Origin of the sequence: Algoriphagus sp. CAU 1675 (genome assembly GCF_029222925.1) — a bacterium.
In the GTDB taxonomy this organism is placed as follows: Bacteria; Bacteroidota; Bacteroidia; order Cytophagales; family Cyclobacteriaceae; genus Algoriphagus.
Map to the genome: position 1 here is coordinate 576,714 of NZ_JARHUI010000002.1, position 115,343 is coordinate 692,056.

Consider the following 115,343-nt stretch of genomic DNA (forward strand, 5'->3'; position numbering starts at 1 on the left):
CAAGACCTCAGGACAAGCTGATCATTCTGGAAGATACGGACGGAGATGGAAAGGCTGACAAACAAACCATCTTTGCAGACAACCTGCACATACCGGTTGGATTCGAAATCGCCACCGAAGGAGTTTATGTTTCCCAAAGTCCCAACCTTGTCCTTCTGGAGGATACAGATGGAGATGACAGAGCAGACAAACGAACCATATTGCTTTCAGGATTCGATGACCACGATACCCATCATGCTATTTCTGCCTTTACCACAGATGAAAGCGGAGCCATATACATGGCCGAGGGGGTTTTCCTTCACACCAATGTGGAAACTTCCTATGGGCCGGTACGAGCAACTAATGGTGGCTTTTATAGATATGAGCCAAAGAGACACAAATTAGAACGCGTCAATCAAGTCAGCATTCCCAACCCATGGGGTATCGCTTTTAATGACTGGGGACAGAATTTCTATGCGGAAACCTCCGGTCCCAATGTGAATTGGATGCTTCCCGGCTCCGTCTTGCCACGCTATGGAAATGCAAACTTCAAAGGACCCAACCTGATTGAGCAAGCCCATATGGTCCGACCGACCTCAGGGCTGGAATTCATTTCCAGCAGACATTTTCCGGAAAATGTCCAAGGGGATTTGATCATCAATAACACCATTGGCTTCCTGGGAACCAAACAGCATAGAGTAATGGAGGACACAGTGGGTTTTACCACCCAATGGAGACAGGATTTGATTGTTTCTTCAGATCGTAATTTCCGTCCCGTGGATATGGAAATTGCTCCGGACGGATCCTTATACATCGTGGATTGGCATAATATCCTGATCGGTCACATGCAGCACAATGCAAGAGACCCCCTGAGAGATCATGCACATGGTAGAATTTACCGCCTGACCTACCCTTCAAGACACTTGCTTACTCCGGCTAAAATTGACGGAGCAAGCATCCCTGAATTATTGGAAAACCTGAAATTACCGGAATACCGAACCCGCTATCGAACCAGAAGAGAACTTAGAGGCAGAGATGCGGGAGAAGTCGCTGCCGCGGTGGAAAACTGGGTCGCCAATCTGGATAAAAATGATCCCAATTACGAGCATAACCTTTTGGAAGGACTTTGGGTGACTTGGGGTGTGAACCGGGTGAATCAGAACCTACTGAGACAATTGCTCAAAGCAAATGACTACAGGGCTCGCGCTGCCGCCACAAGGGTATTGAGATATACCGGACATCAAGCCGAAGACCAGCCCCAACTTCTGATGGAGGCCGTCCAAGATCCAAATGGAAGGGTAAGAATGGAAGCCATTGCAGCAGCATCCTGGCTGCCAAGGGAAATTGGGCTTCCGATTTTGGCTGAGGCAGAAAAGCAGGAAAAGGACCATACTTGGATTCCGAGAAGCCTGGAAACGGCCGTTGCCCATATCAACGGGCTTTCTGTGGCTGAGAAAAAAGAAGAAGACATCAAATCCTCCCTTACTGGGTCAGATCGGGAACTCTTTGTACTTGGAAAGGAAATCTATGCCAAGGAAGGGTTCTGCGGCACCTGTCACCAGGAAAACGGAGGCGGATTGGTAGCCTCAGGCTTCCCTCCACTTCGAGGCACACCTTGGGTAACAGGAAGTCCGGAGCGTCTGGTTAAGCTGGTATTGAAAGGACTTTTAGGCCCAATCACCGTTGCAGGAAGGGAATATCCGGGGCAAGTTCCAATGACTCCTTTTGAAGGAATGCTCAACGACACAGAAGTGGCTGCTGTGCTTACCTATATCCGAAATTCATTTGGCAATCAAGCCTCTCCTGTTTCTCCGGAACTGGTTAAAAAAGTTCGGGAGGAAGTAAAGGACAAGGAAGGTTTCTGGAATCCAAATGAACTTCTGAGAGCCCATCCTCTGGAAAAATAAATACAATCGGGAGGGATTTCCCCCTCCCCCAATAAACCCTAAACCTGTTTTATGAAAACCCAGCTTCTAACCTGTTTATTACTCGTTTCCGGCGCCTATTCCTTTTCCCAATCAAAGCTAAGCTTCGAAAAGCAAGTCATTGCCTTCGAAAGCTATGAATCGGTAGGCGTATTTGATGTGAATAATGACGGGCACCCGGATTTGGTTTCTGGAAGTTTTTGGTACAAGGGACCGGAATTTTTGGATCGACAACTGATCGGCCAGGTGAAGCGATACGGAGAATATTATGAGGATTTTGCGACCATCCCCATGGATGTAAATGGGGACGGGAATATGGACTTCATTACCGGAGGTTGGTTTGAAGGCAGATTGATCTGGAAAGAAAACCCCGGAACCAATGGAGAATGGAAAGAACATCTAATCGCCGAAACCGGGAATATTGAAACCATACGGGCTTGGGATATTGACGGGGATGGGATAGTGGAAATTGTACCCAATACTCCCCGAAAAGCCTTGGCATATTATAAATGGACTGGACCGGGAAGCTTTGAGAAAAGAGAGGTGAGTGACACCCAGGGACATGGCTTGGGTTTTGGAGACATCAATGGAGACGGGCAGGGAGATCTGATCAGTTCAACCGGATGGTACGAAGCCCCTTCGGACCTAAAGAACGGGAGATGGACCTATCATCCACTATCGGATTTCAAAGATCTCAGTATCCCCATCCTGATCACTGATCTCAATCAGGATGGAAAAAACGACCTCATCATCGGAAATGGCCATGACTATGGACTGTTCTGGATGGAGCAAACCCAGGGGAAGGGTCAAGTGGAATTTATCCGACATGAAATCGACCCCAACAACTCCCAATACCACACCCTGGAATGGGAAGACTTGGATGGAGATGGACAAAACGAACTGGTGACCGGCAAGCGTTACCGTGCCCATAATGGAAAAGACCCGGGAGGAAAGGAGGAATCCGGCCTATACTATTTTAAGTGGGACGGTGAAAATTTTGTGAAAAACGTAATCAGCTCCGGACCTATCGGTACGGGAAAAGGTACCGGAATCTACTTCTCTATCACCGACCTCAATGCCGACGGCAAAGTGGATGTTGCCCTGGCAGGAAAAGATGGACTGGTCGTTTTTTGGCAGAATTAAGATTTGCAGCTGGTTTTTTTTGACTTTGGAGCTACCGGTCAAAGCGGAATGATCCAATATCCTTTTTCCAACTTTCTTATTTCCCAAACTGAAGGCGGGCAAATTCCAGGAATTTTTCCCAGTCCTCTGAAATAAGATTATGCTTTCCTTCCCGTAAGTGGTAGCCAACAGGACCTACCTGATGGACATGCGGCTCAAATTCATATCCTTCAGGCAAGTCTAGCTGAGTCCCATAAATTTCCCCATAGGTTCTGGAAGCCAACTGAAGGGAAAGGTACTCCCCTTTTGGGTCTGCCCAAAGGTCTTCCATGGCACTGGCCACATATACTGCCCTTGGGGCAAGGGAGGCAATCAATTGGTGCTGATCAAATGGCAAAGTCTCTTCCTTGCCATTGTACTCATTGAAATTGTCGGTAAACCAATAGGGAAATGCGGTATTAATCCGCTCTACAGTCTCCCCAAATTTCCTTCTGGAAATGGCTGCACCTCCACAACCCGATTCATTGGATATGGTGATGGCCCATCGGGGATCATTGGCTCCACACCATAAAGAGGCTTTTCCTCCTCTTGAATGGCCAACCACTGCCGCTTTGGTAGGGTCGATGAGAGGATCCTGTTCGAAGTAATCCATGGCCCGCATCGCTCCCCAAGCCCAGGCTGACAAACCCCTCATGCCATTTTCCATTTGCATTTGCTCCGGATAGAGATTCTTCAAAATCCCATCTGCAAACCGCTCCTTGTCATCCGGAGACACATATTCCACATCAAACACCGCAGCCGCATAGCCCTTGGAAAGAATCTGTCGGATATCAAAAAACTGATCCTCCACATCTTCAATCAATCGGTCCACCTTTCGATGGCTGATCAGAAGAAAAACCGGAAAAGGCCCTTGATTCTCTTTTGGAGTAAAAATATGGAGGGGAATAGTTTGAACTCCCCCATTTCTGTAAACCTTGATCTGAACAATCTTATAGTCCCCATATTTTTCATAGAGATTTTCTGCAGGAATCTCCTCTTGGAATTCCATCCTGTTATAATCCACCGGCAACTGCCCGTACATCTGATTGGCAAACATGGAAAGAACTTCAGGCCTTCTGACTCCCTCCCAATCCTGGACTGACTGGATAATTTCCCCCTTGTAGGAGACAAATAAATCGGGGACCACCAAATCAGGCACCTTGCTTTCATCATAGTTGAAATCTTGCTGCGCCAAAACCCATGAGCTAAGGCCTAAGTTGAAAATCAGGAAAAGGATGTTTTTTTTCATTTTAGCGGATTTACTATGGTAAGTCTAACAAGCCTTTTTCATCTGAATGACTTGCTTGGAAATAAGTATAAAGGGAGGCGTTTTTTACTCCACCTCCACCACAAAGCGCTGATAGCGGGTCATGGGATGAACACCAGTGTCTTTCACCTCGGCAATAACATGAAGCTGTCCTTTGGAATCCGGATCCAATTGCACTTCCACCTGATTGCCTTGGGCGGAAAGTTTAACCTCACCAGAATAGGTACCCACTTCTTTGTAAATCCAAAATTTGGTCTCCAAATCATCCCCATCCGGATCGGAAGTTTCCACAGACAAAGTCAGCCTTTCCCCTGACCTGGCTCTAGGCCTGTTAGTTCCCAGGACTTTGACTACAGGAGGATGGTTGGCTTCGGTATAATCCGTCACGCACCAATCCGCTCTTGCTGCAAAGTCCTCCTGAATGGCTTCAATCCAGCGAATCTGAGGAAAGGTAGGATCCAAAGTGTCTGTAAAAGGATTGTAATCCAATACTTCCTTTCCGTCCTCCCAGCGGTTGGGCTGCTCGGCAGATTGAACCAGGCGACCACCCCAGCCACCCCATTCGGGATGGTCCAGATTGTCCAAACCCACATCAATCAGGTGCAGATAGGCTGGAGAATCCCCCTCGGAGATAAAATCATAAATCCCAAAAGTTCCCCACTGCGCATTTTCCAATTTGGTGGGATCCCCATGGATGTGCTCATCGTCCCCCTCCTGCTTTTGTCCATCCCCATAGCTATAGTATTGCTTGAGCAATGGACCGTGGTTGTTGATGATTTCATCTCCCATAAACCCTCCTTCAAAAAGGTAGTGCTGGGATTCCGGAACCGCTCTTTTCCAGGGGTAGGCAAAGCACCAGAACTGATTGGAATTGTAAAATATTTTCAGATCCGGCCAGTTGGGCGCAATGTATTTTCTATAGGTCGCATCCTGATCAAGGATGGCGTAAATGATGGCCTTATCAATCACCTTTTGGTAGATGCTTTCCCATTCCGGGCTTTCCATATACTGATCTTCAATAGACTTCAGAGCCCGGGCAATGGTATTGGTTCCACCCCAAACCTGCAGGTAGATGGGCTCCATCTCGTCATCCAGCAACTTAGACTTGATAAAGTCCGACCCCTCGGTGTCCACTTCCATTTCTCCCTCAAAGTCAATATTCCCCACCCGAACCAAGCTTCTTAAATGCGCTGCAGTTGGAAAGCCTTCCGCATGCTGACTGAGCTTGGGATAGACGGACTCATAGGCATCCAAAAGCGGGTTCATCCACACAGTACCCGGCCAGCGCAGATCGGGAATAGCTCCGTACATATTTTTGGTCATCTCCATCTCCGAGGTAAAAAGCGTACCCTTTCCATCCCCTTTGTAATGCCACATGGAGGAGGAATAGATCAAACCTTCGATCTGAAATTCATTCGCATAGAGGAGCATGCGGATAAAGGAATCCACATCGTCAATCTCCCCATCGGTGGTGACGATAGTACGGGGTTTAGAAGATGGTTCAGGACTGGTTTCGGTTTGAGTTTCGGTATTCGGTTGGCAGGAAAGGAGAAAGGCAAATGCCAAAAGAGAGAAAAAGGGTTTCATAGGCATGAAGGTTTAAGAGCTTTAAGGTAAAGAAAGGTCGTCAAAACATGAAAGTTTGCCATTGAATCATTTGATATACAGAAGATTCACACTAAGTTGTTCTAGCGTTTTGGGCCACATTTTTCCGGATCAAAAATGACACTTGAGGATTTAGGATATACTGCCGAACTGGAAACCTACCGAAAGGAAAAGGGACTAGACTCCTTGGGAGTGGGTCGCGTCATTGCCGAGCACAAGGAACGATATGTGGTCAAAACTGCCGAAAAGGAATACGAGGCGGAGATTCTCGGAAACCTGAGATACAGTGCAGAAAGCAGATCCGATTTCCCGGCAGTGGGCGATTGGGTGGCCATATCCGAATATGATGGAGACAAGGCCCTGATCCACGCAATCTTTCCAAGAAAATCCATGCTGGAAAGGCAGTCTGTTGGTAAAAAAGGAGAGAAACAAATCATCGCCAGCAATATCGACAAGGCCTTTATTGTACAGGCCGTGGACAGGGACTTCAGCGTTAACCGCATCGAGCGCTACCTGACCCTCTGCTATAACGGTATAGTGGAACCGATCATTATCCTCAGCAAAATAGATTTGGTCGATCCCTCCGAACTGGCCCAATTGCTGGAAGCAATCCAAAAAAGAATCAAAAACGTCCCCATCTTTCCCATCAGCAATACCACTTTGGAAGGGCTTGATGCTTTGAAGAGGGCCATCGAAAAAAGAAAAACCTATTGCTTGTTGGGCAGTTCCGGAGTAGGGAAATCAACTTTATTGAATACGATTTTGGGCCATGACCTGATGAAGACCAGCAGCATCAGTGAGCATTCCAACAGAGGAAGACATGTAACCACCCATCGCGAACTTCGGGTATTTGAGAATGGGGGGATTTTGATTGACAACCCCGGTATGCGGGAAGTTGGGATTACCGAGTCCCCTGGGGGATTGGAAAACACCTTTGAAAGCATCTTCGAGCTATCCAAAGGATGCAAATTCAAGGATTGCACTCATACAACGGAGAAAGGCTGCGCAGTATTGAAGGCTCTGGAAAATGGGGAGATTGATGCCGCTTCTTATGAGAATTTTCTGAAAATGCAGCGGGAAAAAGAGCATTTCGAATCCACTCTGGCTGAAAGAAGGAAAAAGGACAAGGAATTCGGAAAAATGATCAAAAACTATAAAAAAGGGAATTACAAGAAGTTTCAGGGTGAGTAAAGAACCCGACTTCCTTCCCCATTTTTAATGCAAGCCTTTGATAGTCCAAACTAAGACTTGCAGAAAAACTAAAACCTACATATTTTAAGTCTGTTTTAGGGAGAGAACTCAGGTCCCTTGCCTGATTTTTTGAGGGAAATAAACAATACCAAAGGTGTACATAGCCGTCCAATATCAGGTGGATAGATATAGTAAAGGTGTACAAATAAACAAGTTGCCACCAATGCAAAAAAGACCGACAAACAGAATTTTGAACATGAAGAAAATCCTACTCCTTTTCCTGACCTTAACAATTTTATCAGGATGTGAATTCATTAGTAACACTTTTGAATACAAAGACAAAACAGAAGAATTTGTCGAAGCTCTACTTCAAGAGAACTATGATAGATGTATTGAACTTTTCGCCATGGAACACGAAATGGCGAGAAACACAAACCCCGACAGTTTGAAAGTAGGATTAGGAAACTTCAGAAATCTCGTTGTCGACAATTTTGGTTCAGAATTAGATTATTCCTTGATGAAGTCCGAAAAGACCTGGTCGACCAATGAAGAGAATAATACTCCTCCAAACACAACTGTAGTTTTGGTGCAATTTTCGAATGAAACCAACTTTGGAGTTTTTAAGGTTTTGTTTGACGACCAGACAAAGAAAATCCTGAACATAAATACTCTTGATGTTAAAGAGCCAATACCGAACATGACCCTATTTTGGCTTTTTGGACTAATTGTTATTTGCGTCCCTATCTTCAATATTTACGTCATCCGACTCATTAAGAAAAGTGACTTAAAGAAAAAATGGTTGAAATATATAGCAGTTGTGTTTTTTAACGTCCCCGCGATAACATACAGCGCGGTCGGTGGATTTTCGTTCAGCCTTTTAAGTTTCCAAATTCTCTTAGGAATGAGTTTTAACTATATGGGGTATTTGAACTCAGCATGGACTTTTGGAATTCCACTTGGTGGACTTTATTGGCTATGGAAAATAAAGACCAAGAAACCTGACGAAGAACTCGAAAAGACGGAAGCAGACGAATTTGAAGAAGAAAAATAAAAAAGCACATGGTGGCAATCGAGTAGACGGCCTCACCAACCGTTAAGTTAGCGAGGTGCGCCTCTCACACCACCGTACGTACGGGTCTCGTATACGGCGGTTCACTGGATTGTAGGTTGCGATTTGAGGTAATAGGAAAGCATCGATTCATACCCTTTCTTTCTCAGTCTTGACAGGGTGATCGTGGTACTTAAAATTGGACTCTGGGCAATAGCCCATCCTCCTTTTCTAGTACGACTCCATGCGTAGGCATGCTCAGGATCGACCCCTAATCTGATTAGATTTTTACGTTTCCGCTCAGGCTTCTTCCAGTCGTGCCAAATACAGTACCGAAGACGGTTTCTCAACCACTCATCGAGTGATTTCAACTTTGCAGTGATACTGGCAAGGCGGTAATTGTTTACCCATCCCATCCAGACTTCTCTGAGTTTTTGTAGTCGTTCCTCAAAACTGTATGGCTTGGTCTTCTTGGTGAGCTGCTTGAGCTTGCGTTTGAGTGACTCCCAACTGCTCTTTTTCACCACCAACTGATATTTTCCTTTGACACCTTTCTGATACGTCGGGACAAAGGCATGACCCAACAGCTCAAATTCGGATGGTCTCCGGATGCCGCTTTTCTCCCTGTTGATGGGCAATCTGAGTTTATCCCTCAGAAAGAGGTAAATCTCGTTGCCCACCTTTTTGGCTTCCTTCTTTGACCTGGTGTAGATGCTAAAATCATCCGCGTAGCGGACGTTTTTCAGGTTCCTCCTTTCCAGTTCTTTGTCCAAAACATCCAATAGGATATTTGACAGTAGCGGACTGAGTGGCGAGCCTTGCGGTACGCCTTTTCTACGTTTGTGCAGTTTTCCACTGATCTGGATCGGTGCACGGAGCCACTTTCGGATAAGCCGCATCGTGGTTGGGCATTTTACCCGTTGGTAAATGAGTTCAAGCAGAACCGAATGGTCCACTTCGTCAAAGAATCCTTTCAGGTCGATGTCCATAATGTCCTGATAACCATCATTGATGTAGTTCAGAGTCTGTGTCACTGCCTTATGGATGTTCTTTTCGGGGCGGAAGCCATAGCTGTGCTCCTCGAACGTAAGTTCGTATTTGGTCATCAGCACTTGGCTTACTGCCTGTTGGAGCAATCTGTCCACTACTGTGGGTACTCCGAGCAATCTTGTCTTTCCGTTGCTTTTGGGAATTTCCACTCCCTTGATAGGACTCGGTACGTACGTATGGTTCAGGATAGAGGTGGCTATCCTGTCCCTGTTGCTTTCCAAATACGAAAGCAATTCAGCGCCCTTCATGCCATCCACCCCTGCCGAACCTTTGTTCTGTACTACCTTTCGGTAGGCTTTGTAAAGGTTCTTACGGTTGAGTACTTGTTCTATCATTTAGTAATCTGTTAACCCTGTCCGCTTAGGATAAGGCTACCCCAAAAGTTGCTCCTTATCGAATTTGGACGTAATCCAATGTTCAGTCCTTCGCCAGTTTCATGAGGCCTCCATAGGTCTTATGGCTCGTTTTTGCAGGCTACTATGACCTCTGCTGACTTCTCTATAATGTTCACGACATCCAGAGACCTCCCTCGGTAAGATGAATATCCTTGTGCCTATTCCTGCCCCATCTACTACTTTGGTACTTCCCTCCTTGCGGAGGGCTGGGACTTCGGTGTGCTGTGGCACCTCATCCGACCTCATAGCCTCTGTATGGGGTTCCTGTTCGTCAGTACAGACACCGCAGGCTGGCTTACTTCACTGCATGCCTCACAGCAAACCAGCTTGCCACTTGCTTAGCTTCGGGACAGCCTGTCCCGAGAATCGGGATTACCCCCGCGCTTAAGGGACTTTCACCCGTTGGAACGGTCATCGTTTTGACCTATATTCACCATTCAAGGCACACACATCGGCTATAGCAAATGCGGGTTGACTGCTTAAAAATGAAGATATTGTAACTAAATAAATTTAGGGTAGGCGGACAAGAAAGCGGTTTCAAAATCCCGCACTTGCCATAGCCAGGGCCGTTATTCACTCCATACTTTGCGATTTTGGCTCCTTTGTGATAAGAAAACAGACTACCAAACTAGTGTTGGGGAGGCTTGCAATACCGCTCTCTATTTCAAAGGGGGGACTTCCCAAGAACTCCTACCCACCTGGGAGTAGAATCTAGGACTAAGCGGAGTTTGCCTCCCTTCCATCTGGTCCAAGGCTAAAATGACCCTTTCCTTTTCCCCTCCAGCTTCAGGCAGAAGCAATTCAATTCTCGATATCCTAAAGCAATAAATAAGACTGTAGCTTAATCCCATCCCAAATCGGTCACAAAAGCCTTCTATACCCTACCTCCATTTATTCCTCAAAGGGCCGAATTCAGAACCCGAATGGTTGGGTTCGCAGTACGAAATCCGATAAATTAGTTCGATCGAACCCTACTAACCATGAAATCGAGCATGACTAAAATGTCACACACTGATGCGATTATATTGAATGCGAGATTCTCCCGAATTGAGTTCGGGACAGGCTATCTGACCTCTAAAAATCAAATTATAAACAGATGAAAAACGATAAAACACCCTTTTCCAGGAGAGATTTTGTGAAAGCCGCTACCCTCAGCGGTGCAGGAATGATGATTGTACCCCGACATGTGATCGGCGGGCCAGGCTATACGGCCCCAAGTGATCAGGTCAACTTGGGCATTATCGGTGCCGGAGGAAAAGGGAAGCAAAACGCCCAGGAATTTTTGAAACTGGAAAATGTAAACCTCACAGCGGTGGCTGACCCGGCTTATTACTGGAACTTGGCCGATTTTTATTACCGTTCGGAGGCTGGCAGAGGCCCCGTTGTGGATATGATTGAGACGCAGCAAGCGGCAAAAGGCAATACCAAGCGGGTGGCCCAATACAGCGATTTTCGCAAAATGATGGAAAATGCGTCTGAACTGGACGGTATTGTCATCTCCACCCCTGACCATACCCATGCTTACATCGCCCTGATGGCGCTAAAAATGGGTAAGCACGTCTATTGCGAAAAACCCCTCACTCACAATATTTGGGAAACCCGCGAAGTGGCAAAAGTCACCAAAGAAACCGGCCTCATGACCCAAATGGGAAATATGGGCCACTCGACCGATGGGATTCGTGAGACGGTAGAATATCTACGGGCCGGCGTGATCGGGGAAGTCAAAGAATGTCATGCCTGGGTTCCTGCGGGTCGTTGGCTGCCTGGATTGAAAGGTCTGCCCGAAGGCAAAAGTACCATGCCTGTAGGATTTGATTGGGATCAATGGATCGGGCCAAGAGAAATGGTTCCTTTCCACGAGAATTATGTGCCGGTCACTTGGAGGGATTTTTGGGATTATGGCTGCGGGGCTTTGGGTGATTTTGGTTGCCACGACTTGGATGCAGTAACTTGGGCATTTGATCTGAAAAGTCCCGATACGGTTCAGGTATTCCCAGCCGGCTATTCCGACAGCAAAATTGCACCGTATGGAGAAGTGGGGTATTTCAATTTCTCTGCGAAAGGCGACCAAAAGGCTATGAAAATCAAATGGTATTCCGGCGGTTTGAAGCCAGACCTGCACCCCGCCTTGCCAGCGGGCTATGCCTATCCTGCACGGGCCTCCATGTTTGTAGGCAGCAAAGGTGTGATCATCAATGACGGCAGTGGACGCAAGCCTCAGGTTTTCCCTGGATCACTCAGAAACAGCATCAATCCACCCAAACAAACCATCAAACGATCAGCAGGCCACTTTCAGGACTGGGTCGATGCTATCCGAAACAAAGAGCAAGCTTCTTCCAATTTTGAATATGGTTCCAGATTGACGGAGATCACTTTGCTTGGAGTATTGTCTCTGCGATTGGGTGGAAAACTGATCGAATGGGACTATGACAGCATGAAAGCAAAAGGCATCCCGGAGGCAGATCAATACATCAAGGAACCAGTAAGGGCAGGTTGGGAGATGTAGGAATTGATATTACTTCAGATTACTGAAAAACAAAAAGGGGGCTCAATTGCTCCCTTTTTTGTTAGGTGCTGAAGCTATTGGGTGGAGTAGATTCACTTCTTGGAATAAATTCGCATTGATTAGGAATTTGGCTTTAGCACAATCCAAGTAGCTATCTCAAGGAAAGTCTATTTATCCTCAAACAATCGAATCGTGTAATCCAGCAATTCGGAACTCCCGACTTTTCCATGGCCGGGAATTACGGTCTTCACCTCGGGAAAGGCCATTTTCACCCGAGTTACCGTAGCTGACCATTCCCCGGTATTGGCATCTCCCAAATAGCCAACGGAAGCTCCTACTTCCTTGATCAGGCACCCCCCAAACAACACCTGAGCGGCAGGTACATACGCCACGACATTGTCAGGGGTATGGCCCTCACCCAAAAAGCGGCTGACCAACTCTATCCCTCCTGCCTTCAGGATCAGTTCCTCCTCAAATCCGATCCGAGGAACGGGCTCCCCAGCTTGCTTGGCCAGGGTAAGTGTCTTGAATGATCCATAGGAATCAATTTCCCGGCTATGAAAAGATTCCAGTCCGCCCAAACAATCATTGTGGAAATGAGTCGCAACCACCGCTTTTACCTGGACCTTTTTCTCCTTTTCCAGCCAGGTGATCAGTTCCTCGCTGCTCGCATCCTCAGTCGGTGAATCCCAAATGATTGCCTCTCCTTCGTTAAGGACCACCATCCCGTTGCAGGCCACTTTGCCAAAATCCTGAGTCAACAGGTAGCTGACATGAACCAAGGTGTGTGGATCCAATTGAAAAATCTGAAGACTTTCTGATTGGTAAACGGGCTGGCCTTTTTGAGCAAAAAGGGTCTGATTTGCTAAAATCAGCATCAATAGGATTGGGAAAAACAAGCGTTTCATGGAGGTTATTTAGAGAAGCAAGATAGGGAGTAAAGGCTTTTTCCTGAACTCATTTCTTCTCCAGCTTCAGTTTATCCCCGAGGTAGGCTGCTGTTTGCTTTTCCAGTTTTGCGCGGAGCTCCTGCAGCACCTTGGCTCGGGAAGGGTCAGCAGCCAGGTTGTTTTTTTCCTGGGGATCTACACTCAGATCATACAATTCCTCGTGAGTGGGATCATTGATGTAGCGGAAATATTTCCATCGCTCTGTACGGATCGCTTCGCTGGGAGGAATGATCGGAGTCTGCCATAGGTGCTCCGTGAGAAATTCCTTCCGCTTGGCCAAGTCCCGGGAATTCAGGGAAAGTCCTTGCCAAGTCTCAGGAGCCTTGAATCCCGCGTAATTCAGAATAGTGGCCGGCACATCGATATTCAGCGCGAAATCGGAATTCCGCTTTCCTCCCTTTTCTCTGGGGTCAAATACGATCAAAGGGACTCGAAGCGAATTGTCATACATCAACCACTTCCCGGCTAGCTGGCGCTCTCCGAGAAAATAACCATTGTCCCCCATCAGGATGATGACCGTATTTTCCGCTTGGCCACTTGCTTCCAGGGCCTTCCTGATTTTGCCGATTTCCGCATCTACCTCAGAAATCATGCGGTAATACCCCTTGACGCTGTGTTGGTATTTTTCCGGAGCATCAAATCTCCAATACCAACGGGTGCGATTTTCTCCTTTTCGGACATACTCCGGCTGCGCCAAAAACTCTGCCTCCGAGGCCATGATCGGATCAGGAATGTGGATGTTTTGATACATCGTATCGTACTCCGCAGACCAGAAATACTGCAAAGGCGCGGGGTCATGAGCATGGGGAGCACTGAAGCTAAGAGAAAGCATAAATGGCTTTCCCTTCGGAGCATTTTGGATAAAATCAATCGCCTGCTGTCCGGTGTAGCGGCTCAGGTGAACCGTGTCTTTGCCGATAGTTTTGAAAAAATATCCCCTTCGGTCATTGAATTTTCCGTTGCGGTCGTAATCTTCTCCCTCATCAAAAAGCTCTGAAAAGCCCGGATAATTCACCCCAAATTTCCCGAAAAATCCCGTATGATAACCGGCTTTGCGAAGCTCTACAGGATACGATTGATCCATAAATGGCTGTTTGATAGCTCCCTGACCGAAGGTATAGCCATGAGTGCGCTCATACAATCCGGTCAGGATGCTGGCCCGGCTGGCCGCGCAGATGGGTGTGGTGACAAAGGCATTTTCGAAGTAGGTTCCTTCTGCAGCCAACCGATCCATCTCGGGCGTGCGAATGATTGGGTTACCAGCAAATCCCATAGCATCCCAGCGCTGGTCGTCTGTAAGGATAAAGATGATATTGGGGCGATTTTGCTGGCCAAATACGCTGGCAAGCGAAAGAAAGAGCAGGGCGAGAAGCGTATATTTTTTCATTTCATTCAAATTCAATATTTTTCAACAGAAATCCACGCAACTTCAAAATTATCCTTCCTTCATGCCTTCTCCTTCGGTAGTTAAAAAAGGAATTCTCCTGGTTCTCATTTATCTGGCCTTTATCAGTCTTGGACTTCCGGATTCATTATTGGGAGCGGCGTGGCCGGCGATGTTTGAGGGCTTAGCCGTACCGATGGACTATGCAGGTATTTTATCCCTGATCGTAGCAGCAGGAACGGTAATTTCCAGTCTGTTTAGCGGCAGGGTAATCAAAAAATTCGGAGTTGCCGCTGTTACGACTGCCAGTGTCCTGATGACTGCCTTGGCTTTGATGGGTTTTTCCCTTTCGGGGGAATTTCTATACCTCTGCCTCTTGGCCATTCCTTTGGGACTGGGCGCCGGTAGCGTGGATGCCGCCCTGAATAATTATGTCGCTTTGCATTACGAAGCCCGGCACATGAATTGGCTGCATAGCTTTTGGGGCGTGGGTGCGGCAATCGGCCCCATGATCATGGCGGCTTATTTGGCCAAAGGGGACTCCTGGACCAGCGGCTACCATACTGTGGCTTGGATTCAGCTGAGTCTAGTGGGGATTTTGCTGATTTCTCTCCCGCTCTGGAGCAAGGGAAATAAAGCGGAAAATCTTCCCCACCATGAGGCTGCACCTTCTTTATTTGACCTTTTGCTTACGCTTCCCGGTCTCAAGCAAGCCCTGATCGTGTTCTTTTGTTACTGTACCATCGAGGCGACCTTTGGATTGTGGGGGGCGAGTTTTCTGGTCTTTGAAAAGGGATTTGAAGCCGATCAGGCTGCAAGGCTCACTTCCCTTTATTTCCTCGGAATCACGATCGGAAGGTTTTTGTCCGGATTTCTGACTGCCCACTTTTCCAACCGGCAATTGGTATTCTTGGGTCAGGGAGTCATCGGCTTGGGTTTGCTTTTGCTTTTCCTGCCTTTCACGGCAACGATCATTCCGGGATTTCTCCTAGTCGGCCTGGGTTGTGCACCGATTTTCCCCAGCCTGTTGCATGAGACTCCGGTGAATTTTGGGAAAAAGCACTCCCAATCCGTCATGGGCATGCAGATGGCAAGCGCCTATGTGGGGATTACTTTAATGCCATTTCTTTTTGGAAAACTTGCCAAGTTCACCGGACAGGGCTTTCTGTTGATTTTTTTGGGGATATTCCTGATTCTTATTTTCGGGAAGACCCGACAGATGAATCAAAAAGTAGCTTCCGGAAAAAGTATCTGATCTTTTGCTAAATTTTATAAAACTCCATCTCCATGAAATCCATCCTCAGCATTTGCTTTATTATTCTCCAAACGGTGTCCTTCGCCCAAAGCCCGGAACAACAACTTCAGGAATTGGATCAAAGCTGGGAAAGAGCACTTTTGTCCTCCGATGTGGAGGTTTTGGAAAATCTACTGGCTGATGAATTTGTTTGGGTACACAACCACGCAGGACTGATCGATGGAAAAGAGGCCGTGATCAACCGAGCAAAGCGTATCCAAGCCGGACAAAAAGACGACACCCGAAACCGTACTCCCAGAGATCAGCAAGTGGTCATCTTGGGTAAGACCGGAATAGTCAGCGGCTTTACCGTGGTGGATCGGGGACCAACCCCCACAACCTATCACTTTATGCGAAGCTATACTTGGATGGATGGAAAATGGAAACTGCTCGGCAATCACACCATGGCGATTCCTGAGGAGGAGTTGAAGTGAGTCATTGATCACAAAGACGAGAGGGCGCAAAGAATTTTGGATGATTCCAGCCTTTTCTAATTGCTTTGCTTTTTGAATGGAAGCCAAGCTTGAAAAATTTGAGTGTAAGTGAACCATCCCCCAAAAAAGCTGTTAAGCCAATACACATCACCCTATCGCAGCAAACCTCCATGCCTAGCGAAAAAAGAATCCTGATCATCGGAGGTGGCCTAAGTGGACTAACGCTGGCTTACCTCCTTTCCCAACAGCAAATCAATGCCGACGTCCTGGAGGCTTCCTCCAGAATCGGTGGCCGAATTCAAACTATCCAAGGGCCCTTAGGTACGCCTTTGGAGCTCGGGGCAACGTGGTTTAACGAGTCTCACTCCCGACTTTTGGCTTTGCTCGATACACTTGACCTGAAAAAACACCCACAGGTTACAAAAGGCACTTCCCTTTTTCAAACTTCGAATACCGAGCCCATTCAAAAGTTTTCTGTACCTGAGGAAGAAAATCAATCTTACCGAATAGTCGGAGGAACCCAGCAACTGATCGAAGCCCTGATTCAAAAATTAGATCCGAATCAGATTAAACTCAACTCCAAAGTCATTCAAATAAAAATGGAAAACGATGGTTTGAAAGTTGGGGTATCCACCGGAGAGCTTATCGCTGCGGATCTGGTAGTGGTCTGTCTCCCTCCTCAGGCAACTGCTTCGGAAATCCAATTTTCTCCAACTCTTCCAGATCCCATGCCCCAGCTACTTCCTTTGGTTCAAACCTGGATGGGGGGATCCATTAAGTTTGTCTTGGAGTTTGAAGAGCCATTTTGGAAAAAATCGGGATACTCAGGGATGGCTTTTAGCCACGTTGGAATCATTGCTGAAATATACGACCACAGCAATGAGGGTAAAACCAAATTTGGTTTTACGGGATTTTTGAATGCTACAGCAAGCCGATTGTCCTTGGAGGAGCGTCAAGGTCTGGTCTTGCGACATTTGGGAGAATTATTGGAGGAAAAAATCCCGAATCCGAGTATTTACCAAGATAAGATTTGGACGGACCGATTGGTTTTGGGAGCAAATCCCATCATTCAGCGACCACATCAATACCATGGTCACCCGCTCCTTTTGCAAAGCTATTACCATGAAAAACTCTTCTTTGCAGGCACAGAGACATCAACTGAGTACGCGGGATATATGGAAGGCGCCATCCGATCTGCCGAACGAGTTGCCCAACAAATCTTAAAAGAAAAGGGCTAAACGTGATGCTTAGCCCCCTGTCTCTTGCATCCAAACTCTTGATACCTACCTTAGGTAGGCAAGCTCATTGCTGGTAGAGATTTGCAATCTCGACCTTTTATCTTGGGAATTTGAAATCCCAAAAACAGGGATTACAAACCGTATTTCTCTCCCATTTCTTTGATCAGTTTGTATCCATTCTCGGCCATGTCCCATGGAGCTGAAAACTCTCTCCAAACACCAATCGAATTGGCAAAAGCAGGATCGTTTCGGGTGAATCCCTCGATGGTCAACCAACCTGAATACCCAACTTTTTTCAAAGCGGAAAAAGTCTCGCCAAAATTGACATGACCCGATCCCGGAGTTCCCCGGTCATTTTCGGAAATATGGAAATGTCCCAGTCTAGGAGCTATAAATTCGATAGCAGCCCCCAGTTTTTTCTCTTCCATATTGGCATGGTGGGTATCAAACATGGCTTGAACATTCGGGTGATTGACCTTGGCAAGCAAGTAGTCCAACTGTTCCATGGTGTTTGCCAAATAGCATTCGAAGCGGTTCAGTGCCTCAGGAGTCAGGAGGATTCCGAGGTTTTTAGCATAATCTCCCATTTCATAAAGAACTTCCGCAGACCACTTGTACTCATCCTCAATCGGGGCCCTTGCAGCGAAGGTCGCAAAGGCAGAGTGAAATGGACCACACAATACCTGAGAATTCAAATCAGCAGCTCTATCCAATACCCAGCGCAATCTCTCCTTGGATTTTTCACGAACCTTGGCATCGGGAGAAATGGGATTTTCATCCGGCCCCATCACAGTAACGGTGGTGACTTCGAGTCCGATGTTTTGGCAATGGTCTCCCACTTGCCGACAGGCTTTTTCATCCGTACCTCCTATAAAAAACTCCACTCCATCGTATCCAATGGCCTTTAGGCGATCCAAAATGGGGAACAGTTCCTCAGAAATCTCTGCAGACCAGGCCAGTACATTAAATCCTATTTTGTTCATGGTTTATTTTTTGTCAACGGTCCACAGAACACAGTCAACAGCCATTTTCTTATGGACTGCCGACAGGCGACTGTTGACCAAAATTTCATTTAAAATCCTCCACCTTCATCCCCTTCCTGAAGGTATCAAAGCCAAACATCGTAGGCTTGTAGTCCCCTACAAAGTCCATAGACATATCCGGACTGATGGCATCCGACATCCCTAAAAGCCAGAATGAAGCATTGATCACCAATCTCCTCAAATCTGCATTTTCAAAATCCATGGAGGCCCCCATCGTAGAAGTGAAGGCCATTCCCGGAGAACCACCTTCGATTTGGTAAGGCTTGGTCCAAGCTACCGGCATGACCGATTTTTCCCACATCAAGGGAGCATCAGGTGTCATTCCTGCTGTGCTTTGTCCATAGAGTAAAACTTCTGCATTTTCGGGTAAATGCTTGATTCCATAAACATCCGAGTAGCCCCAGATATCTTTTACTCCTCGCAAAACAGGATGCCCATTCAATTGCTGAACTCCATCAGGCAATGCCCTTGTCCCTTCTTTTCCGTGAATTCCGTGATGGTTTACCCAGGTCTCCCCGAAAATACGCTGACCAAAACCCCGCTCCCAGTTTTCCACTTTGCTGGTCCAGTCCCACTTGGCAAACTTTGATTCCTTGTTTTTCTGATAGGCAAAGGCGTGGGTAGAAGTGCGAAGACCGATTACAGGTTTCCCGGCTTTTAAATAATTTTCTATATACTGGGATTGCTCATCCGGCAGTTCCCGGAAGCGGATCAGCATGATCATCAGATCGGCAGTTTCTAGATGCTCCAATCCGGGGATATTGTTCTGGTAATTGGGTACGATCTCTCCTGTCTCCGGGTGAATAGGAAAAAGCACGGTAGTCTTAAATCCATAGCGCTGGGAAAGGATTTTTCCCAGCATGGGCATGGACTCCTCGGAACGGTATTCATCATCTCCCGCCACCAAGACTATATGCTTTCCTTTTCCCGGACCTTCTTTTCCTTCAAACTGTAAGTAAGTGACTCCATTTTGTGCAAATGCCCCCCAAATTAAACTCAGGAAAAGGAAGAAAAAAGGTACCAGTTTGAGAGAAAAAGGAAGTTTCATAGAATGGATTTTGGGTTGATCGTAAGATTCGGTTAAGTACTCTTTTTCGAAGTGATTTTCTTAAAAATAAGGATTGGAATCAAAACCACTATCCCGACAGCCAAACCAATCAGAAATTCTTTGACAATTCCGGGCCAAGTAGGGAGCAAATGATGGAAGAAATCGATGTTGTGGGAGAAAATTCCCCCGGATACGAGCAGCAAAGCAATCGTGCCCACAAAAGCGATCACCCGGATCAATACCGGCAATGCCTTGACCAAGAGTCTTCCAATTTTATCGGAAATGGTGTTTTCTTCCGGATTCAATGCGATCAGTTTGTAGCCGAACTCATCCATGCGTACAATCAAGGCCACCAAACCGTAAACTCCTACAGTAGCCAAAATTGCGATGACGGAAACCACCACTATCTGAGTAGTCAAGGGCTGTTCGACCACAGTACCCAAAGCAATAATGACGATCTCCACCGAAAGAATAAAATCTGTGGTAATGGCAGATTTGATTTTTTGCTTTTCATGAGCCAAAACCTGATCTGGAGAGATTTCCTCCTCAAGATTTACTTTTTCATGGGAATGAGCATGTGGAATAATCCATTCCAGAATCTTCTCCGCTCCTTCATAAGCCAAGTAAAGCCCTCCTAGCACCAGGATGACAGCAATTGCAATCGGCGCAAAAGCGCTCAACAAAAAAGCGACGGGTAATATAATAGCCTTGTTCAGCAAGGAACCTTTTGAAATCGCCCAAAGAACCGGCAATTCCCGGTCGGGTACGAAGCCCGAAGCTTTCTCGGCATTGACTGCCAAGTCATCTCCCAAAATCCCAGATGTTTTTTTCGCAGCTACCTTGGTCATAGTAGCCACATCATCCATCAGGGTGGCGATATCATCAAATAATGCAAAGAATCCAGAAGCCATTTTTTAAATATACAGTTTGAAGTTACAGATTGAAGGAAGTCATTCTAGCCAGAAAAATACGAAGTCGGAAAGACCTGACACGAAACTTTGTGGAATTTTCAAATCTTTGAATTTTTCAACCTTCCAATCTTTGCGGATCAAAAATCAAGGGAAAAAACTTACCCTGCATTTTTTCTCCTTTGGGGATGACCGGCACTCCTTCCAATAAGGGCTCATTTGTATTGGAGACGGTTCCTTCAGCAAAGACATTCAGCACAAAAGCTTTTCGGGAGCGTGGGGAATAATTGGCGTAACTTCCATGAACCAACAATGGATGGTGGAATGCGGCATGACCTGCTTTGAGTGGCACTGCAACGGGCTGGAACTCTGCTTTTTGCTCCGCGCTCAGCATGGCCATCAGTCCATTCATCTCACCTGCCAAGGCTGGTTTTTCCAAAAGCCCCCATCTATGGGAACCTGGGACATATTGAAGGCATCCGTTTTCTTCAGTCGCATCATCCAATCCACACCAGCAAGTCAGGTGCTGCATCTCGATGGTACGTGTCCAGTAGGAATAGTCCTGATGCCAGGCCACTACTCCTCCGTGATGGGCAGGCTTGCAGAAAAGCTGATCATGCCAAAAGCGCACGGCTTTATCCCCCAACAATTGACTGGCAACCATTCGAAAAGCTGGATTCCAGATCACATCGTGAAAGGCTTCCGCGATTCTCCAGTGTCCCAATGAATGAAATAGCACCGTGTTTGGATCGGCGGATTCATTGCTGTGAAACTCATGGAAAAGATGGTGTAGGGGATGTTTGGGATCCATCACCTCATCCAAGGCATTTTTAAGAGCCTCGATCTGGTTTTCATTCAGGAGCTTGATATCAGCCAGGTAGCCATTTTCATGGAAAAACTCGATTTGCTCCTTGCTGATGCGATATTGCTCCCAATCGGAAGCTGTTTGGGGTTGGGGAAATAGATCCGTAATGGGGTAATGGAAATCTGCTAGGTCTTGCATGGGTTTGGGGTATATTGAGCGGAGAAAAGATAAGAAAAAATAGAGGGGAAGCTATCCCCGCATATGGAATTTCTACTATTAACGAACTATCCATAATTCATTGACCTATTTACAATTTTAAACCCCAATGAGAGCTTTGCTCATCCATAGCTCATAAAAAAACCATTTGAAATTCCTTCCAAATGGTTTTAAGAAGATTTTCTCCATTATTCCAATCGCTTCAATCTCTCCAATAGTGGCGGGTGGGAATAATTCACAAAGACATACCATGGATCAGGATTGATATTGCTGAGGGTTTTCACGGACAGCGTTTTCAAAGCTTCAGCCAAAGGCTTGCCGGAAAAGGTATTCTTGGCAAAGGCATCCGCCTCAAATTCGTTCTTCCTGCTCAGCCAGTTCATCCCTATCCCTAGGACCATAGAAATAGGAGTAAACAACATGGTAAAACCAATGATATTCAATTGGGCGGACCAGGTCTCTCCTCCCAGAGCTTCACTCATGGTTTCACTAAAAATAAACTGTCCCAGCAAAAACAGGAGAAGTCCCACCTGCAAAATAGAAGTCACCATTCCCCAAAGAATATGCTTCTTTTTATAATGACCGATTTCATGCGCCAATACCGCAACCAATTCCTCAGTGGGATGCTGCTCCAGTAGGGTATCGTAGAGGACCACCTTTTTCCTTTTTCCAAATCCGGAGAAAAATGCATTTGCCTTGGCAGAGCGCTTGCTCCCGTCCATGACGAAAATATTATCCAATGGAAAATCCACTGAGCGGGCATATCCCAGAATTTGCTCCTTCAATTCCCCATCCTCCAAAGGAGTGAGTTTATTGAAAAGTGGCAAGATCCAAGCCGTATAAAACAGATTGACCAGTACCATAAAGAGGGCGGCTATAATCCAAAATTGCCACCAAAAGTCCTTTCCCATTTGATGGATAAGCCAAAGAAACAGAAGCAACAATCCTCCACCGACAAGTATGGAAAGCACATAGCCTTTGAGTTTGTCTGAGAAAAAGGTGCCGTGACTCGTCTTATTGAAGCCGTATTTCTCCTCTATCACAAAGGTGCTGTAGTAGTCAAATGGCAAACTGAGCAAGTCCGAACCGATAAATACCACTGCAAAAAAGGCAAGGGAATGAAACAGGGGATTTCCAACCCAAGTCCCTACCCAGGAATCAATCCATCCAAACCATCCATTCAGGATAAAAACCAGAGTCAGTACAAAGGAAAATATGCCAGTCACCAAGCTGAAGCGGAAATTTTCCTTTTGATACGCCTTGGATTCCAAAAGCTTTTCCTGGCTTAAATATTCGGAAAGCGTATCTGGAATCTTGGGAACAGGCTTATTGACATTGAGGTAGGCCAGGATTTTGTTTACCAACAAACCAAAAACCAATACCCCTACCAAAAGGTACTTGAGACTTTCTGCGTTCATGTTTTGAGATTAGAATTTTGGACAAGGCAAAACTGTGTCCCTTCGGGAAGGCTTGCCCTGATAGCTATTGGGAAGAGTCCAGGAAAGACTCAACTCATGGGCGCCTCCGGTTTGTATCCCCAATTGGGAAACTGTATAGTCAAAGCTGTAGCCAATATTCAGCCCACTAAGCAAATTGACTCCCACCATCATGACAATAGCATCCCGGTTACTTTGGTTTTCCACAGGCTTGTAAGGCAATCCTCTGTACCAGAGACCAAATACAATCGGCTCCACATAAAAATAGGCTCCAACATCCAGCTGCTCAAATGGCCCCTGTCTCTTGTAATTGACAGTTGGTGTAAAATAGCGCTGCTTGCGCATATGGGTAAAATCACGCCTCATGGAACCTTCTCCTAAGGACACCCTATAACCGGCATGGAAAGATAATTTTGTCGGAAGATTACTGATTCCATTTTCCAAAAAGGACTGATTGGGCTGGTTGACATGATGGGCAGAAAGGCCCATCCACATGTTTTCTGTAAAAAACAGTCCCCCAAATGAAAGGGACAGCATGCCTACAGGTTCACCCAAACCCGGAATATTGTTGCCTGGCAATGTCGGACCAAAGGGATCGCTTGGATTGATCTGGTTGGCGAAAATCAGATTTTCATAAAACCCAATCTCTCTTCTGATGTAACTGGCCTGAAATCCGGGCCTGAAAAATGCCCTTTGCCCCAACTTCAACTCATACGAAAACATACCCGACACCATAGTGGAACGGAGTTTGGAGGCTCCTTCGGTGTCCTGCATGACATGAAAACCTATTCCAGCATTGTAATCGGGAAGATAGGTATCGTAGTAAGCGGAAAAGGTGGTAAACTGTGCCTCAATACTTGGCCATTGATTTCTATAGTTAAATCCTACCCTTCCCGTAAGTTCCCCACCTGCCATTGCTGGGTTGAGATAAAGAGGGGCTGCGTAATATTGGCTATATTGTGGGTCTTGGGCAACTGCCTCATGGATGGATAAAAGTCCAACTATTCCAAAAAAAACAATTAGTAGCGAAGACCGTAACAAGGATTTGTTCGTTTATTTGATTATTCAGTAAGCTTCTAAACGTTTCCTGCAGCAGGTTGTTTTAGAATGCAGATCGTAAAATATGAAAAGCAAACTTCATTCCATAAGAGTTCAGATATTTTTCACCTTTTTATTCCTGTTTTCCCTCTTTGGAATACAGTTTTTTGCTATTTCGCAGGGATTCAATAATAACGAGTGGATTTTTGGGTATTGTGAGACCAGCACAGACAACAATTACCTTTCTTTTGGAAAAGGAGGAACAGCAACCGTTCAGACACTACCGAGTACGGTGCTGATCGGAAAAGACAACAATGCAATCGCCATCGATCCGATTTCTGGGCAACCACTTTTCCTCACAAATGGTGTACTGGTCTATGACTACAGTAATGATCCGATCCAAGGCAGCGCTCCGGGATTAAACGGGGATTTGGACGGTAGGCAAAAAGTCGCCACGGGATTCCTGGAGTATGACCCTGAAGGCAATAAGCTTTTTTACATATTCTATATTTCACCTGCCGGACAGCTTCAATACGCAGTGGTGGATATGAATGCCCCAGGCCAAGCCAGCGGAAACGAACCTCCACTGGGAGAAGTTACTTCCAAAGATGTGACCATTGGATCTGCATCCGGAGCCATTCTCGTCGTAAAAACCCCTTCTTCTCCTTCCTACCTCATCAGCTTTGATGGAGGAAACCTGATTTCCAGAAGACTGGAAGCTACGGAAGGTTCATTTACAGAAACTGATAATCAAGGTATCCCATTCACTCCAAAGGCCATCGTTTTTGATGAGTCCAGAGGACAATTGATCCTGATCCCGGAAAACCCGAATGAGGATATTCTGGTATTGGATTTCGACACATCAAATGGAAGCTTTGGAACCCCAAGACCAATCACGCAGTCAGGAGGAATCGATGCCATTGAGGGTGCAGCCTTTTCACCAGATGGGTCCTTTATTTACTTTTCAAGAGGCAATCAGCTTTTCCGTGTACCCACTTCCAACCTTACAGCAGCACCGGAAGCAATTCCATTGGACAGTAGCCTTCATGCAGTCTATGATGTAAAAACAGGTCCTGATGGCCAGCTGTATTACATTTATGAGGAAACGGCCGGAGGGCCACAGCTCATCGGGAGGGTTCCCAATCCGGATGAAGCAGACCTCAGTTTACTAACAGTTGAAGAAGATCCTTTTACAGGTACGGATTTTTGCGGGACCATTTTCCCCGTTTTTGCACCCAATGCGAACATCTCCGCCCAAGTCGATTTTACTTGGTCTCCTGATGAGCCCTGTGCCAACAACCCTGTTCAGTTGACCTCTGAAATCACTCCCGCCAATTACCAACCGGTTTCTTTCAGTTGGGAATTTGATCCCCCTTTGACCGATGCTGACGGAAACCCGATTGATGCAGATTATTCCGAAGAACATTTTCTGGTTCCTGCAGACGCAGCCCAGAATCAAAATATTTCAGTTACGCTTACGGTAACCTTTGCAGACGGAAGCACAGATACAGTAAGCAAAAACATTCCCCTTTCAGAAAACAATCTAGAGGCAAATTTTACCCCATCGGACACTACCCTTTGCGAAGGCCAGTGTGTGGACATTGGTGCTCTTTTGGAGGCTCAAAGTACCGCCGGGCAGCAGGATGGAGAGGCTCCAAGTGGATCAGGAGATCAATATGAGTACTTCTGGTCCAATTACCGGGATGAGGGCTGGACAAATAGACAGGAAAACGAAGTTTGTCTTCCAGGATTGTATTGGGTAATGGTTCGGGAGCCTGGTTCTTCCTGCTATGCTTATGCAGAAATCCGGGTTCAAATTTGGGATTTGGAGGACCAAAGCAACAACATCTGGTACTTTGGGGACGGAGCGGGGCTGGACTTCAACCCCGACCCGAATGATCCGGATGCCCCCACACCCAGGCCCATCTCGCAACCCCATCCGCAGAATATCCCTGCAGGTACCACGACTATTTCCGATGCAACCGGTGAAGTCCTGTTTTACTCAGATGGACAATCTGTTTGGGACCTGAATGGGAACCTGATGGAAAACGGAGACAATATTGGCGGAGACAATGCTTCAAGCCAATCTGTGATTGCCGTGCCCGTGCCTCAGGAGCAAACGCTATTTTATCTGTTTACCACTCAAGCAACTGCAAGCGGCACGAATGAAGTGAAGTTTTCCTTGGTGGACATCAAAGCTGAAAACCCTTCAGGAATTGGAAATGTGGTTTCCAAAGACAATTTCCTTTTCAGTCCTTCTACGGAACAATCAGCAGGATTCAACGCAGGTGATACCACTTGGGTACTTTTCCATGAATTAGGAAACAACACATTTAGAGCATATCCGGTATCATCCCAAGGAATCGGACAGGCAGTCTTGAGTTCTGTGGGAAGCAATCATGACTACAATTCAGGAATCGGAAGCATGAAATTCAGCCCGGATGGAAGCAAAGTTGCAGTTACCATATCCGAAGGCGGTTGCAATAGGCTGGAAATTTTTGACTTTGATCAGGACACCGGTGAAATGACAGAATATGCCCTACTGGATTTGGGCTGTGATGGGGAGGTTTACGGTCTGGAATTTTCAGACAGTGGAGAAAGAGTTTTGGTTTCGTATAGAAATGGAGGGCCGGGAGTAGAAGAATTCATCATCCAGGCAGTGGAAAATGATGATCCGGATGCAGCTACTTGTCCTGCATGCTTTGGAAATGCCAATACTCGTCCTCAGATCGAACAGTGTATTCTGACCACTCGAAACAACATCAGCGGAACATCTGGGCTAGACCTAGGAGCTTTACAAATAGGACCAGATGGGCAGATTTATGTAGCTGTAGTTGGAGATTCCAGAATTGGTCAAATCAATGTCGGAACAGGGTGTACTACTAGTAGTGCCTTCACCCAAGATGCGGTAGAGCCTATGCCCGGAACTACCAATTTGGGCCTTCCTTCCTTTGTCCAAAACAGCGGAAGCTCCATACCTGAACCAGCACTTGCGGTTCCCGCAAGGCTTTGTCTGGATCCGGACCTTGGTGCAGGTGCCCTGCTGGAAGGTGGCGGAGAACCCGACATTGACTCTTACTTCTGGACTATCACAAGAGATGACGGAACGGTGATTCAAAACAATTTTGGAGGACCTGGGGAAGAATTTCAGACCTTGGACCAAGCTTTCGATGAGCCTGGAATCTATACTGTTGAGCTTCATGTGGACCGCTGTGCGACTGCAGACTACTATGTTGCCACTGCAGAAATCCAGGTGGACGCTCCACCAACCCTGACATTGGTGGATGACGCCACGCTCTGTTCGGGTACACCTGTAACCCTCACGGCAATAGACGGCTATGATCCAGCAGAAGGACTTTATGATTTTGTCTGGACCAATGCGGCGGGTCAAGTATTCGGAGATCAAAACTCCAATTCCATTACTGTAGATGAGGAAAGTATTTATTCTGTAACTGTGAGTTATAGGATTCCGGATGGACTGAGCGATGATGAGGCTTTGCTTTATGCAACCTGTCCCTCCACGGCTGAAGTTTTTGTGGGACCTGCCTTCGAGTTTGATCTGACTCAAACAGCTACTGAAGTCTGCTATGAGGAAACCTCAGTCACATTTGCTCCAAATACGCCGATCTCAGGGGAATGGTATTATGAATTGAACGGGGATCCGAACCGGGTATTTCTGGGTGAGTTTTTCGAACTGGAACTTTGGATCAACACCTTACCTGGTCCGGGTCAATATGAAATCATATTCATTACCGAAGACCCCATTTTGACTGGTTGTATCATTGAAAAACGTCTGGATTTGTTGGTTAACGAACTGCCTCTCCTAACGGCTCTTCAAACCACTCCTGCCGCGGACTGCGCCACCCCTGACGGTTCATTTGAAATCACCATGCAATCCGATGCCATCAGCGTGACTGTTCAGGAAACCGGTCAGGTATTCAGCAATGCAAATGCTGGCGATGTAATTCCAGTTTCGGGCCTTCTTCCAGGAACCTATACTCTAGAAGCAGCAAACAGCAATGGTTGTATTTATATTGCCAGTGTCAATGTAGAAAATGACAATCCCCCGGCGGATTTTGAATACACGGTCAGTTCAACGGATGAAACCTGTAATGCGAATGGAGTTGAACCGGGATTGATCACCATTACCTTCACCAATGGAAATCCGCAAACGGGAACCTATCGTATCGTTCGTCAGCGCGACGGACAGGAATTCACTGGTCCCCTTCCCAATGCAAGCAGCTTTGACATTCAAGTTCCTTATGGAGACTATACCGTGGAAATCCTCGATCCAAACTCCTGCTCTATCCCTAATGCGGACATCTTGACAATTGCCCAAAAATTCCAGGTTCTCTTTTCTGTCCCCACGGATTTCATTGCCTGCGAAAGCTATACTTTCAGCCCTGACTCCCAGCAGGAATTGACTTATTTATTGAGTAATTCATCTGGTACAGAAATACAGCCCGATGGAGATGGGAACTACACGCTTACCCAAAGTGGCATCTATACCATGAGAGGGGAAGACCCTACTGGTGTAAATTGTCCTATGGAAATCCAGATGAACATTGTCGTCACAGAACCCATAGACTTTGATTTGGCAGGGCCGTTTATTGACTGTCAGGCGGGCATCAGATACGAGGCTGTTGTCAACAATGTAGATCCTGCCAATGTGGTTTATCTCTGGAGGGATGAGTTTGGAATCATCGTAGGAAGACAGCCCTTTTTCATACCAAGCCGAGATGGTGATTACAGCCTGGAAGTTCAGCCTACTATTGGTGGTCTTTGCTCTACCCCTGAAATTCCTTTCAGCGCTGAGATTTTGGACGAAAATGTTGATGTGGAATTAGATGTTGCTCCATTCTGTCTTGGGCAAAGCAGCACCTCGATCACGGTTGTAGCTGATATGGCCCAAGTTGCAACTATTGAATGGTATTCTGTACAGGGAGGCACCCGCACCCGAATTCCAGATTTTGATGATTTGCCTATCATAGATGTAAGTAATGAAGGCACCTACGAAGTTTTATTAAGAAGTGCGGCAGGATGTGAGATGGGAAGAGCAAGTGGAGAGGTAATTCAATCCACCATCATCCCTCCGGTAGTAGAAACCGGTTTTACCATCTGTGCTCTTGAGGGGGTAACTACCACTTTGCGCCCGGGACAATACGACAACTATTCCTGGGTTTTGAATGGCGTGGAAGTTTCCCAAGACTCGGTCTTTACCCCTACTGAGCCTGGCATTTATGAATTGACTGTATCAGACAATTTGGGTTGCGAATATGTAGAGACAGTTGAGGTTTTTGAGGATTGTGACCTGAAGGTCTCTTTCCCTTCCGGCATGGTTCTCAACGATCCCAGCAGAAATTTCATTCTTTATGCAAATGAGTACATTGATGATGTAGAAGTTTTTATTTTCAACCGTTGGGGAGAATTGATCTTCTACTGCACTCATGAAAACATAGAGCCCGCTCAGGAATTTTGCCCTTGGGATGGAAAAATGGACGGTAGTTTTGTGCCAATCGGAACATATGCGGTATTGGTACGGTTTACCAGTAGAGATCAAAACAAAACCCAACAAATCACCAAAGCCATTACGATTATTCAATAGCATGTTAATTTTAATTTCACCTGCCAAAACACTCGATTACAGTACGCCACATTTTCAGGAGTTCAGCCAGCCGGAATTCACTTCGGATATCAAGTCCCTGGTGGCTGTGATGAAGAAAAAATCAGCGCAAGAAATCTCCGACCTCATGCATGTCAGTGAAAACCTGGCAAATTTGAACGAAGAGCGGTACAAAACTTTCCAAAAAGAATTCAACACCGAAAATTCCAAACAGGCACTTTTAGCTTTCAAAGGGGACGTTTATACCAAAATTGAAGTTGACAGCTACAACAAGGAAGACTTTGACTTTGCACAAAAGCACTTAAGAATCCTTTCAGGACTGTATGGATTATTGAAGCCTCTGGACCTGATCCAACCCTACCGGCTTGAAATGGGAACCCGCCTGGAAACCAGCAAAGGAAAAAACCTATACGAATATTGGGATAAAAAAATCGCCAAAGCCATCAATCAAGTTGCTGAAGGTGCTCCCATCATCAATCTGGCTTCTCAAGAATATTTCAAGGCTGTTGACACCAAAACTTTAACATCCCCGGTGATCACCATTAACTTCAAAGAATACCGGAACGGGAAATACCAGATAATCGGTCTTTTTGCAAAGCAAGCCAGAGGTATGATGACCAATTTTGCCATCAAGAATAAGATCTCCAATCCCGAAGATCTCAAAACCTTTAGAGAAGAGGGCTATGAATATTCCGAGCCATTGAGCTCAGATACGGAATGGGTATTCGTTAGATAAAATTCTGCCCGGGTTTCTAATAAAAGCCCGGGCTTTTTTCTTTTTGGGGTTTTGGAGTCCATCTTAATAACCTTATCCGCTCACATCAGCGATTTTGATCTTAGCAGATGGTCTGTCATATAGTCCTGATCTACAGACTTATTTTTTATTTTGCCATCAGCCATTAAAATAAAATTTTATGGGCGGAAAAGTTGAAATCCGATATTTTTCATATTTTCAGCTGTTTCAAATGATTGTCAACCCTTTACTCTAAATCCAAAACCTAAATCTATGACGCAATCTATTAACCGTACTGCCTTATTCAATGCCAGTTGCCTGGCGTTGATTACCACCGCATTTACTTTTGCGATACGTGCAGGTATCCTCCCTCAGTTGGGCGAAGAATTTGGCCTTTCAGCAGAGCAACTTGGATTCATCAATTCCATGTGGTTCTTGGGCTTTCCTATTTCAATGATACTAGGTGGACTTTTCTACCACACGATCGGACCAAAGGTGATTATGAATATTGCCTTTATCTCCCACACCATCGGTATTTTATTGACCATCTTTGCAGGAGGCTATACCACCTTGCTCATTTCCACCCTCTTTATTGGATTTGGAAACGGATGTACAGAAGCAGCATGTAACCCAATGATTGCGGACATGTACACAGGTGTGAAGATGAACAAAATGTTGAATCGTTTTCATATGTGGTTCCCAGGCGGGATTGTATTGGGAAGTTTGATTTCCAAATTCATGACTGACTTCGGTTTTGGTTGGGAAGCTCAAATCTGGATCATGATGGTTCCAACAATCGCATATGCAGTTCTTTTCTTTGGAAAGGCTTTCCCAAAACCATCCGTAGAGGGAGCAACTTCTGTATCAAGCAACTTCAAGGCGATGATCAGTCCGCTTTATATTTTCTTGTTCATCTGTATGGCAATCACTGCTATCACCGAGTTTGGAACCCAGCAGTGGGCCAACGTAGTATTGGATAGTTCCGGTGCAAGTGGTATGTTGATTTTGGCATTGACCACTGGAGTAATGGCAGTAGGCAGATTCTTTGCTGGACCTGTAGTAGGTAAGCTTGGACAAACTGGCGTTCTTCTTGGAGGAGCCATTTTTGCCACCATCGGTATTTATATGTTCAGCGTCGTAACGGGCCCAATGGCCTATGTTGCAGCCGTGATTTTCGCAGTTGGCGTTTGTTATTTCTGGCCGGTAATGGTAGGGGCCGTTGCTCAGAGAGTTCCATTGAGCGGGGCCTTGGGGATGTCTATCATCGGTGGTGTGGGTATGTTCTCCACTGCTATTTGGCAGCCGGTGATCGGTAGCTGGATTGACTCTGCAAGAGCATCAAATGTGGCAGCAGGTCTTTCTGGAACCGATCTTGAATTAGCAACTGGTCAGGAGACACTTTTGAAATTGACCATGTTCCCTTCTGTATTGATTGTTTTATTCATCATTCTGTTTATCTGGCAGAAAAATGTGAAGGTTAACGCAGCAGAAGCACATTAATCAATTCATCATTCAATGAAAAAAGCAGCCTAATGGCTGCTTTTTTTGTTTGTATTCTCTTAATCAAAATTCTCAATTTCCGCAGGTATAACTTTGGTACTCGCCTTTAAACAGGGACCAAAGCTTTCCATCATCGTCTCTATATGTAATTGCTTGGGTTCTTACGCTCAATTCCAGACTTTCATTGGTCACAATGGTACTCCCATCCGTCAAAAGAATGGTACAGGGTCCGTCTATCCGCTCAATATCTACAATATCATCAATAATCTTACAAGCGCCGAGAGCCAACAAAACAAAAATTACTGTAAGTTTTTTCATACTTAAAGAGTAAACCTGATTATCGAATATCAAAAAAAACGCCATCTTTAAAAACCGAGGGCTGAAAAATAAAAAAGTCCAACCCCGTTGGGTTGGACTTTGTGACCTCGTCAGGATTCAAACCTGAAACCTCTTGAGCCGTAATCAAGTGCTCTATTCAGTTGAGCTACGAGGCCGAATTGGTTTGCAAAAGTACGTATAAATCGATTTTTTCCAAACAGTCAATCCAAGGTTTTTAGAATAAATATCGGAAAGCAGTAGCTGTCCGAATTTTAGCTTAAGAATTATTAAGAACAAAAGAAGGGTAAATCCTTTATGTTTTTCTATTTTTGCCCGCATTAGACGCCATAAAAGCATCCCGTTAATGAAAAAATTATTTGTATTCCTGTTTGCATTTTCTTTGATCCAAGGAGCCATTGCACAGGAGGAAACCAAGACTGCCAAGATACCTGTTGGTGGTAGACCAAATATTCCTAGTGACCTGAAATTCGAGGTAGGGTTCAGCCTTCTAAACAACCGTCCAGCCGATATCTCTACCAATTTTTTCGGATCCCGCGCTGCAAACCTTTACTATCAATTTCCAGTATCCGTTTTCGGTGAAAACTCAGGTTTCACTTTTAACCCCGGTTTTGGAATCGGCACTGAAAAATATTCCTTCAAGGATGAAATGAATCTTTTCAACAATCCTGAAATCGGCCCTGAATCCAGCCAATATTTGGAACTGACAAAAGTCTTGGGAGAAAACATCACTGTGGACAAAAACATTTTTTCCGCTAACTATTTTGACATCCCTCTGGACTTGACTTATCTCCTTGATAAAAGCAATTATACCAAAGGCTTTAGAGTAAGCGTGGGTGCAAAAGTAGGTTTCCTCTATAATGCGCACACCAAGATTGCCTACACCGACGAGGACGGCCTCAAAAGAAAGGTGAAAGACAGTCAGAATTATGGGATGGAAAAAATTAGATATGGCCTATCCATCAAAGCTGGAAGCCCTGGATTTTATGTCTGGAGTTATTTTGGCCTAAATCAGATGTTCCAGGAGGGAGTGGGACCATTTGAAACAAAAGCAAGTCAAGTGAGCTTTGGTTTGGCTGTAAATCTATTCTAAAAAGTTCTTTCTGAATCAATACTAAACCGGGATAATTCCCGGTTTTTTTATGCCCAAATCCAAAGGAAGCCCAAGTAACAGCTCACAAATCCAAAAAAGAATCCGACATAGACCTCCATGGGTTTATGTGCATTTAGGCAGAGCCGTGAGGAAGCTACGGCCCCGCTCAGAATCAATGCTCCCAAAAGTGGATACAAAACCTCAAAATTGGGGAATTTCAAACCCAAAACGAGCACTAAAGCCAATAAGCCTCCCACTCCGGTCATATGGGCTGACATTTTCCAGAAAAAGGTAACTACAGTCAAAAACAAGACTACAAGTGAAACAAGTCCCAGAGAAAGCCATAAGACGGGGTCCAGCTCAGATACTTGATAGAGGAAATATACAGTCAACAGGAAATACAAACTGGTCACAGAGAAAGGAATCATCCTATCCTTGATTTCAGCCATATGAAGGCTTTTGACAGTCCCGCTCAACCTTAAACCGATGATTGTGATCATGGGAATCACTAAAGTCGATAACACAATCAAATAATAAATACGCAACTTAAATTCAGCGGGTATGCTACTAGCCTCAGGAACTGCAAATAGAATCAGCCAAAAAACCAGAGAAGGCATCAATAAGGGCTGAAAAACGATGGATACAACAAGGGCAATTTTCCTCAGCACTACAGCTCCTTTCTTAATCTTGCCACAGGAATCTGAAGTTGTTCCCTGTACTTAGCCACCGTTCTCCTCGCAATATTATATCCTTTTTTATTGAGCATCTTCACCAGTTTATCATCCGACAAAGGCTTCTTCTTGTCCTCTTCATCCACCATAGCCTGCAGCACGGATTTGACTTCCCGATTACTCACATCTTCCCCACTGTCGGTGGCAATTCCTTCGGAGAAGAAATATTTCAAAGGAAACACCCCAAACTCAGTCTGTATGGACTTGCTGTTTGCCACGCGAGAAACGGTGGAGATATCCATGTCGATTTTTTCAGCGATATCCTTCAAGATCATAGGGCGGAGATTCGTCTCATCCCCATCCAGAAAAAATTCCCTCTGATAGTCGAGAATTGCCTCCATAGTCCTTAACAAAGTATTCTGTCTCTGCTTGATTGCATCAATAAACCACTTGGCTGCATCGAGTTTTTGCTTCACAAATGTGACCGTCTCCTTCAGCTTCTTATCCTTTTTGTCGCTTTTGTCATAGGCGTCAAACATATCTGCATAGGAACGGGAAATTCGAAGCTCAGGAGCATTCTTGGAGTTTAGACTGACTTCCAGTTTACCTGAATTGTTCGCCAGAATAAAATCAGGGATGATATACTGCGTACGCACCAAGCCGTCAGAAATCCCTCCCGGTTTTGGGTTGAGCCGAGTGATCAAATTGACCGCTTCTTTGGTCTCCTCTTCGTTAAGGTTGCACTTTCTCTGGATCTTTGGATAATGCTTTTTGGTAAACTCCTCAAAGCAATCATGGACGATCATCAGTGCATGTTGGACCACTGGATCTTCTGGGTGTTCCCTTCTCTCCAGTTGAAGGATCAAACATTCCTGAAGATTTCGGGAAGCGATCCCCGGAGGATCAAAAGTTTGGATTTTACGGAGGATCTCCTCCAGTTCATCAATATCCGTTTCGATATTTTGACTGAATGCCAAATCATTAATAATAGCTTCCAGATCCCGCCGGATATAGCCGTCATTTTCAATACTACCGATCAGCTGCTGACCGATTAATTTCTGACGGTCATCCAACTTCAAAAAATTGAGCTGGGAAATCAATTGCTCATGCAAAGAAGCCTGGCTGGAGATTGGAATCTCCCTGTCCTCCTCATCCGGATTGTAGTTTCCATCCCCTTGCATCTTATAACCGCCATATTCCTCATCCAGATAATCATCCAGATTCACATCCCTGTCGTCCTGATGGATATCGTCCTCATAGGTGTCCTCGAACTCATCCTGAGTTGATTCAGAGGCTTCCTCCTTCCCTTCTTCCAGTGCCGGATTGACCTCCAATTCCTCCTCAATGCGTGCATCCAATTCTGCAGTCGGAACCTGCAGCAATTTGATAAATTGAATTTGCTGAGGAGAAAGCTTCTGAGAAAGAGACTGGCTAAGATTTAGCTTTTGCATTTTAAATCAAATAAAACCTGCTACCGGGGTTCAAAAAAGGCTTTTTCTAAAGAAAAAGCCCTGATATCAAAGTTAGGAAAAACGAGCAATTTTTTGACAAAAAGGTGATTTAATCGTTTTTTTGCATTCCACTTAAAAGACAGAAAATTCTGCCTTTTTCAAATAATTCTCTAATGGCATTTAATAAGCGGGTAAAAATCAAAACCATCCTGGAGCAAAACCCAATCGGCTCCGAGATTACCATCATGGGATGGGTCAGAACCAAGCGTAGCAATAAGAACGTTTCTTTTATCGCTATGAATGACGGGTCAGTGATCACCAATTATCAGGTGGTGGCAGACCCAAATCTAATCCCGGAAGAAATATTAAAAAAATGTGCCACTGGAGCCTGCCTGAAAATCAGCGGAACTGTAGTGGAATCCCAGGGATCCGGACAGGCTTCTGAACTGAATGCAAGTACCATTGAGGTCCTCGGGGAAGCAGATCCTGAAAAGTATCCGCTACAACCGAAGAAGCACTCTTTGGAGTTTCTACGTGAAATCGCACATCTCAGAATGCGTACCAACACCTTCAGTGCGGTATTCAGAGTGAGACATGCTTTGGCATTTGCAGTTCACCAGTACTTCAACAACAAAGGTTTTTTCTACATCCATACCCCGATTATCACAGCGTCTGATGCTGAAGGTGCCGGAGAGACCTTTAAGGTCACTACTTTGGACATCACCAACCCTCCCCGTACTTCCGAAGGAGAGGTTGACTTCAAGCAGGACTTTTTCGAGAGAGAAACCAATCTGACTGTATCCGGTCAATTGGAAGGGGAACTGGCTGCTTTGGCTCTTTCCGAGATTTACACCTTTGGTCCTACTTTCCGTGCCGAAAACTCCAATACCACCCGTCACCTGGCGGAATTCTGGATGATAGAACCGGAAATGGCCTTCTACGATGCAGAGGACAATGCTGATCTAGCGGAAGACTTCCTGAAGTATTTGATCCGATATGCGCTGGAAAACTGCCAGGAAGATTTGAAGTTTCTTGAGTCTAGACTGCTAGACGAAGAAAAGTCAAAACCTGCTGATCAAAGAAATGAAATGAGCCTGCTTGAAAAACTCCGCTTTGTGGTGGACAATGAGTTTGTCCGCATCACTTATACGGAGGCTATTGACATTCTGAGAAATTCAAACCCGAACAAGAAGAAGAAATTCCAGTATTTGATCGAAAGCTGGGGTGCTGATCTTCAATCGGAGCATGAACGGTATTTGGTTGAGAAACACTTTAAGAAGCCAGTGATCCTAACCGATTACCCGAAAGAAATCAAGTCCTTCTACATGCGTCAAAATGAAGATGGAAAAACTGTAGCAGCCATGGACATTCTATTCCCAGGAATCGGAGAGATTGTCGGCGGTTCCCAGCGCGAAGAGCGTTTGGATGTATTGCTCCAGAAAATGGACGAAATGAACATCCCAAAAGAAGACATGTGGTGGTTCCTGGATACCAGAAGATTTGGTTCTACCCCACACTCCGGATTCGGATTGGGTTTTGAGCGAATGGTCCAATTTGTGACTGGCATGGGAAATATTCGGGATGTCATCGCCTTCCCGAGAACCCCAGGAAATGCAGAATTTTAATCAATACATCCCCGGCTAACCAGTCGGGGATTTTTGTTTTATTTAAATAGGCTGGTAAATTAAAAAGTTTCAAAACTTAAAAAGAATTTTTACGAGTCCCTGTCTTGGTCGCAACTGTAAGCTCTGAAAATTCATGAAGTTTGAAGAACTCGTAAAGCTCTCAAATTTCTTGTTATTTAAAATATTTTGGACTTCTAGACCTAACTCCCATTTTGAATTTGGAATTATCCACCGGTATGAAAAATCTAAAAACTTAGTCGAAGATTTAGATGAGTTTATACTTGCCCAAGAAATTGTTGAATTATAGTCTATCCCAAAGACTACATTATCGGAAGGAAAAAACTCAATCTGACCGGTGTGTGTCAAAAAGAAAACTTGATTAAAATCCTCTTTTCCAAAACCATTTTCAAATTTGTAGAAAGTGGACTGAAATGATAATCCCAAAATCTTCCTTGGCTTAAACAAATATGACAGACCAAAATTGGTTGTTTGGATATTTATTTCTGTTAAAGCATCATTTATTATTCTCGGAGAGACCCTATTCTGAAAAGATGCACTGCCTGATAAAGTAGAATAAATCGATGAAAAGTATTTACTTAATTGAACACTGCTAACAAGTGTTTTACTTTCATTTTCTAGGTTCATCGCAGAAATTATCGTTTCACCAAGGGGAGAAATAAGGTTTTGAGAAACCGTATTTCTCAGATAATTATTTAAGGACAACCTGCCGCTTATAAACCAAGATGTCACCGGATCCTTGAAATAAAGTCCCAAAGAATAATTCGCTCCTATCAATTCAGGTAGATTAGAATTTAACTGATAAATAGTCCGGAAATTCCTAAAAACTCTGCCCGAAAATTTTTCATACAGTGTACCAAAATCATTGCTTTTCTTAAGAGTAAAAGTAGAGTAGATTTTTCCGCTAAACTGATACCTACTATAGAAATAAGGTTCAAAAAAAACTTGGCTGGATTTGGTTGACTTTGAACTTTCAAAATGATCTTGTATTTGAATTCGTTGAACCTTTAATGGGAGATCAAGTTGAAAAGTCCATTTTTCATTTTTAAACTGAAAAGACTGTTTTAGATAAGTATTAAATATTTCATAAGAGGAATGGTTTGAATAAAAAACAGATTGGCCTTCATCTTCCAAAGTACTTCCTCCTATACCACTATTTAAAACATCTGACATAAATTTGAATCCTATATTTGGTGAATAGGATATTTTTCTTGAAAGCTTCGTTGAAAACCCAACTGAATTATTGGTAAAAAGCCTATCAAAACTCACTTTTTGAAGTAATTTTGGCGTCTCACTTCCTGATTCAGAAACAAGAAAAAGAGAAGGGCTAACTTCCAAATGCTGATCTGTTCCTTGGTAGGAAAGCTCCGATTTCACTTCGGCCAAAACCCCAAAAAATGGCTTAATCAATTGAAAGGAATTGGCCAATGTTAAAAATGGCAACTTAGCATTTTGGTTTCGCAAAAGTCCTGCAAATAAGGTTTCAGAACGATCTTGATGTCTAAAAATCTGGAAACTAACTTTATTAGAAAGAAAACTTTTAGCAATATTTTTAGTCAAAGTCAAATCGCCCCAAGTTTTCACAGGCTTCATCTTGATGGTCTTTTCTTCCGAAAAAGATATAGTATCTGCCTGAGGAAAATAGATTGTTGAAGATGACTTTCCAAAAGCAGATAAGTCTTGGTGAATATGTCCAATGTTTAGACGAAACTCAGACTCATTTTTGAGTTTTGACAGTGTATTAACTGACCATAGGTGGCTTTTATTAAAAAACAATTTTTCCGATGGAATTAGCCCTGAATTTATGTTGTCAACTTGAACCCAAGGAGCAATTAAAGGGGTAGAAAAGTCACTTGACTTAAGGTCTTCAACAGTTAATACAACTGATTGATTTTCATAATTTTCTCCTATTGAATTAGTACGAATACTATTTAAAGTTTGAAACCGGGAAGAAAATAACATTGGAGAAAACTCGGAATCCCAAAGCAATGGAGACAACCCCAAACCCGCTTCTCCTGTCCCTGACCAAACATTCTTTTTCTTGAGTTTTATATTTAAGGATGCCCTATCAGAAAAAACCAAGCTATCTAAAACACGAATTGGCTGATGATTTTCAAGAATTTGAATTGATTCAACTGCATCAGCAGCTATTGTTGAATTGGCAAGATTATATCTCCCTTCTAGTAGATCAAGGCCTTCTATATAAAACTTTTGCAATGGCCTTCCCTCATAAGAAATCATCCCATTTCCTGATACTTCCAAACCAGGGAGTCTTTTTATCACATCCCCAATTACGCGATCAGAGGCCCGGTAGAAACCCGAAACATCATAGGAAATGGTGTCATTTCGAATTGAAATGGGATTTTTAATCCCATCCACTGTAAACTCATCAAGATCAAGGACGGTTGTCAAAGCCAAGATTTCAATTTCCAAGGAAGAGTTTTTAACCTTCATTAAAACAGGCTGAATAGTCATTGATCTAGCCTGGATTAAGACTGTATCCAAAGGTATTTGTATGTCTATTGAAAAAAAACCTTCAATATCTGTCACCCCAAATGCCAAGGTAACCGAATCTTGAGGGTTTTTGACTAAAATATTAACAGCAGGAATAGGAGTGTCATCCTTTTGATTCTTTACAATCCCCCTGAGTTGGGCAATTGATTCAGACCAAAATAAAAAAAGAACAACGGCTAAAGCGAATCCACGCATTTACTAATTAACTTTCTTTTCCAAAGGGTTATTCGCTTTATCATATCTGGCTTGAACCTGCTGGATATTTTGACTTGACACATTTGCCTGAGGCTTCCCAATTAAGGCCTTGGTTACATCTCGGTACATTTCAAGTTTCGCTTTGTAATAAGCAGATTTTGAAAGGGCGATTGGATTTTTGAGAGTTAAATCCTCCATGCTTTGATTTCTTTTTTCGATACCCTTGATAATAAATGAATAATGTACTTGGGAGTCATGAATTTCTAATATTAAACCTGGGAGCCCATTAAAAACATAAGGACCATCATTTAAAGGTATTTCTTCTGAGAACCAAGCCGTGTAATTCCTGCCAGAATAGGTTAAGACTGCTTTTTGTGCTTTGTATCCCAAAATTGTTTTTGTTTCCGCTTGAATTTCCCAAGGCAAAGGACCAAGAGGTTGGTCATATTTATAATTATCAAAAAACAAGGATTCAAAAACTGTAATCTGGTTTTCTTTAAAATTCTTGTGAATTGAATATTTAAATGAGGGTGACCTTACTGCATTTACTCTCCCCATAACACTTGCAATATTACCCTGAGTTGGGGCTCCTGAAGAAGATACCTTGATGATGGAGTCCCGCTGGAAGGCAAAATAACTTTGAAATACACTATAGTTTTCACCTAACCAAAGTACCATCAAATCATTACCCTTTTCTGATGGGTTCAAAGAATCAGTGACAAATTCAACCTCATAATAAACTGCCATATTAGCAACTTGGGCTGCGGATCTTAGAGTTAGAAAAAAACCCAGAAACAGAAAAACAAAAGAAAACTTCATAAATAAAAACCAGTTATTTGAAACAAAGAGGAAATTGGGAGATAAATCTCCCAATTTTTTAAAACATATTACGGAGCAATACTTTCGCCACAATAGAATTCTTCCCATTGCATTGCATCCTCCAAAATCTCTTCTGTAGTACAGCCAGAAGCAACTGCTAATTTTCCGCAAGAGGTGTTTACAGGCACGAAAACCATTTCACACGCAAATGCGCTTCCGATCGATATTAATCCGAACACTCCAAAAAGAACTGAAAACTTTTTCATTTTGTTGAAATTAAGAGTAAAACATAAAACTTAAAAATCTCTAGAGACTGAACAAACTTAAAGATTAATTAAAACTAAAGATGTGATATTTACATATTTGGATTATCTTGAAAAATTAAAGGATTAATAAATCTTAAAAATTCATAACCAATACTTTATAAAAACAAAAAAGTTAAACTAATTTTTTAGCAAAACTTTAAAACAACTATTTTTTTTTGCATTAATGAATAGTCGACATTTCAGTTTTTATAAGAAAAAAATTTATATAAACGGTTATTTATCAATTTAACTCACAACCTTCACTCTTCTCGCCAAAGGAATACACAGGATACTGAAAAATATAGCCAAATAGCCCACCAAATTAAAATTGGTCAATTGACCAAGCTCATTTTCTCCTATAATCATTCCTGCAATCAAAGATGCCAAACCGGCGGCAAGCTGCTGGACCGCTGAGTTAAAGCTCAAAAAACTCCCTCTGTTTTCCGGCCTTGCTGTCCCTGTGATAATTGCCGCAGCAGGAACATACCTCCCATTGGAAGTCACAAAAAACAAGGTAGTCACCATCAAAACCAATGGAATAGGAGTCACCCCCAAATGGGTGATTACCCCAATCGGAATCAGGTTGAGCAGCATGAAAATCGTGAATATCTGTAGCTTCCCATGCCTATCTGCCAATTTCCCTACCCAAGGAGAAGTAAAGATGGTAAAGGCACCTCCGGCTATATAAACATAAGTCAATTGCATTTCAGTAAACCCAACATTAGCCACATTGTATGGGCTCAAAAAGGGTATGATCATAAACTGTCCAAACATCATCATCACCGAAAGGGTAATTGCCCGCATTTGGTTGGAATTCCCGGTTACCCTTGAGATCACTTTAAATGGATGGGGTCTATGCTCTTCTTTTCCTAAATGCTCTGAAATAGATGGAATAAACTTACCGATCATTCCCAAACTGATCAAGGACAAAACCCCCAAAATATAGAATGGAGTATGCCAATCGGAAAGACTGGCCAGAAAGAGGCCTAGAGGAACCCCCATCACAGAGGCAAAGGAAAACGCTGCCATCACAAGTCCCATGGCCCTTCCTCTTCTTTCATTGGGAACCACATCTCCAATAATAGCCAAAATCAGGGCAGAGGTGAGCCCTCCAAAAACACCTGAAACCACTCGGGCTATCAGAAGAATGGCATAATTGGGAGAGAGTGCACAACCTAGGGTTCCCAAAGTGAATCCTATATAAACCCAAATAAGGATATGTTTTCGATCAAACCGATCCAAAATAAATGCTCCAAAAAAAGAAGAAATCCCTGCACTGAATGTGTAAGAGGAGACCAGTAAGCCAAATTCTTTGGGAGATATTTCAAAAATCCGCATCAACTGAGGCCCTAAGGGCATCAGTATCATAAAATCAACAATATGGATAAAATTGATGACGGCTAAAGTCCAAAGTATTATCCTTTCATTTTTCATCTCAAAAACTTTTAACCCAAACCTTGATCGAAAAGGGATAGTTCACCAATACCAGAGGAATTCAAAAAATATTCATTTTAACAAAAGTCTCGGGAATCGCCTCTATAATATCGGAAGCAATCATACCCCTGTGTTTCTGTTTTCCAGCAAGCTCTCCTGCAAGTCCGTGATGATAAACAGCACAAAGAGCCGAATTTTCAGGACTGTATCCCATTCCCAAAAAGGAAGTAATCATCCCGGTCAGAACATCCCCTGCACCTCCCGTCCCCATAAAAGGAGTTCCTGAGGAATTGAATACCTGCTTTCCATCTGGAAAACTGATCAGGGTATTGGCTCCTTTTAGGACGAGGATCAGCTTATGTCTTCTCGCAAATTCCCTCGCGAGGGCTATTCTTTCCTCATGATTTGCAGAAGGACCTGCCAAGCGGGCAAATTCACCTATATGAGGGGTAAGAATTGATTTTTCAGGAAGTAATTGAATCAGATCCGGATATTTTGCGAGGATATTTAAGGCATCAGCATCGAAAACCATAGGCTTTTTATAATCCTGCAGCATTGATTCCAATTGGTTTTTGCGATTATCCTGACCCCATCCGGGACCTACCCCTATCGCATCAAAGAAATCCGCATTGGGGATCAGACCCCAGGAACACATGGCTTCAGGTACATTTCCCTGCACAATACCTCTTTCTGTTTCATCAATATGGCATGTCACCAAGCCCGAACCGGTCCGGAGGGCACTCTTGGCCGCTAAGGAAATTGCTCCCATTTTCCCTGGACTTCCCCCTACCAAAAGAATTCTCCCAAAATCACCTTTATGAGAAAAGCGATGAAATCCCCGGTGTAGGGAAAACACATCCTTTTCCTGAAGGAAATACAATTGAGAATCGAAGGCCTCATATAAAACATCATCAATTCCAATGTCCCTCACTACCAGGTCTCCACAATAATCTACATGCTCAGGATAAAGAAGGGAAAGCTTTGGAAAGGCAAAGGTGACCGTGACGGCAGCTCTGACGGCAGCACCTTGATAACAGCCTTCTGCAGGCATACCACTGGGAAGGTCCACACTGATGATTTTCCCCTTAAAGATATTGATCTGATTGATTACCGTCTCCGCCTCGGGCTTTAACGCACCCTTTAAACCCACTCCAAGAAATGCATCAATCAACACACCTTGATTAGGAATTCCCGAATCCTTGAACGAATACTCAGGAATTTCTTTGGAAAGCATATGATAATTTCTCAAAGCATCAGGGCTTAATCTTTCCAAAGTTTCAAAGCATTTCACCAAAGACACCTGATAACCTTTAGCATGAAGCATCCTGGAAATGGCCAGTCCATCACCACCGTTATTTCCGGCCCCAACATACACCAAAATCGGCATCTCAACCTCAAAAGCTTCCTCCATGAACCAATCCACAAAAGAGGTGGCGGCCATTTCCATTAATTCGTAACTGGATTGGCCACTTTTTTCGCAGTGAAGTCGGTCCAGTTCTTTTACCTGATTTCCCTGAAGTATTTTTATCATGAGTCCTTTTGGTTTGCCATAGAATACTTGGGCTTAGGAATAGACACCTTCAGTAAAAACCCAAGTCCAATTAGAAAGAAAATTCCAAGGGAGAGGGCGCTATTTCTCATACTACCCGTCATTTGCTCAATAATCCCGTAGGAAAATGTCCCGAGTACAATTGCAATTTTCTCAGTAACATCATAGAAACTAAAGTAGGAAGCATGATCCGTAGTTGACACAGGAATAAGTTTGGAAAAGGTAGATCTAGAAAGTGACTGTATCCCTCCCATGACCAAACCAACAACAAAGGCAAGGGCGAAAAACTCATAGACTGTATAGACAAAATAAGCTCCACAGCATAGCAAGAACCAAACGGAAACCATAATCACCAAACTCTTTTTATTGCCATAGATTTTGGATATAAAAGCGAAAAAGTAGCTCCCTATGATAGCAACGAATTGGATGATCAAAATGGTTAAGATCAACTGATCTCCGGGAAGCCCCAATTCCTTATCTCCGAAAAGAGCAGCCAGGTACATAATTGTTTGAACCCCCATTGAATAAAAGAAAAAGGCTATCAAAAAGCGGTTCATAACCGTGATCTGTTTTACCTCACGGAACACTTTTCGAATTTCCCGATAGCCATGAAGGAGTAATTTACTGCTGATTTTTTTATTGAATGGATTATTGGGTAGAGCCCTGAAAGGAATCTGGGAAAATCCTGCCCACCAAAAACCTGTAATCAAGAATGATATTCTAGCAGCAACACCTCCATCTGGAATACCAAAAGTCCCTGGAAATTGGATCATAAGAAGGTTCAATATCAAAAGGATAACACTTCCTATATACCCCAAAGCAAAACCTTTGGCACTTAATAAGTCAAAATCCTTTTCTTCAGAAATTTCAGGTAGAAAGGCATTATAAAAGACAATACTTCCAGCATAGCCTACACTTGCCAACACACTACAAATGATGCCAAATTCAAGATTGGATGAGTCGAAGAAAAAAAGTCCAATACAAGACAAAGAGCCCAAATAGGCAAAAAACTTCATGAAAGAAAGTTTCTTTCCACTGCTGTCAGCGATACCCGAAAGCAATGGAGAAAGAAAGGCGATCAAAAGAAATGAAAAAGAAATGGAGTAAGAATAGAGTACAGTGTTGATTATTTCAAATCCGAAAAAATCAACTCGATCTCCTCCATCTATATCCTTTGTAACAGAATTGTAGTACACAGGAAAAATAGTAGATGTAATAACTAGAGAATAGACCGAATTGGCCCAATCATACATGGCCCAGGCATTCTGGACTTTCTTTTTATTGGAGAGCGAAACAAGCATGGTATGAAAATAAAAAAAGCTATCTCAAATGAGATAGCTTTTATATAAGAATTGATTGATACAATTAGTTTTTAACGACTTTACCTACAGAGGCATAAAGAACTCGTCTGGCATCAGCCTCGCGCAATTCTGTCTGCACATCGGAGATAGGCCCCATTTTCACGTCTTTATCAACTTTCATTGAAATGGTAATCATACCTCTCTCAGATTCAGGCAACAAGTCACGCTCCTGGTTAACCCACTGAACGATGTCAGCAGAATTCAACAAAGCGTCATTAGCCTGAACTCTTGGTTCGGAACCGTAAAGAGCGGTATTTTTTGGCTTACCAATATAGATGTAAGAAATAAGGGTTTTCTTTTGCAGTTTTTGCAGCTGAGTAGCCTGAGGAATTTTCTGCTCAACCAAAATCTCCTGCTCTCTCAACACAGTGGTTACCATGAAGAAGAAAAGCAACATGAAGATAATATCTGGCAATGCAGAGGTTGGAATATTCTCAGACGTTTTGGTCTTTTTCTTAAACTTTGCCATATCAACTACCGATTTTATCTGGTTCTGCAATAGAAATCGCCATTGGGATTCCTTCTTTTCCTTTATCTATCAAAGCTTCTTCAGCTTCGTCCTTACCGGTCAAAGCTCTATACTCATCAGTATCGAGATTGACACGGGCAGCATAAATATCGAAGTATGCTTTCTTGGCAAGGTCAAAGATTTCCAGATATTTTTCATAGCTGGTACCACGGTTGGTTTTGATGGAAACTACCGCTTCCCCAGGATGATCTGAAGAATCCTGATCTCTAGCAGACAGTGCCTGGAGAGATGCTGGAAGAGTATTGAATAGCGCACTGGCTTCTTCATCCGGTCTGCCGAAGTTCAATACAAAAGCTTTGATATCCTCATCAAGACCGTTCGCATTATCTCTGTATTCGCCTTCAACCAACAAATCGTCGTTGGCGTTGATCAAAATAGTAAAGATATTACGCTCGTTTTTGTCAATCTCTGGAGGAGGATTGTTTGGATCAAGTTTCGGAGGCAGTACGTTCAAAATACCTTTGTCCGAAGCGATCGTAGTAGTGACGAGAAAGAAGATCAGGAGCAGGAAAGCAATATCTGCCATAGATCCTGCATTGACCTCCTGACTCATTCTATTTTTCTTTCTGGCCATATTACTTGATAGCTTTATTAAATTCTGTGAATACGATGCCTACCAAGGCAATGATTGCTAGAATATAAGTAGTAATTAGCATCCCACCTACAAACTGTGAGCCCTGAGGAGTCAGGTTGAAGGGATCTGCTTCAAATTTTGGAAGTACTTCATTACTTGATACTGAGTATGCAATGAAGAACAATACTACGATACCTACAATGCCAAACACAGTTTTCATCAGGCTCTTTGGATTATCCAAAGACTTTAGCAAAGGCATCAAGATTGACACCACTGCCCCGATTATGATTAGCAAGTAGCTTCCGTATAATAAGATGTCATAAGTATCCATGATGTAGCTTCTTAAAGGTTAACTAGAATAATTGATAATCAGCAAATAGCTCGGATTACTTTCCGGTCAATTTGTGCTTAACCAAGATGTCTACCAAAGAGATAGAAGCATCTTCCATATCGTTAACCAAAGAGTCAATCTTAGCCACACAATAGTTGTAGAACAACTGAAGGATAATCGCAACGATCAAACCAGCTACTGTTGTCAAAAGGGCGATTTTGATACCACCTGCTACAAGGGAAGGAGAGATATCACCAGCTGCTTCGATAGAGTCGAATGCACCGATCATACCGATTACCGTACCCATGAAACCCAACATTGGAGCAAGAGAAATAAACAAAGAGATCCATACAAGACCTTTTTCCAATCTACCCATTTCAACAGAACCGTAAGCGATGATAGATTTTTCTACCATTTCGATTCCTTCAGAGTATCTCATCAAACCTTGGGTAAAGATGGAGGCAACTGGACCTTTGGTGCTCTTAGTAACGTCCTTAGCTGCTTCAACACCACCAGAAGACAATGCCTCTTCCACTTTATTCAAAAGTTTCTTGGTGTTGGTTGTAGAAAGGTTCAAGGTGATGATTCTTTCCAATGCTACTGCAAGACCCAAAATCAAACAGATCAATACAGGAGTCATGTAGATAGGATCACCTTCAATAAATTTCTCCTTAACTACTTGGTGGAAACTTTGCTCTTCAGCAACGATTTCGTCATCAACGATGGCTGGAGCTGCAGCAGGTTCCTCTGCCACTTGGGTTGTTTCTTCTTGTGCTGCAGAATCAGCTTCTGCTTCTTGAGCGTTAGCGAAAACAGGAACAAATAGGATACCTGCAAGCATGAACAAAGCGATTAACTTTCTCATAATGTGATTTTTAAATAGACTTTTGATAAAGGTTAAATGGTTTCTACACTAAAATCGAGTTTTAAAGTTATCATTTTTTAAATTCAAAAAACAATGGACTCTTTTAGATTTTTTCCAAAAATCCCCCTTTTAAACGATCATTTAGGCAATTTTACATAAACGGAAGATTTTCAGAGATCTTTAGCAGTCTCGCTACTTTAAACAAACTCAGCCGAAAGGTTCTCATTTTTCAGCAGAAACAAAAATAAAAATTTACGATTGAAGACAGTTTTTTGAGATTTTAGGTCAAATATTTTTCACTGCAAAAGGATGTTGTCCCTTTGATACAATAATGAAATTTTATTCTGCGAAAATCTCGCTTTCCCTATCCCTCTCAAGTTTCTTTTTGATGTAATATTTCCACAAATAGAATTTGGCACCTGAAATGACCCCAAGTTGTTTCGCTTTGAAAAGTTTTTCATAAAGCCCCTTGAATTACAAAGTGATTTCTCCCTGAAAAAAATCTGATCCTCAAAAACCAATCCCAAACCCGGATAAAACTAAAAAACCAGATTCTTAAAGCTGGCTATTCCAGAGAGGAAGGGACTGCTTGCTTATACTCACTCCTCTGCATTAATCCCCTCTCGAATCTTCCTTCGGTCGATTCCAAACCCGGATTGTTGGATGATAAAATAAAAAAGCCAGCTCGTTTTGAACTGGCTTTTTGCAGAGAGGAAGGGATTCGAACCCTCGATACCCTTTAGGGGTATACACACTTTCCAGGCGTGCTCCTTCAACCACTCGGACACCTCTCTGTGTTGATTTTTGATCCGTCTTATCGAATCGGAGTGCAAAGAAAAAAATTATTCATTCCCTTTCCAAATTTATCTGGAAAATAGAAAAGAAATCTGTCAGGAGGTCATTTCACCTGCTATGGAAGTCGTCAGCTTTCTCCGAATTTCTGCATCCGATTTCTCCTGCCCCAACAAAAACATCAGTTTGGTCACAGCAGCTTCGGTAGTTATATCCGCACCGCTCACTACCCCCACTTTCAACAATTCCCTAGAAGTCTCATATCTTCCCTGAATCACCCGTCCCCCATTGCATTGGGACACATTTAATATAATGAGTCCTTTTTTGATTGCTCTTTCCAAGGATCGCATAAACCACGCTTCACTTGGACTGTTTCCGGAACCATAGGTTTCCAGTACTACTCCTCTTAGATCGGGAATATCAAAACAGGCATCCATCACTTTTTCAGTAATCCCCGGAAAAAGCTTTAATATCATCACACGGTTATCCAGATCATTGAGGTTCTTCAGTTTCCTATGAGATTCAAAGGGTCTGATCGCAGCAGTATTATAGTCAATCACGATCCCCGATTCAGCCAATGCTGGATAATTTTCAGACTCAAAGGCATCAAAGTGTACACTCTGGACTTTTTTGGCCCGATTCCCTCTCAGCAGCATATGATTGAAAAAAATACAGACTTCCGGAACAATGGGTTTGTCGTCAATTTTGGCAGCCGCAATTTCCAAAGAAGTCATGAGGTTTTCCCGTGCATCGGAGCGCATGGCCGAGATAGGCAACTGTGCCCCTGTAAAAATCACAGGCTTGTTTAAGCCCTGCAACATGTAACTCAACATGGAAGCAGAATAAGCCATTGTGTCTGTTCCGTGAAGAACCACAAAGCCGTCGTAACTGTCATAGTTCTCGTAGATGATATAGGCCATATCCCTCCAGTGACTCATCGTAACATTGGAGGAATCAATGGGCTCAGGAAACGAAATCACCGTTATGGCAATATCCATATTCGAAAGAATCGGAATCTTCTCCAGAATTTGCCCAAAATTAAACGGCACCAAAGCCCCAGACTCATCATAAGCCATACCCAAGGTACCCCCGGTATAAATTATCAAAACCGAAGAAGTCCTGTTGGATTTGATGCGTGTATTGAGCCTAACTATTTTATAATTCATATTCTAAAATCCCTGAATAAATTCAATGCATTAGCCTTGGTCCGTTCCGCTACTTCTTCCTTGCTTACCTGTAAATAATCTCCCACCTTTTCTGCAATGACTGGCAAGTAGGCTGGGGTATTTCTTTTCCCTCTGAAAGGGACCGGTGCCAAATACGGTGCATCTGTTTCCAATACCAAATGATCCAAACTCAAATGAGGGATCACCTGATCCAGCCCTCCATTTTTATAGGTTGCTACGCCACCGATTCCCAGGAGAAACCCCATTTCAACAATCTGCATTGCTTGAGTGAGATTCCCTGTAAAACAATGGAATATCCCCCTCAGCTTACCATCGTGCTCCTCCCGGATGATTTCAATGGTTTCGTCCATAGATTCCCTACAATGTAACACAATTGGCAAATCAAATTCCTTTGCCCAGCCAATTTGGGTTCTAAGCGCCTGTTTTTGTTGTTCAAAAAAAGATTTGTCCCAATACAAATCCAGTCCGATCTCCCCTACTGCAGCAAAGGGCCGCTGATCCAGCCACTTTTTCATGACTGCCAGCTGGCTTTCAAAATCCTCCTTGACATCACAAGGATGCAGGCCCATCATCGGAATGCACAAATCCGGATACTTTTTTTCGCAATCCAACATGGCTTCTATGGTTTCCACATCCACATTGGGCATATAAATTCTCTCCACACCTGCCTGGCGAATCTCTTCTATGACTTGGTCTCGGTCAGAATCAAACTTGGTAGAATAAATATGTGCGTGTGTATCAATCAGATTCATGGGTACTTTCTTGATTTCCATTCAGTTTTGGAAGGCCAAAAGTAATAAAGAATTGTCAGGAGCGTGACGGGCAGAAAGTAAAAATCAAAGAGAAGGGACGGGAAGAATCCAATTGACTCTTCTGCTTTCTTTGCAAACACCTTAAAAAACAGTGCTTGTAAGGCCATTTTTAGAGCAGCTATCAAAAGGACGGGGAACCCAAATGTTCCAATCAATACTGCCAATGCAGGAAAATATAAAAACTGCAGTCCAAGGATCAACTTCCAATACCAAGGCAAGGTCATCACTCCCCCCATCCATCTTTTCCTCTGATTCAGCAATTTGAGCAGACTCCTTTCCGCTTTTGTTTTGACCAAAACCTCTCCACAAACCTGATGCACCACCTGAAATCCTGCCTTTCGAACAGATTTGCTGATCTCCAGATCCTCTGTCAGGCTAAAATCAATCCCTGAAAAACCCCCGGATTTCCGGTAAGCCTCTTGAGACATCCCCATGTTATTCCCCAGACCTGTGGTAGAAAGCCCCAAATCAGTGGCAAGTTTGACAAAACCCAGCGTGTTCCACCAATCCATCGCCTGAAATACAGAAAACCAGTTCCTTCCCCCAACTTGAGTCACTCCCAATACCATTCCAACAGGTTGTTTAAAACAACTGACCATCACTCTTGCCCATTCCTTCGGTAGGCGACAGTCCGCATCTGTAAACAAATAAATTTCCCCTTCGGCTTTTCGTTCCAGGATGGACAAGGCATTTGCCTTCGGATTTTGACTCATTGAAAAGGCTTCCTCTGGACCAATATTGATCCAGTCTGCAGAATCCCTTTTGATGCACCACTCCTCCAGAATCTCCGCCGTATTGTCTTCGCTTTGATCATCGGCAAAAAGAAACTGGATTTTTTCTTTGGGATAATCCAACTCTTCAAGGGATTTCAATAAGGCTGGAAGATCCCTCGATTCATTTCTTGCAGCTACCAAAAGGGAAATCTTTGGCAATTCGGTTTCGTGTTCTTGGCTATGATCTTTCCAAAAAAAACTGAACCTAAAAAGTATAAACCCGAACTGGAAAACCAATAAAAAGACCACTATGCAACTGAGCAGGATCATCACAGCACTTCCGTTTTCCAGCCTTTATCAGATACGAAATCCAAATATCCAGGGAGAAATTTCGGTAAGATTTCCCGGGTCTTTTCCTGATCATGAAAAACCACAATCGAACCGGGGGCGGAAAACCTACTGGTCTTTTCAAAAATCTTTTCTGCAGAAAGATCAAGGTCGTAATCCCCGGACAACACATCCCACATGATAATTTCGTGAGAGGTCAAAATAGATTTTGCTTGCGCTTTTTTAAGTAAACCGTAAGGTGGCCGAAAAAGAGGCGTCGAAACTCCGAGTTCATTCAACAAAATCTCATCACACTTTCTCACATTTTCCAAATACTCTTCAACTGGGGTTTTCCAGCCATTGAGATGGTTAAAGGTATGGTTGCCTATTTTGTGACCTGCTGCCAAGATTTCTCTTCCCAACTTTGGGTGTTTCTTCACATTGTCCCCCACCACAAAAAATGTAGCTTTTTGCCCCCGCTTTTCCAGTTCATTCAACACATAGTCCGTCACTCCCGGAACTGGGCCATCGTCAAAAGTCAGAAAAACGCCTTCCTCCACAGAGTCCATCCTCCATTTTCTTTTTGGAAAGAAAAAGGGAACAAAAGCCGGTATCCTATGCCAAACCACACTTATTGAAATCTAAGACTAAATAAGGTCAAATCATCCCTCAATGGAACATTGCCTGAAAAACTCTTGAGTTCTTCCATAAATTCCTGATGGAAATCCTCCGGGTCCATGCAGAGATGCTGATCTACAAATTCCCTAAGCCGATCTTCACCGAATTCAACTTCATTTTCATCAAGCGTCTCGGTAAGTCCGTCTGTATATAAGTGGATGGTAAAGGATGACAAGTTTTTTCGCTCCCCTATTTCCAAAAACGGTAATTTTTCAAATGCCCCCAGGATAGTGGTCCCCGCATTTAGTGGCTCACTTCTATTTTCCTTTTCCCAGCAGAGAAGCGCCGGATTATGTCCAGCATTCACAAAGGTGAGTGTTCTGGTCCTAAAATCAAACTTACCCAAGAAAAAGGTAATAAAGCGCTCCCCTTTTGTGTTTTCAAACAAGGTATAGTTGAGCTGATTCACTACAGTTTCCATATCCGCATCACTCCGCAGCAAGGTCCTCAGAGCTGCTTGGAAATTGGACATCAATAATGCAGCAGCTATCCCTTTGCCGGAAACGTCCGCCACGCAGAAATACACCTCCTCTTCAGATCTCCGTATCAAGTCGTAATAATCCCCTCCCACCATACTGTGAGGGAAATAGGTAACCTTGGCCTTTAGCTCCCGGGAATCAGGTAAAGTGGCTGGGAATAACATCTGCTGCACTTGGGAAGCAATGGCTATTTCCCGGTTAAGCACTTCCTGCTGAAGCTGTCTTCTTGCAAAACGTTTGTTTTCCAGGGCCACTACCAGAATATTGCTCAGAGCCTGAGTGAAATCCAAATCCAATTCCTGGCCCATGTCCTTTCTCCTTAAAAAAAGAATGGCCAGCATTTTATCTTTATGATATACGGGCAGATAGGTCTCCAATTCATCAAATGAAAAGTCATCCTCCAACTCCAACCTAAGTTGCCCGCTGGAGCGTTCATCTTTTACATCCTCCCGAGGAATCAGGTCGGGAACTTTTCCCTTGACCCCATGGGCAATTTTCTTTTGGAAGCTCCCGTCCTGTTGCACATAAAGCAAAAGTGACTTGATGTTCAAATGCACCAAGCAGGTGAATTTGAAAATATTTGCCAATACCGTCTCGGACTGGTTTTCATTTATGGCTTGAGTGATCTCCAATAAGGCCTTGAGTTCAAGCCCCTTTCGTTGATATTTATGGTTGTCGCTGGTCAAAACTACAGTGTATTATGAGTCATTAGGCCCTTCTTGGTAGCCAAATACAACAAATCCTTCCCTTCTTTTCGGACATCGACCTGATCAAACCGTTCTTCATCAGGACCGGAAAGACACTTGATATACCCCTTCTTATATAAGGAGTCCAAAGTCTTTAATATCAGTTCATCTTCCCACCCGGTTACATCCCGAAGGTAGCTGTAAGGCTGAACAAAATACAATTCATCAAGGAGGTCAAATTCTTCGTTGCTCATAGCTGTCATTCAAAAGCTAAATTAACACTTCTCTAGTTGCTTCGCCCTTTCCATGAAAATTTTCCAAAAACTGTCCCCAAAGAAACCATCAGCACATAGATGGGATGGAAAAAACCAGTAACCATGAAATCCAAAGTAGGAGTTTTCTGGCCCAGGCTCTTTAAAACTTTCCCCAAGGCCAGCTTTTCCGAAAAAATCTTCATGGACCAAATCCAAGCCAGAAAAACCAAAGTGGCTTTATTAAAGGCAAAAATGTAAATACTTTCCAGCCAAACCAGTTGGACAAAAACCATAAAAAGTGCAGTAGCGGCATGAATAAAAGACCGGTGGGACCTCCATTTCCCAGCCCATCGAATGCGCTGATTGAGAAGCTCCTTCAATCCTACCTGTGCCCGGGTAAAAACCAGGCTTTGTCGATAGGATAAATAAATGGAACTCCCTTTACCATAAACAGAATGGATTTTTTTTAACAAAAACTCATCATCCCCAGAAAGGATATGAGAATTGCCCTGATACCCTTTTACACGCTCAAAAGCGGACTTTCTGTAAGCCATATTGGCCGCGCTGCACATAAGTGGTTTTTGGATAGAAAAGAAATACTGCGTAAGAAGCAAAATACTACTCCATTCTATCTGCTGAAACCTTGAAAAAAAACCTGGTTTCTTTACCTCACTGATGACAGGACCAGCCACAAGTTGGATCTGTTGGTCTTTGAAGGGTTCGAGCATTCTTTCCACCCAATTGGGAGGAAACCTACAATCCGCATCAGTACAAAGGATGATTTCACCACTTGCTATTTTCACCCCAAACTCCAAAGCAGCCTTTTTCCCAAACCCGGGACTTTTGAGCACCCTCACCCGGGAATCTAATCGGGAATATTCCTCAAAAAGAGTAAAAGATTCATCTTCACTCTGATCATCTATCAGTATAATTTCTAATTCAGGATTGTGAAGTTTTTTAAGCTCATGGATCAGGTCGGCGGCGATGGTAGCCTCATTCCGAAAGGGAATCAAAAGAGATACTTTTCGCGTATTTTTATTCCCAAATCCGGTTTGAACTTGTTCAATAGACCATTTTTTAGCGAGAAGGACCAACACAACTAAGTAGGAAACGCACCAAACAAGGTAAAAACTGACCATCTTTTCAATAACTTGCGGCTGTGAGTAAAGAACCTAAAAAAGAAGCAAAGGAAAAAATCATTCTGGGAATTGACCCTGGCACCAATGTGATGGGCTATGGCTTGATCCTAACCGAAGGAAAAAAATACAAACTACTCCAATACGGGGTCATCCATCTTCAAAAATACGGGTCTCACGAGTTGAAATTGAAAAAGATTTTTGAAAGAATCAGCGGACTGATCGATGAATTCCTTCCTGACACGGTAGCCTTGGAAGCCCCTTTTTACGGAGCCAATGTTCAGTCCATGTTAAAATTGGGCAGAGCACAGGGAGTAGCGATGGCCGCAGCATTATCCAGAGACATTCCCATTACGGAATATTCCCCAAAAAAAGTAAAACAGTCGGTAACCGGTAATGGAAATGCCTCAAAGGAGCAAGTAGCGGCAATGCTTCAGACTCTCTTTAATCTAACCGAAATCCCCAAAATGCTGGATGCCACTGACGCCCTAGCGGTAGCACTTTGTCATCATTTCCACGAGGGAAGGGTTCAGACCCGAGGAAGAAATGCAGGCTGGAAATCATTTATTGAGGAGAATCCCGACCGGATAAAAAAATAAAGGCCTGATTCAAAATCAGGCCTTTATCTCAGAAGTCAAATCCTGCTGAAATTTTCAATACTCTGTTCTTCACATCTGTATCAAAATAATTGAGACTGGTCACACCAAAATCATAGCTGACTTGAAAGTTCACTCCGGCAGGTAATTTCATCCCGACACCTATTACGCCAGCAAGCTCATACCCTTTTACCGGATCGGTACTAGTTTGATTATTCCCATCCTCCTTATAATTTCTTCCCGCCAATAGTCCCGCCTGTGGTCCTGCAAACACATTCAAGAGCGGAACGACCTCATAGCGTACCAATACCGGTATATCTATATAGCTTAGGCTTTCCGAAATAAGATTATTCGTATTTGGATTGATAGTTTCGTAACCTTTTTGGGAAAATTGAATCCCCGGTTCCAGTGTCAACAAGTCGGTTTCGAGCTGATAATATCCCCCAACATGAAACCCGATAGTAGCATCAAAATCAGTAACTGCAAAATTGGCCGATGACAAACCGGCCCTCAATCCAAACTGTGCCTGAGCGCTTCCGATCACCCCTAGTACAAAGAATAAAATTAAAACCTTTCTCATATATACATATTGTTTTAAATTCCCATTAAATCTAGTAGAAGCAATTCGATAAAGATCAATTTAAGCGAGTTTTTTAAATCACCCATGGAAGAACTACAAGGCCTTTTTGAAAACCTTTCCCCTATCAGCGAGGAGGCTCAAGAGGAATTTGCCAGTTATTTGGAAAAACTGGAGGTTGACAAAGGGACCAAGCTGGAGCAAGAAGGTCTCGTAAGCAATCACCTTTATTATATAGTGAAAGGTTCTGCCCGTTGCTTCTACATTCGTGACAACAGGGACATTACCGTTTCTTTTTCCTTGGAGAGAGAATTTATGACAGCTATGCATTCCTTTATCACAAGAAGGCCATCATACGAAACCATTGAAACCCTTGAAAAGTCCGTTTTACTTCGAATTTCGCACGAAAACCTAGAACACTGTTTTGCCGAATTTCCAGAACTGGAAAGATCCTACCGAAAAATCCTCGAGAAATATTACATTGCTCTGGAGGAACAACTGATCTTTTCCAAATTCAAATCTGCTCGGGATCGGTATTTGGATCTGATGGAAAGCAAACCCAAAATCATTCAAAAAGCCTCCGTAGGACAAATCGCCTCTTATTTGGACATGACAATTGAGACTTTGAGTAGAGTCCGGAGCAAAATCTAAATCCTTAACCGATCACTTTTTTATCTACATAGTTGGAATTGAGAATCCCCAAAGCGCCCATGTATTTCAGTTCAAAGGTCAATTGATCGCCTACCTTATAGCCTTTTATGTTTTCTCCCAAATTCAGGATCAACATATCTGAAGATGCACCGATTATTTCAAGATTTTCATCTATTGAAATGAGATACTTGGGATCGACGTCCAACAATCCTATATCTAATATTGCCCTATAGGAAGTCTGCCCATACAAAGACTCATCGATTTCCTTTACTTCTCCCTGTGGATTTGCTGCGAGGTTTCCAACGGGAACCAATGGTTTTTCCTGCATTTCTATAATCTCGGCATGCAATTCGAATACATCTCCGTGCATTCCCTCTATTACTTTTTCCTCAAACAAATCCACCCCAAAAAACAAGGTCTCTCCCACCCTAAAATGGTTGATCCCCTTTGGCAACTGATGGGTCAGCATCAAAGGAATAGTCACTGAGGTACCTGCAGATACCCATGGGATTTTCTTATTGAATTTGAGTTCGATGATCTGTTTGTAAAGGGAAAGCTGAATGAGCTTGTCAGTGGAAGGCATGACTCCGTTGAGACAGTTCAAGTTGGTTCCCAGTCCAATCACCTCGATATTCGGCAAATCAAAAATCCGGGAATAAAAATCCACTAATTGTTCCCCCATCACTCCTTCCCGAAGGTCTCCAGTCTCCACCATGATGATGATTTTATGCATTTTTCCCTGCAAAACAGCTTCTTCGCTGATCCAGTGGATGGTTTTGAGTTCACTGTTTAGACTCACATCCGCAAACTCCACCATTTTCCCCACATTTCTTTTGGAAACAGGTTTGATATAAACTGTTTGTACATCAGGATTCAGCTTTTTAACCATTGCCAAATTACTGATTCTGCTGTCGTGGATTTCTTTTACCCCGAGGTTGATCAATTCCTGAAGAAAGAGGCGATTCCCGCAGAGCAACTTGGAAACTACACCCCAAGCCACAGCATTCTCCTCAAATCTCTTTTTCAGGAATTCAAAATTTTCTTTGAGTTTGGTCTTATTCAGTGTCAGGTACGCCATCTTACTTAGTAAGTCTCATTTCCAGGTATTTATTTGTGAAGCCAAGTCGTTCATACAGTTTTTTGGCCGGATTGTCAGGCTCGACATGAAGTGCGATTCCACCATTTGCCATTTTGATGGCCATATCCATGATTTTTCCTCCTATCCCCTTTCCTCTCTGGGAAGCATCTACGGCAATATAGACTAGGATATTTTCAGGAATGTATCCAGACATTCCTGTCTTGTTCATGACCAAAGCACCTACAATTTCTCCCTTCTCACGTGCCAAAACCACAAAGCCACCCGCATGTAACCCTTGGTCAAGAGCGTAATCCAGGCATTTCATGATGTCTTCCTTTGGATCACCATATTTCCCCAAATGCTCAAAAAGGAATTCCGCGATCTCATTTTTTTGAAGGAAAGTGGCATTATCAATTGCTGAAAGTGTTTCGAGTTTTATCATATCTATATAAAATTGAATTTGGGTGAAAGGTTCAAGAAAATTTGGATACAGTAGAAAAAGTGAGCAGGGAAGCAGTCAATCCAAACAGGTTGGGATCCAGTCCAAAAGGCAATCCAACATTCAGGAAAGTCAATCCTGCTGTCAATGCACCCCCGGCAACCATAGAACTAATAGCCGCCTTTGGTTTATTTTTTCCAAAAAACAGCCCCGCTACCAAAGGGACCAACAGGCCGGAAACCATAAAGGCGTAGGAATACAACATCAGACTCAACACTTCTGTCATTTGCCAGGCAATCAAAATCGCCAATATTCCGATCAAGAAGGTCAGAAGTTGAGATATTCTGATTTCAACTTTATGAGATTTGTTTTTGAAATACTTGCCCAAAAGATCCGTACTCAGATTTCCTGATGCAGCCATCAGACAGGAATCTGCTGTGGAAAGAACGGCTGAGAAATAAGCAGACATCATCAAACCCAAAATTCCCGCAGGAAGAACCTGGCTCAACAAAACGGGCAGTCCCATTTCTGGATCCATTCCGGCGGTAAAGTTGTCTAGCACACCCTGCTCAACCGCCACTCTGGACAAAAGACCTAAGGAAACTCCCATCAAGGCCATGACGGGCCACTCAAAAAGACCTGCAATGAACCAGGCCTTTTTGGCTGTTTTCAAATCCCGGGAGGCAAAGATTCTCTGATACAAAGTCATTCCTACAAACCAAATCGGAATAATGGTGATGCCCCAATTGAACACATCTTGCCAATGAAGCGAGCTAAAAGAGAAAAACCGATCGGGTAGTGAAGACCTGATTCCATCCCATCCTCCTACAAACTGATACGCAATGGGAAGACCGATAAACATGAGCCCCAGCATCAGAATAATCCACTGTATGGTATCCGTGTATATTACCGCTTTCAAACCTCCCATCACTGTATACACTACTGCAATGGCCCCCATGATCAAAAGGGCGGTCTGAAGTTCCAATCCTTCAAATGTACCTGAAGCGAGCTTGGCCCCTGCCAATAACTGAGAAGAGGTAAATCCCAAATAGCCCAAAAAGCAAATGATAGCAGAAACTTGGGCTGTTTTGGAATTGTATAGGTAGCCCATGACCTGAGGAAAGGTAAAAAAACGAGAAAATGCAGGATCAGATTTTACACGTGGAATTAAAAGAACCGAGGCTAACCAAGCTCCCAAAAGACCTGTAAAGAGCATCCATGAACCGGAAATCCCCATTGCAAAACCCAACCCTCCGAGTCCGATGGAAAAGCCTCCTCCTACGTCTGTTGCGACTACAGAAAGCCCAATATGCCAACTACCAATACTCCTGCCCCCAACATAGTAATCCTCCTTTCCAGTATTTTTTTTCATGAAAAAAAAGCCGACACCTAACATGGCTACCATGTAAACTAGAAAGATCACCAGATCTATGAAATGCATTATGTAATTGAATTTGTATCAAATCTTCTTAAAATATAATTTTTTAAAGTTAGTAAAAAAGGCCAAAATTTGAAATTTTATTGGGTTTTTCTAGAAAATTTAGTATTTCAGTGCAATTTTTAATTTGAATAGTATAAAATAAAAAAAGCCGGATCTCTCCGGCTTTTCTAAAACTATCTCCTGTGATTAAAGATTATCGCTGCTGACTACTGCTGAGAAAAACTCTCGGTTCATTCTCGCAATATTGGTCAGCGAAATTCCCTTTGGACATTCTGCAGCACAAGCACCGGTATTGGTACAAGCCCCAAAACCTTCCGCATCCATCTGGGCAATCATCTTCTCGGCACGCTCTTTTCTTTCCACTTGTCCCTGAGGCAACATGGCCAATTGGGAAATTTTAGCAGAGGTGAAAAGCATAGCCGAAGCATTTTTACAAGCTGCTACACATGCCCCACAACCAATACAGGTAGCGGCATCAAATGCTTCGTCTGCGATTTTTTTCGGAATAGGAATCTCGTTTGCATCCGGAACACCGCCTGTATTCACAGATACATAACCACCCGCTTGGATGATTCTGTCAAATGCAGAGCGATCTACAACCAAATCTTTCAAAACAGGAAAAGATTTGGCTCTCCATGGTTCGATGGTAATGGTATCACCGTCACTGAAGGATCTCATATGCAACTGACAGGTAGTGGTCTGCTGAGGGCCATGTGGCTTTCCATTGATGTAAAGCGAACACATTCCGCAGATACCTTCCCGGCAATCATGATCAAAATGAACCGGATCTTCTCCTTTTTCAGTCAATTCCTCATTGAGCACGTCCATCATTTCAAGGAAAGACATGTCTTTGGATATTCCATCTATTGGGTAGGAAACAAATCCGCCTTTTTCAGCACTGTTCTTTTGTCTCCAGATTTTTAAGGTCAATTTCATATAGCTATGAATTTTTGTCTTGATTATTTGTAAGAACGCTGAGTCAACTTCACATTTTCAAACACGAGCGGTTCCTTGTTCAACTCTTCTTCCTGTCCCTCACCCATGTACTTCCATGCCGCAACGTAAGCAAAGTTTTCATCATCACGAAGGGCCTCACCCTCAGGTGTCTGATATTCCTCTCTGAAGTGACCTCCACAGGATTCATTTCTGTTGAGCGCGTCATCGATCATCAATTCTCCTAATTCCAGGAAGTCGGCTACTCTATGTGCTTTTTCCAGAGACTGGTTGAGCTCTTCATTTTCACCGAGGACTTTCACATCCTTCCAGAATTCGGCTCTCAAAGACTTGATTTCAGCTTTTGCCTTAGTCAGGCCTTCTGCTGTTCTAGCCATACCGCATTCATTCCACATGATCTTTCCAAGCTTCTTGTGGAAATAATCTACAGACTTTGAACCTTTGATATTTAGGAGTTTTTGGATTCTCTCTTTTACTTCAGTTTTCACTTTCTCAAACTCAGGATGGCTTTCATCCACCTTCTTAGGAGGGGTTTGGGCTAAGTAGTCACCTAGGGTATAAGGAATCACAAAATATCCATCTGCCAATCCCTGCATCAAAGCGGAAGCTCCTAGACGGTTAGCTCCGTGATCTGAGAAATTCGCCTCTCCCAGAGCATACAGCCCAGGAACAGTTGTCATCAAGTTATAATCCACCCAAAGACCACCCATAGTGTAGTGAACAGCCGGATAGATCATCATTGGAACCTGATATGGGTTCTCACCAGTGATCTGCTGATACATATCAAAGAGGTTACCATACTTGGCACGGATTACGTCTTCCCCATCCCGCTTGATTGCATCACGGAAATCCAGATAAACCGCTTCTCCGGTTTCATTTACCCCTCGTCCTTCATCACAAACATATTTGGCATTTCTGGAAGCCACGTCTCGTGGAACCAGGTTACCAAAGCTTGGATATTTTCTTTCCAGATAATAATCTCGTTCATTTTCCGGAATATCATTGGCTTTGATCTGACCTTTTCTGAGTTTCTCCGCCATTTCTACGGTTGCCGGAACCCAAACTCTACCGTCATTTCTCAAAGATTCTGACATCAGGGTCAATTTGGACTGATGATCTCCAGAAACCGGGATACAGGTTGGGTGAATCTGCGTATAGCAAGGGTTTGCAAAATAAGCACCGCGCTTATGTGCTCTCCAAGCAGCTGTCACATTGGATCCCATCGCATTGGTTGAGAGGAAGAACACGTTACCATATCCACCTGTACAAAGCAACACTGCATGAGCTGCATGAGTCTCAACTGCTCCGGTGATCAAATTTCGGGTTACGATACCTCGCGCATGACCATCGATTAGGACCACGTCCATCATTTCAGTACGTGGGTAAAGTTTCACTTTACCATTTGCTACCTGACGGCTCAATGCAGAGTAAGCTCCCAAAAGCAATTGCTGACCTGTCTGGCCCCTTGCATAAAAGGTTCTGGAAACCTGAGCTCCACCAAAGGATCGGTTGGCCAACAAACCTCCATATTCACGGGCAAAAGGTACACCCTGGGCTACACATTGGTCGATAATATTTACGGATACCTCAGCTAGTCTATATACATTGGCTTCACGCGCACGGTAATCGCCACCTTTTACTGTGTCATAAAACAGTCTGAAAATGGAGTCACCGTCGTTTTGATAATTTTTTGCAGCATTGATCCCGCCCTGGGCAGCGATTGAGTGCGCTCTTCGAGGACTATCCTGAAAGCAAAAAGCTTTGACATTGTAACCCAACTCTGCAAGAGAGGCGGCTGCAGAAGCACCCGCCAAACCGGTTCCCACTACAATTACGTCGTATTTTCTCTTATTTGCCGGATTGACCAGTTTACTGTTAAACTTATGCTTAGTCCATTTTTCTGCCAATGGACCAGCAGGTATTTTAGAATCTAGTATCATACGGGACTATAATTAGCTAGTGAAATAGATATAAAGTGGCATGCTGGCGAAAAGTGCAGGCACGACCACACAGTAGAATTTTCCGACTGCTTCAATTGCCGGAGTGTATTTTTTATGATTTAGGCCCAAAGTCTGGAATGCACTCGAAAAGCCATGGGAAAGGTGGAAGCCCAAAAATACCATAGCAATAACATAGAGCACCACCATCCAAGTTTGCTGGAAGGCAACATTCACCACACTGTAAAGGTCTTTGTATTCCTCTCCTGCATAGTTGACAATGGGAATCCCTCCCCAATGCATCTGGAACCAAAAGCTGTACATATGTCCAGCCAAAAACACCAAAATAACAGTTCCCAAAATCCCCATGTTTCTAGAGGACCAAGCGGAATTGGTTGATGCCTTTGACTCAGCATATCCTACTGGCCTAGCTGATTTGTTTAGTTTGGTAAGGGCAATGGAGTAAATCACATGGCCAATTACCGAAATGTAAGTCAGGTAAGATAAAAGCTTGACGGCAGGATTGGTCGTCATGAATTTAGCATACATGTTGAACGCTTCCCCTCCATCTCCTTTAAACAATAATAAATTACCCGAAACATGTCCTGTTAAAAACAGGATCAGGAAGATACCAGTAAGTGCCATGACCAACTTCCTTCCGAGGGTGCTACTTAAGGTTTTTGTAACCCAGCTCATACAATTTTTAAGATTAGTTTAGATCGAAAGTCTTTAAAATAACTGTTGCCAAATTTACGTTTGGAACTGCTAGCAAACAATCCATTCAAAAGGCCTTTCTTTATTTTAAATGGTTCTAAATAAAATCGCTATTTAAAGCCCATTTTGGGTTTTAAAAGCGGGAATTCAACAAGCTGTTTATTTTTATTGTTTGATTTTACAGAGAATTTCTACTTACTTCCATTTATTTCGTATAGGTAGAACGAAAGAATCAAACGCACCTGATCAACTTTTCCCTTCAGGATGTGTTTCAACTAAACTAGAACAACAGTGATCGATATGAAGCTGAAACTTTCTCTTTTATTTTTTTGCACCTATTTGTGTCTAGGTATTGTCTCTGCCTGGGCCACGCACATCCGGGCTGGCGAAATCATTGCCGAAAGGATTTCTGTACAGACCTTAACCTACAGAGTGACAGTGGTCGGCTACACCGATACCCGCTCCAACGTTATTTTTGGTCCGGGGACCATCAATTTCGGAGATGGAAGAGAAGAGGTTCTGAACACAGAAAGTGACTTTTCTTTGGTAGAAAGCCTGGGGAACCAAATAGAAAAAAATACTTTCGTCATCACCCATACCTTCCAAGGGCCAGGAACCTACACCATCCGCTTTCAGGAATTCAACCGAAATGACCTGACCTTGAATATGGACAATTCGGTGGATACCCCATTTTATGTGGAAACTTCCATCACCATTGACCCATTCATAGGAGTAAATAACTCTCCTGTCCTTACGATTCCGCCAGTGGACAATGGCGCAGTTAATGTTCGCTACATCCACAACCCGGGAGCCTATGACCCAGACGGGGACAGCCTAGCCTACGAAATGGATATTCCCAAGCAGGCATTCCAGCGTCCGGTAAACAACTACAGGAGCCCAGCCAATTCAGAGTTCAGTTTTAACCAAGAAGACGGATCTACTCCGGCATTTTTGGACCTTGATCCGATTTTCGGAGATTTGATCTGGGATGCTCCGGGTACTGCCGGGCAGTTTAATGTAGCCTTCCGAATCAAAGAATATAGAAAGCTGGGTGGGGAATGGGTGCAAATCGGCTATGTGGTCCGCGATATGCAGATCATTATCGAAAACTCCAACAACAACAGACCAGAACTGATTTTACCACCGGACCTCTGTGTAGAAGCGGGAACTTTAATCGAGGAAATCATTCAAGGACAAGACCCTGACGGGGATCCGATCAAAATCGAGGTGTTTGGAGAACCAATTGAAATCACCACCTCCCCGGCCACATATTCCCCGGAAAACCAATTCCAACCTTCTCCGGGAATCGTTGATTTCAACTGGCAAACTGTCTGTAATCACGTCAGAGCGCGGGAATATGAAGTGAGAATCCGAATCACGGATCAGCCCTCTTCAGGACCGGCTTTGGTCGATATCAAAACCTGGAGAATCAAAGTAATAGGACCCCCTCCTGTTTGGTCTGACTTGGAGCAACAGTCTGGCCGAACCGTAGAACTCAATTGGGACCCGTATGTATGTGCTAATTCTGCCAGTGAAATGCAGGTATGGAGACGGATCAATTCTGACCCTTATGAGCCTGACAGCTGTGAAACCGGTATTCGTGCAGGATATGAATTGATCGGCACTACTGACATGAGCACTTTCAGTTTCACAGACCTTAACAGTGGAGAAGGACTCGCCCCTGGAAACACCTATTGCTACCGTTTGGTGGCAGCTTACCCAGAACCTAGATCTGGAGAAAGTATAGTCTCCGACGAAATCTGTATTACTATTGATGTAGATGTTCCAATCATTACCAATGTGAGTGTGGAAAACACAGATGCAAACGATGGAGAGATTTTTGTCAAATGGACTCCTCCCTACGACATAGATTTAACGCAGTTCCCTGGACCATTCACGTATGAATTACTGAGAAGCACAGGATTTACCGGAAATCAGAACCGGGTTTCCCTAGGAGTCACTTCGGATACCCTGTTTACTGATACCGGGCTCAACACAGAAAACCTGGTTTACAACTACAGGGTCGTTCTCCTTGATAACGGTACAAGAATTGACACCTCTTCCTCTGCCTCCTCTGTATGGTTGGAGCCCACTATTATCAATGAAGCCATTGAGCTGAATTGGGAATTCACTGTGCCTTGGAACAACTCCATTGGAGAATACAAACACGAAGTCTACCGAAACAGAACAGACGCCAATGCATCAGATGCAACAACCTTTGAGCTGATTGCTGAGGTGGATGTGACCCAAAACGGTTTCAGTTTCTTGGATGACGGAAGTTTCAACGGTATTCCACTGGAAAAAGAATTGGAATACTGCTACTATGTCATCACTAAAGGGGCTTACAATGTCGAAGGATTAGAATATCCTCTTGAAAACAAATCCCAGATTATCTGCGCAAAACCGGATGACAACAGACTCCCCTGTCCTCCTGTTCTCTCCTTTGATGGCCCAGCTTGTTCTGAATACCTTGCTGAATTGCCTTGCAATACCAACACGTTCTATCATGATTTGAGCTGGACACCGGATTTCAGCGGAGATTGTGATGACGAACTTTCCGCCTACAGGCTTTATTTCACTTCCGAAGGAGAGGAGGGCCAATTTGAATTAGTTGCAGAAATTTCGGCTCTTGAACTCCAAACCCGAATCAGTGGCCTGACCAATTACAGAGGCTGTTATTACATTACCGCTGTCGACAGAAGCGGCAATGAAAGCGAACCAAGCAATATAGTCTGCGTGGACAATTGTCCTTATTTTGAACTGCCAAATGCCTTTACCCCTAACGGAGACGGACTCAATGACACCTTTATGGCATTTGACAATCCTTTCTCTCAGTGTCCTAGATTTGTTCAGGGAGTTGAAATCCTGATTGTCAACCGATGGGGTGCTGAAGTATTTTCCTACAATAGTTTGGAATCCAGCGAAAACGACATTTTCATCCGTTGGGATGGAAGGGATCAAAATGGAAATGAATTACCCGCCGGCACCTACTTCTATTCTGGAAAGGTTTACTTTGATGTACTGGACCCTGGCCAGAAAGAACAGACTCTCAAAGGAACCATTCAAATTCTTCGATGAGCCAATCCATCATTTTCTTTGATGGAGTTTGCAACCTCTGCAATGCTTCCGTAGACTTTATAATCCGAAGGGATAAAAAAAATCAATTTCTATTGGGAGCATTGCAGGATCCTTTGAGTAAAAAGGTATTGGGAAAATATCAGGTCAGGGAAGATTATCTGGATTCCTTGGTTTTGCTGGAAGCAGGTAAAGTTTATTTTAAAAGTACTGCAGCCTTAAAAATCGCCAGAAAGCTTTCCGGGATTTGGCCTGTGTTATACCCACTGATTTTTTTACCCCAAAACTTTCGAGACGCGGTCTATGACTGGATTGGTAAAAACAGATACAGGTGGTTTGGCAAAAAGAATAGCTGCCGAATCCCCAGTCCAGAAGAGCAATTCAAGTTTTTATCAGCCGAAAATATTCCTTTTTAAAAGGTTTGAATAATCATCCAATAAACCGGCATCCCCAATGTGATATTGAAAGGGAAGGTAATAGCCAGTGCCATGGGAATATAGAGTCCTTCATCGGCTTCGGGGTTGGCTAGTTTCATGGCGGCAGGCACTGCGATGTAGGAGGCACTAGCAGCCAATATTGAAAAAATAAACCTATCCCCTGCTGCTGGAGCAATCCAGTAACTCAAAATAGCAACCACACAACCATTGACAAGTGGAACCAGTATTGCAAATAAGGTGGAGAAATATCCATACCTGAAAAATGCCTTCAACTTCCTGCCACTGTTTATCCCCATATCCAGGAGGAAGACAGCAAGAAAGCCCTTGAAAATATCAGTAACGAAGGGCTTGATCCCTTCAGCTTGTTTTTCGTCAGCAATAAGGCCGATAACCAAACTTCCTAGAATCAACAATACCGAACCATTGGTAAAGGCATGCTTGACAATTCCTCCCAATCCTCGACTCGATTTCTTATCGGAATATTTCTGAAGCAAAATCACCCCCGAGATAATCGCAGGTGCCTCCATCAGTGCCATCACTGCCACCATGTGCCCTCCAAAACTCGTGCCTTGGACATCCAAAAAAGCAGCAGCAGCCACAAAGGTAACTGCACTAATTGATCCATATGCTGCTGAAATTGCCGAAGCATTGGCTGTGCCAAGCTTGCTTCTTAAAATGTAGAAAGTATAAAAAGGAACACTTGCAGAGAGAAAGACACCGAAAAGCAATGCCCAGATTATGGATATATCAAATTCGCTGTGAGAAAGTTCCTGTCCTCCTTTAAACCCAATTGAAAGCATTAAATACAAAGCGATGAATTTGGCGCTTGTCGAAGGAATCTCTAAATCACTTTTGAGTTTTACTGCTACAATTCCTAAAACAAAGAACAGCAAACTGGGATTCGTGAGGTTGTTGATCAGTATCTGAAAATCCATGCTGCAAATTTTCATCGTGAAATCCGAAAAAAAAACAAAAACATAATTTTTATTTATTTTTTTCTATTATTACATAAATTTTTATTATGAACATAAGTTTTAATCAACTTCGAGTATTACAGGCTGTTGCCAAGCATAAAAGCTATACGAAAGCAGCCAAAGAGTTAAATATGACTCAACCGGCAATTTCAATTCAGATCAAGAATCTTCAGGATCAGTTTGAAGTCCCGCTGATTGAGACTCTGGGAAAAAAGATTCACATTACTGAATTTGGTTTCGAGCTGGTAGAAACAGCCGAGAGAATTTTTTCGGAGATGGATTTGATCGAGCAAAAAATGCTGGAATTGAAGGGACTGTTGGCGGGTAAAATCAGAATTTCAGCTGTCTCTACCGGCAAATACATCATCCCCTATCTGGTATCAGACTTCATGAAAATCAATCCTCATGTGGAGATCAGCCTAGAAGTATCCAACCGATATAAGGTTTTGGCACATTTGGAAGAAAACACAACTGATCTGGCCTTGGTCTCCCTTTCCCCAGAAGACCTTGACCTGCAAAGCATCTCCTTAGCCGAAAACCGCCTATTCCTTGTCACTTCCCCTCAAAATGCGGAAGAATACCAGAAGTATATCGACAACAAAGAATTTTCAAAAATCCCGTTTATCCTTCGGGAGAAAGGTTCTGGTACCCGGTTGCTAATGGAAAAATTTTTCAAGAAAAAGGGGATTGACCCTACCAGTAAAATGGAGCTAGCAACCAACGAGGCGGTTAAACAGGCCGTTATGGCTGGACTAGGGGCCTCCATTCTTTCGGAGTTTTCAATGACGCAAGAGGTGAAAGACGGAAGGATTTCCCTGTTAAATTTCTCGGGAATGCCAATTACTGCCGACTGGAAACTTATTTGGATGGAACAGAAAAAGCACTCCCCCGCTGTCAAGGCATTTATCCGATGGCTCGAAGAGAATAAAGAGCAAGTCATCAAAAATCATTTCAGCCAATTTTGATTAAAATCAAGTCCAAGTAGAAAAGCGCTATATTTGCGCCTCTAACCAAACAAAAAAGCATGAAGGCATATGTTTTTCCGGGCCAGGGGGCCCAGTTTTCAGGAATGGGAAAAGCCCTTTACGAAGAAAATCCAACCGCAAAAGAACTGTTTGAAAAGGCGAATGAAATCCTCGGATTCCGGATCACCGATATCATGTTTGAAGGTAGCGACGAGGAGCTGAAGCAAACAAAAGTTACCCAGCCCGCCATTTTCCTTCACTCTGTGATTTTGGCCAAAACCACACCGGATTTCAACCCTGACATGGTTGCCGGTCATTCCTTGGGGGAATTTTCTGCTTTGGTTGCCAATGGCACCCTTGCTTTTGAAGATGGACTGAAACTGGTTTACCAAAGAGCAATGGCCATGCAGGAAGCCTGTGAAATCAACCCGTCTACCATGGCCGCAATCCTGGGGTTGGCAGATGATAAAGTCGAAGAAATCTGTGCCGAAATCACCGATGAGGTGGTGGTACCTGCCAACTACAACTGTCCAGGACAATTGGTGATCTCAGGTACAAATAAAGGTATTGAGATCGCCTGTGAAAAAATGAAAGCTGCCGGTGCCAAAAGAGCATTGCCTCTTCCAGTAGGCGGAGCATTCCATTCTCCTTTGATGGAGCCAGCAAGAGAAAAGCTTCAGAAGGCTATTGAAGCCACGCAATTCAATACGCCTATCTGCCCAGTTTACCAAAATGTAAGCACCACCGCTGTAAGTGACGTCAGTGAAATCAAAGCAAATCTTATTGCCCAATTGACCGCACCGGTAAAATGGACACAGTCTGTTCAGAATATGGTGAAGGACGGTGCAACCCAGTTTGTAGAATGCGGACCGGGAAAAGTTCTTCAGGGACTGGTCAAAAAAATCCATCCGGAGGCAGAAGTTTCCGGGCTATAATCCCAAAGGCTGTCTTCAAAAAAGGCAGCCGTTTTTATTTCTCAAAAACCCAAACTTTGGAAGGGTCCTGACACTCCTCAAGAAGTTGACTCACCGGTTTTTGGAACACCGGATGAATCCAATCCGGCAAGATTTCTGCCAAAGGAGCCAATACAAATCTCCTATCCTGAATGAAGGGATGGGGAACCGTCAGGTCAGAAGTGTGGATCTCTTCATTTTCCCAAAAAAGAATATCAATATCCATAGTCCTATTCCCCCATTTCTCATTTCTTTTTCTTCCCAGCTTGTTCTCTATTCCTTGGATAAAAACCAAAAATTCGTTTGGGGAAAGATTGGTTTCCACTAGTACAACCTGATTCAAAAAATTTCCCTGAGCCACCTGTCCCCAGGACTCCGATTCATAAACCCGGGATTTGAGCAGGACTTCACTTTCAGCCTCAAGTTCCCCAATGGCCCGATGGAGAAGCCCCTCTCTGTTCCCTTGGTTTCCGCCTAGAATCAATACTGCTTTAAAGGTCATCAGGTGCAAGGGGCAAAGTTTTAATACTAAAACAAAATAGGTTAATTTGCCCGCTAAAATACTTAATTATGAAATTCTTAGGAAACGTTTTGGCCGTTTTGGTAGGCCTGATCATTTTCAGCATTTTGAGCTTTTTTATTCTATTTGGCTTCATTGGATTACTTGCGGTTTCCGGAGAAAAAGGCGTTCAGGTAGAAGAAAACTCCATCCTCCATCTCAATCTCAACGGAAGAAATTTGGTAGAACGAACTTCTGACCATGAGTTGGATCTTGGCCCCTTTGCAAGCCCATTTGGCAGAGATGCCTCTGCTGGCTTAGTCAATTTGAAAAAAGCCATTCGTGAAGCAAAAACCAATGAAAAGATCAAAGGAATCTATCTAAACTCAGGATTGGTTCTTTCCGGTCAGGCCAATCTCCTTGAACTCAGAAATGAACTGGAAGAGTTCAAAACGTCTGGAAAATTCATAGTAGCCTACGATGAAGCGTTTAGCGAAGGAGGATATTATCTGGCTTCGGTAGCTGACGAACTATACATCAACCCCATGGGAGGCATTGATTTCAATGGGCTTTCTTCTCAAGTGATATTTCTGAAAGGACTTTTTGATAAAGTGGGCATCAAGCCAGAGGTTTTCCGTGTGGGAGAATTCAAAAGTGCCGTGGAGCCGTTCATTCTGGATAAAATGAGTGATGAAAACAGACTTCAAACTCAATATTTCCTGGATGACATCAATTCGGAAATGCTACGTGCAGTTGCAGAATCCAGGGACATTCCCCTTGACAGCATTACCCTGATCAACAAGCAAATGTTGGTAAGAAAACCAATCGATGCGGTCCAATTTCGACTGGCAAATGCTCTGGCCTATGAGGACGAAGTGCACCATATCCTCCGGGAAAAGTTGGGACTGGAGGAAGAAGATGTGATCCCCTCCATCAATGCAACTGATTTGGCTTCAATCGCCATATCAAGCAACCTCACATCAAAAAACCGAATCGCTGTAATTATCGCCGAAGGTGAAATTATGGATGGAAACGCAGAGGGAGTGATCAGTTCTGAAAAGTTTGCCAAAGAAATCCGCAACGCCAGAAAAAATGAAAGCATTGACGCTATCGTTTTGAGAGTAAACTCCCCAGGAGGCTCCATCCTCGCTTCCGATGTCATTTGGAGAGAAATGTCCGAAGCCAAAAAGACCAAACCTGTGATTGTTTCCATGGGAGAAGTAGCTGCTTCAGGTGGATATTACATTTCCGCTCCTGCGGATACCATCGTAGCCCAACCCAATACCATAACCGGATCCATTGGCATATTCGGACTGTGGTTCAATATTCAGGAGCTGATCAATGACAAGTTAGGCATCACTACCGACGAGGTTTCCACAGGAGACGTTTCCGACTTTATGAACCCCACCAGGGAACTAACAGAAGTAGAGCGATCAATCATCCAGAACTCCATTGAAGAAGGTTACGAAACCTTTATCAAGCGCGTGGCCGAAGGTAGGGGAATGAGTCCTGAAGAGGTCAAAAAAGTTGCCTCAGGAAGAGTTTGGACTGGAAACCAGGCCAAAGAAAGAGGTTTGGTGGATGTATTGGGAGGACTGGATACTGCCATAGAAATCGCAGCTGGAAAAATCGGTGCAGACGGGGATTATCATGTAGCCTATTATCCAGAGCAAAAAACCTGGTTTGAAGTATTATTGAGTGATTTGAGCAATGATGTAAATGTATCTCTCTTGAAGTCCCAACTCGGAGAGCATTTTGATTTCTTCAACCAAGTTCAAAAAGTGAAAAACTACCAGGGCATTCAGGTTCGGATGCCCCAGGAAATCAAGATCAAGTAAAACAAGAAGCCCTGAAAAAATTCAGGGCTTCTTGCTTTTATCACTTCTTCTCTCCCTTATCTAGGCCTTTTGTTTATCAGTAAATTTCCTGCCACGATCATGGTAATTACTCCTGCTATGCTCACAAACCCAACTATACTCCCGCCCAAAGGCTTTTCTAACCAGATCGAAACGAAATGACCAATGACAACAATAAGTCCCATACTAATGAAAGTAATAAAGGCAAAATTGGGCAAGCCGTTATTTATAGCATTTTCTTTTTCTTTCTGCGACAAGCTGTTGTAACCCGCCAATAGACCTGGAAACATTTTAATTAAAATACCAATTGCGACAAAGCTTAATCCTGTTACTAAAATCCCCATAGTTTCCTTTTAAAAATCAATGTTACTAATTGAACTTTAACAAATTAAAAAAAAAGAACAAGTCTTAGTTTAACTTTTGGAGCAAAATCTTCCAGGCGGTTTCCACATCACCTCCTTCCAGTATTTCTTTCGCATACCGGTGAAGGTGGTCAATCCAAGAATCCGGATCATTTCTAAACCTCACTCTCATTTCCTCTATCAAGGATGATTTTCCATAAGCCTCCAATTCCTCATCTGTAGGAAGGACTTCCACATTTCCCAATCTCCCCAAATTGTTACCGGTGAGCACCGGACTGTTTCTGATCTCTGCAGGAATTTCATCCACACCAATCCCCATAGTTCTTAACGGCTTGGGAATTTCAAAAAGAGACTCTCCATGGCTCCTCGAGTACCAGTTTCCTCCCAGTCTTGCCACCAAATCCAGCTTGGACGGACCAATTACTCCATCCGAATCCAAAATCTCCTCATCCACATGGGCAGCCAAAACTTCACAGATTACCAGATTTCCTCCTCCTCCCTGCTCTCCCAATGGCTTTACTTCATTGACTTTACATTCAAACGCGATCTTTGCCTCTTTCACGCGAGGAGGCTTGACCAGCTCAGAGGCTACGGCAGTCAATCCTGCTTTTTTGAATTCATTCACTCCTTTTGGGTATTCTGTACTTGCCAATGACATCTGCTCCACCAACCCATAATGTACCACATGGATCACCACCTCGGGCACTTCTTTTACATTTTCCAGGGTGTGCTTGGTAGTATTATCCCGAACTCTCCTAGAGGGAGAAAAAATCAAAATCGGAGGATTTGTACTGAACATATTAAAAAAACTGAAGGGACTTAAATTCACGTTCCCTTCCGCATCAACCGTACTGACGAAGGCGATGGGCCTTGGAGCAATACTTCCCTGAAGGAAGGTTTGAAATTCAGGAACTGTCAGGTCTTTGGGATAAATGGTTTTCATTTGATCAAATTAAAACTGAATTTTAAGAGATAAACAATTTGAAGCGAATAAGTTTCCCTTTTATGACACAGTCCTCATTCAAAACACTGATTTTGTGCATTTTTCTTTTAGCTGGGATTTCGGTCTCCGGGATTTCCCAAACCCATCAATTTGCCACCTTTAACATCCGCTGGGACAACTCCAACGATGTCGGAAATCTTTGGAAAGACCGACTCCCCCATGTTGCAAACCTGATCCGTTTCCATCAAATCGGGTTATTTGGAACACAGGAAGGTCTAAACCATCAAATCAACCAACTCAGTGAAGCATTGGGGTATGACTATTTGGGAGTGGGCAGAGATGATGGGGCCCAGAAGGGAGAGTATACTGCTATACTTTTCGATGCCAAAAAATACCAACTAGTGGATCAAGGAACCTTTTGGCTTTCTCCCACCCCAAATGTTCCCAGCAAGGGTTGGGATGCTGCGTTAAACCGGATTTGTTCCTGGGGAAAATTCAAAGACCAAATGAACAAGGTTTTCTATGTGTTCAATATCCACTATGATCACATTGGTCAGGAAGCAAGAGAAGAGAGCAGCAAGCTGGTAATCCAAAAAATCGGGGAAATCAATAAAGAGAATCTGCCGGTGGTTTTAATGGGTGATTTCAATGTCACGCCGGACAATCCTGCCTATTCCACCATTACTGAAAGTCCGGGTTGGAAGGACAGTAGGCTTGAATCCGATATTCCTTCCTATGGACCGGCAGGGACATTCACAGGCTTTGATTGGGAAAAAATGCCAGATGGCATCATTGACCACATCTTTTTCAAAGGGAATATAACCATAATCCGTCATGGAATTCTAACTGATAATTATGGAAAAAAATATCCCTCGGATCATTTCCCTGTAATGGTCGAATTGAGCTGGTAAATGAAAAGAGGCCCGTTAAACTGATTAACGGGCCTCTTTTTATGTTGGGAATTAAGAATTCATCAACTCCTCAATTTCATCGGCTTCTATCGGGATATTTCTCATCAGGTCAAAATATCCATTTTCCTGAACTACGATGTTGTTTTCCAAGCGTATTCCCATTCCTTCCTCAGGAATGTAAATTCCCGGTTCTACCGTGAATACCATTCCCGGGGTGATTGGGCCATACATAGTCCCCACATCATGGACATCCAAGCCCAAGTGGTGGGAAGTTCCATGCATAAAATACTTTTTATAAGCTGGCCAATCCGGGTTTTGGTTTTTGATAGCAGTTTGGTCCAAAAGTCCCAACCCAAGCAACTCGGACTGCATGATCAAGCCTACCTCTTTATGATACTCCTGAATGGTGACTCCCGGCCTAAGCATGTTCATCGCTTCCTTCTGAACACGCAGCACTGCATCGTACACCGCTCTTTGACGGGCAGTGAATCTTCCGCTAACCGGAATGGTTCTGGTCATGTCCGCATTGTAGTTCCCATATTCAGCAGCCAAATCCATCAAGAGCAAATTACCATCCTTACAGGCTCTGTTGTTTTCGATATAATGAAGTACGCATGCCGAAGGCCCGGAGGCAATAATTGGCTCATAGGCAAAACCATTGCTGCGGTTCCTGACAAATTCATGAAGGAATTCTGCCTCGATTTCGTATTCCCAGACTCCCGGTTTCACAAACTGGAGAATTCTTCTGAATCCCTTCTCTGTAATATCACAGGCAATCTGAAGCTGGTCGATTTCCTCCTGCTCCTTTGCACCTCTCAACTCATGCATGATTGGGGCCAATCGATGGTACTGGTGTAAAGGATAACGCTCCTTGCAGGACTTGATGAATCTTGCATCTCTGGTTTCAACAACCACTCCAGCTCTCAGGTGCTCATTGGTATTCAGGTAGACATTCTCAGAAAGTGCCATGACCGTATTGAATACCTGATCAAATTGGTCCACCCATTGTATATTTTTGATACCACAAGCTGCCTCAGCCTCTTCTTTGGTATACTTGTGCCCCTCCCAAATAGCAATGTGTTCGTTGGTTTCCCTCAGGAAAAGCACTTCCCGCATATTTGGATTCGGGCAGTCAGGGGCAATCAGCAAAATAGTTTCTTCCTGGTCGATCCCACAGAGATAAAACAAATCGTTGTTTTGCCGGAAGCGCATAGTGCCGTCGGCATTGGTGGGCATATTGTCATTGGAATTGAAAACTGCAACGGAGTTTTTGGACAGTTTAGCTGCCAATTTTCTCCGGTTCCTCTCATAAAGTTCTTTTGGTAGTGGTGTATATTTCATATTCAAATTTAATCGGATTCCTGATTGATTTTTACTAATCCGTTTAGGCAAACGAAACGTTTTTCTTTTTGGTTGTTTCGCATGATTTCCAGGTTCTCCTCTTGATCTGTCCAGCTTTCCACATGGTACAAATGATATTGAACAGCGAGGTTTCGCAAGGATTTCAGCTGGTAGCCAAGTCCCTGAAATCTCCAAAGCAGATCGGCATCTTCTCCCACGGCAGGTTTCACATAATCCTCATCAAAACCATTGATCGCTTCTATTGCCTTCCGGTGAAAAGACATGTTGCAACCTTTCAAATGCCTCATTTTTCGCATTGAGGGCAAAAATCCCAAAAGACCTTTTGGTTCGATAAAAAGCCCTTCTTCCACAAATCCCCCTCCCCGTTTTTTAATGGCAGAGAAATTCCGAAGAATGTACCCGTTCATCTTCTTTAACTGAATTTCTCCCCAAAGGAGCTTGTTGCTACTCTTTTCATCCAGCTTGATCCGCTTTCCTGCGAGAATGCATTGCTCTTCAGCCATTTTCCAGTGAAACTCCATAAACCTGGAATGAAGCACACAATCTCCATCGATGAACACCAACCAATCGCAATTGGCGGCTTGGATGGCCCTGTTCAAGGCCCTGTTTTTCCTCCAGCCAATATCCTCTTGGGTCAGATGGAGCAAGGGAAAGGGCAAATCATATTGGTTTAAAAAGTCACGCATCTCTACACTGTCACCATCTTCGGACACTATCACCTCAAAATCCCGAAAGGTCTGCTCTTTCAGGGATTTCAAAACTCCATCCAAAAACAGGGTGTTTTTATATACAGATATGATCAGGGAGCAACTGACATTCTCAAGTTTGGTCATAGAAACTCCGGAGCCAAAACCCCGACTAATGTTATGATAAAATAAGTTTGCAAACTGAAACTTAACTTTGCAAACTTAACATTACTATTCAGGAGTTAAAAAAGATGGATTTTTAACTACCTTGACTTCTAATCAGGGCAATATTAAATGTATCAAATCAAGGAACTTGCAAACGGTATTCGAATCGTCCACCAGGAGGTCACACACACAAGACTGGTTCATTGCGGGTTTATTTTGAATATCGGTAGTAGGGATGAGACCAAAGAACAGGAAGGTCTCGCGCATTTTTGGGAGCACATGGCCTTCAAGGGCACACAAAAACGAAAAACCTTCCACATCATTAACAGACTGGAATCCCTAGGGGGAGAACTGAATGCTTATACCACAAAGGAAAAAGTGTGTTTTTATGCCTCAGTTCTCAAAGAACACTATGGGAAGGCGGCCGAACTTCTACACGACATCACGTTCCACAGTACCTTTCCACCCAAAGAAATAGAAAAAGAGAGACAGGTGATTTTGGAGGAAATGGCCATGTACCGGGATTCTCCTGATGATTCTATCCAGGATGAACTGGATGAACTGGTTTTTGAGAATCATGCTCTGGGCAGAAATATCCTGGGTACCGAGGACACCGTTGCCAATTTCAAGCAACAGGATTTCTTTGATTTTATATCAGGAAGACTGGACACCTCCCAGGTGGTTTTTTCCATAGTCGGAAATATTTCCTTCGAAAAAGCACTGAAAGCCATTGAAGGACCACTTTCGGAAATCCCCCCAAAAAGAACCCTCTACATCCGAAGCGGATTTCATGATTATACCCCAAAAGTCAAAACCGTACAAAGGGACGTCACCCAATCGCTCTGTGCTATGGGGAGAACTGCCTATTCCCAACATGATACAAACCGCTACAAACTCTTTCTACTCAACAACATCCTGGGCGGCCCCAGCATGAACAGCCGCTTGAATCTGGCCTTGCGGGAAAGACACGGTTATGTTTACAGCATTGAGTCCAGTTATCAACCCTTTTCCGACACAGGATTCTTTGGGATTTTCTTTGGAACAGAAGAAAAAACGCTCAAAAAATCGCTGACAATTGTCCAAAGAGAACTACAAAAACTCCGAACCAAAAAACTGGGGACTCTCCAGCTTCATATGGCCAAGGAGCAGGCAATTGGACAAATGGCAATGGCCGAGGAAAATTACGCCGCCTTAATGCTGGTTTACGGAAAAAGCCTCATCGATCACCAAAAAATAGATCCACTGGAGCGTATCTTTGAACAAATTAAATCAACCACTGCAGAGGAGCTTTTGGCAATCGCCGACGAAATATTCGACCCTGAGCAGCTTAGCTACCTCACCTACTTACCGAATTAAACCATGGATTTTATTGACCCCGCATTAGTAGCCTATTGCGAAGCCCATACCACGGAAGAAGATTCTCTTCTGAAAAAAATCACCCGGGAAACCCAGATGAAAGTCCTCATGCCCCGAATGCTGTCTGGACATTTGCAGGGGAAGCTTTTGGAACTATTTGTCAAAATGAAGCAGCCCAAAACCATTCTGGAAATCGGGACCTACACCGGCTATTCTGCAATTTGTATGGCAAGAGGATTAAACAAAGACGGCAAACTCATCACCTTGGATATCAATGATGAATTGGAAACGATGGTCAGGGGATTTTTTGAAGAAAGTGGACTTTCCAGCCAAATTGATTATCGCTTGGGAAATGCAATGGAAATCATCCCAAATTTACCCGGCCCCTTTGACTTAGTCTTCATTGACGCGGACAAAAAAAACAATGCCAATTATTTCCAACTCGTTCTAGAAAAGCTTTCTCCGGGTGGTATTATCCTTGTGGACAATGTGTTATGGTCAGGAAAAGTAGTTCAGGACACAGGCAAAAAAACCGACAAGGATACTCAGGCAATTCTGGACTTCAATCAATTAATCCAGGAAGATCCAAGAGTGGAAAATTGCCTATTGCCTATACGAGATGGAATAATGATGATCCGCAAGCTCTAAAAACGAAAAAGAGGAATCATTTTTGCTCAGTTTGCTCAAGTCATCAAGAAAGCAGTTTGAGCATGATTTTATGGAAACGCCTGGCTTCAGGCTTTGGACTTGGTTTATTTTTAGTGCAGAGCCTCTTTGCACAAATCCCACAGGTACCGGCAGAGATGGAATTTGCCGACCTCATCATCCGGATCAACCCCCAAGCACGGAGGGAAATCCAGTTGGATGTGGATGCTCAATATAGAAATCCAGCTTACCTCAAAGTAAAACAGGAGCGGGTCAACCTGTACATGCCCATCGTGGAGCGTGAACTCCGGGAAGTAGGTGTACCTGAGGACCTCAAGTACCTGGTTATCCAGGAGAGCAGCTTGATTGCGGATGCAGTTTCCACATCCAATGCCGTAGGTTTCTGGCAGTTCAAACAGGGAACCGCGGAGGAAGTTTTTCTTCGTGTGGACAATCAGGTTGATGACAGAAAAAACATTGTAAACTCCTCTCGTGGAGCGGCCCTTTACCTAAAAAAACACAATCAAACTTTTGACAACTGGATGTGCGCCCTTGTTTCCTACCAGATGGGATTGGGAGGCGCAAAGGCATATTTTGGCGACCAGTACAAAGGAAAAAGGGTCATTGATATCGATCGGAATTCCCATTGGTATTTCAAAAAATTCCTAGCCCACAAAGTGGCATTTGGAAGTAATACTACTTATCTCACCAGTAGCAACCAGCAACTTGTAGAAGTGCAGGTCCAGGGCCCTACCAACTTCGCAACCCTATCCAAAAAATACGGGGTTTCCGAAGAGCATTTGAAGGAATTCAACAAATGGACTCCCAACGGAAAGATCCCTGCAGGCCGAACTTTCTCCGTGGTCTTTGTAAAAGAAGGAAAGCTTGAAGTCAAACCTGCAGTCATCCGACAGGAACAAGCACCAAAAAAGGCAAGTCAAGAAACAGCTACCTCCAAATACTACACCGCATACAAGCGCGCCGATTCCTATCCTAGAATCGGAGGAAATACAACCCGGGCCTCCCAACCTGATCAAATCACAGTAAATGATCTGGACGGGGTGCAGGCAGCATCCACCACTTCCCAGTCCAAGTTTGCCGATCAAATCGGTATGAAGGAAAAAAAATTCAGAAAACTGAATGACTTGGATGCTGGTGAACGAATCGAGCGGGGTAACTACTACTATACCGAAAAGAAAAAGTCCAGTGCAGAAGTAGAAACCCACGTGGTCATGAAAGGGGAAACGCTCTGGAGCATTTCACAAAAATACGGCATCAAATTATCCTCCCTAAAGGCAAAAAACCGCATCCGTAACGACCGAGAACTTAAAGTCGGCATGGTGCTGAACCTTCAGGAGCACCGAAAGCGCGGTGAGTCCATCCCAGTGGTTCATATTGAACCTAGCCCATCACAGGTACGGATTGCTGAAGCAAAGACTGAACCCATAAACACCAACCCTAGAATAGAACCCAGCCCTGCACCCAAGCAGTCCGCTTCTTCTCAAATCACCCATGTGGTGGCTAAGGGGGAAACCCTGTATGCCATCAGCCGAAAATATGGAGTAAGCGTAGATCAGGTAAAAAACTGGAATGGGATAGGAGCCCAAAATATCATCTCGATTGGGCAGAAATTGGTTATCTTCAAGCCCTGAAGTCAGTAGCTTTCCATGCAAAAATTTATCCTGACCCTAGGACTTAGCCTCTTTTGCCTCGGCAATATTCTACTTGCACAAGACCGGAAAATCATCCCCGATACAGTTTTAATTAACGGGGATACCTTGCTCATGCTTGGAGATTCCCTTTTGATTGAAGAACCTGTGAAGGAAATTTTCTGGAAAACCGGGGGCAATTACAACCTCAATATCCAGCAGGTGACCCTGAGCAACTGGGCGGCAGGGGGGGCCAGTTCTTTTGCTTTGACTACCGGCGTTTCGCTGTTTGCCAATTACAAAAAAGACAACAAAGTCTGGGACACCCAATTGAACGTGAACCTGGGATTTAACCGGCAAAGTGACCGGGACTTCAAGACCCGAAAGACCAATGACAACTTCACCTTTGTCAGTAATTACGGCCGGGAGCTCTCGGAAAAACTCTATCTCTCCACCCAGCTGGATGCCAGAACCCAATTACTGGAAGGTTTCAAGTACTCCAGACCCTCGGGAAGTGAAAATGATATCCGAACTAAAATATCGGACCTCCTCTCCCCGGGTTATGTTCAGTCCTCCACGGGTTTGAACTACCGGCAGACCTACAAGGACAAGGGCAAGATTTCTGTGATCCTCTCTCCTTTTACCGGACGATTCACCATCGTCATGAATGATTCTTTGAGCCGGGCAGGAGCTTTTGGTGTCAGCCCCGGAGAAAACGTACGAGCAGAAGCAGGTATGTCTTTGGCGACCTCCATTACCGATTTCACCCTGATGGAAAATGTCACCTGGAAGGCGAATCTGAACCTCTTTTCCAACTATGAACAATTTGGGAACATGGTCGTCAACTTCAACTCCATCGTCCGTCTGAAGGTCAACAAGTATATTTCTACCCGAATTGAGACGGCCCTGATCTACGATGAAAAAGTATTTATCAAGCAGGATGACGGAACTTCCAAACAGGCAGTTCAGCTGCAAAACTTAATCAATTTTGGGGTGTCCCTGGATTTTTAGAGGTCGGTTTCCAATCCGAATTTTTTCCGGAACTCCTTCAGGGCCGGGTGTTTGTCCAAAAGAAAATTAAACTTGTCGGAATCAGTGTAGAGCTTGGATTTCAGAGACTGGACTTCCTCTTTGGTTTCAAGTGAGATTCGGAAATTACTAGCTCCAGTGACAGCGCGGATCACATTGATCAAATCTGGCTTCATGCTATTCCCCCTTTCCTCCTGCACATGTCCCATGACCTCGAGGATCACCTCATCCTCCCGGACACGGATGGGCTGGTTGAGAATGGCCAGTTCCAGGTTTTTCTGCTTTTTTTTGAAATGCTCCAGGATTTCGGGCAAGTGCTGATCCAAAAGCTCCTGAGTCAGTTTGACCTTGGATTCCAAGGTAGGCACAAATTCAAGTGGGGCTTTGGTTTGGGTTTTAGCCTCTGCCTTTTTCTCCATTTCCCTGATCAGATTTTTAGTCTGGGAAAGGCTGCTGGGAATAGAAACTGTTTTCTGAACCGGACTGGATTTAGAGACGGCAGGATTTTTTGTAGGAGAAGAGGAAACGGGAGAAGATACCTTTTCAGGCTGTTTCAGACTTTTTTTTTTGAATCCTCCACTGCCAAAGCAGCAAGGCTCAGTGCTTGGGGCAACTTGGCAATTTTCATCAAAGCCAATTCCACATGGAGACGCTGATTTTTACTGGTCTTGTAGTGGATATCACACTGATTGGCGATGTTCAATGCTGAAAGCAAAAATGACTGGGATGCCGCCTGGGATTGGGAGATATATTTCTCTTTTGCAGCTTCCGATGCTTCGAGCAGGTCCAAAGTCACCTGATCCTTAGAAACCAGCAAATCCCTGAAATGCTCACAAAGTCCCACGATGAAGTTGTGACCGTCAAAACCTTTTTTCAGAATCTCGTCGAAAATCAACAAGGTTTGGGCGATATCTCCTGCAAGAAGGGCATCCACCACCTTGAAATAATAATCGTAATCCAGAATATGGAGATTGGAAATCGTCTCTTGATAGGTGACCTTTTTTCCTGCTGAATAGGTAACGATCAGGTCAAAAATAGACAAGGCATCTCTCAGCGCCCCATCGGCTTTGGTTGCAATCAGCCGAAGCGCCTCTTCCTCATGATCCACATTTTCCTTTTCCGCAATGTATTTCAGGTGTTCCGAAATATGCTTGATCTGAATTCGGTTGAAGTCAAAAATCTGACATCTGGAAAGAATGGTCGGAAGGATTTTATGCTTCTCGGTAGTTGCTAGGATAAAGATGGCATATTTGGGTGGCTCCTCCAGGGTTTTCAAAAACGCATTGAAAGCCGCTGCGGAAAGCATGTGAACCTCATCAATGATGTAGACCTTGTACTGGCCCTTTTGGGGAGCGTAACGTACCTGATCTACCAGATTTCGGATGTCATCCACGGAGTTGTTGGAGGCGGCATCCAGTTCGTAGATATTGAAGGAACTGCTGTTTTGGAAAGAAACACAGCTATCACAAGTGCCACAGGCCTCAAAATCAGAGGTAACATTCTCACAGTTAATGGTTTTCGCCAAAATACGGGCACAGGTAGTCTTGCCCACTCCACGTGGACCACAGAAAAGGAAAGCCTGAGCCAGGTGATTGTTTTTGATAGCATTTTGCAGCGTCGTGGTAATATGCTGCTGTCCTACTACACTCTTAAAATCTGCCGGTCTGTATTTTCTTGCCGAAACGACGAAATTTTCCATCGCTGCAAGATATAAAAATCTCCATATTCCGGGAGAAAGAAATTGGGCATTCTCCGACAATTTCTGTTAAACGGCTGAATATCTGCATCATGAATTCCATCCCTGCAAAAGCAAAAAGAAAGGGAATCGAATGGAACCAATTTTCTATTAGCTTTGTCTTCCAATTGAAAAATGGGGCTGACCGGTTTTGACAGTAAGTGTAAGGATCGGGCTCGCATGCAGGCTGGAGTATGTACGGCCTTGAAAGATTCATACGAACCATAAATGGCGAAACTTCTTACGCCATGGCTGCCTAATCTACCCTTATAGGATAGATCGCTTAAAGGGTTGAGTCACCAACCGTGATTCCCCGGCCACATCTCACCATCCGTTGTCTGATCCGGGTGGATCCGAGGTGTCGACTTGATCGGGCTGCGGCTTGTGATGCGATTAAGCAAGCTTAAGTTTCAATCGCTAAGCCAAACTCAGGTGTGTCACCCAGCATAGTTTGGTCGAAAACCCAATCGGTGACTAAGCATGTAGACGGTACGGTGTTTCCTTATCTGGACGCGAGTTCGAATCTCGCCAGCTCCACAACTTGAACAAATTAAGCCCTGTAAAACATTAATTTACAGGGCTTTGTTTTTTTATCTATTTTTCAGTGGCAATGCAGTGGCAAAAGCCTGTAGATATTCCAAAAACCATGAAATAAAAGAAGGCAGTATTCAACCTTAAGGAGCAAAAAGCATGAGAATGGAAAAGAAAAAGGAGGAATTGCTTCCCCCCTTTATTTCTTATCCATTTCCCCTCAATATCTCCATAGGGGGTTGGTTGATGATTTTTCTCCCATTCAACCAACCTAAGACAATGGTCAGACCTGTGATGCAGGCATAGAGCATCAAACCCTCCAGCCAAGCTCCACGGAATTTCATTTCAAAGACAAATACACTCAGCATCCAAGTAGCCAGAAAAGAAAGCATCAATCCTGAGAGTGAAGCCAAGGAACCCAAAAAGAAATATTCCAAGGTATTGATCTTACGAACTGTTACGGAACTTGCCCCTAGCGTCCTCAACAAAATACTTTCCCTCATCCGCTGATATTTGCTGATAATCAAAGAAGAAATCAAAACCAAAACCCCTGTGGCTATGCTGAAAAAAGCCATAAACTGAATTACAAAGCTGATTTTGCCGAGAATTTCTTCCAGGGTTTCTACAATGGTCCCCAAGTTGATGATGGAAATATTCGGGAAGGAACGCACAATCTCAGCCTGCACTTCCCCAGCCTCCCGGTCGGTTTTGGTTTTGGTGATCAGTACATGAAATTTCGGTGCCTGCTCCAAGACTCCATTGGGGAAAAGAACCAGGAAATTGGTAGATACCTGATTGAATTTCACATCCCGGAAGCTCCCAACATAGGTTTTTATAGGCCTGCCTTGCACATTAAATTCGACCTCATCTCCTATTTTCAAATTATTTCCTTCAGCAAATCCTTTTTCAAAACTCACAAAAATAGAATCCCCTCTGCTGCCGGTTGGGATGAGTTCACCATCCGTAAGGGTTTCGGAGGTAATAAGCGTGTCTCTATAGGTTACTCTAAACTCCCGGTTATACAGCCAGCGAGAGTAATTTTCTTCATCCGGAAGCTCTTCATTTTCCCGCTTATCGATCCCATTGATCTCATTCAATTGCATGGTGACGATCGGTACTTCCTGAATGATCCTCAAACCCCTTCCTGTGATCCTATCCTTCACATCTTCCAATTGAGAGGATTGAATATCGAATAGGAGCATATTCGGCTGATCCTCCTTGTCTGCAAACCTTGCCTCTTCCAAGAGCTGGTTTTGCAAGAAAAAAAGCGTGCTGATCATCGCAGTACCCAAGCCAATGGTTGCAATTAGGGAGATGGTTTGGTTATTGGGTCTATACAAATTGGCTAAGGACTGTCTTACTGTGTAGCGTAGTGAAATCGGCAAAAACCTCCTTACAGCCCACATAATTGCTTGTCCCAACAACCATAACACTCCAAAGGCAAATACCACAAATCCCGTAAATCCAAAAGCGAAATCTACTCGATTCAATTGAAGAAAGCTGAATATCCAGATAAAGGCTATGATCCCTGCCAGAACCAACCATCTCATAGGATCTTTGATCATGGAGGATTCTGCTGCTTCGGGTCTCAAGGTAGCCATAGGCGATACATTCCTGACCTTCAACAAAGGCAATAAAGCAAAGAGAAGCGACACAAAAAGCCCTGTAATGATCCCAAATCCAATAGAAAGCCAGGAGATTCCCACGGTCACTTCCACTGGTAAAAAGTCCGCAAAAACAGAAGGGAGCACATATTGGAGGATAGTCCCAAGCAAGGCGCCCAAAGTTGCTCCTGCGAAGCCCATCACAAGGATCTCAAGTAGATAAATCAACAAAACATCCCTTGACGAAACTCCCAGACATCTCAGTACTGCCACAGAGGCCAGCTTTTCCTTTACAAATACATTTACGGCAGAGGCCACGCCTACACATCCCAATAATAAGGCAATGAAAGCAACTAGGCTCAGGAAGTTGGAGAGGTTCCCAAATGATCTTCCCGTTGAGCGTTTTCTATCCTCCACCGTATCCGCATCCACGCGGTCCATTTCCCACTGCTCCTTGAATGGCTCAATGAGGGCTTCAACATCTGTCCCTTCAGCAAATTGGAAATAGCGATTGTACCGGACACGGCTTCCGTACTGAACCAACCCCGTACCTTCCAGGTATTCCATGGGAATATACACTGCTGGGGCCACAGTGGCCGTGATGCCGGTTTGACCGGGAACTCTTTGAAGTTCCCCGACAATTTGGAATTCGAGTTCTCCAACTTTGATTCTATCTCCAACTACGGCATTAAACTGAGCCATCAGGACCTTTTCTACCAAAGCCTTTGCCCCCCCGCTTCTGAAATCCTCCGCCCCATCTACTGGTATGGTTTCCAGACTACCATAAAAAGGAAAAGCACCTTCCAATGCCCGGACTTGAGTCAGCCGACTAGCTCCAGTGCTTGGAAAGGAGACCATGGAGGCAAAATTGACTTCCGAAGCCATTTGGGTAGCCAAAGAGTCAATGGGCTGATCTCCCACCGGCTTATTATTATCCAAAACCAAGTCAGCCCCCAAAAGCTCCTTGGCTTGATTGTCAATGTCCTTGGTCAGGTTTTCCCCAAAAGAATTGATCGCCACCAAGGCTGCAATCCCGACTACAATGGAGGAAACAAACAACAATAGGCGGGACACATTTTTCCTGAAATCCCGCATAGCCATCTTACTAATCCATCCAAAATCAGGCATGGGCATCCTCCTGTATTTTTCCCCCTTTGATTTGAATGATTCTTTGGGTCTTTGCCGCCAGTTCCAAATCGTGAGTCACCAAAACCAATGTAGTTCCTTGTTCCTTGTTCAGGTCAAAAATCAACTTTTCAATCATTTCCCCTGTCTCTGTATCAAGATTGCCAGTTGGTTCATCAGCAAAGAGAATCTTAGGTTCGTTGGCAAAGGCCCTGGCAATGGAAACTCGCTGCTGTTCTCCGCCGGAAAGCTGAGTCGGATAATGACTCGCCCGGTCTCCGAGTCCTACTTTTTCCAAAAGCTCCTGCGCCTTTTGTCGGGCGTCTTTTCGTTTTTTGAGTTCCAGGGGAACCATGACGTTTTCCAGAGCGGTCAAGGTAGGAAGCAATTGGAAGTTTTGAAAAATGAAACCTACGTATCGGTTTCGGACTGCAGCCCTCTGATCTTCGGAGAGATTTTCAAGAGCCTCCCCATTGAGAATTACCGAACCGCTACTTGCTGAATCCAGGCCGGCGCAAAGTCCCAGCAAGGTGGTTTTACCACTTCCCGAAGGTCCAACAATCGAGATCGCCTCCCCCTCGGCAATATCAAAATTCACATGATCCAGAACCGTCAGCTTCCGGCTGCCGCTTTGATAAGTTTTACTCAGATTTTTAATAGAAAGTATATTCATTGAAAAAGGGTCGAATTGTAAATGTTTTCAGTAAAACGGAAAGGTAGGGGCTTTGTTGACCGGCTACAGATTATTCTTTTGAAAATCATCCAAATAAAAGAAATATGAGCAACGAATCTAAAAACAGAAAGTGGATTCGGCTAAAATCCGGTCTAAAAGGCCATTTCTTTCTATTCAAATAAAAATAGAGCAGGATTCCAGAACTTTTTTCCTTGAATTTCTTTATTAATCCTAAGAGATTTAAAGCATGAATTATAGCAAGCAATTACCGAGGGCAATTTTGGCCCTCATTATTTTGAGTATGGGATTCTTTTCCTGTGGAGAGTCCGAAACTAAAAAGAACAACCTATCAGAAACCTCAACTGAATCCACTGAAATCGTACCAGAGGAAAAGGCTAAAACCATTCTGTTTTTCGGAAATAGCCTGACCGCAGGATATGGAATCGATCAGGAGGATTCATTTTCCGGCCTGACCCAAAAACGAATTGACAGTTTGGGATACAACTATAGAGTGATCAACGGAGGCTTGAGCGGGGAAACTACCGCAGGAGGCCTGAGCCGCTTGGACTGGTTTCTGGAAGACCGTCCGGATATTTTCGTTTTGGAACTGGGGGGAAATGACGGTTTGAGAGGAATACAACTGAGCGAAACTCGCCGAAACCTGGAAGGAATCATCGACAAAGTCAGGGAAAAATACCCTGAAACCATCATCATCCTTGCAGGAATGCAAATTCCACCTAACATGGGTCAGGAATACACTGAAGAATTTAAAACCATCTACCCCGAGGTGGCCCGAGAAAAAAATGTGACACTGATCCCGTTTTTACTGGAAGGAGTGGCTGGGAACCCGGAGCTTAACTTACCGGATGGAATCCACCCAACAGAAGAAGGTCATAAGATCGTTTTTGAGACCATTTGGCCATTTATTGAGAAGTTACTTTAAACTGCCTAAATATTCCACGGTTCTGAAAAGCATCATATCTTTTCAGAACCGCTTTTTTATCCTTCAATTTCGAATTCTTCCAGCAATCCAATTTCGCTTCCTCTAATTTCAAAAGGAGAATTTTTTATCCTATATTTTCAACTTCATTAAAATTTTTCAAAATGAGCTTTCAAATCAAAACTTCCGGAGAGCCCTACGACGTCATCATCGTTGGTTCCGGAGCAGGTGGGGGCATGGCCTCCAAGATACTTTCCGAAGCTGGACTCGCCGTAGCAGTAGTAGAAGCTGGAGGGGATTTTGATCCTGCGAAAGATGAAGACAGAACACAATTGAGGCCACCATGGGAATCTCCTCGAAGAGGTGCCGGAACCCGGATCCGTCCATTCGGCGACTTTGACCAAGCCATTGGCGGATGGGATATAGAGGGAGAGCCGTATACCCGAAAAAACGGGACCCAATTTGACTGGTTCCGATCCAGAATGGTGGGAGGTAGAACCAACCATTGGGGTAGAATTTCCCTTCGTTTTGGCCCCAATGACTTCAAAAGAGCAAGCATTGACGGATTGGGTGACAACTGGCCCATTGGATACGATGATCTCAAGCCTTACTATGACAAGGTAGACCAATTGATTGGGGTCTTTGGAACCAAAGAGGGCATCTACAATGAGCCTGATGGATTTTTCCTTCCTCCTCCCAAACCAAGATTGCATGAACTCTTTATAAAAAAGGGAGCGGATAAGGCAGCAATCCCAATGATCCCTTCCCGCCTTTCCATGCTGACTCGCCCCATCAACAATGAGCGGGGAGTCTGCTTCTTCTGCTCCCAGTGTAACCGTGCCTGTCAGGTGTATGCTGACTTCTCTGCAGGAACCTGTCTGGTACACCCAGCCATGAAAAAAGGAAAAGTAGACCTTTATACCCATTCCATGGTCCGCAAGGTAACTACCGATGACCAAGGAAAGGCAACCGGGGTTTCTTTCGTCAGCAAAGTGGACATGAAGGAATACAAACTCCGGGCACGCGTGGTAGTCCTTGGGGCATCTGCCTGTGAGTCCGCAAGAATCATGATGAATTCAACTTCCAAGTCACATCCGAATGGAATCGGTGCAGATTCGGGAGTATTGGGAAGATACCTGCACGACTCTACGGGAGCTGATAGAATGGGAATCATGCCTGACCTGATTGACCGGGACCGCTACAATGAAGACGGAGTGGGTGGTATGCACATGTATACTCCATGGTGGCTCGACAATAAAAAGCTGGACTTTGCAAGAGGCTATCATATCGAATACTGGGGCGGAATGGGCCAACCAGCCTATGGTACAGGCGGAAGCATGGATTCCATGCGTCAGTATATCAAGGATGAGTTTGGAAATCCAAGCCCGAACGGGGGGTATGGTGAAGGATTGAAAAAAGACATTCGAAGAATTTACGGTTCTACTTTGGGAATGTCAGGTAGAGGAGAAAGTATTCCTCGCTACGACAACTACTGTGAAATCGACCCTAATGTGGTTGACAAATATGGAATTCCAGTTCTTAGATTCAACTACAATTGGACAGACCAGGAAATCAAGCAGGCCAAGCACATGCAGGACACCTTCGAAGAAATCCTGACCAATGCAGGAGCGATCTTGTTGGGTAAGAAACCCGGACCGGAAACAAAATATGGTTTGGCAGCGCCGGGAAGAATCATCCACGAAGTGGGAACCACCAGAATGGGAAATGATCCGAAAAGTTCCGTCGTCAACTCCAACTGCCAGGTACATGACTGCAAAAACCTGTTCGTAGTAGATGCAGGACCATTCGTATCTCAGGCGGACAAGAACCCAACCTGGACCATTTTGGCCCTCTCCTGGAGAACCTCAGATTACATTGTTTCAGAATTGACAAAGAAAAACATCTAAGCCATGAACAGAAGAGAAAACCTAAAACTACTCTTTGCTGGCTCCTTGGGAGCGGGCTTATTGATGACAGGATGCGAACCTGAGGAGGCTCCTGTTCAGGGACAGGTATTCACCGGAGGCACACCGGGAGGAAGAACCGAAGAGGAAAAAATAAGAGATGCCAAATTGCTGGCTGAAAAGTTTTTCACGGATGAGGAACGAAAAAAACTGGACACCTTGGTAGACATCATCATGCCAGCTGACTCCGAATCACCCGCTGCTACAGAATTAAAAGTGACGGATTTCATTGACTTTATGATGGTCGATCAACCGGGAAATCAAACCCGCATGAGAGGGGGACTGATGTGGTTGGATTTTGAGGCAGATGAAAAATTCGGAAAACCTTTCAATGAACTCAGCCATGAGCAGGTGATTGAGATTGTGGAGGAAGTAGCTTGGCCTGACAAAGCCAAACCTGAATATGAAGGAGCCGTAAGATGGTTCAATCTGTTGAGGAACCTGACTTGTTCAGGATATTTCTCCACCGAAGCCGGTTGGAAATACATGGGCTACAAAGGCAACCAGCCCAACGTATGGGATGGGGTTCCTCAAAGTGTCCTTGATAAACACGGGCTTGCAAACCCCGAAAAATATGCTGATCTGTATCTCAAACCCGAGGACAGAGGCAAAATAGCCCAGTGGGATGAAGAAGGAAATCTCATCGGTTAAACGGTACTGAAACTTTAAAAAACCACGGCTAGAAACCGTGGTTTTTTCATATAGTTGTATTTTCCCGAATTCAATTGATCAAATCATGATAAAACGGTTTTCAAAAGCCACTTCTTGGTGTGCCCTGTTCCTCCTTCCATTACTTTTCGCATGTTCTAAAAGTGTCACTATGACCAGGCTTATGCCGGCGCCTGTATCTGTCCCAAATGAAATTCAGAAAATTGTAATCGTAGACCGAACCAAGCCCCAAAACGAGACGATTTCAATTATCGAGGGAATGATGACCGGAGAGCTGCCATTCGAAGTCAAAAACTCCATCCAAGCGACACTTTCTTCACTTCAGCAAAACCTCAACACCTCCCCAAGATTCGAGATCATACGAGCCAATGACCGCCTTACGGGAGGTCTATTCGGACAGGAATTTCCGGATCCACTGAGCTGGAGAACTGTTGGTCAACTTTGCCAAAAGTACCAAGCAGATGCCGTACTCACACTGGAGATGTTCAGTTCGGACTTCATAGTCACCGACAAGCAACAGATGATCAAAAAGGTGATCACCGAAGGTAAAACCAGAAGGACCATTGAGGTAATGGGCTATCGTTTGGAAGGAATAGCCTCGGTCAGTGCAGGCTTCCGCCTTTATGATCCCCAAACCCGGTCGATCATTGATCAGCAAAGGTTTGAAAAAACAAATACCTGGTCTGCTGAAGCTGAAACCAAAACCCAAGCCATGGCACTCTTGATTGCAAAAGCAGATGCTACACGGATTGTGGGAGAAATGGCCGGTGCTGGTTATGCATCCAAAATCGCCCCTATGTACAGGAATATTTCCCGCCAGTTTTATCCAAAATCCAAAACACATCCTGCAGTGGCCCAAGGTGCACGATTTGCGGATGTAGGGAAATGGGATGAGGCGATTGAAGTATGGGAGGATGCCCTCTACAATGCCGATGACAAATCCGGGGGTATGCTTTGCTATGATATAGCTGTAGCTTATGAAGTTTTGGGGATTTTAGAGTTGGCAAAAGAATGGGCTGGAAGAGCTTATACTGATTACGGACTCAAAAAAGGGAGGGATTATGTCAGAACCCTTAACTATGAGATTTCCAGGGAGGAGTTGGTGAACCAACAAATGAGTCAATAATTTTTTAGGTAAACACTTGAAAATAAACGCTTGATTTAGTTTATTAAGAAAAAATCAGGCAATGGGAAAATTTTTAAACTTTGCGGTCCTGATGGCCGCATTTTTTGCTTGGGGGTGTAGCTCCGGCAATAGAGAAACCCAAACCATTTCCGGCTCCCAAGAATGGGAATTGGTAATCGAAGATTCGATTCAGGTGGATTACTTGGGTCGGGTAGATGGTTTGGAGTTTAAAAACGGAAAAGGGGTTCTTTTCAATTTCAAGGAAAATAAACTGTTGGAGTTTGACAAAAACGGAAAAATCCTTCATGCGCAAAGTTATCCCTTCGATGGTCCAGACAAAGTCTTTTACCCGATACAGCTCAAATACACGGGAAATGGAAAGCTCTACGGCGCCAGCTTTATCGGATGGCTGTATGAGTTTAATTCAGACCTGACCTTCAAGCGTGAAATCAAATTGCCTTTTTTGACCGAAGCGAAAGATGGAGGCAGCTTAATAAGAGTGTTGGATGAATGGAGAGACGAATTAATCCTGTATTATCCAGGTCGAGAAGGAGCCGATCCCTATGATTCTTTCTTTTTCAGAGATCATTATTTATTGGAAAAGGTAAATCCAGAAACTGGAGAAGCTGAGCCAATGATCCGAATTCCCACCACGTCAAGATATTCCTCTGACAAATATTTTGAGAGGACTTGGGTGAACTTTGGCATTCTTGGAGACACTTTGTATCTGACCCTGGTAAACGAGCCTTTGATCCACCTCTATGATTTAGCTGAAAATGGAAAATATTTAAAAACTATCCCCTTCAATCCAAACAAATTTGAGGACAATAGGGAACATAGTGAACCATATCAATACATCTCAGGGACCAGGATGCTAGATGCCAGAATTAAGCAACTTTTCCCCACCCGGGAAGGTATTGTAGTCACCTACGACGAGGGAATTAGAGAAGATATTTTTGTGCAAAATGAGCTAAGGGACCCCAAAAAATTCCCGCTCTATCCCCAATTCCAAAATCAGGTTTTGAAAATCGTTCGGTTGGACGGGAGCCTTTCCAACGAAATCATCATTCCCAATCATATTGAGCGGTTGGTTGGAATCACCTCTCTGAGCGAACCTTTTTATGGCCTCCGAAACGACGAATGGATTGGCGAGGAACAGGATTATATTACCTTTTACAAACTTAAACTGATCAGAAAATGAAAGACAAAAACCAATTTTTGCTACCACTTCTAGCTCTTATTTTGTCCTTTTCCTGTAGTCAAAAAGAGGAACAACTCTCCGAAAAACCCCTCTCCGACCAACAGCTCAAATTCGAAATCTACGATTCCTTGGTGGTGGATTATTTGGGAAATCTCATGTTGATGGACATCAGTCCTGATGGGGAAAACTACCTGATGATTGATCAAAATACGGACACTGTTTTTGTCACCGATTCTCAGGGAGAAATCAAACACAAATACTACCGAAATGGAGATGACCCAGAAGCAATTCCTGGTAACCGATCAGGATTAGGTAAGTTTTTGGATAATCAAACCATCCTGATACCAGGAAGCCAAGGAATTGCAACCTATGAAGTCTCAGGAAAGCTTAAAAAAGTATTCAAACCTGAATTCACAGGGATGGCGAATCTAGTTATCCCTTTCAATCAAGTGCATGGTGTTTCAGGTGAAAAAGTTTATATCTACCTGCCAGGAAGATACAGTGACTTGGGACAGCAAGGCTTGGATTTCCAGAAAAATTCGAAACGACTGGAGGTTTTAGATCTAAAGTCAGGAGAATTTGAATCTGTGATACCTTTTCCAAAGGAGTCCAAATACAGCAGCGAAACGCAGGAGTTCGGAAGTTTAGACTTTTACACCACCTTTAAAATCGAAGGAGACTCCTTATTCTTATTTTTTAGAAATGAACCCAAGCTTTTTGTCTATCATTTATCCAATCTAGAAACGCCGGCCAGCGTCAAGTCTATTCCTTATCCAGAGTTTATTGAACGAAAAGTGGACGATAAACCCGTAAACGGCGGATTCAATATTAGAGATTTCTTTCTAGGAACGAATCTTTCCTTGTTTCCAACTGAATACGGAGATTTTATAATTCAATATACAACAGGCCTAACCGATGAGGAAGCCAATGAAGTCACTACAGCGGCAGGAACTGACTTCAATAAAATGTTTGAGGACGCAGAAAAACTCAATGATGGAGGCTTTGTACTTTTTGACGGAAGCCAACTCAGTCCGATCATCGATAAACCGGAAAGCCTTGGCACGCTCAACAAGTATGTCTCCAAGGATGAAATCTGGTTTTCCCTCAATTTTGAAGAAGCTGAAAACGACTATTCAGTCATTTATAAAACACGCCTAGTCAGCCAATAAATACCACTTATCCATTCCCTTTCCTTTTTGCAGGCAAAGCCAATCGCTTTTGCCTGCGATTGTTTATATTTCATTCTGATCTATAAAATTTCTATGAAAAAATCATCGACCTACCTGATATGGGCTGCAGCAGGATTGCTTAGTCTAGGGGCTGTACAAGCCCAAGATGTCAAGCCCACCACCGAAAAACAATTGGTGACGGCGGTTGAAAAGCATCGCGAAATGCTTGCCAATTCCCCACTGAAAAGCTTTAAAGCCCGAAACATCGGCCCAACCAATATGTCAGGCCGGATCGTGGATATCGAAGTAGCTAACAACAGAAATACGTTCTATGTCGCTGCGGCTTCCGGTGGTGTCTGGAAAACAGAAGATAACGGACAGTCCTTTACCCCGATTTTTGACCATCAGGGTGCTTTGGGTATTGGGGATATGGCGCTATCCCCTTCGAATAACAATATTCTCTGGGTAGGAACTGGTGAAAATAATTCCAGCCGATCCACCTATGCAGGAGCTGGGGTTTATAAATCCACAGATGGAGGCAAAACATGGGAAATGATGGGACTCCCCCATTCCCATCATATTGGCCAGATACAGATTCACCCTACCAACCCGGATATAGTTTGGGTAGGGGCGATGGGTTCACTTTATTCCAAAAACAAGGAGCGGGGACTCTACAAAACCACGGACGGTGGCAAGACTTGGAAAAAAGTTCTATACATAGATGACAACACCGGGATCATTGACATTAAAGTACATCCCAACAATCCTGACATTCTCTTGGCCGCTTCCTGGGAGAGATTCAGACAAGCTCATGATTTTATCGGAAACGGAAAGGGATCCTCCATTTGGAGATCCGAAGACGGAGGAAATACCTGGAAAAAGGCTGTTCAAGGTTTCCCACAGGATGAATTCGTGGGAAGGATTGGTTTTGACTTTGCCCAAAGCCAGCCGAATGTCGTCTATGCATTATTGGATAATCAAGGACCTTCCGAAAAGGAGCCGGAAGCTCCCCGTCAGAGAAGGGGACCGCAAGAGGAAAACCCTCTGAAATTCGAAGATTTCAAGGACATGAGTCTTGAAAACGCTTTGGGATTGGAAGATGAGCGACTCAATTCATTTCTGAGAAGAAATCAATTTGCTTCCAAGTACACTGCTTCAGAAATCAAGAGACAGCTAAAGACAGGAAAAATCACGACCGATCAAATCGCTAGTTACAATGGAAATGCAGTAGACGCAAATGCGGCAATGTTTGGAGCTCCAATTAAAGGCGCAGAGGTCTATCGCTCGGAGGATGCCGGAAAAAGCTGGAATAAAGTATCCGAATCCGACATCAGCCGTCTTTACAACACCTATGGGTATTACTTCGGCGAAATTCGGGTAAACACCCAAAATGAGGATGAAATCTTTGTATTGGGAGTTCCTTTGCTGGTATCCAGAGACGGGGGTAAAAACTTTTCCAGAACTGACTCCATTGGAAGACCGCATTCCGATCATCAATCCATGTGGATCAATCCTGAGGATGGAAAGCATATTCTCTTGGGGAATGACGGAGGGCTTTACCGCTCCTATGGAGGTGGTGAACGATGGGATCATTTAAATACCCAAATGCCCATTTCCCAGTTTTATTCCATCATGGTGGATCAGGCTACTCCCTACAATATCTATGGAGGGATGCAGGATAATGGAGTATGGTTTGGAAAATCAACCAACGATCCATCTGATCCTTGGGAATCCCTAATGGGGGGAGATGGAATGGTGGTTGCCGTGGACACCCGCGACAATAACATTGTTTACACCGGATTCCAGTTTGGCAACTATTTCCGAATCGACAAAACCAGTGAAGAACGAAAACGAATTACCCCTGGCCATGACATTGGAAACGATCCCAACCGATGGAACTGGAGAACTCCTGCCCGACTGAGCCATCACAATCAGGACATTATCTACATGGGTTCCCAATACGTCTACCAAAGTTTGGATCAGGGAAGTACTTGGACCACCATTTCTCCCGATTTGACCAAAAATGAAAAGAGCGGAAATGTTCCTTTTGCAACCTTGACAGTAGTAGAGGAGTCACCTTTTGAATTTGGGACCCTTTATGCAGGCTCTGACGATGGAAATGTGTGGGTCACCCGAAACAACGGAGGAAACTGGACGTCTTTAAATGCTGGATTGCCTCAGGACCGATGGGTGAGCTCCATTGCTCCATCCAAGCATCAGGAAGGATTGGTTTATATCACCTTGAATGGCTACCGATATGATGAATTCAATACCTACGCATTCAAAAGCGCTGACTACGGTAAAACCTGGACTTCCATCAAAGGCAATTTGCCCGAAGAATCCACCAACATCATTGTAGAAGATCATACAAACCCCAATATCCTTTATTTAGGAACTGATCATGGACTCTATGTCACCATGGATGGAGGAAACAACTGGAACCTGTTCCAAGGCGAAATACCGAATGTCGCTATATATGACATGGTAATTCAAGAGCGTGAAAACCATCTGGTGATTGGCTCACATGGAAGAAGCGTCTACATTGTTGAGCTTGGCCAGATTCATGAATTGGCAAATCCGGACAAAAAAGTAATGGATTAATCACCCTTTAAAAATTTCAAAGCCCGTCAAATCTCTGTTTGACGGGCTTTTTTAATATGGAAAACGACTTAGAAAATCCTGAAACCTACCGATAAAATCCATTGATTGATCCGCTGATCAGTCTCAAAAGTCCGGATTCTATCCGTGACATTTTGGAGAGAGCCTTCATATTTGGCATCAATGATCATGTTCCCGATATCCAATCCTATCCCGGCTTGATAACCTAGGGTGGCCTTGTTATAGTCCACATCAGATACTTCCCCGACTACGTCCTCTAACTTGGAGTTGATATTTACACTTGCGATAGGTCCCGCTTGTAGCCTTAGAATTTTAAAAAACTTCATACCCATCATCACTGGGATATCCAGCCTGTTAAAACTTGCTTCAAAATCAGAATTCCCATCCATGATAGGTCCGTTATAGGAAAAGGTTCCTGAGGTTTGGGTAAACAGGAATTCAGGCTGTACAAAAAAACCAGTGCCCTCTATTCTGGCAAAGAGTCCTATATGGTAACCCGATTGGGTATCTCCCGCGCTAAAATCATCATTTTTAAAATCCAATTTGGTCTGGCTTATACCTACCTTGGGGCCGATACCGAATTTTTGGGAATAGCCGGCAAAGGATACAGCCAGCAAGGCGAATAAAAGAAGTGCTTTTTTCATGGCAGTGAGTATTGGTTTAGAATGCTAGAACGAAAAACTTGGAAAAAAATTTAGCAATTCCCCTGCCAGAGAATGATTTTAGTTCAAAAAAGGACTCGCTTTGGTTTTGGCCAAATTGTATAAGTCCCAATAATCCATTGGTTTGGGTACAAGTGAATCAAATGGAACAGGAGTTTTTTTCCGATAATATTCCACATCGCCAGCAGTAAACCCTATTACGGGAATCGCCTTGGTCAACACATCCTCTTTCACTTTTCCCAAAAACTCAAGCCCGTCCATTTCAGGCATCATGATATCGGTTAAAATCACATTGAAACCCGGATCCTTATGCAATTCCTCCAAGGCCTCCTTTCCATTATGCGCCACTACCACAGTATTGTGAGATTTCTCGAAGATTTTTTTCAAAACCAAGAGCTGAACTGCATCATCATCTACAACTAGTACCCGCATAACCTCAAAATAAAATACTTTTTCAAGTATATGAAATTCATTTCGAATTTTACAAAATCTATTCCAATTCTGTGTGCAGGTAAATAAAAAAGGGGATTCTAAAACGAATCCCCTTCAAAATGAATGAGTTTTAGCTTTTAAGCCGCCTGAGGTGCACCAAATATACCAACCATGTTCAAAATCAATAGGATAATCACGATAGGACAAACCCATTTGATAAAGAATATCCAGCCTGTTCGATAGACACCTTTGAAACCAGGAGCACCCATTGCCAACTCGTCGGCATAATCAGCAATCTTCTGAGCCCAACCTGTATACAATGCCAGCATCAAACAAATCACGATAACAGCGAAAGTACCAAATATAAAGTCCATAGCCCCGAAGAAGCCAACTAACTCATTACTTAAGAAGTTGAATCTCAGTTCAGCAAAGAAATTTCCTTCGATATTGGACAAAGCGGAAGGTATGGACATAATCATTGCAGCAATACCTACGATCCAGGTAGCTTTTTTACGGTTCCACTTTTTATCATCGATTAAATAAGCCACAGGAACTTCCAACATGGAAATCGTGGAAGTAAGAGCCGCCACCATCAACAACAGGAAGAACATCGCACCGATGAAATTCCCTCCTGGCATCGCATCAAATACTCTTGGCAATACGTCGAAGACCAAAGCTGGTCCAGCAGCAGGATCTTTTCCTGGCAACAAAGCAAATAAAGCAGGGAATACCATCAAACCACCTAAAAGGGCTACGGCAGTGTCCATTCCTGCAATCCAACCCGAAGACTGGATAATGTTAGAATTCTTTGGAAGGTAAGAACCAAAGGTGATCATCAAACCCCATCCAACAGACATGGAGAAAAATGCCTGCCCCAAAGCCTGAAGAATAACTGTACCGTTGATTTTCGAGAAATCCGGATTTAAATAATACTGTATCCCTGCCTCTGCACCTTCCAACGTCACAGAACGACCTGCAATGAAGATAATGATGATAAAGAGTATAGGCATCAAGAATTTGGCAGCCTTTTCGATACCTCCTGAAACACCGCCCAATACAATCAGGATAGTGATCAAAATGAATAAAAAGGTCAAAGGAATTACGTACAAGGGAGTCTGCACAAATTCATTAAAATCTATTGGGATATTGATGATCTCAGTGAAGATGTAGCCGACAGTCCAACCTGCAATTACAGAATAGTAGCTGAACACGAAAAAACAAACCAAGACGCAGAGAACGCCTGCGAGTTGCCAAAATTTATTTCCTCCTGTATCACGGATGGCCCCGATAGGGTTTTTTCCGGATCTTCTTCCAAGGGAAATTTCATTGAACAAAAGTGGAATCCCAATGAAAAGCACACAGATAATGTATACGAATACAAATGCTCCGCCACCATTTTCACCGGTTAGATACGGGAATCTCCAGATATTTCCCAAGCCGACTGCAGACCCTGCTGCAGCCATAATAAAGCCTAAACTGGATCCCCACTGACCTCTACTTTCAGTATTTGCGCTTACTGCCATAGATAATGCTAAAGTTAAATTAAGGGTATAAAACTGCTATTTAAGAGCGGGCTAAGATAATTTGTTTTGCCAAAATACCAATTGCCGCTCGGAAAGTTTTCGGCTCAAAACCAAGCTCTTTTCGAGCCTTTTCAATGATAAATCCGGTTTTCAAAGGACGCTTGGCAGGCTGGGTAAAAGTATTGGAATCTGTCCTCTTTATCAGACTCTTATCCAATCCAAAAAACTCCGCAGTTTCCATGGCCATTTCGTAAGGGGTCAAAAAATCAGGACCTGAGATATTATAAACACCTTGGGCCCCTCTCTCAGCAATCAGGATACATCCTGCTGCCAAATCCTCCGCCAAGGTTGGGGTCCTAAACTGGTCATCCACTACCTGGATCACTTTACCGGCTTCCAGGGAGCTTTTCACCCATAGAATGATATTGCTACGGGTAAGGTCATGGGCTACTCCAAAAACCAAAACAGTCCGGGCAATGGACCACTTGGTCCGGCTACTCATCACCAGCCCTTCAGCCTCCAGCTTGGTTTCCCCATAGTAATTCACCGGAGAAGGAATTGCATTTTCACCCAAAGGACCTTCCTCTCCTGAGAAAATGAAATCTGTAGATACAAAAATAAAATGGGCCTGAATTTCCTCGGAAGCTGCCAGCAAATACCGAGTGGCTTCTACATTAGCCTCATAGCAAGCCTCTCGATTCAGTTCACACTGATCCACATTGGTCATGGCTGCCCCGTGAATTACAATATCCGGCTTGATTTCAGAAACCAATCTCTTTACTTCCCCTTCATTAGAAATATCCAGAGAGCAATAAATAAAGCCATTTTCCGGGATTCTACAAGCACCCCTTCCACTGGCAAATACCTCAAACTCTCCTTTCTCTACGAGTTGCTCTACAAGTTTTTGGCCCAAGAGCCCATTGGCTCCTGTAATGAAAATCTTTTTCTTATTCACCATCAGGATAGGTATATCCGTATTCTTTTTCGATTTTCTTTCGGGACATTTTCTCCACAGAAACCTTCATGTATACCGGATTTAGAGGCTTATCCCGTGGCCCTCTTTCCTCCATCGCGATCTTTTCTGCCACATCAATTCCTGAGATCACCTCCCCAAACACCGTGTATTCATCATCGAGATGGGGAGTTCCTCCCACAGTCGTATAGGCTTGGATTTCTTCTTTGGTCAAATCCTTGGTCAGCTTCAGGTTTAGGGATTCTTCAATTTCCGCCCTTTTCGAAAGAAGAAGGTGGGTCAAGCTATCAAACTCCTGAGCGGCATAAAGTCGACTGTATTCGTTTCTCAAAGCTTCCTGGCTTCCCAGTTGGACATACTGCATAAATGCCGACTGCAACTTGGGCATATCCGCTGTCAATTCCAGCTCAGTGTAAATTTCTCCCAGGACAATATAAAATTGAGATCCGCTGGACCTTCTTTCCGGATTGATATTATTTCCCTGACGGGCAGCGGCTATCGCACCTTTTTTATGAAAATGGTTGGTTCTGATTTCAGCTGGAAGAGTTGGCCACTCTTCAGAAGGCATTCCCTCTTTGGTAAAGACATCTCCTCCCTGAACCATAAAGTCCGGAATCACCCGGTGAAATTCCGTAGAATCAAATCGACCGGATTCAGCAAGTTCTAGGAAATTAGACTTATGAACCGGGGTGTCATCAAAAAGTATTGCCACGATATTCCCATACTTGGTTTCTATGGTGACCACTTGGTCTTTTTGACCTCCGCAGGCTACTGAGCTAATCAGCAAAAAACCAAAAATGAAATAGTTCAGAACTCTCATTTATTCAGTGTAGATTTAATTTGATCTAGAATTTCTTTCCCTCCAGCACCCAAAACCTGAGCTGCCAATTCCTGGCCGAGTGCCTCCGGGTTTTCGGTACTTCCTTTGACTTCAAACACCAACCTTTTCTTTCCATCCAGGCTGACAATTCCCCCTTTAAGTTTTAAAGTATCTGAATCAAGGCTTGCCAAGGCAAAAACAGGAATACTGCACCCTCCCTCCAAAACACGAAGGTAAGCCCTTTCTGCCCGAAGCTTAAAAGCAGTTTCAGAATGATTGCAAGCCTGGATGATTTGTTGCTTGAGTGCGGGATCCAATTTTTCGGAAACCTCTATAGCAACAGACCCTTGTCCCACTGCGGGAGTAAATTCCTCCAGGGAAAGTTCTTGGACAATGCGATCGTCATAGCCCATCCTATGCACGCCTGCATAAGCCAACAACAGGGCGTCGCATAGTCCTTCTTCCATCTTTCGGATTCGGGTTTGAAGATTTCCCCGGACCTCCACAGTTTGTACATGAGGGTAAAAATGCTTCAGAGTAGCCACTCTCCGGGTGGATGAAGTTCCCAAAACCAAAGGTTTGGAACTGTCCGCAAGAGAAATGGAGTCCTTGTGCGAAAGAATCACGTCATTTTCTTTTTCCCGCTCGGTAAAGGCAATTATTTCAAACCCTTCGGGGAGATGGGATTGCATATCTTTCGCGCTGTGGACAGCGACATCAATTCGTCCATCCAGCAATTGATCTTCAAGCTCCTGAGTAAACACACCCTTACTCCCAATTTTGGAAATGGAAACATCCAACACCTGGTCTCCTTTGGTATCGATGATAATAATTTCAGATTCCATACCGGCTTTTTTTAGCAGATCCTCCACATGGTAGGCCTGCCAAAGTGCCAGCTTACTGCCCCTCGTTCCTATTTTTACTTTTTTGCTCATTGCTGGGTATTTCGTTTCGGCGACTTCTTTCGGACACCTTCTTCTATAAATCTGATGATTTCACCGGCAATATCGATCCCAGTGGCTTTTTCTATACCCTCCAATCCAGGCGAGCTATTTACTTCCAAGATCAGAGGCCCTCTAGCAGACTGGAGCATATCCACCCCAGCCACATCCAGACCAAGAGCCTTGGCTGCTCCAAGGGCTGCCTGTTTTTCAGCTCTGGAAAGCTTGATGACCGTTGCTTTTCCCCCACGATGGAGATTGGATCGGAATTCCCCCTCTGCTCCCTGGCGCTTCATCGCCCCAACGACCTTTCCATTGACCACAAAAGCACGGATGTCCGCACCTTTTGCTTCCTTGATAAATTCCTGAACAATGATCCGTGCTCTCAAACCATGAAAAGCCTCAATTACCGACTGTCCGGCCTTTTTTGTCTCTGCCAATACCACTCCTAATCCCTGAGTCCCTTCTAGCAACTTGATGATTAAAGGCGCCCCTCCTACATGCTCTATAAGCTGTTTTTCTCCTCCTTTGGAAAAGTTGGTGAAGGCTGTTTTAGGCATACCCAGACCTGCTTTTGAAAGAATTTGAAGACTGCGGAGTTTATCCCTGCTTCGGACAATGGCCTGGGAATTAACCGCCGAGAATGCTCCCATCAACTCAAATTGACGGACCACAGCGGTCCCATAAAATGTCACAGAGGCTCCAATTCTGGGGATGATCGCATCCACATCCTTCAACTCCTCACCTTTGTAAATAATCGATGGCCCCTCTTGTTCGATAATCAAATCACAGATACTGTGATTGACGATCAAGGCCTCATGACCGGCTTTCTGAATGGCTTCAAATAGCCTTCGGGTAGAATATAAATTGGGGTTCCTGGAAAGGATTGCGATTTTCATGATTTTTTGGTGCGGTATGCTTTGGCAAGATTTATTCCCGATACATCCACGAGGAATCGGTTTCTTAAAATTTTTCTCCCGAGCAGAATGGCATTTTTCATACTTGATCGGTCTGTCAATGTAATTTCAGCCATAAACTTCTCCCCAGCCAGATCCATTTCCGTCTCTATCAAATAGCGCTTCTCCACTTGGCCAAAAGAGTTTTTGACTACCTTTTCTCTGTAATTTTCAAAAGTCACTCTTTTTCCTGTAAAATTCTTATGTCCTGGCAACAAGACCTGAAAGGAAAGCACTTTTTTCCCATCCACATCCTCTTCACGGATTTCCTCAGCATGGACAGAGCTCGTGTATGCCCCGGTGTCCACCTTTGCCCAAACCAGCCTCAATCCAAGTTCCGGCAGCGTAATCTTCTCTTTTCTCCCAATGATTTTCTTATCCATTTCTGCCAATTTTAGCCATCAGGATCAAAATTTCCATAGACAAGTCCGTAAAGATCATTTTTGCATTCCCGTTTCTTTCTAAGTGATAAAGGGCTTTGTTAAACAACTCATAAAGCCCCGCGACATGTTCTTCCTTCAGGACAGAACCCGATATCTTCTGGACAAAAGTCCTGTCTTCACCATTTGTCCTCAATAGGGCATCCAGCTCCACATTTTGTAACAAAATCTCCCTGAGAACATTAATTCCGGTCTGAAGGAGGGATTTTTCCCCTTCGATATCCATTTTGTGAAAAACTTCAGCCAAAGCAAAAATCTCCTTGAAATGTCTTCCGTGACACAAACGAAACCAATTACGGATCCAGGCAACCTGCTGATCCTCCACCTGATTGACCAGGCGAAGAGCCTCCCGCATACTACCGTCCGCAATCATGGAAATCTGTGAAGCAGTCTGCTCATCGCAATGGCCGGCTTCTACGAGATAATTTTTGATCTCCTCATCAGAAAAACCTCTGATCACTACTTTTTGGGTTCGGGAAAGGATGGTAGTCAACAACTGATCCGGCACCGAGGTGACGAGCATAAAAATGGTTTTTGGCTGAGGCTCCTCAATGATCTTAAGCAAAGCATTGGCTGCATTTGCATTTAAATATTCCGGAGCCCAGATCATCATGATTTTATATCCCCCTTCAAAGGAAACCAATGAGAGAGTCTGAATGATTTTTCGGGCTGCTCCTACAGAAATATTGAGCTGCTTCTTTTCAAAATTGTTGAAATAAATATAATCATGAACATTTCCGTAAGGTTGTTCCTGAACAAATTTCCTCCAATTGGCCAGATGATCCACCTTTTGATCCTTTTCATCATCTCCCACTTTTTCATCGTCTTTCCCCTTACTGATTAGAGGAAATGCAAAATTCAAATCAGGCATCACCAATTTAGCCATTCTTTGACATGAGGAACATTGACCACAGGAATCGGTATCACTCGGATTTTGGCAATACAAGTATGTCGCCAAGGCCAAAGCCATGGTCAGGTTGGCCGATCCCTCTGGACCATGAAAAAGTAAAGCATGTGCCAAATGGTTATTTTTGACCGCGTTTAGAAGGTTGTTTTTAGTCTCCGGAAGGCCCGGTATCTCGGCAAATTGCATAACTTAATCGATCAGGATTTCTTTTCCCAAATTCTATAGCTTTTGGACATTTCAAAAATCCGCTCAAGGATTTCTTTTTCTTCATGGGACCAAACTACATTTCTTCTGGCCATGATCGCTTTGCTAGTCTCTTCAAATTGGGGAAACTGAAAGGTAGAAAATCCTGCCGCTCCACCCCAAGCAAATGATGGAATGAAATTTCTCGGAAAGCCATCCCCGAATATATTGGCACCAACTCCAACCACGGTTCCGGTATTGAACATAGTATTGATTCCGCATTTGGAATGATCTCCCATGATCAAACCGCAGAACTGCAGCCCGGTATTGGCAAAACCTCCTTTTGTATAATCCCAGAGCTTTACCGGCGCATAATTGTTTTTCAGATTGCTGGTATTGGTATCTGCGCCCAAATTACACCATTCACCGATCACTGAATTCCCCAGAAATCCTTCATGGCCTTTGTTGGAATAACCGAAAATGACGGAATTGGACACTTCACCTCCTACTTTGGAAAAAGGCCCCACGGTAGTATCCCCTCTGAGTTTGGCCCCCATGTTCAGTGTAGAACCCTCACAGATCGCAAATGGCCCCCGTACCAGTGAACCTTCCTGGATATCGGTATTTTTGCCGATATAGATCGGCCCGTTTTCAGCATTCAGTACCGCAGCCCGGATTTGGGCTCCTTCTTCGATAAAGATATTTTCAGACGCATAGACACGGGTATATGGATCTGTGATCTCCGCAGACTTCCTTCCCTTGGTGATAAGAATAAAATCCTTCCTGATCTCCTCTCCATTAAACTGAAAAATCTGCCAGGTTTTCTGCAATAGCTTGGGTTCAGACTCCATCTCCACCGCTTCTTTATCAGCACAAGCACTTAGATTTTTTTCAGTTTCGCCGATATAAGCAGCAAGAAGGGTTTTGCCAAAATACAAAGCCTGGGAAGGCTTAAGTTTTTTCAATTGGGAAAGTGAGTCTTCATCAGGAAGCCAAGAACCGTTGACAGCCAAGAGTGAACCTTCCGCTCTCTGAAACTTGGTTTGCAAGTAATCCTGAGTCAAATAGGAAACCACTTTTCCGGTATATTTTTCCCATTTTTCTGAAATCTTCAGAATACCGACACGGATGTCGGCCACAGGCCTTGTAAAAGTAAAGGGCAACAATGAACCCCGGATAGAAGGGTCATCAAACAAAAGAATATTCTCCATGGGGCAAAAATAAAAAAGTCTCCCGGAATCCTTGCTCCGGGAGACTTTTTAGCCTGAAGGCTACTCGAATTACTTCTTCGCGTATCTTCTGTTGAATTTCTCCACTCGACCAGCAGTGTCAAGCAACATTTTCTTACCAGTGTAGAATGGGTGAGACTCGGAGCTCACTTCAATTTTGTACACAGGATATTCTTTGCCATCTTCCCATACGATAGTTTCGCTGGTCTCGATAGTAGATTTTGTCAAGAACTTAAACTCGGAGGAAGTGTCATAAAACACAACGTCTCTGTAGTTTGGATGAATATCAGCTTTCATATGACTAGTATTTTTATAGTAGCTTTTTCAAATGAGGCACAAAGTTATCCTTTTTATCAAATCCCACCAAATCTTTGACAAAATTAAATCCCAGAGACTGAATTGAAAAGCATTGTTTTTACAAAATCTTCAATCGAACCCCAATTTTCGTGGTTTTTCAGCCGGCAAGTTGTTTTTTTTACTGACATTAATCTTTCCGTTTTTCCTTTCTTTAAAAGTTTTCGCTGATGCACAAACCCTTTGAATTTCGCCGTTTCCTTTTTGGCTTTTGGCTCACTGTTTTTTTGGCAAGCCCTTTTTTTGCTTTGGCACAAGGAAGCTATATCCCCTACGACCGGGACTATTACCATAAAATCGAGCGGTATGAAATCCTCCAGGGTAAAAACAATTCCTTCTTCCAAACAGGTTTCAAACCCTATAGAAGGGATATCTTAGCCCAATACCTGGACAGCCTTTCCCAGGATCCGGTGATCCGGTCTTCCTCGGACCGATTCAACCTGGATTACCTCTCTCAAGACAACTGGGAGTTTGTGCAACGGGAAACCCCAGAATCTGAAAAACCCTTCCTTAAGAAACTCTATCGTCGACCGGGTGATTTTGCACATTATTACAGCGAAGATTTTGACATCCATCTAAGTCCGGTCATTTACCTTGGCGGAGGGATGGAAACCGATAATGACCGCAATCCGGCCCAACTGACACGAGGCGCCGTCATCCGCGGATCCATAGATCAAAAAGTGAGTTTTTTTACCTACATCACCACTACCGAACTGTTTTTTCCTTCCTGGGTAAAAAGCTATGCAGAACACAACGGGGCTGTACCTGGAGAAGGTTTCTGGAAGGAATACAATCGGGATGGTTATAATTTCTTTTCGGCAAGAGGACATGTGAATTTTCACCTGACCAAAAGTATTCAGGCTCAAATCGGCCATGACAGAAACTTCGTGGGAGAAGGGTACCGTTCCTTCGTGCTATCTGACTTCTCAAACCCTTATATGTTTGTGAAGCTGAATACCAAAGTCTGGAAATTCCAGCTGACTAATCTATGGACTCAACTCACTGCGGATGTCATTTATGACCGGGGCAGGCCCACTGATGGAAGATATAACCAAAAATGGTTTTCCATGCATCGCTTGAGTTTCAATGTAGGCAAGAAACTAAATCTGGGCTTTTTTGAATCCGTGATGACGGATCAAGCGAATTTCAATTATTTCAACCCCATTGTTTTCTTCCGCTGGGTGGAGCAACAACTCGGCACCCCGGACAAGGTAATGCTGGGTACAGATGCCAAATGGAATTTTAAACCTGGGATGCAATTGTATGGACAGTTTGCCCTGGATGAATTTGTCTTTAATGAGTTTTTTGGAATAGATGGAAAGGGGTCCAAAAGAAACAAATACGGTGTTCAGCTGGGCTACAAGTATCTCAATGTGCTGGACATCTCCAATCTGGACCTCCAGTTGGAATTCAATACTGCCCGTCCATACACTTTCCAGGAAAAGTTCGACTACCAGTCCTATACCAACTGGCGCACACCACTCACCCATCCTCGCGGGGCCAATTTCAGGGAAGTTCTGGGAATAGTCCGATATCAACCTTTGCCCCGGCTTAATTTAAGCTTGGTGGGAATGTACCAAGTGTATGGGTCCGATCCGGATGCGGAAACCAACTGGGGAGGAGATATTCTGAAGAACCGATTATATGGAAATCCTACAGGATTATTTGGAAATGAAACCGGACAGGGAATAGAAAACACCATCATTCAATCCAACCTAACAGCAAGCTATATGCTCCGCCACAACTTCTTTATTGACGCATCCCATACCTATAGAAGGAGAAGTGCCCAGGATCTGAACAGTCCAGAAAGCTCGCAGTTTCTGCAATTGGGCATACGTTGGAACTTTATCCTGCCTGATTTCAACTTCTAGTACGAATACAATTTTCCGTAACTTGCGGGCCAATAACCCGAGTATAGCTCCATGAAAACATACCTGCGAATTCTTTCCTATGCCAAACCCTATGGAAGATTCGTGCCTGTGTACCTTCTGTACGCCCTGCTGTCCATTATTTTTGGATTGATCAATTTCACCCTGCTCAAACCTCTATTTGATGTGATATTTGAGCAGGTAGACCCTGCCAGTTTGGAACAGTTTGCTGAAAAGCCTGAATTCAGCTTTTCCATCTCCTACTTCACCAATCTGTTCAATTACAATTTCCTGCAGGTAGCTGAGATTTATGGAAAAATGGGAACCCTCTTTTATGTCTGTATCATTATTGTGGTTTCTGTTTTTCTTTCCAACCTCTTCACTTACCTATCCGGAGTAGTATTGGCAAAAGTGCGGGCTACAGTCATCAAGCGCATGAGGATGGATGTTTTTGGCAAGGTAAGCCGCTTGCACATCGGGTATTTTTCCAATGAGCGAAAGGGAGATTTGATGTCCAAAATGACCAATGATGTCCAGGAAGTAGAAAACACAATTGTGCAATCCCTTCGGGTGGTTTTCAGAGAGCCGGCTACTATTATCCTATACTTTTCCGTACTCTTTATGATGTCGGTGAAGCTGACCCTTTTCACGATTCTGATCATTCCAATTGCCGGAGGGATCATTGGGGGAATTACCAAAAGACTTAAAAAACGAGCAATCCAAAGTCAACAATCCTTGGGCCGTATTGTCAATATACTGGATGAGACACTTGGAGGAATGCGGGTCATCAAGGCCTTCAATGCCGAAAACTTCATGAGCAAGAAGTTTGACAGGGAGACCGATTATTATGCAGGGGTCAATGTCAATATGGCTCGAAAAAACGAATTGGCTTCCCCGATTTCCCAGTTTCTCGGTGTGACCGTAGTAGCAGGAATTTTGGTTTATGGTGGGAGTTTGGTATTAAGCGGAGCATCCGAATTAAGCGCATCGGACTTTATCACCTATATCATTATTTTCACCCAAGTTCTGAATCCTGCCAAGGAAATCTCAAGAGCCGCAAGCAGCATTCAGCGTGGAATCGCTTCTGCTGAGCGGATTTTTGAAGTGGTCGACACCCCTTCTCAAATCAGCAGTCCGAGTCAACCCGCTTCACTGAACGACTTCAAACAGTCCATCCAATTCAAGGACGTCAGCTTTGCTTACCAGGAAAAGAAAGTTTTGAAAAACATTAGATTTTCCCTTGAGAAAGGAAAAACCATTGCTTTGGTTGGTCCTTCAGGTGGAGGAAAATCAACCCTAGCGGATTTGGTTCCAAGATTTTATGATCCCACAGAGGGACAAATCCTGCTGGACGGAACGGATCTTAGAAATTTCGATCTCAAAGATCTAAGAAGCCTAATGGGGATAGTAACCCAGGAATCCATCCTTTTTAATGATTCGGTCTTCAACAATATCGCTTTCGGGCTGGACAATATCACGGAAAAGCAAGTGATCGAGGCAGCCAAAATAGCCAATGCCCATGAGTTTATTGTGAAAATGGAAAACGGTTATCAGACTTCCATCGGGGAGCGGGGTTCCAAACTTTCCGGAGGACAGAGACAAAGGCTAAGCATTGCTAGGGCGGTGTTGAAAAACCCACCAATTTTAATTTTGGATGAAGCTACCTCCGCATTGGATTCCGAGTCAGAATTGCTCGTTCAGGAAGCCTTGACCAAGCTCATGTCCAATCGTACCACTTTGGTCATTGCACACCGATTGAGTACCATTCAGCATGCAGATGAAATCCTGGTGATCGAGCAGGGAGAGATCGTCCAGCGGGGCACCCACAGCGAATTGATGAAGAGTGAAGGCTTGTACCAAAAGCTTTCCAGTATTCAGTCCGTTTAGTATATTGGGATAACCTAATTTGATTTTCCTATGAAAAAAATACATCAAATTCTTCAAATCATCTTGCTGGTTTATTTTGCCGGCTTTTTGGTTTTCTTTATCTCCTTCAACACCCTAGGAGGACTTGTTGGCATGGAGGAAGTTACTGCTGACAATTTGGTAAGCATCTTGCTTGTAGGTTTGGTACTGTTCCTTTTGGCATGGCTCCTGAGCAAAATGACTGTTTCTTCTCTGGAAGGAAAAATCAAAAAGATGGAGCAGGAAATGAATGGACTGAAGGCAAAAATCTATGATTTTGAACATCCGAAGAAGGAAACAAAATCCAAGCCGGCCCCAGCCCAAAAGTCGACTCCTCCTTCTGAATCTTCTGATCAGGAGCAAAGCAGCATTCCTCCCCGTCAAAATATTATAGACGAATAAAGATTTAATTTTCCGAATCTAGTATATTGAGGAGACCAAATAGGTCTCCTTTTTTTAATTGTATGGTTGCTAAAACTTTTGGAAGTGCTGTTTCAGGCGTGGACGCCAATATCATTACCATTGAGGTAAACGTAGGTCAGGGCACCAGCTTTTTCATGGTGGGCCTGCCTGACTCTGCCGTCAAGGAATCCCAACAAAGGGTAGAATCTGCTTTGAAGTACTATGGCTTCCGCATGCCTCGGCAAAAGGTCGTCATCAACCTGGCTCCCGCCGATATCCGAAAGGAAGGCTCTGCCTATGATCTCCCTATTGCCATGGGGATACTTCAAGCCTCCGAACAGGTAAATTTTCCCGAGCTGGACCGCTATATCATCATGGGTGAACTTTCATTGGATGGTCAACTGCGCCCTATCAAGGGAGTGCTTCCCATAGCGATAGAAGCAAGAAAACGGGGATTCAAGGGATTTATTCTTCCTCTGGCAAATGCAAAAGAGGCTTCCATAGTCAACAACCTGGACATCATCGGGGTGGAGACTCTGCAGCAGGCTGCTGATTTTCTGATGGGGGATTTGCAAATAGAACCAATGGTTACAGACACCCGGGAGATCTTTTACCATTCCTTGGATGAAAATGAATTCGATTTTGCCGATGTGCAGGGTCAGGAAAACATCAAAAGAGCCATGGAAATCGCTGCAGCCGGAGGACACAATGTGATCATGATCGGGCCCCCGGGAGCTGGCAAAACCATGTTGGCCAAACGCCTTCCTTCTATCCTGCCTCCCCTCTCCCTTCAGGAAGCTTTGGAAACCACTAAGATTCATTCTGTAGCAGGGAAGCTTGGAAAAAACGCCTCTTTATTGGCACAGCGTCCATTCAGAAGCCCCCACCACACCATATCAGATGTAGCCTTGGTCGGAGGGGGAGGAAATCCTCAACCTGGAGAAATTTCTCTCGCTCACAATGGAGTCCTGTTTCTGGACGAGCTTCCAGAATTTAAGCGCACGGTTTTGGAAGTCATGCGCCAGCCTCTTGAAGAACGGAAAGTCACCATCTCCAGAGCCAAAGTTTCCGTGGACTATCCCGCCAACTTCATGCTCATCGCCAGCATGAATCCTTGTCCCTGTGGCTACTACAATCACCCAGAAAAGGAATGTGTCTGTGGACCCGGAATTGTACAACGCTACCTCAACAAGGTCAGTGGCCCACTTCTGGACCGCATCGACCTGCATGTGGAAGTGACCCCTGTGAAATTCGAGGAGATGACCTCCACCCGAAAAAGCGAATCCAGCCAAGCCATTCGAGAGCGGGTAATTCAGGGCCGGGAACGCCAAAAGGAAAGATTCCAAAACAATCCCGAAGTCTATTGCAATGCCATGATGCCTTCCCATCTGGTCAAAGAAGTATGCCAGATCAATGAGGCCGGAAAAGCCCTTCTGAAAACTGCTATGGAACGACTGGGACTTTCTGCCAGGGCATATGACCGCATTCTCAAGGTCGCAAGAACCATCGCCGATATCGCAGACAGCGAATCCATCAAGGTAGAACATTTGGCAGAAGCTATCCAATACCGCAGTCTGGACAGAGAAGGTTGGGCAGGGTAATTAATTAGGAATGAAGAATTAAAAGTTTTAAATGAGAAAGAAAAAAAATCAAGCAGAATTTGTACAATGGTTTGGCCCCTTATTGGACGCTTTGCGAGAATTGGGCTATTCAGGAAAGCCAAAAGAAGTTTCTGAAAAAATTGCGCAAAACCTTAATCTTGAGGAAGACTTTTTAGATGAAACCTTAAAATCGGGAGGTAATAGGTTTCACAATCAAGTCGCATGGGCACGACAATATTTAATTTGGGAAGGATTATTGGATTCTTCGGAACGTGGGACCTGGAAACTAACTGAAAAAGGAAAAAAGACACACCTTTCTCCTGAAGATTCCCGTGAGATTTTTCTTAAATGGGTTGAAATCAACCAGAAAATTAGAAAAGATAAATCCAAGAAAGAGATTATTGAAGATCAGGAAGAAGAAACCCCCGAGTCTGCTGAAGTAAGCGCGGAAAACAATCTTTTATCCGTATTGAAATCACTTTCTCCTAGTGGGTTTGAAAATGTTTGTAAGGAGCTTTTGAGGGAGCATGGATTTGAAAATGTGGAGGTAACGGGTAAATCTCATGATGGCGGAATTGATGGATTCGGAATCCTTGAATTAAACCCTTTTGTAAGCTTCAAGGTGATATTTCAATGTAAACGCTACGAAGGAGCTGTTTCAAGAGCCCAAGTTGGAGATTTCCGAAATGCAATGATAGGAAGGGCCGAAAAAGGAATAATCTTAACTACGGGCACCTTTTCTCGTGAAGCTGAAAAAGAAGCTTCTCGAGATGGAGCGCCACCAATTGAACTGGTGGATGGAGTAAAACTTGTCCAAATGTTCGAAAAGGTGAAATTGGGACTAAAACCCAAAACCGTTTATGATGTGGATTTGAATTATTTTGAAAAATTTAAGGAATGAGATTTCCTAAATTGGCAAATAGAGAAGACTATGGAATGAGGTAAAATTGAAAAATCAGAAATAACCTCAAACCTAATCCAATTAACACTTCCCATCAAAGGAATCAATTGCTGGATTGGGGACAATAAACCCCATCCTCAATCCCCAAAACTAATCCCCAAACCTTTGGCAGCTTTAACCAAGGTACTGTTGGGATCCACGTAATTGTAGGAGCTGATGGCTTCAGAGATCGGGACAGAGGAAAAGTCATTGTTTCTCAACACCACCATTTGTCCGAATTTACCCTCCAGAACCAACTCGAAAGCTTTCACTCCAAATACAGATGCAATCACCCGGTCAAAGGCAATGGGTGAACCCCCACGCTGAGTATGTCCTAGGATAGTTTCCCGGATTTCGGCTTCCAGTCCCGCTTCCTTCAATTGGTTGCTCAAAGTAAAAGCAACTCCACCCAATCGTACAGGCATCCGCCCAAATTCTCCTTGGGTGGATGTCACCGCTCCTTCCTGAATATGAGCTCCCTCGGCGATCACTACATTGGCAAAACCCCGGCCATTGTCATAGCGAGCCCTGATCCGTTCTACCACCTTATTGATGTCATAGGGGATTTCTGGAATCAGGCAGACTTCCGCGCCCCCGGCGATGGCAGTGTACAAGGCAATCCAACCTGCATTCCTTCCCATCACTTCCATGATCATCACCCGATGATGGCTATTGGCAGTAGTCACCAATCGATCAAAAGAGTCCGTTGCTGTCTGAACCGCCGTCTGAAAACCAAAGGTAAAGTCCGTTGAAGAAAGATCATTATCAATAGTTTTGGGGACACCCACCACAGGCATGCCTTCTTCAAACATGGCCTGGGAGATTTCCTGGGAACCATCTCCTCCTATGTTTATCACGGCATCAAATCCCTCGGATTTAATCTTTCTGACCAAATCAGGAATATGGTTGACAGTTTTCACCGAACCATCGGCCTGCTTTTCGGGAAATCGCAAAGGGTTTCCTTTGTTGGTAGTTCCCAAAATCGTACCTCCCATCACATGTATCCCTGCAGTATTTTTATCGGTGAGGCGGATCAGCCTTGATGGTTTTTCCATAAGGCCGTTAAATGCCTCAAAACTTCCCCAGACTTCCCAATCCTTTTCCTGGGCAGCCCGTTTGGCAATTCCTCTAATCACGGCATTCAATCCCGGACAATCACCTCCTCCGGTTGAAATGAGCAATTTTTTCATTTGGTTTAACTTTTGGTTATTCTCAGTTAAAGCTAGGGTTTATTTTCTAATCAAAAATGCTTAGGAAAATTTGGGGAAGGATTCAAATCTTACCCTCGATTTCCTCTTTTTTTGAAAAAAATAAAATTCTAAGCTATTCCATTATTGAACAGCTCAGCCCAAAATTGGTTATATCAAAAACAAAACAACCTAATGAAAAAACTATTTCTCATTCTCTTCCTCATTACCCAAACTTCCTTGGCGCAGGATATGATCCCCACAAGCAATGGCTCGATCAAAATCTCCCCCATTCTTCATGGTACACTGGTTTTGGATTATGGGGACTTGACCATCTATGTGGATCCTTATGGAGGAGCTGATTTATTCTCAGGGCAAAATTCTGCCGATTTGGTGCTGATCACTGACATCCACGGGGATCATCACAATCAGGAAACCTTGGACGGGTTGGATTTGAGCAATGCAATTATCGTTGCTCCACAGGCTGTGGCAGAAAAATTACCGGAAGGAAAATACAAAAGTATTGAGGTTCTTGGAAACGGAGAATCCACCCAACTCCTAGACCTTCAAATCGAAGCAATCCCCATGTACAACCTTCCCGAAACAGCAGACAGCCGCCACCCAAAAGGTAGAGGAAATGGCTATGTTCTTACTCTGGGAGGGAAGCGATTCTATTTCTCTGGAGACACAGAGGACATCTCCGAAATGCGAAACCTTTCCCAAATCGATGTAGCCTTTGTATGCATGAATCTTCCTTACACCATGGACGTGGATCAGGCCGCGAGTGCGGTTGCTGATTTCAAACCCCAAATCGTCTATCCTTATCACTACCGTGGCACAGATGGTCTGGCTGATATCGGCAGATTTAAAGAATTGGTCAACTCATCAGCACCAAGTGTGGAGGTCAGACTCAGAAACTGGTATCCTGAAAATTGATTCAGGTTTCTCATGAAGGAACGAATTTTAAAGCGGGGCAAATGCTCCGCTTTTTTTGCTCTTAGGAATTGAATACCAATGTACCAGTGTTCAGAAAACCGGAGCCAATTTTGGTTAGGGCTACATGTGGTGGCTCTTTGAGGACATGAAAGACCCCAAATTCAAAAATGCCTATTTTAACAAGCCATAGCAATCTTCCCGGAAATTGAGACCGTGCTTGTCTGTAAGACCAAGGAAAAATACGGGAGATCCAACATCACGCAGGTCCGTATGGATCTCCTGCTCAAAACTGTCGCCCTTAATTTACAAACCGGAGTACAGTAAGATTCTCTGCTTCAGGATAGCCCCTCAATAGACTTCCAAAATCTTATACTTGGTGCCGTTAAACTCGAAGTGATCCCCGGCCTTTTTCTGTCTCATTTCCAAATAGATTGGGGCTTGAGTTGACAACCCGAAGATTTCCTGCCCATTGACATTGACCTCCTCAATGGACACGGAGATGAAGAAAATTCTTTTATCAGTAACGACCACGGCACCCGGCTGGACAAAATCTTTTTTCTCATCGGGATCTATTCCTTCCAGGAGTTCCATTTCTCCTTTCAAAAAAGCCAGTCCTTCTTCGTATTCCTCCCTAACTTCATTTCGTGCAGGAGCGCTGGCATCTCCCTGAACTTGGGAATCTTCTTTGACACTGATCTCTTTTTCCAAATTGTGAATTTCCTTTTCAAAATCCGCAATGGTCAGTTCTTGTTTGATTCTACAGGCATGCAGGATTGTCTCTTTACTCAATTTGGCTTCCATGACTTTTTGATTTTTTAGCTTAAGTAATATTAATCCAGCATCTTCAGAAATTTCATGATAAATGTCACTCAGGCGGGATTTTTTTGGAACTGGCATATTCATTTTTACGGGATATTTTTCTTAAAAGGCTGGTAGGATTTAATGATAAAAATCACTGTAGGA

99 protein-coding genes, 2 tRNA genes and 1 other RNA gene (1 of these 102 only partly in view) are annotated in these 115,343 nt (G+C 43.9%); 39 read left to right on the top strand and 63 right to left on the bottom strand.

The window, feature by feature from the left end; translation table 11 throughout:
• Together P2G54_RS06510 and P2G54_RS06515 are read left to right on the top strand one after the other, a co-directional pair.
• Nucleotides 1-1,886 carry the 3' portion of a PVC-type heme-binding CxxCH protein gene (locus P2G54_RS06510; RefSeq protein WP_275869386.1) on the top strand. It extends 1,267 nt beyond the left edge of the window, so the window shows 1,886 of its 3,153 coding nt (coding positions 1,268-3,153); its start codon lies off the left edge, out of view; the stop codon is at nt 1,884-1,886.
• Between the two features lie 51 nt (nt 1,887-1,937).
• On the top strand, nt 1,938-3,047 hold the full coding sequence (locus P2G54_RS06515; protein WP_275869388.1) for a VCBS repeat-containing protein: 1,110 nt from the start codon (nt 1,938-1,940) through the stop codon (nt 3,045-3,047).
• Nucleotides 3,048-3,123: 76 nt separating this feature from the next.
• On the opposite strand, the gene P2G54_RS06520 is transcribed toward P2G54_RS06515, so the two are convergent.
• Nucleotides 3,124-4,314 carry an acetylxylan esterase gene (locus P2G54_RS06520; RefSeq protein WP_275869389.1) on the bottom strand — a complete coding sequence of 397 codons (1,191 nt, stop codon included), beginning with the start codon at nt 4,312-4,314 and terminating at the stop codon, nt 3,124-3,126.
• 84 nt (nt 4,315-4,398) lie between these two features.
• Nucleotides 4,399-5,919 (bottom strand): DUF1593 domain-containing protein, encoded by a 1,521-nt coding sequence (locus P2G54_RS06525; protein WP_275869391.1) that lies wholly within the window; start codon nt 5,917-5,919, stop codon nt 4,399-4,401.
• A 135-nt stretch (nt 5,920-6,054) separates the two neighbouring features.
• Between P2G54_RS06525 and rsgA the strand changes: the two genes are divergently transcribed.
• Nucleotides 6,055-7,128 carry a ribosome small subunit-dependent GTPase A gene (gene rsgA, locus P2G54_RS06530; RefSeq protein WP_275869393.1) on the top strand — a complete coding sequence of 358 codons (1,074 nt, stop codon included), beginning with the start codon at nt 6,055-6,057 and terminating at the stop codon, nt 7,126-7,128.
• Between the two features lie 256 nt (nt 7,129-7,384).
• Entirely contained in the window at nt 7,385-8,179 is a 795-nt protein-coding gene (locus tag P2G54_RS06535) for a hypothetical protein (RefSeq protein WP_275869395.1), read from the top strand.
• A gap of 101 nt (nt 8,180-8,280) precedes the next feature.
• Here P2G54_RS06535 and ltrA read toward each other — a convergent pair whose 3' ends face one another.
• On the bottom strand, nt 8,281-9,561 hold the full coding sequence (ltrA, locus tag P2G54_RS06540; RefSeq protein ID WP_275869397.1) for a group II intron reverse transcriptase/maturase: 1,281 nt from the start codon (nt 9,559-9,561) through the stop codon (nt 8,281-8,283).
• Between the two features lie 1,156 nt (nt 9,562-10,717).
• On the opposite strand from ltrA, the gene P2G54_RS06545 reads away from it, so the two are divergent.
• Nucleotides 10,718-12,127, top strand: a complete 1,410-nt coding sequence (locus tag P2G54_RS06545) for a Gfo/Idh/MocA family oxidoreductase (protein ID WP_275869398.1) — start codon at nt 10,718-10,720, stop codon at nt 12,125-12,127.
• A 167-nt stretch (nt 12,128-12,294) separates the two neighbouring features.
• On the opposite strand, the gene bla is transcribed toward P2G54_RS06545, so the two are convergent.
• Nucleotides 12,295-13,035 (bottom strand): subclass B1 metallo-beta-lactamase, encoded by a 741-nt coding sequence (gene bla / locus P2G54_RS06550; protein ID WP_275869400.1) that lies wholly within the window; start codon nt 13,033-13,035, stop codon nt 12,295-12,297.
• A gap of 49 nt (nt 13,036-13,084) precedes the next feature.
• The gene (locus P2G54_RS06555) at nt 13,085-14,464 is read right to left on the bottom strand and encodes a sulfatase (RefSeq protein WP_275869402.1); all 1,380 of its coding nucleotides are present in this window, start codon (nt 14,462-14,464) and stop codon (nt 13,085-13,087) included.
• Nucleotides 14,465-14,525: 61 nt separating this feature from the next.
• Here P2G54_RS06555 and P2G54_RS06560 point away from each other — a divergent pair, with 61 nt between their 5' ends.
• From P2G54_RS06560 to P2G54_RS06570, 3 genes are all read left to right on the top strand, one after another.
• Nucleotides 14,526-15,716, top strand: a complete 1,191-nt coding sequence (locus P2G54_RS06560; protein WP_275869404.1) for an MFS transporter — start codon at nt 14,526-14,528, stop codon at nt 15,714-15,716.
• Between the two features lie 32 nt (nt 15,717-15,748).
• Nucleotides 15,749-16,189, top strand: a complete 441-nt coding sequence (locus tag P2G54_RS06565; protein WP_275869406.1) for a nuclear transport factor 2 family protein — start codon at nt 15,749-15,751, stop codon at nt 16,187-16,189.
• 170 nt (nt 16,190-16,359) lie between these two features.
• Nucleotides 16,360-17,427, top strand: a complete 1,068-nt coding sequence (locus P2G54_RS06570) for an NAD(P)/FAD-dependent oxidoreductase (protein WP_275869408.1) — start codon at nt 16,360-16,362, stop codon at nt 17,425-17,427.
• Nucleotides 17,428-17,558: 131 nt separating this feature from the next.
• Here the strand turns inward: P2G54_RS06570 and P2G54_RS06575 are convergent, their stop codons facing one another.
• From P2G54_RS06575 to P2G54_RS06600, 6 genes are all read right to left on the bottom strand, one after another.
• The gene (locus P2G54_RS06575) at nt 17,559-18,410 is read right to left on the bottom strand and encodes a sugar phosphate isomerase/epimerase family protein (protein ID WP_275869409.1); all 852 of its coding nucleotides are present in this window, start codon (nt 18,408-18,410) and stop codon (nt 17,559-17,561) included.
• A gap of 85 nt (nt 18,411-18,495) precedes the next feature.
• Nucleotides 18,496-19,518, bottom strand: a complete 1,023-nt coding sequence (locus tag P2G54_RS06580) for a ThuA domain-containing protein (RefSeq protein ID WP_275869411.1) — start codon at nt 19,516-19,518, stop codon at nt 18,496-18,498.
• 32 nt (nt 19,519-19,550) lie between these two features.
• The gene (locus P2G54_RS06585) at nt 19,551-20,429 is read right to left on the bottom strand and encodes a DUF808 domain-containing protein (RefSeq protein ID WP_275869412.1); all 879 of its coding nucleotides are present in this window, start codon (nt 20,427-20,429) and stop codon (nt 19,551-19,553) included.
• Nucleotides 20,430-20,544: 115 nt separating this feature from the next.
• Entirely contained in the window at nt 20,545-21,429 is an 885-nt protein-coding gene (locus P2G54_RS06590; protein ID WP_275869414.1) for a phytanoyl-CoA dioxygenase family protein, read from the bottom strand.
• Nucleotides 21,430-21,635: 206 nt separating this feature from the next.
• A complete protein-coding gene (locus tag P2G54_RS06595; RefSeq protein ID WP_275869415.1) occupies nt 21,636-22,865 on the bottom strand; it encodes a M48 family metallopeptidase in 1,230 nt (409 codons plus the stop codon).
• A gap of 9 nt (nt 22,866-22,874) precedes the next feature.
• Nucleotides 22,875-23,924: a type IX secretion system membrane protein PorP/SprF gene (locus P2G54_RS06600; protein WP_275869417.1), complete on the bottom strand. Its 1,050-nt coding sequence runs from the start codon at nt 23,922-23,924 to the stop codon at nt 22,875-22,877.
• A gap of 82 nt (nt 23,925-24,006) precedes the next feature.
• Here P2G54_RS06600 and P2G54_RS06605 point away from each other — a divergent pair, with 82 nt between their 5' ends.
• The 3 genes from P2G54_RS06605 to P2G54_RS06615 all read left to right on the top strand — a co-directional run bounded on the left by P2G54_RS06605 (nt 24,007) and on the right by P2G54_RS06615 (nt 31,777).
• A complete protein-coding gene (locus P2G54_RS06605; RefSeq protein ID WP_275869418.1) occupies nt 24,007-29,526 on the top strand; it encodes a gliding motility-associated C-terminal domain-containing protein in 5,520 nt (1,839 codons plus the stop codon).
• 1 nt (nt 29,527) lies between these two features.
• Nucleotides 29,528-30,280: a peroxide stress protein YaaA gene (gene yaaA / locus P2G54_RS06610; RefSeq protein ID WP_275869420.1), complete on the top strand. Its 753-nt coding sequence runs from the start codon at nt 29,528-29,530 to the stop codon at nt 30,278-30,280.
• Between the two features lie 270 nt (nt 30,281-30,550).
• On the top strand, nt 30,551-31,777 hold the full coding sequence (locus tag P2G54_RS06615) for an MFS transporter (protein ID WP_275869422.1): 1,227 nt from the start codon (nt 30,551-30,553) through the stop codon (nt 31,775-31,777).
• A 72-nt stretch (nt 31,778-31,849) separates the two neighbouring features.
• On the opposite strand, the gene P2G54_RS06620 is transcribed toward P2G54_RS06615, so the two are convergent.
• The gene (locus P2G54_RS06620; RefSeq protein WP_275869423.1) at nt 31,850-32,095 is read right to left on the bottom strand and encodes a DUF903 domain-containing protein; all 246 of its coding nucleotides are present in this window, start codon (nt 32,093-32,095) and stop codon (nt 31,850-31,852) included.
• A 102-nt stretch (nt 32,096-32,197) separates the two neighbouring features.
• Nucleotides 32,198-32,271, bottom strand: a tRNA-Arg gene (locus P2G54_RS06625).
• 188 nt (nt 32,272-32,459) lie between these two features.
• Between P2G54_RS06625 and P2G54_RS06630 the strand changes: the two genes are divergently transcribed.
• Nucleotides 32,460-33,206, top strand: a complete 747-nt coding sequence (locus P2G54_RS06630) for a porin family protein (RefSeq protein ID WP_275869425.1) — start codon at nt 32,460-32,462, stop codon at nt 33,204-33,206.
• 47 nt (nt 33,207-33,253) lie between these two features.
• Here P2G54_RS06630 and P2G54_RS06635 read toward each other — a convergent pair whose 3' ends face one another.
• Together P2G54_RS06635 and rpoN are read right to left on the bottom strand one after the other, a co-directional pair.
• The gene (locus P2G54_RS06635; protein WP_275869427.1) at nt 33,254-33,706 is read right to left on the bottom strand and encodes a phosphatase PAP2 family protein; all 453 of its coding nucleotides are present in this window, start codon (nt 33,704-33,706) and stop codon (nt 33,254-33,256) included.
• Nucleotides 33,707-33,873: 167 nt separating this feature from the next.
• Nucleotides 33,874-35,328, bottom strand: a complete 1,455-nt coding sequence (gene rpoN, locus P2G54_RS06640; protein ID WP_275869428.1) for an RNA polymerase factor sigma-54 — start codon at nt 35,326-35,328, stop codon at nt 33,874-33,876.
• A 173-nt stretch (nt 35,329-35,501) separates the two neighbouring features.
• Between rpoN and asnS the strand changes: the two genes are divergently transcribed.
• Entirely contained in the window at nt 35,502-36,953 is a 1,452-nt protein-coding gene (gene asnS / locus P2G54_RS06645) for an asparagine--tRNA ligase (protein ID WP_275869430.1), read from the top strand.
• A gap of 69 nt (nt 36,954-37,022) precedes the next feature.
• On the opposite strand, the gene P2G54_RS06650 is transcribed toward asnS, so the two are convergent.
• From P2G54_RS06650 to P2G54_RS06735, 18 genes are all read right to left on the bottom strand, one after another.
• Nucleotides 37,023-39,680, bottom strand: coding sequence for a hypothetical protein (locus P2G54_RS06650; protein ID WP_275869431.1), 2,658 nt, complete (start codon nt 39,678-39,680; stop codon nt 37,023-37,025).
• Nucleotides 39,681-39,683: 3 nt separating this feature from the next.
• The gene (locus tag P2G54_RS06655) at nt 39,684-40,607 is read right to left on the bottom strand and encodes a GLPGLI family protein (RefSeq protein WP_345795463.1); all 924 of its coding nucleotides are present in this window, start codon (nt 40,605-40,607) and stop codon (nt 39,684-39,686) included.
• Nucleotides 40,568-40,765: a hypothetical protein gene (locus P2G54_RS06660; RefSeq protein ID WP_275869434.1), complete on the bottom strand. Its 198-nt coding sequence runs from the start codon at nt 40,763-40,765 to the stop codon at nt 40,568-40,570. Before P2G54_RS06660 ends, P2G54_RS06655 begins: the two co-directional genes overlap by 40 nt.
• A gap of 285 nt (nt 40,766-41,050) precedes the next feature.
• Nucleotides 41,051-42,238 (bottom strand): MFS transporter, encoded by a 1,188-nt coding sequence (locus P2G54_RS06665; RefSeq protein ID WP_275869436.1) that lies wholly within the window; start codon nt 42,236-42,238, stop codon nt 41,051-41,053.
• Between the two features lie 61 nt (nt 42,239-42,299).
• Nucleotides 42,300-43,769: an NAD(P)H-hydrate dehydratase gene (locus P2G54_RS06670; RefSeq protein WP_275869437.1), complete on the bottom strand. Its 1,470-nt coding sequence runs from the start codon at nt 43,767-43,769 to the stop codon at nt 42,300-42,302.
• Nucleotides 43,766-45,088 carry an MFS transporter gene (locus P2G54_RS06675; RefSeq protein ID WP_275869439.1) on the bottom strand — a complete coding sequence of 441 codons (1,323 nt, stop codon included), beginning with the start codon at nt 45,086-45,088 and terminating at the stop codon, nt 43,766-43,768. The genes P2G54_RS06670 and P2G54_RS06675 overlap by 4 nt, the downstream gene beginning before the upstream one ends.
• Nucleotides 45,089-45,152: 64 nt before the next feature.
• Nucleotides 45,153-45,617, bottom strand: coding sequence for a biopolymer transporter ExbD (locus P2G54_RS06680; RefSeq protein WP_275869441.1), 465 nt, complete (start codon nt 45,615-45,617; stop codon nt 45,153-45,155).
• Between the two features lies 1 nt (nt 45,618).
• Nucleotides 45,619-46,251 carry a biopolymer transporter ExbD gene (locus P2G54_RS06685; RefSeq protein WP_275869442.1) on the bottom strand — a complete coding sequence of 211 codons (633 nt, stop codon included), beginning with the start codon at nt 46,249-46,251 and terminating at the stop codon, nt 45,619-45,621.
• 1 nt (nt 46,252) lies between these two features.
• Nucleotides 46,253-46,582 (bottom strand): hypothetical protein, encoded by a 330-nt coding sequence (locus P2G54_RS06690; protein WP_275869444.1) that lies wholly within the window; start codon nt 46,580-46,582, stop codon nt 46,253-46,255.
• A gap of 55 nt (nt 46,583-46,637) precedes the next feature.
• Entirely contained in the window at nt 46,638-47,447 is an 810-nt protein-coding gene (locus P2G54_RS06695) for a MotA/TolQ/ExbB proton channel family protein (protein ID WP_275869445.1), read from the bottom strand.
• A gap of 706 nt (nt 47,448-48,153) precedes the next feature.
• Nucleotides 48,154-48,241 (bottom strand) — tRNA-Ser (locus P2G54_RS06700).
• A 96-nt stretch (nt 48,242-48,337) separates the two neighbouring features.
• The gene (locus P2G54_RS06705) at nt 48,338-49,405 is read right to left on the bottom strand and encodes an asparaginase (protein ID WP_275869447.1); all 1,068 of its coding nucleotides are present in this window, start codon (nt 49,403-49,405) and stop codon (nt 48,338-48,340) included.
• A complete protein-coding gene (locus tag P2G54_RS06710; RefSeq protein WP_275869448.1) occupies nt 49,402-50,199 on the bottom strand; it encodes a TatD family hydrolase in 798 nt (265 codons plus the stop codon). The genes P2G54_RS06705 and P2G54_RS06710 overlap by 4 nt, the downstream gene beginning before the upstream one ends.
• A complete protein-coding gene (locus P2G54_RS06715) occupies nt 50,175-51,170 on the bottom strand; it encodes a glycosyltransferase family 2 protein (protein ID WP_275869460.1) in 996 nt (331 codons plus the stop codon). Before P2G54_RS06715 ends, P2G54_RS06710 begins: the two co-directional genes overlap by 25 nt.
• Before the next feature lie 110 nt (nt 51,171-51,280).
• Nucleotides 51,281-51,847, bottom strand: coding sequence for a polysaccharide deacetylase family protein (locus tag P2G54_RS06720; protein WP_275869462.1), 567 nt, complete (start codon nt 51,845-51,847; stop codon nt 51,281-51,283).
• A gap of 62 nt (nt 51,848-51,909) precedes the next feature.
• On the bottom strand, nt 51,910-53,121 hold the full coding sequence (locus P2G54_RS06725) for a PP2C family protein-serine/threonine phosphatase (RefSeq protein ID WP_275869464.1): 1,212 nt from the start codon (nt 53,119-53,121) through the stop codon (nt 51,910-51,912).
• Between the two features lie 2 nt (nt 53,122-53,123).
• Nucleotides 53,124-53,375, bottom strand: coding sequence for a hypothetical protein (locus P2G54_RS06730; protein WP_275869466.1), 252 nt, complete (start codon nt 53,373-53,375; stop codon nt 53,124-53,126).
• A gap of 32 nt (nt 53,376-53,407) precedes the next feature.
• Complete coding sequence (locus P2G54_RS06735; RefSeq protein ID WP_275869468.1) at nt 53,408-54,514, bottom strand: glycosyltransferase; 1,107 nt, start codon at nt 54,512-54,514, stop codon at nt 53,408-53,410.
• Nucleotides 54,515-54,534: 20 nt separating this feature from the next.
• Here P2G54_RS06735 and ruvC point away from each other — a divergent pair, with 20 nt between their 5' ends.
• The gene (gene ruvC, locus P2G54_RS06740) at nt 54,535-55,110 is read left to right on the top strand and encodes a crossover junction endodeoxyribonuclease RuvC (RefSeq protein ID WP_275869471.1); all 576 of its coding nucleotides are present in this window, start codon (nt 54,535-54,537) and stop codon (nt 55,108-55,110) included.
• A 28-nt stretch (nt 55,111-55,138) separates the two neighbouring features.
• Here the strand turns inward: ruvC and P2G54_RS06745 are convergent, their stop codons facing one another.
• Nucleotides 55,139-55,687 carry a porin family protein gene (locus P2G54_RS06745; protein ID WP_275869473.1) on the bottom strand — a complete coding sequence of 183 codons (549 nt, stop codon included), beginning with the start codon at nt 55,685-55,687 and terminating at the stop codon, nt 55,139-55,141.
• An 84-nt stretch (nt 55,688-55,771) separates the two neighbouring features.
• Between P2G54_RS06745 and P2G54_RS06750 the strand changes: the two genes are divergently transcribed.
• Nucleotides 55,772-56,335: a Crp/Fnr family transcriptional regulator gene (locus tag P2G54_RS06750; RefSeq protein ID WP_275869475.1), complete on the top strand. Its 564-nt coding sequence runs from the start codon at nt 55,772-55,774 to the stop codon at nt 56,333-56,335.
• 4 nt (nt 56,336-56,339) lie between these two features.
• Here P2G54_RS06750 and P2G54_RS06755 read toward each other — a convergent pair whose 3' ends face one another.
• The 6 genes from P2G54_RS06755 to P2G54_RS06780 all read right to left on the bottom strand — a co-directional run bounded on the left by P2G54_RS06755 (nt 56,340) and on the right by P2G54_RS06780 (nt 62,880).
• Nucleotides 56,340-57,413, bottom strand: coding sequence for an alanine/ornithine racemase family PLP-dependent enzyme (locus tag P2G54_RS06755; RefSeq protein ID WP_275869477.1), 1,074 nt, complete (start codon nt 57,411-57,413; stop codon nt 56,340-56,342).
• Between the two features lies 1 nt (nt 57,414).
• Complete coding sequence (locus P2G54_RS06760; RefSeq protein ID WP_275869479.1) at nt 57,415-57,855, bottom strand: GNAT family N-acetyltransferase; 441 nt, start codon at nt 57,853-57,855, stop codon at nt 57,415-57,417.
• Nucleotides 57,856-57,886: 31 nt separating this feature from the next.
• Nucleotides 57,887-59,293, bottom strand: coding sequence for a sodium:solute symporter family protein (locus P2G54_RS06765; RefSeq protein ID WP_275869481.1), 1,407 nt, complete (start codon nt 59,291-59,293; stop codon nt 57,887-57,889).
• Between the two features lie 186 nt (nt 59,294-59,479).
• The gene (locus P2G54_RS06770) at nt 59,480-60,229 is read right to left on the bottom strand and encodes a succinate dehydrogenase/fumarate reductase iron-sulfur subunit (protein ID WP_275869483.1); all 750 of its coding nucleotides are present in this window, start codon (nt 60,227-60,229) and stop codon (nt 59,480-59,482) included.
• 23 nt (nt 60,230-60,252) lie between these two features.
• Nucleotides 60,253-62,187: a fumarate reductase/succinate dehydrogenase flavoprotein subunit gene (locus P2G54_RS06775; protein WP_275869485.1), complete on the bottom strand. Its 1,935-nt coding sequence runs from the start codon at nt 62,185-62,187 to the stop codon at nt 60,253-60,255.
• 12 nt (nt 62,188-62,199) lie between these two features.
• A complete protein-coding gene (locus P2G54_RS06780; protein ID WP_275869486.1) occupies nt 62,200-62,880 on the bottom strand; it encodes a succinate dehydrogenase cytochrome b subunit in 681 nt (226 codons plus the stop codon).
• A 318-nt stretch (nt 62,881-63,198) separates the two neighbouring features.
• On the opposite strand from P2G54_RS06780, the gene P2G54_RS06785 reads away from it, so the two are divergent.
• Together P2G54_RS06785 and P2G54_RS06790 are read left to right on the top strand one after the other, a co-directional pair.
• A complete protein-coding gene (locus P2G54_RS06785; RefSeq protein WP_275869488.1) occupies nt 63,199-65,976 on the top strand; it encodes a gliding motility-associated C-terminal domain-containing protein in 2,778 nt (925 codons plus the stop codon).
• Nucleotides 65,973-66,389 (top strand): DUF393 domain-containing protein, encoded by a 417-nt coding sequence (locus P2G54_RS06790; protein ID WP_275869490.1) that lies wholly within the window; start codon nt 65,973-65,975, stop codon nt 66,387-66,389. Before P2G54_RS06785 ends, P2G54_RS06790 begins: the two co-directional genes overlap by 4 nt.
• Here P2G54_RS06790 and P2G54_RS06795 read toward each other — a convergent pair.
• Nucleotides 66,386-67,345 carry a sodium-dependent bicarbonate transport family permease gene (locus P2G54_RS06795; RefSeq protein WP_275869492.1) on the bottom strand — a complete coding sequence of 320 codons (960 nt, stop codon included), beginning with the start codon at nt 67,343-67,345 and terminating at the stop codon, nt 66,386-66,388. The two genes, P2G54_RS06790 and P2G54_RS06795, sit on opposite strands and share 4 nt — an antisense overlap.
• 86 nt (nt 67,346-67,431) lie before the next feature.
• Between P2G54_RS06795 and P2G54_RS06800 the strand changes: the two genes are divergently transcribed.
• Both P2G54_RS06800 and fabD read left to right on the top strand, forming a co-directional pair.
• Nucleotides 67,432-68,349 (top strand): LysR family transcriptional regulator, encoded by a 918-nt coding sequence (locus P2G54_RS06800; RefSeq protein ID WP_275869494.1) that lies wholly within the window; start codon nt 67,432-67,434, stop codon nt 68,347-68,349.
• A 59-nt stretch (nt 68,350-68,408) separates the two neighbouring features.
• Complete coding sequence (gene fabD / locus P2G54_RS06805; protein WP_275869496.1) at nt 68,409-69,284, top strand: ACP S-malonyltransferase; 876 nt, start codon at nt 68,409-68,411, stop codon at nt 69,282-69,284.
• A gap of 34 nt (nt 69,285-69,318) precedes the next feature.
• Here the strand turns inward: fabD and folK are convergent, their stop codons facing one another.
• Nucleotides 69,319-69,804: a 2-amino-4-hydroxy-6-hydroxymethyldihydropteridine diphosphokinase gene (gene folK / locus P2G54_RS06810; RefSeq protein WP_275869667.1), complete on the bottom strand. Its 486-nt coding sequence runs from the start codon at nt 69,802-69,804 to the stop codon at nt 69,319-69,321.
• Between the two features lie 68 nt (nt 69,805-69,872).
• Between folK and sppA the strand changes: the two genes are divergently transcribed.
• Complete coding sequence (gene sppA / locus P2G54_RS06815; protein ID WP_275869498.1) at nt 69,873-71,639, top strand: signal peptide peptidase SppA; 1,767 nt, start codon at nt 69,873-69,875, stop codon at nt 71,637-71,639.
• 56 nt (nt 71,640-71,695) lie between these two features.
• Here the strand turns inward: sppA and P2G54_RS06820 are convergent, their stop codons facing one another.
• On the bottom strand, nt 71,696-72,001 hold the full coding sequence (locus tag P2G54_RS06820) for a DUF3784 domain-containing protein (protein WP_275869500.1): 306 nt from the start codon (nt 71,999-72,001) through the stop codon (nt 71,696-71,698).
• Nucleotides 72,002-72,065: 64 nt separating this feature from the next.
• A complete protein-coding gene (locus P2G54_RS06825) occupies nt 72,066-72,962 on the bottom strand; it encodes a flavin reductase family protein (RefSeq protein ID WP_275869501.1) in 897 nt (298 codons plus the stop codon).
• A gap of 62 nt (nt 72,963-73,024) precedes the next feature.
• On the opposite strand from P2G54_RS06825, the gene P2G54_RS06830 reads away from it, so the two are divergent.
• Nucleotides 73,025-73,873: an endonuclease/exonuclease/phosphatase family protein gene (locus P2G54_RS06830; protein ID WP_275869503.1), complete on the top strand. Its 849-nt coding sequence runs from the start codon at nt 73,025-73,027 to the stop codon at nt 73,871-73,873.
• A gap of 51 nt (nt 73,874-73,924) precedes the next feature.
• On the opposite strand, the gene P2G54_RS06835 is transcribed toward P2G54_RS06830, so the two are convergent.
• Both P2G54_RS06835 and P2G54_RS06840 read right to left on the bottom strand, forming a co-directional pair.
• Complete coding sequence (locus P2G54_RS06835) at nt 73,925-75,214, bottom strand: aminopeptidase P family protein (protein ID WP_275869505.1); 1,290 nt, start codon at nt 75,212-75,214, stop codon at nt 73,925-73,927.
• An 8-nt stretch (nt 75,215-75,222) separates the two neighbouring features.
• Nucleotides 75,223-76,068 (bottom strand): glycosyltransferase, encoded by an 846-nt coding sequence (locus tag P2G54_RS06840; RefSeq protein ID WP_275869507.1) that lies wholly within the window; start codon nt 76,066-76,068, stop codon nt 75,223-75,225.
• A 147-nt stretch (nt 76,069-76,215) separates the two neighbouring features.
• Between P2G54_RS06840 and P2G54_RS06845 the strand changes: the two genes are divergently transcribed.
• From P2G54_RS06845 to P2G54_RS06860, 4 genes are all read left to right on the top strand, one after another.
• Complete coding sequence (locus tag P2G54_RS06845) at nt 76,216-77,442, top strand: pitrilysin family protein (RefSeq protein ID WP_275869509.1); 1,227 nt, start codon at nt 76,216-76,218, stop codon at nt 77,440-77,442.
• A 3-nt stretch (nt 77,443-77,445) separates the two neighbouring features.
• A complete protein-coding gene (locus P2G54_RS06850) occupies nt 77,446-78,090 on the top strand; it encodes an O-methyltransferase (protein WP_275869511.1) in 645 nt (214 codons plus the stop codon).
• 62 nt (nt 78,091-78,152) lie between these two features.
• Nucleotides 78,153-79,739 carry a lytic transglycosylase domain-containing protein gene (locus P2G54_RS06855; protein WP_275869513.1) on the top strand — a complete coding sequence of 529 codons (1,587 nt, stop codon included), beginning with the start codon at nt 78,153-78,155 and terminating at the stop codon, nt 79,737-79,739.
• Nucleotides 79,740-79,754: 15 nt separating this feature from the next.
• A complete protein-coding gene (locus P2G54_RS06860; RefSeq protein ID WP_275869515.1) occupies nt 79,755-80,747 on the top strand; it encodes a DUF3078 domain-containing protein in 993 nt (330 codons plus the stop codon).
• On the opposite strand, the gene P2G54_RS06865 is transcribed toward P2G54_RS06860, so the two are convergent.
• The gene (locus P2G54_RS06865; protein ID WP_275869517.1) at nt 80,744-81,184 is read right to left on the bottom strand and encodes a hypothetical protein; all 441 of its coding nucleotides are present in this window, start codon (nt 81,182-81,184) and stop codon (nt 80,744-80,746) included. The two genes, P2G54_RS06860 and P2G54_RS06865, sit on opposite strands and share 4 nt — an antisense overlap.
• A 134-nt stretch (nt 81,185-81,318) precedes the next feature.
• Nucleotides 81,319-82,464 (bottom strand): DNA polymerase III subunit gamma/tau, encoded by a 1,146-nt coding sequence (locus P2G54_RS06870; RefSeq protein ID WP_275869519.1) that lies wholly within the window; start codon nt 82,462-82,464, stop codon nt 81,319-81,321.
• A 173-nt stretch (nt 82,465-82,637) separates the two neighbouring features.
• On the opposite strand from P2G54_RS06870, the gene ssrA reads away from it, so the two are divergent.
• Nucleotides 82,638-83,040: a transfer-messenger RNA gene (gene ssrA / locus P2G54_RS06875) on the top strand.
• A 197-nt stretch (nt 83,041-83,237) separates the two neighbouring features.
• Here ssrA and P2G54_RS06880 read toward each other — a convergent pair.
• A complete protein-coding gene (locus tag P2G54_RS06880) occupies nt 83,238-85,763 on the bottom strand; it encodes an FtsX-like permease family protein (protein WP_275869521.1) in 2,526 nt (841 codons plus the stop codon).
• Nucleotides 85,756-86,433 carry an ABC transporter ATP-binding protein gene (locus P2G54_RS06885; RefSeq protein WP_275869523.1) on the bottom strand — a complete coding sequence of 226 codons (678 nt, stop codon included), beginning with the start codon at nt 86,431-86,433 and terminating at the stop codon, nt 85,756-85,758. The genes P2G54_RS06880 and P2G54_RS06885 overlap by 8 nt, the downstream gene beginning before the upstream one ends.
• A 247-nt stretch (nt 86,434-86,680) precedes the next feature.
• Between P2G54_RS06885 and P2G54_RS06890 the strand changes: the two genes are divergently transcribed.
• The 7 genes from P2G54_RS06890 (at nt 86,681) to P2G54_RS06920 (ending at nt 96,103) form a co-directional block, all read left to right on the top strand.
• The gene (locus tag P2G54_RS06890) at nt 86,681-87,376 is read left to right on the top strand and encodes an arylesterase (RefSeq protein WP_275869525.1); all 696 of its coding nucleotides are present in this window, start codon (nt 86,681-86,683) and stop codon (nt 87,374-87,376) included.
• 161 nt (nt 87,377-87,537) lie between these two features.
• Nucleotides 87,538-89,280 (top strand): GMC family oxidoreductase, encoded by a 1,743-nt coding sequence (locus tag P2G54_RS06895; RefSeq protein WP_275869527.1) that lies wholly within the window; start codon nt 87,538-87,540, stop codon nt 89,278-89,280.
• A gap of 3 nt (nt 89,281-89,283) precedes the next feature.
• A complete protein-coding gene (locus P2G54_RS06900; protein WP_275869529.1) occupies nt 89,284-89,988 on the top strand; it encodes a gluconate 2-dehydrogenase subunit 3 family protein in 705 nt (234 codons plus the stop codon).
• An 85-nt stretch (nt 89,989-90,073) separates the two neighbouring features.
• Nucleotides 90,074-91,132, top strand: coding sequence for a DUF6340 family protein (locus P2G54_RS06905; RefSeq protein WP_275869531.1), 1,059 nt, complete (start codon nt 90,074-90,076; stop codon nt 91,130-91,132).
• 61 nt (nt 91,133-91,193) lie between these two features.
• Nucleotides 91,194-92,333, top strand: a complete 1,140-nt coding sequence (locus P2G54_RS06910; RefSeq protein ID WP_275869533.1) for a hypothetical protein — start codon at nt 91,194-91,196, stop codon at nt 92,331-92,333.
• On the top strand, nt 92,330-93,502 hold the full coding sequence (locus P2G54_RS06915) for a hypothetical protein (RefSeq protein WP_275869535.1): 1,173 nt from the start codon (nt 92,330-92,332) through the stop codon (nt 93,500-93,502). Before P2G54_RS06910 ends, P2G54_RS06915 begins: the two co-directional genes overlap by 4 nt.
• Before the next feature lie 93 nt (nt 93,503-93,595).
• Nucleotides 93,596-96,103: a glycosyl hydrolase gene (locus P2G54_RS06920; RefSeq protein ID WP_275869537.1), complete on the top strand. Its 2,508-nt coding sequence runs from the start codon at nt 93,596-93,598 to the stop codon at nt 96,101-96,103.
• A gap of 68 nt (nt 96,104-96,171) precedes the next feature.
• Here the strand turns inward: P2G54_RS06920 and P2G54_RS06925 are convergent, their stop codons facing one another.
• The 11 genes from P2G54_RS06925 to P2G54_RS06975 form a co-directional block, all read right to left on the bottom strand.
• Nucleotides 96,172-96,765, bottom strand: a complete 594-nt coding sequence (locus P2G54_RS06925) for a porin family protein (RefSeq protein ID WP_275869539.1) — start codon at nt 96,763-96,765, stop codon at nt 96,172-96,174.
• Between the two features lie 78 nt (nt 96,766-96,843).
• A complete protein-coding gene (locus tag P2G54_RS06930) occupies nt 96,844-97,215 on the bottom strand; it encodes a response regulator (protein ID WP_275869541.1) in 372 nt (123 codons plus the stop codon).
• 137 nt (nt 97,216-97,352) lie between these two features.
• Nucleotides 97,353-98,738, bottom strand: a complete 1,386-nt coding sequence (locus P2G54_RS06935; RefSeq protein ID WP_275869543.1) for a sodium-dependent transporter — start codon at nt 98,736-98,738, stop codon at nt 97,353-97,355.
• Between the two features lie 40 nt (nt 98,739-98,778).
• Nucleotides 98,779-99,696 carry an SDR family oxidoreductase gene (locus P2G54_RS06940; protein ID WP_275869545.1) on the bottom strand — a complete coding sequence of 306 codons (918 nt, stop codon included), beginning with the start codon at nt 99,694-99,696 and terminating at the stop codon, nt 98,779-98,781.
• Complete coding sequence (locus tag P2G54_RS06945) at nt 99,686-100,531, bottom strand: peptidylprolyl isomerase (protein ID WP_275869547.1); 846 nt, start codon at nt 100,529-100,531, stop codon at nt 99,686-99,688. The genes P2G54_RS06940 and P2G54_RS06945 overlap by 11 nt, the downstream gene beginning before the upstream one ends.
• Entirely contained in the window at nt 100,528-101,466 is a 939-nt protein-coding gene (gene hemC / locus P2G54_RS06950) for a hydroxymethylbilane synthase (RefSeq protein WP_275869549.1), read from the bottom strand. Before hemC ends, P2G54_RS06945 begins: the two co-directional genes overlap by 4 nt.
• A complete protein-coding gene (gene rimK, locus P2G54_RS06955) occupies nt 101,463-102,371 on the bottom strand; it encodes a 30S ribosomal protein S6--L-glutamate ligase (protein ID WP_275869550.1) in 909 nt (302 codons plus the stop codon). The genes hemC and rimK overlap by 4 nt, the downstream gene beginning before the upstream one ends.
• Entirely contained in the window at nt 102,368-102,811 is a 444-nt protein-coding gene (locus P2G54_RS06960) for a RimK/LysX family protein (RefSeq protein WP_275869552.1), read from the bottom strand. Before P2G54_RS06960 ends, rimK begins: the two co-directional genes overlap by 4 nt.
• Nucleotides 102,804-103,961 (bottom strand): hypothetical protein, encoded by a 1,158-nt coding sequence (locus tag P2G54_RS06965; RefSeq protein ID WP_275869554.1) that lies wholly within the window; start codon nt 103,959-103,961, stop codon nt 102,804-102,806. Before P2G54_RS06965 ends, P2G54_RS06960 begins: the two co-directional genes overlap by 8 nt.
• An 11-nt stretch (nt 103,962-103,972) precedes the next feature.
• Nucleotides 103,973-105,169 carry a GlmU family protein gene (locus P2G54_RS06970; RefSeq protein WP_275869555.1) on the bottom strand — a complete coding sequence of 399 codons (1,197 nt, stop codon included), beginning with the start codon at nt 105,167-105,169 and terminating at the stop codon, nt 103,973-103,975.
• A gap of 69 nt (nt 105,170-105,238) precedes the next feature.
• Complete coding sequence (locus tag P2G54_RS06975; RefSeq protein WP_275869557.1) at nt 105,239-105,484, bottom strand: type B 50S ribosomal protein L31; 246 nt, start codon at nt 105,482-105,484, stop codon at nt 105,239-105,241.
• 227 nt (nt 105,485-105,711) lie between these two features.
• On the opposite strand from P2G54_RS06975, the gene P2G54_RS06980 reads away from it, so the two are divergent.
• The 5 genes from P2G54_RS06980 to P2G54_RS07000 all read left to right on the top strand — a co-directional run bounded on the left by P2G54_RS06980 (nt 105,712) and on the right by P2G54_RS07000 (nt 112,218).
• Entirely contained in the window at nt 105,712-107,412 is a 1,701-nt protein-coding gene (locus P2G54_RS06980; protein WP_275869560.1) for a hypothetical protein, read from the top strand.
• Between the two features lie 51 nt (nt 107,413-107,463).
• Nucleotides 107,464-109,296, top strand: a complete 1,833-nt coding sequence (locus tag P2G54_RS06985; protein ID WP_275869562.1) for an ABC transporter ATP-binding protein — start codon at nt 107,464-107,466, stop codon at nt 109,294-109,296.
• Between the two features lie 30 nt (nt 109,297-109,326).
• Entirely contained in the window at nt 109,327-109,716 is a 390-nt protein-coding gene (locus tag P2G54_RS06990) for a hypothetical protein (RefSeq protein ID WP_275869564.1), read from the top strand.
• Nucleotides 109,717-109,778: 62 nt separating this feature from the next.
• Entirely contained in the window at nt 109,779-111,317 is a 1,539-nt protein-coding gene (locus tag P2G54_RS06995) for a YifB family Mg chelatase-like AAA ATPase (RefSeq protein ID WP_275869566.1), read from the top strand.
• A gap of 31 nt (nt 111,318-111,348) precedes the next feature.
• Complete coding sequence (locus tag P2G54_RS07000; protein WP_275869568.1) at nt 111,349-112,218, top strand: restriction endonuclease; 870 nt, start codon at nt 111,349-111,351, stop codon at nt 112,216-112,218.
• A 137-nt stretch (nt 112,219-112,355) separates the two neighbouring features.
• Here the strand turns inward: P2G54_RS07000 and P2G54_RS07005 are convergent, their stop codons facing one another.
• The gene (locus P2G54_RS07005) at nt 112,356-113,447 is read right to left on the bottom strand and encodes an ATP-dependent 6-phosphofructokinase (protein WP_275869570.1); all 1,092 of its coding nucleotides are present in this window, start codon (nt 113,445-113,447) and stop codon (nt 112,356-112,358) included.
• A 192-nt stretch (nt 113,448-113,639) separates the two neighbouring features.
• On the opposite strand from P2G54_RS07005, the gene P2G54_RS07010 reads away from it, so the two are divergent.
• Nucleotides 113,640-114,380 carry an MBL fold metallo-hydrolase gene (locus tag P2G54_RS07010; protein WP_275869572.1) on the top strand — a complete coding sequence of 247 codons (741 nt, stop codon included), beginning with the start codon at nt 113,640-113,642 and terminating at the stop codon, nt 114,378-114,380.
• 348 nt (nt 114,381-114,728) lie between these two features.
• Here P2G54_RS07010 and P2G54_RS07015 read toward each other — a convergent pair whose 3' ends face one another.
• Nucleotides 114,729-115,283 carry a hypothetical protein gene (locus tag P2G54_RS07015; protein ID WP_275869574.1) on the bottom strand — a complete coding sequence of 185 codons (555 nt, stop codon included), beginning with the start codon at nt 115,281-115,283 and terminating at the stop codon, nt 114,729-114,731.
• Between the last annotated feature and the right edge of the window lie 60 nt (nt 115,284-115,343).

What these genes read in the sequence shown, in the direction of transcription:
- P2G54_RS06515 (WP_275869388.1), top strand. Translation starts at nt 1,938, where the DNA reads ATGAAAACCCAGCTTCTAACCTGTTTATTACTCGTTTCCGGCGCCTAT.
- P2G54_RS06520 (WP_275869389.1), bottom strand. Translation starts at nt 4,314, where the DNA reads ATGAAAAAAAACATCCTTTTCCTGATTTTCAACTTAGGCCTTAGCTCA.
- P2G54_RS06525 (WP_275869391.1), bottom strand. Translation starts at nt 5,919, where the DNA reads ATGAAACCCTTTTTCTCTCTTTTGGCATTTGCCTTTCTCCTTTCCTGC.
- rsgA (WP_275869393.1), top strand. Translation starts at nt 6,055, where the DNA reads ATGACACTTGAGGATTTAGGATATACTGCCGAACTGGAAACCTACCGA.
- P2G54_RS06535 (WP_275869395.1), top strand. Translation starts at nt 7,385, where the DNA reads ATGAAGAAAATCCTACTCCTTTTCCTGACCTTAACAATTTTATCAGGA.
- ltrA (WP_275869397.1), bottom strand. Translation starts at nt 9,561, where the DNA reads ATGATAGAACAAGTACTCAACCGTAAGAACCTTTACAAAGCCTACCGA.
- P2G54_RS06545 (WP_275869398.1), top strand. Translation starts at nt 10,718, where the DNA reads ATGAAAAACGATAAAACACCCTTTTCCAGGAGAGATTTTGTGAAAGCC.
- bla (WP_275869400.1), bottom strand. Translation starts at nt 13,035, where the DNA reads ATGAAACGCTTGTTTTTCCCAATCCTATTGATGCTGATTTTAGCAAAT.
- P2G54_RS06555 (WP_275869402.1), bottom strand. Translation starts at nt 14,464, where the DNA reads ATGAAAAAATATACGCTTCTCGCCCTGCTCTTTCTTTCGCTTGCCAGC.
- P2G54_RS06560 (WP_275869404.1), top strand. Translation starts at nt 14,526, where the DNA reads ATGCCTTCTCCTTCGGTAGTTAAAAAAGGAATTCTCCTGGTTCTCATT.
- P2G54_RS06565 (WP_275869406.1), top strand. Translation starts at nt 15,749, where the DNA reads ATGAAATCCATCCTCAGCATTTGCTTTATTATTCTCCAAACGGTGTCC.
- P2G54_RS06570 (WP_275869408.1), top strand. Translation starts at nt 16,360, where the DNA reads ATGCCTAGCGAAAAAAGAATCCTGATCATCGGAGGTGGCCTAAGTGGA.
- P2G54_RS06575 (WP_275869409.1), bottom strand. Translation starts at nt 18,410, where the DNA reads ATGAACAAAATAGGATTTAATGTACTGGCCTGGTCTGCAGAGATTTCT.
- P2G54_RS06580 (WP_275869411.1), bottom strand. Translation starts at nt 19,518, where the DNA reads ATGAAACTTCCTTTTTCTCTCAAACTGGTACCTTTTTTCTTCCTTTTC.
- P2G54_RS06585 (WP_275869412.1), bottom strand. Translation starts at nt 20,429, where the DNA reads ATGGCTTCTGGATTCTTTGCATTATTTGATGATATCGCCACCCTGATG.
- P2G54_RS06590 (WP_275869414.1), bottom strand. Translation starts at nt 21,429, where the DNA reads ATGCAAGACCTAGCAGATTTCCATTACCCCATTACGGATCTATTTCCC.
- P2G54_RS06595 (WP_275869415.1), bottom strand. Translation starts at nt 22,865, where the DNA reads ATGAACGCAGAAAGTCTCAAGTACCTTTTGGTAGGGGTATTGGTTTTT.
- P2G54_RS06605 (WP_275869418.1), top strand. Translation starts at nt 24,007, where the DNA reads ATGAAAAGCAAACTTCATTCCATAAGAGTTCAGATATTTTTCACCTTT.
- yaaA (WP_275869420.1), top strand. Translation starts at nt 29,528, where the DNA reads ATGTTAATTTTAATTTCACCTGCCAAAACACTCGATTACAGTACGCCA.
- P2G54_RS06615 (WP_275869422.1), top strand. Translation starts at nt 30,551, where the DNA reads ATGACGCAATCTATTAACCGTACTGCCTTATTCAATGCCAGTTGCCTG.
- P2G54_RS06620 (WP_275869423.1), bottom strand. Translation starts at nt 32,095, where the DNA reads ATGAAAAAACTTACAGTAATTTTTGTTTTGTTGGCTCTCGGCGCTTGT.
- P2G54_RS06630 (WP_275869425.1), top strand. Translation starts at nt 32,460, where the DNA reads ATGAAAAAATTATTTGTATTCCTGTTTGCATTTTCTTTGATCCAAGGA.
- P2G54_RS06635 (WP_275869427.1), bottom strand. Translation starts at nt 33,706, where the DNA reads ATGATCACAATCATCGGTTTAAGGTTGAGCGGGACTGTCAAAAGCCTT.
- rpoN (WP_275869428.1), bottom strand. Translation starts at nt 35,328, where the DNA reads ATGCAAAAGCTAAATCTTAGCCAGTCTCTTTCTCAGAAGCTTTCTCCT.
- asnS (WP_275869430.1), top strand. Translation starts at nt 35,502, where the DNA reads ATGGCATTTAATAAGCGGGTAAAAATCAAAACCATCCTGGAGCAAAAC.
- P2G54_RS06650 (WP_275869431.1), bottom strand. Translation starts at nt 39,680, where the DNA reads ATGCGTGGATTCGCTTTAGCCGTTGTTCTTTTTTTATTTTGGTCTGAA.
- P2G54_RS06655 (WP_345795463.1), bottom strand. Translation starts at nt 40,607, where the DNA reads ATGGGAAGAATTCTATTGTGGCGAAAGTATTGCTCCGTAATATGTTTT.
- P2G54_RS06660 (WP_275869434.1), bottom strand. Translation starts at nt 40,765, where the DNA reads ATGAAAAAGTTTTCAGTTCTTTTTGGAGTGTTCGGATTAATATCGATC.
- P2G54_RS06665 (WP_275869436.1), bottom strand. Translation starts at nt 42,238, where the DNA reads ATGAAAAATGAAAGGATAATACTTTGGACTTTAGCCGTCATCAATTTT.
- P2G54_RS06670 (WP_275869437.1), bottom strand. Translation starts at nt 43,769, where the DNA reads ATGATAAAAATACTTCAGGGAAATCAGGTAAAAGAACTGGACCGACTT.
- P2G54_RS06675 (WP_275869439.1), bottom strand. Translation starts at nt 45,088, where the DNA reads ATGCTTGTTTCGCTCTCCAATAAAAAGAAAGTCCAGAATGCCTGGGCC.
- P2G54_RS06680 (WP_275869441.1), bottom strand. Translation starts at nt 45,617, where the DNA reads ATGGCAAAGTTTAAGAAAAAGACCAAAACGTCTGAGAATATTCCAACC.
- P2G54_RS06685 (WP_275869442.1), bottom strand. Translation starts at nt 46,251, where the DNA reads ATGGCCAGAAAGAAAAATAGAATGAGTCAGGAGGTCAATGCAGGATCT.
- P2G54_RS06690 (WP_275869444.1), bottom strand. Translation starts at nt 46,582, where the DNA reads ATGGATACTTATGACATCTTATTATACGGAAGCTACTTGCTAATCATA.
- P2G54_RS06695 (WP_275869445.1), bottom strand. Translation starts at nt 47,447, where the DNA reads ATGAGAAAGTTAATCGCTTTGTTCATGCTTGCAGGTATCCTATTTGTT.
- P2G54_RS06705 (WP_275869447.1), bottom strand. Translation starts at nt 49,405, where the DNA reads ATGAATTATAAAATAGTTAGGCTCAATACACGCATCAAATCCAACAGG.
- P2G54_RS06710 (WP_275869448.1), bottom strand. Translation starts at nt 50,199, where the DNA reads ATGGAAATCAAGAAAGTACCCATGAATCTGATTGATACACACGCACAT.
- P2G54_RS06720 (WP_275869462.1), bottom strand. Translation starts at nt 51,847, where the DNA reads ATGGACTCTGTGGAGGAAGGCGTTTTTCTGACTTTTGACGATGGCCCA.
- P2G54_RS06730 (WP_275869466.1), bottom strand. Translation starts at nt 53,375, where the DNA reads ATGAGCAACGAAGAATTTGACCTCCTTGATGAATTGTATTTTGTTCAG.
- P2G54_RS06735 (WP_275869468.1), bottom strand. Translation starts at nt 54,514, where the DNA reads ATGGTCAGTTTTTACCTTGTTTGGTGCGTTTCCTACTTAGTTGTGTTG.
- P2G54_RS06745 (WP_275869473.1), bottom strand. Translation starts at nt 55,687, where the DNA reads ATGAGAAAGGTTTTAATTTTATTCTTTGTACTAGGGGTGATCGGAAGC.
- P2G54_RS06750 (WP_275869475.1), top strand. Translation starts at nt 55,772, where the DNA reads ATGGAAGAACTACAAGGCCTTTTTGAAAACCTTTCCCCTATCAGCGAG.
- P2G54_RS06755 (WP_275869477.1), bottom strand. Translation starts at nt 57,413, where the DNA reads ATGGCGTACCTGACACTGAATAAGACCAAACTCAAAGAAAATTTTGAA.
- P2G54_RS06760 (WP_275869479.1), bottom strand. Translation starts at nt 57,855, where the DNA reads ATGATAAAACTCGAAACACTTTCAGCAATTGATAATGCCACTTTCCTT.
- P2G54_RS06765 (WP_275869481.1), bottom strand. Translation starts at nt 59,293, where the DNA reads ATGCATTTCATAGATCTGGTGATCTTTCTAGTTTACATGGTAGCCATG.
- P2G54_RS06770 (WP_275869483.1), bottom strand. Translation starts at nt 60,229, where the DNA reads ATGAAATTGACCTTAAAAATCTGGAGACAAAAGAACAGTGCTGAAAAA.
- P2G54_RS06775 (WP_275869485.1), bottom strand. Translation starts at nt 62,187, where the DNA reads ATGATACTAGATTCTAAAATACCTGCTGGTCCATTGGCAGAAAAATGG.
- P2G54_RS06780 (WP_275869486.1), bottom strand. Translation starts at nt 62,880, where the DNA reads ATGAGCTGGGTTACAAAAACCTTAAGTAGCACCCTCGGAAGGAAGTTG.
- P2G54_RS06785 (WP_275869488.1), top strand. Translation starts at nt 63,199, where the DNA reads ATGAAGCTGAAACTTTCTCTTTTATTTTTTTGCACCTATTTGTGTCTA.
- P2G54_RS06790 (WP_275869490.1), top strand. Translation starts at nt 65,973, where the DNA reads ATGAGCCAATCCATCATTTTCTTTGATGGAGTTTGCAACCTCTGCAAT.
- P2G54_RS06795 (WP_275869492.1), bottom strand. Translation starts at nt 67,345, where the DNA reads ATGGATTTTCAGATACTGATCAACAACCTCACGAATCCCAGTTTGCTG.
- P2G54_RS06800 (WP_275869494.1), top strand. Translation starts at nt 67,432, where the DNA reads ATGAACATAAGTTTTAATCAACTTCGAGTATTACAGGCTGTTGCCAAG.
- fabD (WP_275869496.1), top strand. Translation starts at nt 68,409, where the DNA reads ATGAAGGCATATGTTTTTCCGGGCCAGGGGGCCCAGTTTTCAGGAATG.
- folK (WP_275869667.1), bottom strand. Translation starts at nt 69,804, where the DNA reads ATGACCTTTAAAGCAGTATTGATTCTAGGCGGAAACCAAGGGAACAGA.
- sppA (WP_275869498.1), top strand. Translation starts at nt 69,873, where the DNA reads ATGAAATTCTTAGGAAACGTTTTGGCCGTTTTGGTAGGCCTGATCATT.
- P2G54_RS06820 (WP_275869500.1), bottom strand. Translation starts at nt 72,001, where the DNA reads ATGGGGATTTTAGTAACAGGATTAAGCTTTGTCGCAATTGGTATTTTA.
- P2G54_RS06825 (WP_275869501.1), bottom strand. Translation starts at nt 72,962, where the DNA reads ATGAAAACCATTTATCCCAAAGACCTGACAGTTCCTGAATTTCAAACC.
- P2G54_RS06830 (WP_275869503.1), top strand. Translation starts at nt 73,025, where the DNA reads ATGACACAGTCCTCATTCAAAACACTGATTTTGTGCATTTTTCTTTTA.
- P2G54_RS06835 (WP_275869505.1), bottom strand. Translation starts at nt 75,214, where the DNA reads ATGAAATATACACCACTACCAAAAGAACTTTATGAGAGGAACCGGAGA.
- P2G54_RS06840 (WP_275869507.1), bottom strand. Translation starts at nt 76,068, where the DNA reads ATGACCAAACTTGAGAATGTCAGTTGCTCCCTGATCATATCTGTATAT.
- P2G54_RS06845 (WP_275869509.1), top strand. Translation starts at nt 76,216, where the DNA reads ATGTATCAAATCAAGGAACTTGCAAACGGTATTCGAATCGTCCACCAG.
- P2G54_RS06850 (WP_275869511.1), top strand. Translation starts at nt 77,446, where the DNA reads ATGGATTTTATTGACCCCGCATTAGTAGCCTATTGCGAAGCCCATACC.
- P2G54_RS06855 (WP_275869513.1), top strand. Translation starts at nt 78,153, where the DNA reads ATGATTTTATGGAAACGCCTGGCTTCAGGCTTTGGACTTGGTTTATTT.
- P2G54_RS06860 (WP_275869515.1), top strand. Translation starts at nt 79,755, where the DNA reads ATGCAAAAATTTATCCTGACCCTAGGACTTAGCCTCTTTTGCCTCGGC.
- P2G54_RS06865 (WP_275869517.1), bottom strand. Translation starts at nt 81,184, where the DNA reads ATGGAGAAAAAGGCAGAGGCTAAAACCCAAACCAAAGCCCCACTTGAA.
- P2G54_RS06870 (WP_275869519.1), bottom strand. Translation starts at nt 82,464, where the DNA reads ATGGAAAATTTCGTCGTTTCGGCAAGAAAATACAGACCGGCAGATTTT.
- P2G54_RS06880 (WP_275869521.1), bottom strand. Translation starts at nt 85,763, where the DNA reads ATGCCTGATTTTGGATGGATTAGTAAGATGGCTATGCGGGATTTCAGG.
- P2G54_RS06885 (WP_275869523.1), bottom strand. Translation starts at nt 86,433, where the DNA reads ATGAATATACTTTCTATTAAAAATCTGAGTAAAACTTATCAAAGCGGC.
- P2G54_RS06890 (WP_275869525.1), top strand. Translation starts at nt 86,681, where the DNA reads ATGAATTATAGCAAGCAATTACCGAGGGCAATTTTGGCCCTCATTATT.
- P2G54_RS06895 (WP_275869527.1), top strand. Translation starts at nt 87,538, where the DNA reads ATGAGCTTTCAAATCAAAACTTCCGGAGAGCCCTACGACGTCATCATC.
- P2G54_RS06900 (WP_275869529.1), top strand. Translation starts at nt 89,284, where the DNA reads ATGAACAGAAGAGAAAACCTAAAACTACTCTTTGCTGGCTCCTTGGGA.
- P2G54_RS06905 (WP_275869531.1), top strand. Translation starts at nt 90,074, where the DNA reads ATGATAAAACGGTTTTCAAAAGCCACTTCTTGGTGTGCCCTGTTCCTC.
- P2G54_RS06910 (WP_275869533.1), top strand. Translation starts at nt 91,194, where the DNA reads ATGGGAAAATTTTTAAACTTTGCGGTCCTGATGGCCGCATTTTTTGCT.
- P2G54_RS06915 (WP_275869535.1), top strand. Translation starts at nt 92,330, where the DNA reads ATGAAAGACAAAAACCAATTTTTGCTACCACTTCTAGCTCTTATTTTG.
- P2G54_RS06920 (WP_275869537.1), top strand. Translation starts at nt 93,596, where the DNA reads ATGAAAAAATCATCGACCTACCTGATATGGGCTGCAGCAGGATTGCTT.
- P2G54_RS06925 (WP_275869539.1), bottom strand. Translation starts at nt 96,765, where the DNA reads ATGAAAAAAGCACTTCTTTTATTCGCCTTGCTGGCTGTATCCTTTGCC.
- P2G54_RS06930 (WP_275869541.1), bottom strand. Translation starts at nt 97,215, where the DNA reads ATGCGGGTACTAGTTGTAGATGATGATGCAGTTCAGCTCTTGGTTTTG.
- P2G54_RS06935 (WP_275869543.1), bottom strand. Translation starts at nt 98,738, where the DNA reads ATGGCAGTAAGCGCAAATACTGAAAGTAGAGGTCAGTGGGGATCCAGT.
- P2G54_RS06940 (WP_275869545.1), bottom strand. Translation starts at nt 99,696, where the DNA reads ATGGTGAATAAGAAAAAGATTTTCATTACAGGAGCCAATGGGCTCTTG.
- P2G54_RS06945 (WP_275869547.1), bottom strand. Translation starts at nt 100,531, where the DNA reads ATGAGAGTTCTGAACTATTTCATTTTTGGTTTTTTGCTGATTAGCTCA.
- hemC (WP_275869549.1), bottom strand. Translation starts at nt 101,466, where the DNA reads ATGAGCAAAAAAGTAAAAATAGGAACGAGGGGCAGTAAGCTGGCACTT.
- rimK (WP_275869550.1), bottom strand. Translation starts at nt 102,371, where the DNA reads ATGAAAATCGCAATCCTTTCCAGGAACCCCAATTTATATTCTACCCGA.
- P2G54_RS06960 (WP_275869552.1), bottom strand. Translation starts at nt 102,811, where the DNA reads ATGGATAAGAAAATCATTGGGAGAAAAGAGAAGATTACGCTGCCGGAA.
- P2G54_RS06965 (WP_275869554.1), bottom strand. Translation starts at nt 103,961, where the DNA reads ATGCAATTTGCCGAGATACCGGGCCTTCCGGAGACTAAAAACAACCTT.
- P2G54_RS06970 (WP_275869555.1), bottom strand. Translation starts at nt 105,169, where the DNA reads ATGGAGAATATTCTTTTGTTTGATGACCCTTCTATCCGGGGTTCATTG.
- P2G54_RS06975 (WP_275869557.1), bottom strand. Translation starts at nt 105,484, where the DNA reads ATGAAAGCTGATATTCATCCAAACTACAGAGACGTTGTGTTTTATGAC.
- P2G54_RS06980 (WP_275869560.1), top strand. Translation starts at nt 105,712, where the DNA reads ATGCACAAACCCTTTGAATTTCGCCGTTTCCTTTTTGGCTTTTGGCTC.
- P2G54_RS06985 (WP_275869562.1), top strand. Translation starts at nt 107,464, where the DNA reads ATGAAAACATACCTGCGAATTCTTTCCTATGCCAAACCCTATGGAAGA.
- P2G54_RS06990 (WP_275869564.1), top strand. Translation starts at nt 109,327, where the DNA reads ATGAAAAAAATACATCAAATTCTTCAAATCATCTTGCTGGTTTATTTT.
- P2G54_RS06995 (WP_275869566.1), top strand. Translation starts at nt 109,779, where the DNA reads ATGGTTGCTAAAACTTTTGGAAGTGCTGTTTCAGGCGTGGACGCCAAT.
- P2G54_RS07000 (WP_275869568.1), top strand. Translation starts at nt 111,349, where the DNA reads ATGAGAAAGAAAAAAAATCAAGCAGAATTTGTACAATGGTTTGGCCCC.
- P2G54_RS07005 (WP_275869570.1), bottom strand. Translation starts at nt 113,447, where the DNA reads ATGAAAAAATTGCTCATTTCAACCGGAGGAGGTGATTGTCCGGGATTG.
- P2G54_RS07010 (WP_275869572.1), top strand. Translation starts at nt 113,640, where the DNA reads ATGAAAAAACTATTTCTCATTCTCTTCCTCATTACCCAAACTTCCTTG.
- P2G54_RS07015 (WP_275869574.1), bottom strand. Translation starts at nt 115,283, where the DNA reads ATGAATATGCCAGTTCCAAAAAAATCCCGCCTGAGTGACATTTATCAT.